Annotated in this window: 73 protein-coding genes and 1 pseudogene; 49 read left to right on the top strand and 25 right to left on the bottom strand. The window is 36.2% G+C overall.

Going from position 1 to position 115,343, the window contains the following annotated elements; all coding sequences use genetic code 11:
• Positions 1–472 precede the first annotated feature (472 nt).
• From GXM16_RS21475 to GXM16_RS21465, 3 genes are all read left to right on the top strand, one after another.
• Complete coding sequence (locus GXM16_RS21475) at positions 473–925, top strand: response regulator (RefSeq protein WP_163396548.1); 453 nt, start codon at positions 473–475, stop codon at positions 923–925.
• A gap of 126 nt (positions 926–1,051) precedes the next feature.
• Positions 1,052–3,319, top strand: coding sequence for an ATP-binding protein (locus GXM16_RS21470; protein ID WP_163396547.1), 2,268 nt, complete (start codon positions 1,052–1,054; stop codon positions 3,317–3,319).
• A 284-nt stretch (positions 3,320–3,603) separates the two neighbouring features.
• Entirely contained in the window at positions 3,604–4,056 is a 453-nt protein-coding gene (locus GXM16_RS21465; RefSeq protein ID WP_163396546.1) for a response regulator, read from the top strand.
• 170 nt (positions 4,057–4,226) lie between these two features.
• Here the strand turns inward: GXM16_RS21465 and GXM16_RS21460 are convergent, their stop codons facing one another.
• The 7 genes from GXM16_RS21460 to GXM16_RS21430 all read right to left on the bottom strand — a co-directional run bounded on the left by GXM16_RS21460 (position 4,227) and on the right by GXM16_RS21430 (position 11,917).
• Positions 4,227–7,055 carry a PAS domain-containing protein gene (locus GXM16_RS21460; RefSeq protein WP_163396545.1) on the bottom strand — a complete coding sequence of 943 codons (2,829 nt, stop codon included), beginning with the start codon at positions 7,053–7,055 and terminating at the stop codon, positions 4,227–4,229.
• Positions 7,052–7,438 (bottom strand): response regulator, encoded by a 387-nt coding sequence (locus GXM16_RS21455; protein ID WP_163396544.1) that lies wholly within the window; start codon positions 7,436–7,438, stop codon positions 7,052–7,054. Before GXM16_RS21455 ends, GXM16_RS21460 begins: the two co-directional genes overlap by 4 nt.
• A gap of 213 nt (positions 7,439–7,651) precedes the next feature.
• Positions 7,652–9,154 carry a PAS domain-containing sensor histidine kinase gene (locus tag GXM16_RS21450; RefSeq protein WP_163396543.1) on the bottom strand — a complete coding sequence of 501 codons (1,503 nt, stop codon included), beginning with the start codon at positions 9,152–9,154 and terminating at the stop codon, positions 7,652–7,654.
• 15 nt (positions 9,155–9,169) lie between these two features.
• Positions 9,170–9,616, bottom strand: a complete 447-nt coding sequence (locus tag GXM16_RS21445) for a response regulator (RefSeq protein WP_163396542.1) — start codon at positions 9,614–9,616, stop codon at positions 9,170–9,172.
• Between the two features lie 171 nt (positions 9,617–9,787).
• The gene (locus GXM16_RS21440) at positions 9,788–9,952 is read right to left on the bottom strand and encodes a hypothetical protein (RefSeq protein WP_163396541.1); all 165 of its coding nucleotides are present in this window, start codon (positions 9,950–9,952) and stop codon (positions 9,788–9,790) included.
• A gap of 413 nt (positions 9,953–10,365) precedes the next feature.
• Positions 10,366–11,007, bottom strand: a complete 642-nt coding sequence (locus tag GXM16_RS21435) for a carbonic anhydrase family protein (protein WP_163396540.1) — start codon at positions 11,005–11,007, stop codon at positions 10,366–10,368.
• Positions 11,008–11,023: 16 nt separating this feature from the next.
• Entirely contained in the window at positions 11,024–11,917 is an 894-nt protein-coding gene (locus GXM16_RS21430) for a bestrophin family protein (protein WP_163396539.1), read from the bottom strand.
• A gap of 148 nt (positions 11,918–12,065) precedes the next feature.
• Between GXM16_RS21430 and GXM16_RS21425 the strand changes: the two genes are divergently transcribed.
• Entirely contained in the window at positions 12,066–12,737 is a 672-nt protein-coding gene (locus GXM16_RS21425; protein ID WP_163396538.1) for a TetR/AcrR family transcriptional regulator, read from the top strand.
• A 353-nt stretch (positions 12,738–13,090) separates the two neighbouring features.
• Here GXM16_RS21425 and GXM16_RS21420 read toward each other — a convergent pair whose 3' ends face one another.
• Together GXM16_RS21420 and GXM16_RS21415 are read right to left on the bottom strand one after the other, a co-directional pair.
• Positions 13,091–15,451 carry a glycoside hydrolase family 31 protein gene (locus GXM16_RS21420; RefSeq protein WP_163396537.1) on the bottom strand — a complete coding sequence of 787 codons (2,361 nt, stop codon included), beginning with the start codon at positions 15,449–15,451 and terminating at the stop codon, positions 13,091–13,093.
• 86 nt (positions 15,452–15,537) lie between these two features.
• Positions 15,538–18,108: a helix-turn-helix domain-containing protein gene (locus GXM16_RS21415; RefSeq protein WP_163396536.1), complete on the bottom strand. Its 2,571-nt coding sequence runs from the start codon at positions 18,106–18,108 to the stop codon at positions 15,538–15,540.
• A gap of 268 nt (positions 18,109–18,376) precedes the next feature.
• Between GXM16_RS21415 and GXM16_RS21410 the strand changes: the two genes are divergently transcribed.
• Positions 18,377–21,370, top strand: coding sequence for a SusC/RagA family TonB-linked outer membrane protein (locus GXM16_RS21410; RefSeq protein ID WP_163396535.1), 2,994 nt, complete (start codon positions 18,377–18,379; stop codon positions 21,368–21,370).
• An 11-nt stretch (positions 21,371–21,381) separates the two neighbouring features.
• Positions 21,382–22,989, top strand: a complete 1,608-nt coding sequence (locus tag GXM16_RS21405) for a RagB/SusD family nutrient uptake outer membrane protein (RefSeq protein WP_163396534.1) — start codon at positions 21,382–21,384, stop codon at positions 22,987–22,989.
• A 438-nt stretch (positions 22,990–23,427) separates the two neighbouring features.
• Here GXM16_RS21405 and GXM16_RS21400 read toward each other — a convergent pair whose 3' ends face one another.
• On the bottom strand, positions 23,428–24,270 hold the full coding sequence (locus GXM16_RS21400) for an AraC family transcriptional regulator (RefSeq protein ID WP_163396533.1): 843 nt from the start codon (positions 24,268–24,270) through the stop codon (positions 23,428–23,430).
• A gap of 138 nt (positions 24,271–24,408) precedes the next feature.
• Between GXM16_RS21400 and GXM16_RS21395 the strand changes: the two genes are divergently transcribed.
• The 14 genes from GXM16_RS21395 to GXM16_RS21330 all read left to right on the top strand — a co-directional run bounded on the left by GXM16_RS21395 (position 24,409) and on the right by GXM16_RS21330 (position 50,990).
• Positions 24,409–25,323 (top strand): dihydrodipicolinate synthase family protein, encoded by a 915-nt coding sequence (locus GXM16_RS21395; protein WP_163396532.1) that lies wholly within the window; start codon positions 24,409–24,411, stop codon positions 25,321–25,323.
• Between the two features lie 21 nt (positions 25,324–25,344).
• Positions 25,345–26,913, top strand: a complete 1,569-nt coding sequence (locus GXM16_RS21390; RefSeq protein ID WP_163396531.1) for an aldehyde dehydrogenase (NADP(+)) — start codon at positions 25,345–25,347, stop codon at positions 26,911–26,913.
• A 3-nt stretch (positions 26,914–26,916) separates the two neighbouring features.
• Positions 26,917–27,927, top strand: a complete 1,011-nt coding sequence (locus GXM16_RS21385; RefSeq protein WP_163396530.1) for a 4-hydroxyproline epimerase — start codon at positions 26,917–26,919, stop codon at positions 27,925–27,927.
• Between the two features lie 63 nt (positions 27,928–27,990).
• Positions 27,991–29,226, top strand: a complete 1,236-nt coding sequence (locus GXM16_RS21380) for an NAD(P)/FAD-dependent oxidoreductase (protein ID WP_163396529.1) — start codon at positions 27,991–27,993, stop codon at positions 29,224–29,226.
• Between the two features lie 164 nt (positions 29,227–29,390).
• A complete protein-coding gene (locus GXM16_RS21375) occupies positions 29,391–30,806 on the top strand; it encodes an APC family permease (protein WP_163396528.1) in 1,416 nt (471 codons plus the stop codon).
• A 156-nt stretch (positions 30,807–30,962) separates the two neighbouring features.
• Positions 30,963–33,212: a S9 family peptidase gene (locus GXM16_RS21370; protein WP_163396527.1), complete on the top strand. Its 2,250-nt coding sequence runs from the start codon at positions 30,963–30,965 to the stop codon at positions 33,210–33,212.
• Between the two features lie 57 nt (positions 33,213–33,269).
• Positions 33,270–36,314, top strand: a complete 3,045-nt coding sequence (locus tag GXM16_RS21365; RefSeq protein ID WP_163396526.1) for a beta-L-arabinofuranosidase domain-containing protein — start codon at positions 33,270–33,272, stop codon at positions 36,312–36,314.
• A gap of 37 nt (positions 36,315–36,351) precedes the next feature.
• Entirely contained in the window at positions 36,352–38,043 is a 1,692-nt protein-coding gene (locus tag GXM16_RS21360) for a DUF885 family protein (RefSeq protein WP_163396525.1), read from the top strand.
• A 60-nt stretch (positions 38,044–38,103) separates the two neighbouring features.
• Positions 38,104–40,794, top strand: a complete 2,691-nt coding sequence (locus tag GXM16_RS21355) for a DUF5695 domain-containing protein (RefSeq protein WP_163396524.1) — start codon at positions 38,104–38,106, stop codon at positions 40,792–40,794.
• A 9-nt stretch (positions 40,795–40,803) separates the two neighbouring features.
• Positions 40,804–42,900 (top strand): beta-galactosidase, encoded by a 2,097-nt coding sequence (locus GXM16_RS21350; protein WP_163396523.1) that lies wholly within the window; start codon positions 40,804–40,806, stop codon positions 42,898–42,900.
• Positions 42,901–42,939: 39 nt separating this feature from the next.
• Entirely contained in the window at positions 42,940–45,084 is a 2,145-nt protein-coding gene (locus tag GXM16_RS21345; protein WP_163396522.1) for a family 43 glycosylhydrolase, read from the top strand.
• 57 nt (positions 45,085–45,141) lie between these two features.
• On the top strand, positions 45,142–46,353 hold the full coding sequence (locus tag GXM16_RS21340) for a M24 family metallopeptidase (RefSeq protein WP_163396521.1): 1,212 nt from the start codon (positions 45,142–45,144) through the stop codon (positions 46,351–46,353).
• Between the two features lie 23 nt (positions 46,354–46,376).
• Positions 46,377–48,587 carry an alpha-galactosidase gene (locus GXM16_RS21335; RefSeq protein ID WP_163396520.1) on the top strand — a complete coding sequence of 737 codons (2,211 nt, stop codon included), beginning with the start codon at positions 46,377–46,379 and terminating at the stop codon, positions 48,585–48,587.
• Between the two features lie 177 nt (positions 48,588–48,764).
• Entirely contained in the window at positions 48,765–50,990 is a 2,226-nt protein-coding gene (locus GXM16_RS21330) for a DUF6055 domain-containing protein (protein WP_163396519.1), read from the top strand.
• A 268-nt stretch (positions 50,991–51,258) separates the two neighbouring features.
• Here GXM16_RS21330 and GXM16_RS21325 read toward each other — a convergent pair.
• Together GXM16_RS21325 and GXM16_RS21320 are read right to left on the bottom strand one after the other, a co-directional pair.
• A pseudogene (locus tag GXM16_RS21325) lies at positions 51,259–51,824 on the bottom strand (DUF417 family protein).
• A 68-nt stretch (positions 51,825–51,892) separates the two neighbouring features.
• Positions 51,893–52,747, bottom strand: a complete 855-nt coding sequence (locus tag GXM16_RS21320; protein ID WP_163396518.1) for a helix-turn-helix domain-containing protein — start codon at positions 52,745–52,747, stop codon at positions 51,893–51,895.
• 207 nt (positions 52,748–52,954) lie between these two features.
• Between GXM16_RS21320 and GXM16_RS21315 the strand changes: the two genes are divergently transcribed.
• Both GXM16_RS21315 and nagB read left to right on the top strand, forming a co-directional pair.
• Complete coding sequence (locus GXM16_RS21315) at positions 52,955–55,051, top strand: alpha-L-fucosidase (protein WP_163396517.1); 2,097 nt, start codon at positions 52,955–52,957, stop codon at positions 55,049–55,051.
• A gap of 145 nt (positions 55,052–55,196) precedes the next feature.
• Positions 55,197–57,110: a glucosamine-6-phosphate deaminase gene (gene nagB / locus GXM16_RS21310; RefSeq protein ID WP_163396516.1), complete on the top strand. Its 1,914-nt coding sequence runs from the start codon at positions 55,197–55,199 to the stop codon at positions 57,108–57,110.
• 279 nt (positions 57,111–57,389) lie between these two features.
• Here nagB and GXM16_RS21305 read toward each other — a convergent pair whose 3' ends face one another.
• Together GXM16_RS21305 and GXM16_RS21300 are read right to left on the bottom strand one after the other, a co-directional pair.
• Positions 57,390–58,103, bottom strand: coding sequence for a LytR/AlgR family response regulator transcription factor (locus tag GXM16_RS21305; protein ID WP_163396515.1), 714 nt, complete (start codon positions 58,101–58,103; stop codon positions 57,390–57,392).
• Positions 58,104–58,168: 65 nt separating this feature from the next.
• Complete coding sequence (locus GXM16_RS21300; protein ID WP_163396514.1) at positions 58,169–59,227, bottom strand: sensor histidine kinase; 1,059 nt, start codon at positions 59,225–59,227, stop codon at positions 58,169–58,171.
• 123 nt (positions 59,228–59,350) lie between these two features.
• Here GXM16_RS21300 and GXM16_RS21295 point away from each other — a divergent pair, with 123 nt between their 5' ends.
• The 18 genes from GXM16_RS21295 to GXM16_RS21210 all read left to right on the top strand — a co-directional run bounded on the left by GXM16_RS21295 (position 59,351) and on the right by GXM16_RS21210 (position 89,512).
• Complete coding sequence (locus GXM16_RS21295) at positions 59,351–61,594, top strand: GH92 family glycosyl hydrolase (RefSeq protein ID WP_163396513.1); 2,244 nt, start codon at positions 59,351–59,353, stop codon at positions 61,592–61,594.
• 30 nt (positions 61,595–61,624) lie between these two features.
• Positions 61,625–63,502, top strand: coding sequence for a sodium:solute symporter family protein (locus tag GXM16_RS21290; RefSeq protein WP_163396512.1), 1,878 nt, complete (start codon positions 61,625–61,627; stop codon positions 63,500–63,502).
• Between the two features lie 228 nt (positions 63,503–63,730).
• Entirely contained in the window at positions 63,731–64,696 is a 966-nt protein-coding gene (locus tag GXM16_RS21285) for a glycoside hydrolase family 130 protein (RefSeq protein ID WP_163396511.1), read from the top strand.
• 7 nt (positions 64,697–64,703) lie between these two features.
• Positions 64,704–65,768: a carbohydrate-binding family 9-like protein gene (locus tag GXM16_RS21280; protein ID WP_163396510.1), complete on the top strand. Its 1,065-nt coding sequence runs from the start codon at positions 64,704–64,706 to the stop codon at positions 65,766–65,768.
• A gap of 50 nt (positions 65,769–65,818) precedes the next feature.
• On the top strand, positions 65,819–66,964 hold the full coding sequence (locus tag GXM16_RS21275) for a glycoside hydrolase family 18 protein (protein ID WP_229684417.1): 1,146 nt from the start codon (positions 65,819–65,821) through the stop codon (positions 66,962–66,964).
• A gap of 2 nt (positions 66,965–66,966) precedes the next feature.
• On the top strand, positions 66,967–68,046 hold the full coding sequence (locus tag GXM16_RS21270; protein ID WP_163396508.1) for a putative glycoside hydrolase: 1,080 nt from the start codon (positions 66,967–66,969) through the stop codon (positions 68,044–68,046).
• Positions 68,047–68,077: 31 nt separating this feature from the next.
• Positions 68,078–69,106, top strand: coding sequence for an isoaspartyl peptidase/L-asparaginase family protein (locus GXM16_RS21265; protein WP_163396507.1), 1,029 nt, complete (start codon positions 68,078–68,080; stop codon positions 69,104–69,106).
• A 329-nt stretch (positions 69,107–69,435) separates the two neighbouring features.
• Positions 69,436–71,748 (top strand): beta-N-acetylhexosaminidase, encoded by a 2,313-nt coding sequence (locus tag GXM16_RS21260; protein WP_163396506.1) that lies wholly within the window; start codon positions 69,436–69,438, stop codon positions 71,746–71,748.
• An 11-nt stretch (positions 71,749–71,759) separates the two neighbouring features.
• The gene (locus tag GXM16_RS21255; protein WP_163396505.1) at positions 71,760–73,610 is read left to right on the top strand and encodes a beta-galactosidase; all 1,851 of its coding nucleotides are present in this window, start codon (positions 71,760–71,762) and stop codon (positions 73,608–73,610) included.
• Between the two features lie 39 nt (positions 73,611–73,649).
• A complete protein-coding gene (locus GXM16_RS21250) occupies positions 73,650–75,134 on the top strand; it encodes an alpha-L-fucosidase (protein WP_163396504.1) in 1,485 nt (494 codons plus the stop codon).
• Between the two features lie 11 nt (positions 75,135–75,145).
• Complete coding sequence (locus GXM16_RS21245) at positions 75,146–77,389, top strand: GH92 family glycosyl hydrolase (RefSeq protein ID WP_163396556.1); 2,244 nt, start codon at positions 75,146–75,148, stop codon at positions 77,387–77,389.
• A gap of 12 nt (positions 77,390–77,401) precedes the next feature.
• The gene (locus tag GXM16_RS21240; protein WP_163396503.1) at positions 77,402–80,059 is read left to right on the top strand and encodes a glycoside hydrolase family 3 N-terminal domain-containing protein; all 2,658 of its coding nucleotides are present in this window, start codon (positions 77,402–77,404) and stop codon (positions 80,057–80,059) included.
• A gap of 260 nt (positions 80,060–80,319) precedes the next feature.
• Complete coding sequence (locus GXM16_RS21235) at positions 80,320–83,649, top strand: SusC/RagA family TonB-linked outer membrane protein (RefSeq protein WP_163396502.1); 3,330 nt, start codon at positions 80,320–80,322, stop codon at positions 83,647–83,649.
• Positions 83,650–83,679: 30 nt separating this feature from the next.
• Positions 83,680–85,269 carry a SusD/RagB family nutrient-binding outer membrane lipoprotein gene (locus GXM16_RS21230; RefSeq protein ID WP_163396501.1) on the top strand — a complete coding sequence of 530 codons (1,590 nt, stop codon included), beginning with the start codon at positions 83,680–83,682 and terminating at the stop codon, positions 85,267–85,269.
• A gap of 151 nt (positions 85,270–85,420) precedes the next feature.
• Positions 85,421–87,106, top strand: coding sequence for a PNGase F N-terminal domain-containing protein (locus GXM16_RS21225; protein WP_163396500.1), 1,686 nt, complete (start codon positions 85,421–85,423; stop codon positions 87,104–87,106).
• A gap of 92 nt (positions 87,107–87,198) precedes the next feature.
• A complete protein-coding gene (locus tag GXM16_RS21220; RefSeq protein WP_229684416.1) occupies positions 87,199–88,167 on the top strand; it encodes a sialidase family protein in 969 nt (322 codons plus the stop codon).
• Between the two features lie 5 nt (positions 88,168–88,172).
• Positions 88,173–88,505, top strand: a complete 333-nt coding sequence (locus GXM16_RS21215; RefSeq protein WP_163396498.1) for an L-rhamnose mutarotase — start codon at positions 88,173–88,175, stop codon at positions 88,503–88,505.
• Positions 88,506–88,531: 26 nt separating this feature from the next.
• Positions 88,532–89,512, top strand: a complete 981-nt coding sequence (locus GXM16_RS21210; protein ID WP_163396497.1) for a M20/M25/M40 family metallo-hydrolase — start codon at positions 88,532–88,534, stop codon at positions 89,510–89,512.
• A 221-nt stretch (positions 89,513–89,733) separates the two neighbouring features.
• Here GXM16_RS21210 and GXM16_RS21205 read toward each other — a convergent pair whose 3' ends face one another.
• The 4 genes from GXM16_RS21205 to GXM16_RS21190 form a co-directional block, all read right to left on the bottom strand.
• Positions 89,734–90,624 (bottom strand): helix-turn-helix domain-containing protein, encoded by an 891-nt coding sequence (locus tag GXM16_RS21205; protein WP_163396496.1) that lies wholly within the window; start codon positions 90,622–90,624, stop codon positions 89,734–89,736.
• 42 nt (positions 90,625–90,666) lie between these two features.
• Positions 90,667–91,515: a type 1 glutamine amidotransferase domain-containing protein gene (locus tag GXM16_RS21200; protein WP_163396495.1), complete on the bottom strand. Its 849-nt coding sequence runs from the start codon at positions 91,513–91,515 to the stop codon at positions 90,667–90,669.
• 152 nt (positions 91,516–91,667) lie between these two features.
• Positions 91,668–91,856 carry a hypothetical protein gene (locus tag GXM16_RS22955; protein WP_229684415.1) on the bottom strand — a complete coding sequence of 63 codons (189 nt, stop codon included), beginning with the start codon at positions 91,854–91,856 and terminating at the stop codon, positions 91,668–91,670.
• Between the two features lie 297 nt (positions 91,857–92,153).
• Entirely contained in the window at positions 92,154–92,582 is a 429-nt protein-coding gene (locus GXM16_RS21190) for a winged helix-turn-helix transcriptional regulator (RefSeq protein ID WP_163396494.1), read from the bottom strand.
• 103 nt (positions 92,583–92,685) lie between these two features.
• Between GXM16_RS21190 and GXM16_RS21185 the strand changes: the two genes are divergently transcribed.
• The 6 genes from GXM16_RS21185 (at position 92,686) to GXM16_RS21160 (ending at position 100,073) form a co-directional block, all read left to right on the top strand.
• Positions 92,686–93,453, top strand: coding sequence for an SDR family oxidoreductase (locus GXM16_RS21185; protein ID WP_163396493.1), 768 nt, complete (start codon positions 92,686–92,688; stop codon positions 93,451–93,453).
• Positions 93,454–93,542: 89 nt separating this feature from the next.
• Positions 93,543–94,160, top strand: coding sequence for a TetR/AcrR family transcriptional regulator (locus tag GXM16_RS21180; protein ID WP_163396492.1), 618 nt, complete (start codon positions 93,543–93,545; stop codon positions 94,158–94,160).
• 56 nt (positions 94,161–94,216) lie between these two features.
• Positions 94,217–95,548, top strand: coding sequence for a TolC family protein (locus GXM16_RS21175; protein WP_163396491.1), 1,332 nt, complete (start codon positions 94,217–94,219; stop codon positions 95,546–95,548).
• A gap of 12 nt (positions 95,549–95,560) precedes the next feature.
• Complete coding sequence (locus GXM16_RS21170; protein ID WP_163396490.1) at positions 95,561–96,604, top strand: efflux RND transporter periplasmic adaptor subunit; 1,044 nt, start codon at positions 95,561–95,563, stop codon at positions 96,602–96,604.
• 8 nt (positions 96,605–96,612) lie between these two features.
• A complete protein-coding gene (locus tag GXM16_RS21165; RefSeq protein WP_163396489.1) occupies positions 96,613–99,666 on the top strand; it encodes an efflux RND transporter permease subunit in 3,054 nt (1,017 codons plus the stop codon).
• 194 nt (positions 99,667–99,860) lie between these two features.
• Complete coding sequence (locus GXM16_RS21160; RefSeq protein ID WP_163396488.1) at positions 99,861–100,073, top strand: hypothetical protein; 213 nt, start codon at positions 99,861–99,863, stop codon at positions 100,071–100,073.
• Positions 100,074–100,218: 145 nt separating this feature from the next.
• Here the strand turns inward: GXM16_RS21160 and cas2 are convergent, their stop codons facing one another.
• The 7 genes from cas2 to GXM16_RS21125 all read right to left on the bottom strand — a co-directional run bounded on the left by cas2 (position 100,219) and on the right by GXM16_RS21125 (position 110,094).
• Positions 100,219–100,533: a CRISPR-associated endonuclease Cas2 gene (cas2, locus tag GXM16_RS21155; protein WP_229684414.1), complete on the bottom strand. Its 315-nt coding sequence runs from the start codon at positions 100,531–100,533 to the stop codon at positions 100,219–100,221.
• The gene (locus tag GXM16_RS21150) at positions 100,530–100,676 is read right to left on the bottom strand and encodes a hypothetical protein (RefSeq protein ID WP_188726566.1); all 147 of its coding nucleotides are present in this window, start codon (positions 100,674–100,676) and stop codon (positions 100,530–100,532) included. Before GXM16_RS21150 ends, cas2 begins: the two co-directional genes overlap by 4 nt.
• Before the next feature lie 160 nt (positions 100,677–100,836).
• Positions 100,837–102,294: an FAD-dependent oxidoreductase gene (locus GXM16_RS21145; RefSeq protein ID WP_163396487.1), complete on the bottom strand. Its 1,458-nt coding sequence runs from the start codon at positions 102,292–102,294 to the stop codon at positions 100,837–100,839.
• A gap of 93 nt (positions 102,295–102,387) precedes the next feature.
• Positions 102,388–104,505, bottom strand: a complete 2,118-nt coding sequence (locus GXM16_RS21140; RefSeq protein ID WP_163396486.1) for a cation:proton antiporter — start codon at positions 104,503–104,505, stop codon at positions 102,388–102,390.
• Between the two features lie 3 nt (positions 104,506–104,508).
• Complete coding sequence (locus GXM16_RS21135; protein ID WP_163396485.1) at positions 104,509–105,084, bottom strand: hypothetical protein; 576 nt, start codon at positions 105,082–105,084, stop codon at positions 104,509–104,511.
• Positions 105,085–105,381: 297 nt separating this feature from the next.
• Positions 105,382–107,427, bottom strand: coding sequence for a transketolase family protein (locus tag GXM16_RS21130; RefSeq protein WP_163396484.1), 2,046 nt, complete (start codon positions 107,425–107,427; stop codon positions 105,382–105,384).
• A 42-nt stretch (positions 107,428–107,469) separates the two neighbouring features.
• Positions 107,470–110,094 (bottom strand): beta-glucosidase, encoded by a 2,625-nt coding sequence (locus GXM16_RS21125; protein ID WP_163396483.1) that lies wholly within the window; start codon positions 110,092–110,094, stop codon positions 107,470–107,472.
• A gap of 244 nt (positions 110,095–110,338) precedes the next feature.
• On the opposite strand from GXM16_RS21125, the gene GXM16_RS21120 reads away from it, so the two are divergent.
• The 3 genes from GXM16_RS21120 (at position 110,339) to GXM16_RS21110 (ending at position 115,048) form a co-directional block, all read left to right on the top strand.
• Positions 110,339–111,370, top strand: a complete 1,032-nt coding sequence (locus tag GXM16_RS21120) for a LacI family DNA-binding transcriptional regulator (protein WP_163396482.1) — start codon at positions 110,339–110,341, stop codon at positions 111,368–111,370.
• 283 nt (positions 111,371–111,653) lie between these two features.
• The gene (locus tag GXM16_RS21115; RefSeq protein WP_163396481.1) at positions 111,654–113,819 is read left to right on the top strand and encodes an alpha-glucuronidase family glycosyl hydrolase; all 2,166 of its coding nucleotides are present in this window, start codon (positions 111,654–111,656) and stop codon (positions 113,817–113,819) included.
• Positions 113,820–113,929: 110 nt separating this feature from the next.
• Positions 113,930–115,048, top strand: a complete 1,119-nt coding sequence (locus GXM16_RS21110) for an endo-1,4-beta-xylanase (RefSeq protein WP_163396480.1) — start codon at positions 113,930–113,932, stop codon at positions 115,046–115,048.
• Positions 115,049–115,343: the final 295 nt, after the last annotated feature.

Here is a 115,343-nt window from a genome sequence, read left to right as displayed (position 1 = left end):
AGCTGGTTAACATCTTGATTTTTTAATATTTTAGTTCGACCTTTATTTATTAACTTTAAAATTTTAGATTATTAAAGTGTTCAGTAATTGCTGTACACTTTAATATAATTAATTGGTAAAAAAGTTTCTTATATAATTACTGATTTTTTCATCTTTAAATTGTATAAAATAAGTGTCTTATGGTATAAATTTATGTTTATTAAATCAGTTTATATTTATAGTTATTAAATTATATGTAAAAATAAGATTTTTTAAATTTAAGGTTTTATTTAATTATAAGAGAATAAGGTTCTTAGAATATTTTTTTTGGAAGACTTTGATCTTTTAAGAGTCCATAACTTTTTTTTAAAATAGTATCCATAATATTTTTTGAATAATACTTTGTGTTTCTTTTGCTTCAGATAGAATGCTTCCTTACTTTTACTAACATCATTACAGCCAATAAATATAGCTGTAATACAATTTAACAGAAATGAAAAAAATAATTTTACTGGTTGATGATGATTGTGATGATGCAGAATTCTTTAAATGGGCATTGGTGGGAACAGAAGACACCTTTACAGTTAAGTTTGTAGATAGCGGGCATGATGCCCTACAGCTACTTTCTAACCTGGATCCGCTTCCTGATTTGATTTTATTGGATGCGGGAATGCCTAAAATGAACGGTTGGGATCTATTGAGACTTATTAAACAAGACCAGAGGTTAGGAAATATTCCAGTTATCATGATTGCAACCTCTTCACGAAAAGAGGGTATTGATGATGCTCATTCTTTAGGTGCTGAAGCCTACATTGTTAAGCCTTCTGACTTTGATGAATTAAAATTAATCATGAACCAGCTCTGTGCAGGGGTTCAGGAAGACTTAAGAAATTCACTTCAAAATATGAGCTCAAATCTGCCCGAAAGAATTTATACATTTAGTTAGATAAGAGGGATTCAATTTTAATTGAAATATTTTGATTTTTCCTTTTTAACACCATAGAAGGTGGTTTATTCTGCGCCAAAGACATAGTTAGAAACCTTCTGAATTTAAAGCATTCAATGTTGATTAATGAGTATTAAAGATATAGTTAACCGTGATTTAGTTACACTGACCAATTGCGATCAGGAACCTATACATATTCCCGGAAAAATTCAGCCGCATGGTTTTTTAATGGGACTTACGAATAATTGGACAATAGACTATTGTACCGATAATATCTCAATTTTCATTGATATCTCTCATGCACAGGCATTGGGAAATAAATTTGAAACTATTTTTGGTACTGCTGCACAAGAACAAATTTTCAATTATATCCATTCCGACACAGCCCAAGATGTATTTCCCCTGGAGATAGTACTGCTGGACAAGCGATTCCAGGTTACAATTCACAAGAGTGATGATATTTATGTTTTAGAGGCTGAAATTCAGTTTGACAAGCAGATTTTGGCGGATGTTTATACGCAGACTATTCAGTTTGTAGCGCAGATGAACAGTACAAAATCACTTAAAGATCTGTGTGCGCTGGTTGCAGCGGGTACAAGAGAAATTACAGGATATGACCGTGTAATGATATATCGTTTTGATGAACAGTACAATGGTGAAGTTTACGCAGAAAGCTGCAGAAAAGATCTTGAACCATTTTTAGGACTCCACTATCCTCATACTGATATTCCAGTTCAGGCCAGGGAACTCTATATCAAGAATGAGCTTCGTTTAATTGTTGATATTAATTATCAGGCTGTTCCAATTTATACTGTAGATGACAAGGCTGATAAAAACCTTGATTTAAGTCTTTCAATTCTAAGAAGCACATCTCCGATACATGTCCAGTATCTTAAAAACATGGGGGTAGGTGCAACGCTGACTATTTCCCTTATTCATCATGGACGTTTGTGGGGACTGATCGCCTGCCACCATTACTCACAGAAGAATATTTCACCCGCGGTAAGGCTGGCAGCTAAACTTCAGGGACAGTTTATTACTTCGCAGATTGACATTCGCGAATCAAATGATGAAAACAGCAATGCCAAAAGTTCAGTAGAAGCATTAGAGAATTTAATGGCTCTTGATCTTCCACTTATTGAAGATTCTTTGAAAACCATCGTAAAAATGCCTGAGTTGCTGAAGCTGTGTAATTCTGTCGGGGTTTCAATAGTATTTAGAAATAAAATTTATAAAAATGGTTTAACCCCTGTAGATGATCAGATAAAAGGCTTTATAGAACAGATTGAAAGTAAAAATTATGGTGAGTTTTTTATTACAAGAAAAATAAAGGATCATTTTCCGGAATTAGAAAACTGTTCCGATTTTGCTGGTGTAATTTATCATTCCCTGGGCAATTCTAATCATATAATATGGTTCCGGGCTGAAACCATCTCGGAAATTAACTGGGCAGGAGATCCTGAAAAAAGTATTGTTAAAGATGAAAAAGGTCTTCATCCGCGAAACTCATTTAATATTTGGAAGCAGATCGTTAAGGGACAGAGTAGCATTTGGAGACAGTATGAAATAAATTCTGCTGCAAAATTTGCGCACGCTCTTCAGAAGAATTTGATGATGATTTTGTTGAGTGAAGAAGAGGAACGATACAGGCTTCAGAGTGAGGTTCTGAGAGAAACCAACTCAGAGCTTGAGAACATCAACTGGATCAGTACTCATGATCTGCAGGAACCATTGAGGAAAATACAAATGATTACCTCCAAGCTTCTTTCAGAAAAAAAGAGCGATCCTCAGCACCCCGACTTAAATCCTCTGGAACGTGTCTCTAATTCTGCATCAAGAATGCGGGAATTGCTGCAGGATATTTTGAAATACACTCGAATTAAGAACACTAGAGAGGCCGCAGAAATCGTTGATCTTAATGAAATTTATGCAGCAGTTGTAGATGAAATAAGTGAATCGATTCTGGAAAAAAATGCTGTTATTGAGTGTGAAAAACTTCCAGAGGTAAATGCTATTGGTTTTTTAATGAGACAGCTGTTTTTAAATATTATTCAGAATTCATTAAAATATGCTGCTGCTGAAAGAACGCCAGTAATTAGAATTACGGCGTCTCAGGAGCCTGTAATTGTAAAGCATTTATCTAATAAATATTGTAATTGGGTCAGATTTTCCGATAACGGGATTGGTTTTGAACAGCAGTACTCGGATTCTATATTTAAAGTTTTTACCAGGCTTCACACACAACAGCATTACAGCGGCTCGGGAATTGGCTTGGCATTATGTAAAAAAATCATGCAGTCCTTAGGTGGGGCTATTTATGCAGAAGGAGTAGAAGGGGAAGGGGCTTGCATTACCATTTATTTTCCATGTGATCCTGCTGATACACTGATTTAGAAATATTTTGAATCAGTTTTGTGCACATCTCAAAGAAATAGGCAGGTAAGCAATATGTATTTTAAGGATAAAATTATAATCGATTTCGATCTTTAGCGTCGCTGTAATTAAAGACTTTTCTTATGTAACTATTGTCAAATGAATAAATTAGACTATCTTTACAATTATTAACCGTTTTCACGGATATAATTCATTTTTTTATTGGTTTACAGATTCTTTGTCTTTGACGATCTGCAGATTTCTAAATTCTTGTATTGTGTTTTTGTCGACAAAAATAGTAATATATGGGTTTGATAAGTAAACATACACTTCGAAGTATTTTTATTGCAGATGATGATTCCGATGACCGCACTTTTTTTGCTGAAGCACTGGCAGAAGTGAACTCAGAGATCCTGCTGACTGAATTTGAGGATGGCCTGCAGCTGATGAACATACTTACACAGCCCGGGTCAATTATTCCTGACATTATTTTTTTAGATATAAATATGCCTAAATATGATGGAATGCAGTGTCTTGAAATCATTAGAAGAAGTAAAAATACCCTTGCAGATACTCCGGTTATAATACTTTCCACATCTAGTAATTCTGAAACTATACAGAAAGCTTATAATTTAGGGGCTAATCATTATGCGGTAAAGCCGGGCTCTTTTAATGAAATTAAGTTTTTTCTTCATTCTGTCCTAAAAATGGACTGGAATTTTAGAACAACTGATCCGGACGCTTTTCGATTAATTTAATCGTTTAGTATACTTTCGAATATTAAATTGTTAATGTACCGTTTATTCCTTTTCTTTAAAATTCATGATTATGGCTTACTTGGTTTATAGAGACTGTTTTAGTATTACACTGGATCTTTTTTTGCTGTCGGAATAAAAGTCAGGAATTCTTTAGACTAATAGTTTCATTGTCATAATTGCTCTGTAGGCAGATAAATGTTAAAAACAGCGCCCGACAGCGTACTTCCTTCCGCATTAATAGCACCAGAATGGTTCTGGGCAATTTTTCTGCATATTGCCAGTCCGACACCTGTCCCTTCGTACTCAGCTCTTCTGTGCAGGCGTTTGAAAATACTGAAAATCTGATCAGTGTACTCAGGTGAAATTCCAATTCCATTATCTGCAAACGTAATTTTAATATAAGAAATGTTTTCATCCAGACCTGCTTTGATTAGTTCTGGCAGTGAAGGATGTGAACACGAAATCTCAATTTTCAGATTTCGCTCCGGTGAGGCATATTTTAAGGCATTGCTTAAAAGATTTGCAAAAAGCTGGTTCATCTGAAGGGGTATAGCATCGATCAAGGGCATATCTGTACAATTTACCTTTGCCTGTTTATTTCCAATCAGCAGCTCATAGTCAAGAAGTATAGAATCTATAATTGCACTAAGGTCAACTTTTTTAGTAGTTTCAGGTTTTGCGCTCAATTCCGAAAATGCCAGAACATCTCTTACCAAAGAGCTCATGCGGTCTGATGAAGCTTTGATTTTGCTCAGGAATTCTGCGGGACGGCCTTCCAGTTTTTCGCCTGCACTTTTTTCCAGCATCTGTGCAAACACGCTTATTTTGCGGAGTGGTTCCTGAAGATCATGCGAGGCAATGTAAGCAAATTGTGAAAGTTCGCTGTTGGAACGTGAGAGATTTTCATTGCTTTCTGCGAGCTCTTTTGTACGTATCGCTACAGTTTCTTCAATTTTTTGATGTGCCAGCACCTGCGCTGTTACATCTACGGCAGCTACAAGGATTCCGGAAATGGAATTATCTGGTTCATAAAACGGCTCGAAAAGAAAATTTACATACACTGTCGTCAGTTTTCCCTCGCGCATTAGAGTCACAGACACTCCTTCAGAAGATACTGACTGTCCTGATTTATAAACAGATTCTAACCGCTCTTCAAAACCTTGGTTTTTTGCTTCTGAGAGCGCCGTAAAAAGAGGTAAGCCAATTACATCCTGTTCTTCTTTTCCCCAGAATTCCAGCATCCTGCTGTTGGCAGTTTCAACTATATAGTCAGGACCTCTGTAGATACACATCGCTACCGGAGCCTGCAGTATTGTATTTTTAAGGTTCTGCTCACTTTTTTCTACCTTTATCTTAGCCAGGTTGAGCTCTGTTACATCAGCAGCAGTATTCATTACACCATACACGTTTCCTGTGTTATCTATTAGCGGTATAAGGCTGTAGTTGAAATATGAAGATTTCTTTTCACAGTCGACAATGACATTTATTAGTTCGTTTTTGGTATGAATAGGTTCTGCATATGCAAATGCTGTATCCAGGTTTTTAAAAACCCCTTGATTTTCCAGTTCAGGCATAAGATTTTTGAATGATTTTCCAATTACATCCGGTCCCTTGCCCCAAGCTTCTATAATGGCTGTATTTGCAAATGCAATTTTCATTTCGGGGCCTTTATATACACCAATAGGAAAGGGTGCACTATCAATAAAAGTGCGTATTTCCCTTTCGCTCTGCTCAATTTGGTTTCTTGCTTTTACCTGTAGCGTGTTTTCTAAAACCCATACCGCAACTTTTATGACATTGCCTTTCATATCTTTCAGCGGCGCATAAACAAAAGTTACAAATACAGACTCAGGTCTTCCATGACGTATGAGCGTCATTTCCACTTCATTGGCATAAAAGCTTTCACCTTTTTCAACTACTCCCTGGAGCGCTTTCTGATAAAGATGTTTAACCTCTGCAAAGGAATCCCAGTAGTACTTTCCTGCAATTTGCTCATAAGGTTTGCCGGCCACCTCCAGAAAACTGCTGTTTACAACTTCACTAACCAGAGAGCGTGCATCAAGGAGGCAGATACCTATGGGGGCGTCATGAATCATAGCGGCAAGATGTGCTTCACTTGTCTGCAGTTTATTTATGGCTTTCTGCTGCTCGGTAATATCTACACTGGAACTGATATAACCGGAAAAATTTTTATGCTGGTCAAATTTTGGTGTGCCAGCTGAAGCAAGTATATGATAGGAACCTGATCTGGATTTGATTCTAAAACTTCCTTTCCATTCGATTCTTGTTTTTACAGCTTCCCAGTAAATGTTTAGGAATGCCTCCTTATCATCGGGATGTATGTAGTCAATCCACCCGTAATCTACTAGAGTGTCCAGATTGCATCCCAGCAGTTCCAGCCAGTTTGAACTGAAATAGTCAGCCCCGCCATCGGGTCTGCAGGTGGCAGTTAATATGGGGGAGGAATCTGAGAGCAAGTTTGTGAAGGGACCATTCTCGTAAAAGTTTTGAGTATTGCAATCAGAATTGATCTCGAAAGCAGTAAACATTACACCATTCACTGCGGATGCTTCAAATAATGGTGAATAGGTGAAATTAGTTAATATTTCGGATTTTTGTAAATTTTCCTTATTACTGATTTTAAAATTTTTAATATTTTGCGAGTATCCATTCATCCCTGATTTCAACAATGAGGTGAGGTCTAGATTTATTTCGCCCACCACATCTTTATATGGTTTTCCGATATGCTTAGTCTGCACTGAAAATCCAGCAGTCTGTAAGAATGCATCGTTAAAGAAAAATCTCTGTCTGTTTCCCCAGATGATGCAGGATGCATTAGGCGTATTAAGCATCATGTTTAAAGCAGCTGTAAATTCCGGGCCCGATTGCCAAGTGTAAGCCTTTTTCAAGTCGGATCTGAATATACTGCGCACAAAATCGCCGCATTGTCCGCCCTTTATTATCGGATTTGGATTAGCTGTATCTGCTGTTTTTTTCATTTTTTCAGATAGGACTTTAAGATGTCTACCAGGATATTAAAATCTGAAGGCTTAGTTATAAACCCTTCAGCTCCCATTTTTTTTGCCTTATCAATTGTTTCACGGCTGGATGATGTAGATAATATTATTACAGGTATGTTTTTGAGATGCGGTTTGGTTTTAATTTCCTTTAAAAATTGAAATCCATCCATAATGGGCATGTTTAGGTCTAGAAATACAACATCAGGCAGCGATGATGGTGATAATTCCATTTTTTGCAGAGCCTGATGGGCATCATTAAAACTTTCAATGGAAGCAGTTTTCGAAACTTCTGATGCTGCTGTTGCAAAAATTTCTGAATCGTCCTCGTCATCATCAATATGGAATAAATACTGGTATTTCATTTCGTAAATATACTAAAAAAATCAAGCAGAAGCAGCTGTAATAGTAATAGGATTATCAAACATTAACTATTAGAAATCCATCTGCTTCCAAAGCAGATCAATTATGGGAGTTGGTTTTTATTGCAAGTCCTAATCATCTTTGAACATTGTTAAAAGTATAGAGAAAATAGGGAAGTTGTCATATTTTTTTATATGGCAATAGGAGGATACATTTTACCGGCATATGATATTTATTGGAAAAATTATTTCAAATACTGCGCCCTGATTTTCTGAGGGAATAAGTTTTATCTCTCCTTTGTGCCGTTCAACTATTTTTCTGCACAAAGACAGTCCCAGCCCTGTTCCTTCGTATTCATCTTTAGAGTGAAGCCTTTCAAATGTGTTGAAGATTCGCTGCGAATTTTCAGCAGCAATCCCAATTCCGTTATCAGTTATAAATATGTGAAGGCTTTCGTGTGTTGTTTGGTACTCTATTTTAATAATAGGGTCAGACCCAGGACGGGAAAATTTAAGAGAATTGCTGATAAGATTTAAAAATAATTGATACAGTAGGGTATTCGACCCGCATAAATGAGGCATGGAGGCATACTCTACGATTGCATTTTTATCTTTTATCTTTAATTCGAGGTCTTCATTTACGGACTGCAGGACTTCATTTAAATCCACTATTTCATTTAAGTCTAAACTTCCTGATGAAGAATAGTTCAAAATTGCATCAATCATTTCTGATACCCTTGCCGAGCTTTTGTTAATCTTTTGGGCATACTGCATTATTTTTGATAAATGGCTGCTGTCTGCAGATTCCAGCAACAAGTTGGAAAACATTGAAATTTTGCGCAGGGGTTCTTTCAGGTCATGGCTGATTACGTGTCCAAATTGTTTCAGATCATCATTCGAACGCTTAAGTTCAGCTGTGCGCTGCTCCACAAGTTTTAGAAGTTCTTCAGAGTGCTGTCTCTCTTCTGAAATATCCTGCGCTATTCCTACAATTATATTTTCTTTATTATCACTTTCAGACAATGTCCCTGACAGGCGTATCCACTGTACTGCATTTTCAATTTTAATTCTTATCTCGCATTGCAGCTGGCCTTTTGAATACATTTTTTCCACAGACTCTTCCCATAGGTTTTTATCGCCGGAATGAATGTATTTTTGAACTGCTGGAAGGGTGAGGCTGTTTTTTATCGGAGTTCCGAAGAACTTTAAGAATCGTTTGGAACCTGTTATAATGCCGTTTTCAAGGTCAATTTCAAAAGTTCCCAGTTGGGATGATTCAACCGCCAGTCTGAGCCTTTTTTCTATTTCAATTGTCTGCTGTCTCGAGACATTCAGAGCGGTTACTTCTGCAGCCGTGTTCATAACGCCGTAGACCTGCTTGTCTTCGCCGAAAATAGGGGTGAAATTATAATTGAAATAGTGTGGTTTAAGTACTCCCTCTACAACAATGTCAACACGTGAATTTTTCGCCTCATACGGGATTCCGGTTTTCAGCACATCCCGAAGCTGTTCAAATATCAGCTGGTTTTCAAGTTCAGGCAGGATTTCTGTGTAGTTCTGTCCTATAACATTAGGACCTTTTCCATAGGTTTCTATCATGCATTGGTTGGCCAGAACAATTTTCATTTTGTGTCCGGTATAAACTCCAATCGGAAATGGTGCAGTATCAATAACTTCCCTCAGGATCTTTTCTCGCAATGCATCGGGTAATTCTATCATATCTTTAAAAACAGATTATAATTTAATATAAAAATTTTCGAAAGCCGGCCGGCTTGTTTCAGTTTCCCCAACAATGGCCAGTGCTTTTGAAATCAAATTTTTCAGGTCATTAAAATCTGCTGGTTTTGTAATAAAGTAGTTGGCGCCCAGACTGTACATTTTTGCAATGTCAGACTGGCTGCTGCTTGTACTGAAAATAATAACTATATTATCTTTCAGGGTGTCTGAATTTCTTATTTTTTCAAGGCATTCAGGTCCGGACATAATCGGCATATTCAGATCCAGAAATATCAGGTCCGCTGTCGGATCGGGAGGACTTCCAAGCAGAGACATTAATTTTCCTCCGTCGCTGGAAATGGAAAGTTTTACTTCAGGAAAATTTCGGGTAAAGACTTCGGCAAAAAACTCGCAGTCGTCCAAATCGTCATCTGCCAGAAGTATATGTTTGTATGATTTTTTCATTTATACTGGAAGCGTTACAGTGTGCTACTTCAAAGATACATTTATAATTTTTTAAATGCACAAGACTTACTTTATAAACTATAATGCAGATTAGGATAGATCCTTATGAAACTTATATTAGTAGTGGGTGGAATATGGTCTGAAATTAATTAAGAAATTTGCAGATTATTTTTAAAGAAATTCACAATCAAAGTCAGGTTCATCATCCTGCACTGATTCATCGGGATAATTTAATTCTAAAGCAAAATCAGTGTCGAAAATTTTCTGATCTGAGTAATTTTGATTAAGTAGGACTTTTTTAAATAACGGATCAGTATTGTAAGGCGAGAGTTTCATAATAGCTGTGAATTTATGGTTCAAAATTAAAGTTATCAATTGATCCTTAAATTATAGAATTTAACATATTTGTTGTATAATTTTACTTTTCGACAATCTGCAAGCTAACTGGAAAAGTAAATCTTAAGCTGGCACCATTGATAAATTGAATAAGGAGTTTAGCTAAACTTAAGTGGTAAAAAATGCTTAATTTATTTACTCTGTGCTTATCTTTGCCGTTGGTCAGGTATAAGATGTCTATATCAACAAGAAACAATGAGGAATCTGAAATAAATTCATTCATTCATTCATACTCAAAAGGGGCTGTCCCGTTTTTTGAAACAGCCCTTTTTTATATTTTAGGTTAAAATTTTTCTTAGCTACATAAAATTTTATGACAAAATTATTTATGTGTATTTTTAGAAAAACAAATACTATTTAAAAATCATTGTGTCAGTTAAAAAAGCGACTTCTCCTGTTGTAATATCATGAGTTCCGCCGACAATTCCTATCTCTCCCTTTTCAATCATTTCTTTCAGGATAGGGCTTCTTTCCATAATGGATTTAACGGTGCGTTTCACATTGATTACCGATACGTTTTCGACAAAATCAGGATTTCCTGAATTGCGATTTTCTTTTGTCTGGGTTTCATCATCAACCGCTGGTCTTATTTTTGTGAGCAGTGCGGTTAAATTTCCCATTTCGACGTGGTCACAGGCACCTTTTACCGCCCCGCATTTTGTGTGCCCCAATACAACAATGATTTTTGACCCAGCAACCCTGCAGCCGAATTCCATGCTGCCTAAAATGTCTTCATTGATGATATTTCCGGCAATACGCACACTGAAAATATCCCCAAGACCCTGGTCAAAAATTAGTTCTGCCGAAGTTCTGCTGTCAATACAGCTCAGGATTACAGCAAAAGGATGCTGGCCGTCTGAAGTCTCATTGGCCTGTTGCAGAAGATTACGGTTTATTTTCAGGTTGCTTACAAATCTTTGGTTTCCTTCTTTTAGTAACTCTAAGGCTTTTGAAGGAGTAATCGCGGCCTGCATTTCTTTAGTTAATGTTTTCATTTTTGGTTGATTTAAGTTATGATAAGTAAAAATTTTCCGGCTGATGCGGCTGAGGAATGACTGTTTCTTTTAACAGATCCTTGATATTTATTTCAATAGTTCTTGCAATAGCAGTTACTGCAGTATCCGTTGGACGGTTTCTAAATGGGTCCTGAAGGTGTGTGGCTGATTTTTCCAAAAGAAAAAATGTAGTGGAGATTACTAAAAGCAGTGGAATCTCAAAATAACTTTCTATATCTCGTAACGCAATTGAAAGTGTCACAATAAAAATATAGATGAAGAAATGAAGAAAGATTCGGTAGGTTATAGGAAAAACAGTGCTCTTGATGCGCTCGGCCATTCCCATGTAATTTGAAAAATTAACCAGAGTGTTATTTAATTGTACATGGGAGAAGATTTCAAGTGATTTTTTCTCTCTCAATGCTGCTATCTGCAGCGTATTAAGCTGCAACAGTGCTAGTGGTTTATTGCTCTGTTTTTTTATTTCGGTTATATCTCCTTTAGTGATATAACCCTCCAGATTTTCTACAGGGTCCAGGCCTCGCAGGTTTTGTCCAAGACTGTAACACCATGCTATATGCCTAAATGCAATTTCTTTGATTTCGTTCTGACTTTCTTTTGAAACAAAAGACTGCAGCTGCAATACCAAACTTCGGCTGTCATTGACTATGCTTCCCCATATTTTTCGGGCTTCCCACCAGCGGTCGTAGGACTGGTTAAGCTTAAATGATAAAAGAACAGAAATAGCTGTCCCTATAAAAGCAGGAATAGTTATAGGCATTACAGGAATGAGGTTTTCGAATTGGGCAGTAAGAAAATGGACCAATACGGCAATAATCATTACAAATAAAATTTCATATTTAACTTTGGAGAAAAGGTAAGAAACCGGTATTTTAGTATTTATAAGCATAAAATGGTTTATAGTGGTTTGGTTTAAAAATAACAAAACTATTTCATATGATAGTAATACTATCTCAAATAATTGTTAAATAATTTGCTGTAATACAGTTCCTATCAAGTAATAAATCTTTATTACATTTGTTAAAACAGTTATTAATATGGAATTTCAGGTAAAATTTGACATAAACGAAAAGATCTTCTTGAGAAATCCCGAAAGCAGTGAGGTAGGGAGGCAAATGGTAAAAAAGGCTATTGATCTTATTTATGAGCTGGGTTTTGAACAGTTTACTTTCAAAAAGCTGGCTTTGGAAATTAGCAGCACTGAAGCTACTATTTACAGGTACTTTGAAAACAAACACAGGCTTCTGCTTTACATCCTTAATTGGTATTGGTCATATATGGAATTTTTAGTTACATTCCAATTAGAAAACGTGAGTGATAAAAAGGAAAGATTAAAAATAATTTTAAATCTGCTGACTCAGGAGCCCACTGAGAGTACCAATCAATTTGACTACAACAAAAAGCTGCTTAATCAAATCGTAATTGCAGAAAGCAGTAAAGTATATTTGGTAAAGGAAGTTACCGAAATTAATAAAAATGAGGTTTTTAAACCTTATAAAGATCTCTGTGGAAAAATAGCGGAGGTAATTTCTGAATATAACCCAAAATATAAATACCCACGCTCTTTAAGTACAACCCTGATTGAAACGTCGCATCATCAGCAGTACTTCAGTATTAATTTACCAAAACTTACCGATGTTTCATCTGAAAATAGTTCAAATTTTACGAGTAAGTTTATTGAAGATTTTTTATTTAAAGTTTTAGATTAGAGAAAAAACTATTTGAGTTCTATTTTTAATGGGCTTTTATTTTGTCAATTGTCGGACCCGGATTAATGTTTGGGCTAAATCATGTTTATCAAACAAACCAAATTCTATGTTCATTTTTTTAATTTTATAAGGCTAAAACGGTTAAAGTATTTTTTGTGTAATCTTTCAAAAATAGATTTAGGCTCAAATTACAGCTGTCAGAGATAGCAAATCAGACAATGAAGTGGGCATATAATCTTGAGCAGAAAACTTCAAAATATGAAGCCCCTGAAAATTCTTTTAAAAAAAAATGAATTTTCAGGGGCTGTATTTTTAGCGGTTATAGGAGTTAGTCTAAGCTTTTGTTTGGTGGTCTATAATTTTACTATTACAAGCCTTCCGGAATAAGAAACTGTCTTAATGATTTCAAAGTGAGTACCATCAAAAATTTGGTTTTTGGAAGCAATGGCAATTCTAAATTTACGGAATTTGATTATGCCAGGAAAACTGCCTTCCCTGTTCTCTATAGTAAGTGTTTTTGATGCATCATTCCATTTGAATCTGATAGTCGAATATAAGTTCTTTTCGTAATTGTAATTGTCATTTTCATCTTCGTATAAGACAAATTCCCCGTTTGCTCCCGGATAAATGCGAATTTCGAGATTGTCCCATTTTTTTTCGGTTGAGTACTGAACTTTCGGGCCAAAAGGCAGAATTGAACCCGATTTAATATACAGGGGAATCTTATCTACTTCTGTTTCGGTTGAAACGGTTTGTCCTCCGGTTAGGTATTCATTGGTCCAGAAGTTGTACCAGTTGCTTCCCTCAGGAAGATATACAGGCCATTTTCTTGTCTTATATTGGGTTACAGGAGCGACAAGAATCGAACTTCCGAAGAGATATTCGTTGCCTATATCGTGTGTTTTTGGATCTGATGCAAAATCCATAATAAGCGGTCGCATAAAAGTGCCGCTATTGTGGCTGACATCCCATGATGTGCTGTAAATATAAGGTAAAAGGCTGTAACGCAGATTAATTGCCTTTTCCTGCGCGTCGAAACACCACGTACCACGATCTCCAAAATTCCATATTTCGCGTGGAAGATCTGTTCCGTGAGAGCGCATCATCGGGCAAAACGTTCCAAACTGCATCCAGCGAACATACAGTTCCTGAAACTCCGGGTTTTTATTTCCTCCGTCTTTTTTCCAGTGACCAGCAAAAAAACCTCCAATATCACTATTCCAGTTTGGAATACCCATTAAAGTATAGTTCAATGCAGCAGGAATCTGTTTCTGCAGCATTTCCCAGGAAGAAACCACATCACCGCTCCAGGTATTGGAACCATAAAGCTGCTGACCGATGAATCCGGAACGGGTAAGGATTACGGCTCTTTTTGCCTCATTTGTTTTCCGCTGATTGACAGCAATTCCTTTATTATGCATAAGGCTGTAAGCATTTTTTACACTGCGGTAAGACCCCAGATGAGTAGGCAGAAGATAATCTGAATCTTTCCTGTCGATGTGGTCCGGTTCTGTTGAATCGAGCCACCAGCCGTCATTTCCAATAAAGCTGAAAATGCCCTTGTTAAGATAACGCCAGTAAATATCCAATGCTTCAGGATTATACACATCATAAGGGCGGGCACCGCTTTTGGGTGGCCACGTATCAAAGTTGATAATCATTTTTTTACTGTCAAATTCTTTACGCTGATCTGTTTTAGGACCAAATCCCGGCCAGGTAACGATCAATAGTTTTGCATTTAGCTTGTGAATTTCATTTGCCCATTGCTTCGGATTAGGAAACCGCTCCTTGTCAAAACTTTGAGAATTCCATAAACTGTCACTTTTGTTATATTCCGGCCAGTAACGCCAGTCCTGAATAACCACATCCAAAGGAATTTTAAGCTCACGATATTTCTTTACTACATTCAGGCTTTCGTCTTGTGTGTGATACCGTTCTTTACTTTGGAAAAAACCAAACGCCCATAATGGAAGCATAGGAGCTTTTCCGGTTAGATCACGAACTTGTGCAATAACACCGTCTGCATTTTTTCCATACATGAAATAATAGTCTGAGCAGTGCCCAAGTCCTTCAAAAGAAAGTTCTTGTGGGTTATCGTTAAACTTTGAAATCGAGTAATTATCCCAAAAAACAGCATATCCTTTCACAGACATAAAATACGGTGAATAGGTAGACATGTTTTCATTTTGCATAGCATGCGAGGAGTTTCGGCGGTTGAATTTATTATCCATGATTTGTCCAACACCGTATATGGCTTCGTTTTTTTCGAGTAGAAATCCTTCTTTAACTGTATAGGATGGTGTTCCTGCATCATCCAGAGGAGTAAATTGTGTACCGTAATCTTTATCTTTAAGAAGCAGTTTTCCCGAAGTATCATAAAAAGTGATTCCTCCGCTTTCAGCATTAACCTGAACCTGAAGCGTATTACTTTCTAATAGGGTAATTTCTCCTTTTGCATCAAACTTTACTTTTACGCTTTTGGGCAGTTTTACAACAGAAAGGCTTTTTTTGTTATAAGGAACACCACTTGGCGTTTTATAAACCCGAACAATATTATTAGTATAGAATTCGATCTGAATGTCCATACCTTGTGAAGTAAAATGTACCCCCTGCGATGTCTTTTCGATAGCTTGGGCACTTGCAGTATTCTTAATTAAAAAGCAGATAGAGAGTGTTGCTATAAAAAAGATAGATTTAAAATTTAAAAATTTCATTGGTTTTTGATATTTTGGTTTTTATAAATCCAAAATTACTTTTACAGCTGTAAAAATGACAACAGCCATGTTGAAATAAACACCAACTATGTTGATTTTCGGCTCTTTTCAGCATATTCTGATGGTTTGCAGCCATACATTTCCTGAAAACATTTGCTCATATAACTCGGACTGCTGAATCCCACTTTTTCTGTAATTTCTGAAATGCTGAGTTCGCCTTCGAGAATTAACCCTGCTGCTCTCTGCAGGCGTACATTCCGAATAAACATTGACGGTGGTTTATCTAAAAGAGCAATTAATTTACGGTAAAGTCCTGTGCGGTCCATACAAAGGTCACGGCTTAAATCTTCTACAGAATAATTAGCTGTTCCCAGATTTTTTTCAACCTGTTCTAAAGCTTTTGCCAAAAAGGCTTCATCAGCTTTGTTTTCATTTTTTTGGATGGAAGACTCAATTACATTTGTCTGTGACAGATAAGAGTCTTTTTCGGCTTCCAGATAATTGCATTGTTCAATAAGATTTTTTATGCGCACCAAAAGTAAATCTTCCCTGTAGCTTTGTTCGAGTTTTTTACGGGTAGCAGAAATATAAAGGTAAATTCCTGTACCGATTAGTCCAATTAAAAATAAGGTAAATAAAATATAGGCTGAGGTAGTTTTCCACCAAGGTGCATGAATGGTAATTTCTAATTCAGAAATACGACTCGATTGGTCACGACTGCCACTGGACATAACTTTAAAAATGTATTTTCCATGTTGAAGATTGGTGTAAGAGGCTTTGAGTTTACTGCCTGTTCCTATATTTTCATTTTGACTTCCCGCCGAACTTTCCCGCCAGCCATTGTCGATACCCACAAGCTGATAACGGTAGCGTGTTTGGGAAGGATTTTTATAATTTAAAGCAGAAAACTCAAAAGTCAGGAAGTTCTGTTCATGAGAAAGTTCCACTTTTTGAGTATTGGATGCAGTCTGTTGCAAAATAATACGTCCATCGTATTTAAATCCTGTTTCGATCTTCTCTCCACGACTAAACAGATTTGTAAAAACGGGACGAAAGGGAAGTTTTTCATTTACTTCATTGTCTGTTTTTAAAGTATTAAAACCATTGATGCCGCCAAAATACAAAGTACCATCGGAAGCTTGAAAAACAGCACCATCTGAGTATTCTCCTTCTAAAGTTCCTTCATGAGAAGTGAATTTTGTAAAACTAATTTTCTGACTTACTGAATCTATCTGCAGTTTTGTTATACCGGAACTCGTAGTTACCCATATATTTTTGTTGCGATCCTCCAAAAGAGCATGTACAAAATTATTTGACAAACCATCCTGGGTATAAAACAGCTTTTCTTTTTTCTTCTTGGGAATAAAAAGTTTTAATCCGTCCTGTGTTCCGGTCCATTTCCAGCCCCGCACGTCAGAAAGCGATGTGTGTATTCTGCCATAAGAGGTTTTATTCTGATTGAATTTTTTCAGTACTTCTTTCGGAACTGCTACCGAAGGCACAAGTATTATCTTATCTTCCGCAGCGTGATGATATTGATAAATCAGATCACTGCATTTTATGAATATAGTTCCTTTGTTGTCCTCAGCAAATGATTCAACGGTAATGTCTTTGGAATCTTTTACATGAAAGTAGGAGTGACCTATTAAATTGAATTTATATCGGGAAGGATGGTAATAAAGAAGTCCCTGATTAAAAGTACCCAGCCACAGACCGCCTTGTTTGTCATAAAACACAGTGCTTATCTCGGTATTGATGGTACCTCCATCTACTTTTTTTAAGGTCGGGATGTATCGTTTTTCTCCGCTAAGACAATCAATAATCCAGATTCCTGTTTTACAGCTGATATAAGCTTTTTGGTCAGCAGTGACAGCCAAGGTGTTAAGTGTATAACTGGTTTCGAGTATTTTTTTCCAGCTGCGTTTTTGGATATCAAAAAAGAAAAAACCACCTTTAGTTCCATTTCGCAATTGATAGAAACCTTTGTTTCCCGCAACCACCATTGAAGTATTTTTAAAATTGGCATATTCTGCTGATGAGTATGCAGAAATACTGTAATGTTTTCTTTTGGTCTTCAGGTCATAACAGACTACTGCTCCAGTGCTGTAAAAGCAATATAAGTTATTTTTTTTAGAAGCTAAATCCTGTAAATTACCATCATTTGCTTTTACATGGATAAACTCAGAAGAATTATTTTTATAGAGTCTGCCCATATTCAGTAACCATAACCTGCTGTTCGAATCGATGAAAAGATCTTCAACAGTTTTTTTAAATCCTTTATTTTTAAAATAAAATTCAGGGGTTGGTATATATTTTTCTGTACGAAGGTCTACACACATCAATTTATGTGTGTCTTTAATCCACAAAAGAGAATCTCCACCTTTGTAAATTCGGTAAAAACCATCGTAACCTTTTAGAGGAAAAACGTGAGCAGCGGTCTGGTGTATGTATTTGAAATTCGCTCCGTCATACAGGTTTAGGTTTCCACTTGTTTTAAACACCATTCTTCCATCAGAAAGCTGCAGGATATAACGAACCTGATTATCACTTAGTCCTTGTAAAACGTTAATAGGGGAGAATACAATATTGCCGGACTGGGCACCGGCAACATGTATGGATAACAGAATGATTATAATTATTCTTGATAACGGATTCATTTTGTAATAATATCAAATAATTTTCATTTTTTCCACTTCAATATCGACTTTGTGTAAATATGTTTAATAAGGGTCTTCCTCAATTTTGTCTTTATTATTTTTTTCCTGCAGCCATTCCCGCTGCTTGTTTAGGATTTCAAATTAAATAGCTTTTATTTGACTTTTTGGATAATATAGTATTATCATGTGGTAATATTAGCGTTTTTGTTAGCTATAGTTTAATATAATTTTACAAGTGTTAAAAATAAACTAACCAAACTGTTAAATTATGAAACTATCCACACATGTATTTAAAAGTGCTGTAACATCATCAAAAAGAGACAAGATGTTCTGTACGTTTTTACTGTTTGTTTTTTTTAGCTCTTTTTCGCAGCATCAGAAAATCAGCGGAAAAATTACAGACGCAAATAATCTTCCTCTGCCCGGGGTATCAGTTTTAGAGAAAAACACTACTAATGCGGTGACTAGTGATTTTGATGGTAATTTTGAAATTACTACTAAAGGAAACAACGTCATATTAGTTTTTTCTTATGTAGGATTAAAAAGTAAAGAAGTAAAACCAGACGGCAAGACCATCAATGTAATTTTAGAATCTGAAACAAACGAATTAACAGAAGTTGTTGTTGTAGGATACGGAACTCAAAAGAAAGAAAGAGTAACTAGTGCTATTGCTACTATAAAAGAAAAAGATTTTACAAGAGGTGCTATTAGAGATGCTTCGGATCTTATTAGAGGTAAAGTAGCAGGTCTGACGATTAGTAATGGTTCCGGTGATCCGGGAGCATCATCTAATATTTCATTGCGTGGAGTTTCTACTTTACAAGGAAACGCTGCTCCTTTGGTCTTAATTAATGGTGTGCCGGGAGGTATGAATACCGTTGCTCCAAATGACATTGCTTCTATCGATATATTAAAAGATGCTTCTGCGGCTGCAATTTATGGAACAAGAGGTGCAAATGGGGTTATTCTTATTACCACAAAAACGGTAAACAAAGACATCGCACCAACTATTACCTATTCAACATTTGCTACAATAAATAATTTTTATAATAAGGCAGATTTTTTAGATGCCACACAACAAAGAAATTTTCGCGCTCAAGGATTAAGAATACCTTATAAAGATGGTGGTGCTGATACCAATTGGCTGGATCAAATTTCAGGAAGTGGATTTGCTCAAAATCATAATTTAGCTTTAAAAGGAGGAAATATTAAAACAAACTATACTGTGAATCTTAATTATATTGATGAAACAGGTGTTTTTAATAATACTTTTAATAAAGAATATCGATTTTCATTTGATGTTAATCATAGCATGTTCAATGATAAGTTAAAGATTAATTTGAATTTACTAAATGGAACCCAAAATATGGGACTTTCAGAAGGAACAGTAGCTTATGCCTACAGACAGGCAATGATTAGAAATCCTACTGCGCCTATATATAATTCAGATGGAACTTATCTTGAAAAAGAAGATGGTCAAACAAAGTTTCAATATTATAATCCTGTAGGTATTATAAATGAAACGATAGAAGATAGAAATAGGACATGGCAAAGATTTTCAGCCAATCTTACACTTGATTTATTATCAGGATGGAATGTAGGGGCGCAACTTTCAAAAAATAAAGACACATTTTTAAACGGATATGCAGAAACCAAAAAACATTATTCAAATACGATAAATTTGCGAAATGGTGTGGCTTCCAGGAATACAGGTACGACGGACAGTGATTTAGTTGAGATAACATCCAAATACCATAAAATTTTAGATAAGCATGAGTTTACAGTATTAGGAGGCTACAGTTATCAATATATCGTAAATGAAGGATTTTCGGCTAATAATTCTGATTTTCCTACCGATGCTTTTTCCTATAATAATTTGGGTTCAGGAAATGCTTTGACGGATGGATTAGCAGGGATGGGAAGTTATAAAGATGATAATACATTAATTGGATTCTTTGGTAGAGTTAATTATAACTTTAATAGTAAATACGATTTATTAGTTAGTATCAGGAGAGAGGGATCTTCTAAATTTGGTGCAAATTACCAATGGGGAAATTTCCCTGCGGTTTCTGCAGGATGGAGTATTAATAATGAGTCTTTCTTAAAAGATGTTGAAACTGTAAATATTTTAAAATTAAGAGCAGGTTATGGAGTAACAGGAGTAATTCCTAATGATCCTTATATGTCGCTGACATTGTACAATTATGAAGGCTATTTTTATAATGATGGAAAATGGGTGAGAGGATTGGAACCGGTAAGTAATCCTAATCCTGATTTGCGTTGGGAGAAAACGACAGAAGTCAATATGGGTCTTGATTTTGGATTTTTCAATAATAGAATTAGCGGAAGTGTTGATGTGTATAGTAAAAAAACAATCGATATGTTATGGAGATACGCTGTGCCAAGTCCTCCTAATATATATGATTCTACTATTGCTAATGTTGGGAAAATGGAAAATAAAGGTATCGAAATTCTTCTTAATACAATTCCTGTCAAAACGGATAATTTTGTTTGGAATTCCTCAATGACTTTTTCACACAATAAAAATAAGTTAACAAGTCTTTCTAATAATTTATATCAAATTGAAGGAGATTATGTAAATAGAGGAAACACTGGAGATCCTATTTCATTCGACACGCATAGATTAGAAGTTGGACAATCATTAGGTAATTTTTGGGGACTAAAATCAGTAGATATTACGAATGATGGACAATGGATTGTTGAATTGCCGGACGGTACAAGGAAAACACTTGATCCTTCTATGTACAATGATACGAATAAGCAATATTTAGGGAATGGTATTCCACAATATTATGCAGGCTGGACCAATACCTTTAGCTACAAAAAATTTGATTTAAGTATGGTGCTCACAGGAGCTTTCGATTTTCAAATACTTAATAGTCAACGTATGTTTTATGGAAATTCTAAAACCGATTATAATATGCTATCTAGTACAGATGACAAAGTGTATGGTAAGGCGGTACTAAATTATAATCCAACTTATGTGAGTTATTATATTGAACAAGGAGATTATATAAAGATTGACAACATAACTTTATCCTATAATTTTGATGTTAAGCCGTTTAAATTCATCAATGCAATGCGATTGTATGTATCGGGGAATAACTTGGCTACGTTTACAAAATACAAAGGTTTAGATCCTGAAATAAAAAGAGAGGATCCTACTTCTCAAGGAATGGATAACAGGGATAAATATCCAAGTACAACCGGTATGACTTTGGGATTAAATGTAACTTTTTAAATTAATTCAAAATGAAAAATAAAAATATAATATACAAAATCCTTGCTTCGGGCTTACTGCTTTTAGGAACAGGATGTACCAATTTAGATGAGAATGTTTATGATAAAGTAATTGGTGAGGAAACTAAATTTAAGGCAGAAGATCTTGCAAGTCTTATGGCGCCGGCTTATACGTCATTTAGAGAGGTTTATTGGGGTTGGGATGCTGCCTTTTGTTTATATGAAGAATCATCAGATTTAATAGTAACGCCATTAAGAAACGGTATTGGCTGGGGAGATTATTACATTACAATGCACCAACACACATATGAGGCTCCGCTACCTCATGCAGAGGGGAATTGGGCATATTTGTTTGGTGGTGTAAATAATGTCAATAAAGCTATTTTTCAGATAGAACAAATACCAGATCTTGAAAATAAAGAAACTGTTTTTCAGGAACTAAGAGCTTTAAGAGCTATTTATTATTATCTATTATTAGATAATTTTAGAAATGTTCCTATTGTAACCAAGTATGATTTACCTAAAGGATTTTTGCCAGAACAAAATACAGGCAAAGAAGTATATGATTTTGTAGAAAGTGAACTAAAAGGAGCTTTACCATATTTAAGTGATAAGAAAGAATCTAAAAATTATGGAAAAGTTACAACATGGGCTGCTAAAATGACTTTGGCAAAACTGTATTTAAATGCTGAAGTTTATATAGGAACGCCAAAATGGAATGAAGCTTTAGCTCAAGTTAATGATGTTATAAATAATGGTGGGTTTGTTTTGACAGCTAATTATTTGGATAATTTTATAATAGAAAATCAATTTTCCACAGAACAGATATTTTCTATTCCTTTTGATCAAAAAAAAGCAGCTGGAAGTTACTGGCCATTTAAAACATTAGCGGCTGCAAGTCAGGCAACTTATGAATTAGCCGGAGGGCCTTGGAATGGTTCTGGTGGAATACCTCAATTTATAGATACGTATGATCCTGATGATCAAAGATTAAAAGATTGCTGGTTAGGAGGCAAACAGTTTGATAGTAAAGGAGAACCAATAATGGAAGGTGGTAAACAATTTGAATATATTAATTATATGACGGATGTTAATGGCTGCGAACCTAACGAAGGGTATAGAATGGTTAAATATGAAATTGGTAAAGGTCAAATTGCACAAACAAGTAATGATGTTCCTTTTTACAGATTAGCAGATGCTATGATGATTAAAGCAGAGTGTTTATTAAGAACAGGAAATGCTGCCGAAGCTGCAGCAATTGTAACAAAAGTAAGAGAAAGAAATTTTAGAAAGACTAATCCGGCCAAAGCAACTGTTACAGGTGCGAAACTGTTGGGAGGAAGTGTTTATAAATACGGTACTTATAAGGCAGGAGTAATTACAAATTACGAAGGAGGAGCGGATATTGCTTACGGAGGTTTCCTTGATGAATTAGCGTGGGAATTTGTTGGAGAGGCACATAGAAAACAAGATTTAATACGATTTGGCGTGTTTTCAAAAAAATCATGGTTTTCAAAGGTTGCTAATCCGGCCGGTGCTTTTAGAGCTATTCTTCCAATACCGAAGGTTCAATTGGAGAGAAACAGCAAATTGAAACAAAATCCGGGATATTTACCATAAATAAAGATTTTACAAGTTGGTTGCTTGTAATTATAAGTGTTTGAAAAGCTATCCCTACTGAGCCTGGGGATGGCTTTTTATTTTAAAGCTATAATTATGAAATATAAAATAGAAGTCTTGAAAATTTGTTTTTGTCTGATAGGTTTTCAAGCACTAATTTTATGTAAAACAGCAAGTAAAAAAAGTTAATACAAAAATAAAACAAAATTATTCAGTTCTCTTTAAAGATCCCGAATCCCACTATGAAATAGTATTAGACTTTGATCAGCTTAAAATTAGAAATCAGAAAATCTATTTTTGAAAAGTAAATAGTAAATAGTAAAGAGTGAAAAGTGAAAAGCAAACACATGGAAAAAAACTTTCACATGGCTATGTTGAGGTTAAGTAAAACGTCTTTTGAGCGGACTATAAAAATCTATGATTCTATGTGTTTAAAACTTAAAACTGAGAACGATAATGCGAAGGAGAAATCCCTTTCAGCTCCTTAAACTTTCTGTTGAAATTGGCAATATCCTGAAATCCGCACTGCTCTGATATAGAGGCTATCGAAAGGTCTTTTTTATGATGCAGCAATTTACAGGCATTTTCAATCCTGATTTCAATCAGAAATTCAAAAAAGGTTTTGTTAGTGCGTTTTTTAAAATAACGGCAAAAAGCATTTTTACTCATATTTGCTTTATCTGCCACTTCTTCCAGTGTAATGTTCTGATGAAAATATTCAATGGCATATTCAAAAACAGCGCTCATTCTTCTACCTTCATCATCAGTATATTTTTTCTTGTAGACAAAAGAGGAAAGAGGCGTTTTTTCAGAAGAAATAATGATGTTTATGATTTTTAAGAATGAAGCAATACGCTGTATTTTATTCTGTTTTTTCAATTTGTCGAAATGATGGATAATTTTCTTTTGGTTCGAAAGGATTTTCATTCCGTATTCAGATTCCTTAAAAAAATCATCAACACTGCTCATGTCGTTAAGAGTAAAAAAATCTTTTCCGAAAGAAGTTTTAGTAAAGAATAAAGTCAGCATTACAGATTCCGGACTTGCCTCAGTATTACTTCTGAAAACATGTGGCAGGTTTTCGCCAAGCACTAAAATATCCCCTTCATTATAATCATTTATAGAATCTCCAACAATTAGGGTTCCGGCACCTTTTAAAATATAACTGATCTGAATTTCTTCATGCTGATGCAGCTGGTCATAAAAAACACGCTCAATATCCTCCTGATAAATCAGGGCTTCTTTCTCTGTTTTTGGTATTTTAAATGGTAAGATTTTCAACGGATTATTTTTTGGTTATGTAAATATTATCAAAAAAATCAGATTATACAATAGATGGGGTAATATAGTCCTGATAACGGCTAATAATAACAAAGACACCTTTTTTTATAAGTTTTATTTTTGATAAAAATTATGAATATGAAAATAAAATGGGAAGGCGTAATGCCGGCTGTAACGACTAAGTTTACAGATAAAGGTCAACTGGACCTCGTAATGTTCGAAAAAAATATTAAAGCACAAATTGATGCCGGAGTTAATGGAATTATCCTTGGCGGAACTCTTGGAGAAGCTAGTACATTGACCAAAGACGAAAAAGAGGTTTTAATTACTGCAACTTTAAAATTAGTCGAAGGAAAAATTCCCGTTATAGTAAATATTGCGGAGCAAAGTACAAGTGAAGCAGTAACTCTGGCGAAACGCGCACAGGAATTAGGCGTAAACGGTTTAATGCTGCTGCCTCCGATGCGTTATAAAGCAACTGATCATGAAACGGTAGTCTATTTTAAGGAAATTGCAGAAAGTGTCTCATTACCAATTATGATTTACAACAATCCTGTAGATTATAAAATTGAAGTAACACTGGATATGTTTGAAGAGCTTTTGAAACTCGATAATATTGAGGCTGTAAAAGAATCTACAAGAGATATCAGCAATGTAATCCGAATCAGAAACCGTTTTGGAAACCGATTAAAAGTGCTTTGCGGAGTTGATACTTTAGCTCTTGAAAGTCTGGTAACAGGAGCTGACGGATGGGTTGCAGGTTTAGTGGCCGCTTACCCGGAAGAAACAGTAGCGATTTATAAACTGGTAAAAGCAGGAAGAGTTGAAGAAGCGGTAGCCATTTACAGATGGTTTATGCCATTGCTTGAACTGGATATTTCACCGCAACTGGTACAAAATATAAAACTGGCAGAAGTAGCAACAGGACTGGGAACAGAAAATGTAAGAGCACCAAGACTTCCTTTGCAGGGAGCAGACAGAAAACGAGTTTTGGCAATTATTGAAGCTGCCATGAAAAACAGACCGGCTTTACCGGATTACAAAAACATTTAATTAAATTTTTAAACGAAAGCGATGATAACAGGTAAAAATTATATTGGAGACTTGCTTTCCGCAAAAGGAAAAACAACCTTTAAAACCATAAATCCGGAACAGAATTCAGAAAATGAAACGTTTTTTTATGAAGCTTCTGAAGATGAAATTTGTCAGGCAGCAGTTTTAGCTGAAGAAGCTTTTAAAACATACAGTACTATTGCAAATGTCAAAAAAGCCGAATTTCTGGAAGTTATTGCTGATGAAATTGAAGCCTTAGGCGAAGAATTATTAACGACTTATATTCAGGAATCAGGGCTTCCTGCCGGAAGGGCAAATGGAGAGCGAGCCAGAACAACCGGGCAGTTAAGGGCTTTTGCCACGATGCTGAAAGAAGGTTCCTGGGTAGAAGCCATCATCAATAAAACAGATGGCAAACCTGATATTAGAAGGATACAGATTCCACTTGGTCCTGTTGTGGTTTTTGGAGCCAGTAATTTTCCGCTTGCTTTTTCTACTGCCGGAGGAGATACAGCTAGTGCTCTGGCAGCCGGCTGTCCTGTAATTGTAAAATCGCATCCGCTTCACGCGGGAACCGGAGAACTGGTTGCTTCAGCTATTATAAAAGCTGCTCAAAAAACCGGAATGCCAAATGGTGTTTTTTCTAATCTCAACAGCAGTGGTATTTTTGTTGGAAAAACGTTGACAGAGCATCCGTCAATTAAAGCAGTTGGTTTTACAGGAAGCATAAAAGGAGGTACGGCTCTTTGCAAAATTGCGGCCAACAGACCTGTTCCGATTCCGGTTTACGCCGAAATGGGAAGTATAAATCCGGTATTGATTCTGCCTTCGGCTTTAAAATCAGATAGTGAAAAATGGGCGGCAAATTATGCTGCATCGATCACAGCAGGTACTGGTCAGTTTTGTACGAATCCTGGACTTATTTTAGGTATAAAAAGTAAGGAATTGGAGGATTTTATTACTATTTTAGCTTTAGAGACCGATAAATTAGACCCGACTTGTATGTTGCATCCGAGTATAAAAAGTCAATACGAAAGTCTAAAATCAGAAGTTCTTGAACAAGAAGGATATACCAAAAAAACTATTGTAGAAAAAGAGACAAAACCCAATTATGCCCTGCAAAGTATCATAACGGTTGATGGTGATATTTTTTTGAAAAACAGAACATTTCATAAAGAAGTTTTTGGCCCTTTTTCTGTTGTAGTCAAATGCGATGATATTCAGCAGTTAAACGAAATTATTCTCGATCTCGAAGGACAGCTTACAGGAACCGTTTTAAATTCGGATTTAAAAGAATACGAAGACTTTAAGGAGGTAATCGAAAATCTTAAAAACAAAGTAGGCCGATTAATTTTTAATAATGTGCCAACAGGAGTTGAGGTTTGTTCCGGAATGACACATGGCGGGCCGTTTCCTGCCAGTTCCGACAGTAAATTTACATCGGTCGGATTAACAGCCGTAAAAAGATGGGTACGCCCTGTAACATATCAGGACTGGCCGGATCAATTACTGCCGGAAGCTTTACAGGATAAAAATCCTTTGAACATTAACAGAACAGTAAATGATATATTAACCAGGAATTCGATTTAGTTTATGCCTAGAAAAACATTTTTTTGCGTTGATGCACATACCTGCGGAAATCCCGTAAGAGTGGTAGCCGGCGGAGGCCCCAATCTGATAGGGAATAACATGAGCGAAAAGCGTCAGCATTTTTTAAAAGACTATGACTGGATTCGCAAAGGGCTTATGTTCGAACCACGGGGCCACGATATGATGAGCGGCAGTATTTTGTATCCGCCAAGTAATCCGGAGCATGATTTTGGAATTTTATTTATAGAAACTTCCGGCTGTCTGCCTATGTGCGGGCACGGGACTATCGGAACTATAACCATCGCCATCGAAGAAGGATTGGTTGTGCCTAAAATTCCGGGCAAAATAAAAATGGAAGCGCCTGCCGGTTTGGTTCAGATTGAATACCAGCAAACGGGGAAAAAAGTAGACTGGGTTCGTTTAACGAATGTAAAATCATATTTAGCTGCCGAAGGGCTTACCGTTGATTGCCCTGAATTAGGCGAAATTGTTTTTGATGTGGCGTACGGAGGCAATTATTATGCTATTGTCGATCCGCAAAAGCATTTTTCAGGAGTTCAGGATTTTACAGCAGGGAAAATTGTGCAGTACAGTCAGGAAGTCCGTAAACGCATCAACGAAAAATATCCAAATCTTTTCATTCATCCTGAAAACGACACCATCCGTGATGTAAGCCATATGTTATGGACCGGAGAGCCGATTGACCCAACTTCGTCAGGAAGAAATGCTGTTTTTTATGGGGATAAAGCAATTGACCGCTCTCCTTGTGGTACCGGAACTTCAGCCAGAATCGCACAGCTTCACGCCAAAGGAAAACTCAAAAAAGGAGAAGATTATATTCACGAAAGTTTTATAGGAAGCAAATTTATTGGAAGAGTCGAAGAAGAAACATCCATAGGCGATATAAAAGCTATTGTTCCAAGCATTCAGGGCTGGGCAAAAGTATACGGCTACAATAATATAATCATTGACGAAGATGATGATCCTTATGCCTTTGGATTTCAGGTAATTTAAAAAGAAACTATAAGTCAGCGGTTAACAAAAATCTTGTCGCCAAATTTTAAATTTAGAACCATAATGAAAAAAGTAAGTATAATTGGCGGGGGAATAATAGGCTTATGTTCAGCTTATTATTTAGCTAAAGAAGGTTATGAAGTAGTTGTTTTTGATAAATCTGATATGAATGACGGCTGCTCATACGGAAATGCCGGAATGATTGTGCCTTCGCATATAATTCCGCTGGCCCAGCCCGGAATGATTGCTCAGGGAATAAAATGGATGTTTGATAGCCACAGTCCGTTCTATGTAAAGCCTCGGCTGAATGCAGATTTAATGAAATGGGGACTACTGTTTTATAAGCATGCCAATTTAAAACATGTTGAAAAAGCAATGCCCGCACTTTGTGATTTATCGCTTTTGAGTAAAGAATTGTATCAGGATTTTGCGAAAGAAAGTAATTCTTTTTTTTATGAAGAAAAAGGTCTTCTGATGCTTTATAAAACAGATAAAACTGCCGAAGAAATTCATCACGAAGGAAAACTGGCTGAAGCATTAGGTTTAGAAGTTGATTTTCTTTCCAAAGAAGAAGTTTCAAAACTGGAAAAAGGCACAGCAACAAATGTAATTGGCGGTGTTCATTATAAAAGCGATGCCCATATTTATCCGCAAAAATTCATGCAGTTTATCAAAGATGAACTGAACAGACTGAACGTGAAAATTCATTCGCAGACCACTGTAAATAATTTTGTTATAAAGAATAATACTGTTGCAGAAATTGTAACCGATAAAGGCACTTTTGCAACAGATGAAATAGTTTTGGCAACCGGTTCATGGAGCCCTGAAATTGCTAAAAAACTGAATATAAATATTTCAATCCTGCCGGGAAAAGGATACAGTTTTACATTAAAAGGCCAAAATCATAAACCTTCTATTCCGTCTATTTTATGTGAGGGAAAAGTGGCTGTAACGCCAATGAATACTGATATTCGTTTTGGAGGGACAATGGAGATCACGCATACAAAAGATACAAAAATTAATCAGAACCGGTTACAGGGAATCGTAAATTCAATCAACGATTTCTACCCGGATTTGAAAATCGAAATGCCAAAAGAAGAAGATACCTGGTTCGGATTCAGGCCTTGTACGCCTTCGGGGATGCCTATAATTGCCAGAGACAAAAAGCTTAAAAATCTAACTGTGGTTACAGGTCATGCCATGATGGGACTAAGTCTGGCACCGGCAAGCGGAAAAATAGTATCGGAGATTATTTCTGAAAAACCAACTTCTGTCGATACACAAATGTTTCAACTTTAAAAAATCAGCTTCATCTTATCTTAAAATGGAGCTGATTTTTTTTATAATGCTATTTTGATTTTAAATTATGGATCGAAAGAAATTCTGAACCATAACCAGGTTTAGAATTTGTAATATTTTTTAAAATCACCAAACAAACAAAAAACAAAAAAACAAACCAAAAAATGAAAGACAATAACCAGGAAGAATTTAAAAAAGAACTCGGGCTTCTCGACGGAACCATGCTCGTGGTAGGTTCGATGATAGGCTCCGGAATATTTATCGTTAGTGCTGATATTGCCAGACAGGTAGGCTCAACAGGATGGCTGATTCTGATATGGCTGATTTCGGGATTAATTACGATGATTGCAGCTATTAGTTACGGCGAATTAAGTGCTATGTTTCCTAATGCCGGCGGTCAGTATGTTTATTTAAAGGAAGCTTATAATAAACTAACGGCCTTTCTGTATGGCTGGAGTTTTTTTGCAGTGATTCAAACCGGAACTATTGCCGCGGTTGGAGTAGCATTTTCAAAATTTACAGCTTATTTAATTCCGGTAGTAAGTGATGAAAATATCTTGTACGAAATTGGGAGTTTTAAACTTAATACAGCACAAATTGTTTCGATAGTAATTGTTATTGTGCTGACGTATCTGAATACCCGGGGTGTCAAAAACAGTAAAATTCTGCAGACCATTTTAACCATTATAAAAATTTTGTCTATTTCAGGACTAATTATCTTCGGATTTACATTAGCAGCAAAATCTTCCGTTTGGAATGCCAACTGGACAGATGCCTGGACGCCACGATCTTTTAATACTGAAAACGGTTCGTGGTTTCCCATTGGAACAACAGCCTTGATTTCCGGAATTTCGGCAGCTATGGTCGGAACCTTATTTTCAAGTGATTCCTGGACAGGCGTAACTTTTATTGCAGGTGAAATTAAAAATCCGAAGCGAAATGTTGGACTGAGTATGTTTTTAGGAACATTGATTGTAACCATCATTTATGTATTGACAAACGTGATGTATGTAGCCGTGATTCCGCTTAACGAAATTGCCGGTGCAAAATCCGATAGGGTAGCCGTAGTCGCATCACAGTATATTTTCGGAGACATCGGAACTTTCATCATAGCGCTGATGATTATGATTTCCACATTTGCCTGCAACAACGGATTAATCATGGCCGGAGCCAGAGTTTATTATACAATGGCAAACGACGGCTTGTTTTTCAAAAAAGCAGCTAAACTTAACAATGCCAGCGTTCCCGAATGGGCACTTTGGGCACAATGTATCTGGGCTTGCGTATTATGCCTTACGGGAAAATACGGTGATTTATTAGATTTTGTCATTATCATCGTACTCATTTTTTATATCCTGACGATTTACGGAATCATTATTCTTCGCAGAAAAAAACCGGATGCAGTCCGTCCATATAAAGCTATTGGATACCCTTATTTGCCATGGCTGTATATCATAATCGCTTCTGCGGTTGCTGTTTCACTATTATTTACTAAAGTTTCAACCTGTGGCTGGGGCGTTTTAATTATGCTGATCGGTATTCCGGTTTATTATTTAATTAAAGAAAAGGAAATTATTTAAGTCTCTTTTCTGTATTCTCAATGCATTTTAGTTATTAGTGTTTAATAACTGCTTTTTCTCAAATCTTTACTTTGGTGGGTAATATTGTATTACTATGTGTTAATATTAACCCATTCACCTCAATAATTATTATTTATTTTTATTGATATGAAAATTATGAAGACAACGAATAAAAAAATAAGTGTGCTTTTAACACTTTCATGGTGTCTGATCAGCCATGCCCAGGGTACACTGAAAGAGTATAAGAAAGCCATTGCTGTAGATTCTTTATTTAAAAATAAGGTAATCAACAGTCCAAAAGAGTTTCACTGGGTTGGGAACGATTACGTATGGTACAGCAACAATATTCAAAAAGGCAAAGAATTTCTTTTGGCCGATACCAAACAGCAGAAACAGTCAGCAGCTTTTGATCATACTCTTTTTGCGGAGTCTTTATCAAAATTTTTAAAGAAAGAAGTAAAAGGCCAAGACCTGCCAATTGAGAATCTGGAGTTTGATAAAACCTTGTCAACGCTTGTTTTTACAACAGATACGGTAAAAATTTCCTGTAATTTAAAAACGTACGAACTCACTAAAATAGGCAGATATAAAAATCCTTTAAGAAATAATGAATACTGGGGCGGAACTTTTGACGAACTGGGCAATAAACCCGTTGGTTCTCCTGATTCTTTGTATGTCGCTTTTATCAAAAATTACAATTTGTATATAAAAAATAAAAAGACAAAAACAGAAACCCAGCTGAGTTACGACGGTTCAAAGGGATTTTATTATTCATCTTATTTGCAGTGGTCGCCTGACAACAAAAAAATTATGGCGTATAAAATCAGACCGGGCGAGGAGCATAAAATCTATTTTGTGGAATCAAGTCCGGCAGATCAGTTTCAGCCAAAATTACAAACAAGGGAATATTTAAAACCAGGAGATCAGCTGCCATTCAAAAGTCTGCAGTTGTTTGATGTGGCTTCAAAAAAGCAAATTGCGGTTCCAACAGATTTATTTCAGCAACAATACGATCTTTCAGAAATAGAATGGAAAGACGACAGCAGTGTTTTTACTTTTGAATACAATCAGCGTGGACATCAGGTGTATCGTGTTCTGGAAGTCAATGCCACAACCGGAAAAGTAAGGGCAGTTATCGAAGAAACCAGTCCAACTTTTGTAGAATACAGCGGAAAAAGATTTCGTCATAACATAAAAAAGAACAATGAAATCATCTGGGCTTCTGAGCGTGACGGCTGGAATCATTTGTATTTGTATGATGCAGGAACAGGAAAAGTAAAAAATCAGATTACAAAAGGAGATTGGCCGGTTCGTGAAGTGATAAAAGTAGATGAAGAAAACAAACAGATCTATTTTACAGCAAGTGGTTTAGATAACGATCAGGATCCGTATCTGCTTCATTTCTGCCGAATTGATTTTAACGGAAAAAACTTTAAACGATTAACCACAGAAAACGGAAACCATAAAGTAACCTTTTCTCCGGATTATAAACATTATGTCGATCAGTATTCAAGAGTAGATTTACCCCCTGTTACGGTTTTAAAAAGTACCGATACTCAAAAAGCAGTCGTAGCAATGCAGCAGGCAGATATTTCGGAACTGAATAAAACAGGCTGGACAGCACCGGAAGTTTTTTCAGCTAAAGGAAGGGACGGTAAAACCGATATTTGGGGCGTTATCGTGCGTCCGACCACTTTTGATCCGAATCGTAGATATCCAATCATAGAATACATTTACGCCGGTCCCCAGGATTCTTTTGTGCCGAAGAATTTCCAGCCGTATTATTGGGCGATGTCATCTCTGGCAGAATTAGGTTTTATTGTCGTTCAGATTGACGGAATGGGAACTTCAAACCGTTCGAAGGCTTTTCATGATGTGTGCTGGAAAAATTTAAAAGATGGCGGATTTCCCGACAGAAAACTTTGGATGAAAGCAGCGGCCGCGAAATATCCTTATATGAATATTGATAAAGTAGGCATTCACGGAACATCTGCCGGAGGGCAAAATGCAGGAGCTGCACTGGTTTTTAATTCTGATTTTTACGACGTTGCCGTTTCATCATGCGGATGCCACGATAACCGCATGGATAAAATGTGGTGGAATGAACAATGGATGGGATATCCAATAGGTCCTGAATATGAAGCCTGTTCTAATACAGCAAATGCCGCACAACTGAACGGAAACCTAATGTTGATTTTAGGAGAACTCGATGATAATGTCGATCCGGCATCGACAATGCAGTTTGCTAATGCTTTAATCAAAGCCAATAAAAACTTTGAACTGGTAATTGTTCCCGGAATGGGACATTCTGCCGGAGGCGATTACGGAGAACGAAAAAGAAGGGATTATTTTGTTCAGCATTTATTAGGCGTAACGCCTCCTGCATGGAGCGAAGTTTACAAATAAGACGCTTAGAAAAATAGAAATAAAGATTTTGTAAATCTTAAAGAAATTAAGTTAACTATGAAAAGAGGGACGTTATTTATTTGTGCAGTAATCAGTTTTTGGGCAATCGGCACGACTGCTTTACAGGCACAAAATGGTGATCAGATTTTAGACGGAATTGGCGAAACAGGATTAATTGCCCGCTATGTTTTTGACGGCGATGCAAAAGACTGGTCCCGAAACAATCTGCACGGTAAAATCGAGGATGTAAAAGTAAAGTTTGTAAACGATGACCTGTTTGGTAAAGTACTTTCGTTACCGGCAGACAGTAAAGCTTTTGTCTCTGTTCCGGGTGAAGGAATCATAGGTGAAGAATCGTTAAGTATCACCGGCTGGATTTATCTGCGTTCTGCGCAAAAAGGGCAGCGTTTTTTTGATTTCGGAAAAAGTATCAGTTCACATTTTTATGCCGCACCGGCCGGAACTCAGGCCAAAGAAGGACTTCAGACAGAAATTACAACAGGAAAAGGAGTTCAATACAATACGTCTTCACCTGCCATAGCCATAAATAAATGGAATCATATCGCAGTCGTACTTAATATTCCGTCAAAAACAGTTAGCACTTACGTGAATGGCGTATTGACTGGCGAAACAAAGAATGCTGAATTAAATTTGAATCAGTTATTTGACAGTAAATCTAAACTTTTCATAGGGAAATCATTATCAGAAGACGATCCTTATTTGAACGCTAAACTGCACGATTTCAGGATTTACAGAGTTTCTTTAAATGAAAAGCAAATCAACAGAATTTATAAAAATGCATTAAAAGAAGGTCAGGAGGAAGAAGCGCCGGAAGAACAGGCTGCAGATCTGCCTGCCTTTTCAAAAACAGCTCCACAGCTGTACAATCAATATCTGATCAGTGTTCCGGATATTCAGGTAGAAACTACAACAGGATATCTGCCAAGAATACCATCTTATTTAAAAGGAGTTTACCGTGATGGCGTTCAGGGACCCGAAGTGCGTGTGATCTGGCCTTCGCCAAAAGACAATAGCGAAGTGCTTAAAGCAGGGCAATATACCGTAACAGGAATTGTTTCCGGAACCGATTTAAAGCCAAAAGCAGTTATCACCGTAAAAGAAGCAAAAATAGCAGCTGCACCAAAGCGTAAACTGGAAGTTTTTAGTCTTGATGAGGTTACCTTAAATGATGATATTGGCGGTCAGGAAACCAAATTTATTGAGAACCGCAATAAGTTCATTTCAACACTTGCTACCACAGATCCGGATTCTTTTCTTTATATGTTTCGTAATGCTTTTGGGCAGGAACAGCCAAAAGAAGCAGAACCGCTTGGCGTTTGGGATACGCAGGAAACAAAATTACGCGGACACGCAACGGGACATTACCTGACTGCCATTGCTCAGGCTTATGCAAGCACAGGTTACGACAAAGCATTACAGGCCAATTTTGCAGACAAGATGCAGTATATGGTCAATACTTTGTATCAGTTGGCTCAGCTTTCGGGACAGCCAAAAGAGGCAGGACATAAGTTTGTGTCAGATCCTACAGCAGTGCCTCCGGGACCGGGAAAAACAGACTATGATTCAGACTTAAGTCCGGAAGGAATTCGTACTGATTACTGGAACTGGGGAAAAGGATTTATCAGCGCATATCCACCGGATCAGTTTATTATGCTGGAAAAAGGAGCCACTTACGGAGGTCAAAAAACGCAGATTTGGGCGCCTTATTACACTTTACATAAAATTATGGCGGGTTTAATGGATGTTTACGAAGTAAGCGGTAACGAAAAAGCACTTGAAACTGCCAAAGGAATGGGAGACTGGGTGTATGCCCGAATGAAAAAACTGCCTACAGAAACACTGATCAGTATGTGGAACAGATACATTGCCGGAGAATTTGGCGGAATGAATGAAGCGATGGCACGTTTATACCGAATCACAAAAGACCCTCATTATTTAGAAGTTGCAAAACTATTTGACAACATCAAAGTGTTTTACGGTGATGCAAATCATTCTCACGGACTGGCAAAAAATGTGGATACTTTCCGCGGACTGCATGCCAATCAGCATATTCCGCAGATTATGGGAGCACTTGAAATGTACCGTGATTCTAATACTTCGGATTATTATCATATAGCCGAAAACTTTTGGTACAAAACGGTAAACGATTATATGTACAGTATCGGAGGGGTTGCAGGAGCCAGAAACCCTGCCAATGCAGAATGTTTTATCAGTCAGCCGGCCACGATTTACGAAAATGGTTTTTCTTCAGGCGGTCAAAACGAAACTTGTGCAACTTATAACATGCTGAAACTAACCGGAGATTTGTTTTTATACGAACAGCGAGGTGAATTGATGGATTACTATGAACGCGGACTTTACAATCACATACTATCTTCTGTAGCACAGGACAGTCCGGCGAATACGTATCACGTTCCGTTAAGACCCGGGTCTGTAAAACAGTTTGGAAATCCGCATATGACAGGATTTACCTGCTGTAACGGAACTGCGATAGAAAGCAATACGAAATTTCAAAATTCGGTTTATTTTAAAAGTGCAGACAACAAAGTACTTTATGTCAATCTGTATGTGCCGTCAACTTTAAACTGGACAGAGAAAAAGGTAACCATCACGCAGACCACAGATTTTCCTAAAGAAGATTTTACTAAGTTAACGATTAAAGGAAGCGGTAATTTTGATATCAATGTTCGTGTACCGCATTGGGCAACAAAAGGATTTTTTGTAAAAATAAATGGCAAAGAAGAAAAGGTTAAGGCACAGCCGGGAAGCTATCTGACGTTAAAACGCAAATGGAAAGATGCGGATACAATCGAACTGCACATGCCGTTTGAATTCCATTTGGAACCTGTAATGGATCAGCAGAATGTTGCGAGTTTATTTTACGGTCCGGTGTTATTAGCAGCACAGGAAACGGAACCGAGAAAAGACTGGAGAAAAGTGACTTTTGATGTAAAAGATATCAGCAAATCGATTCAGGGAGATCCTAAAAAACTGGAATTTACGATCGATGGTGTTCTTTACAAACCTTTTTATGAAACCTACGGACGTCATTCGGTTTATCTTGATGTTACATTGAAATAACAGTTCGAAAAGCATTAAAAATCATCAAATCAAAAGCATGAAAAAATCAATTTTAAGCCTTATTTTATTTTTATTTATGATGACACCCTCGTTTTCCAGCGAACTTATAGATGTGGTCAACGCATTTCAGGCAGATAAAACCGCCCTGCAAAATTTTTATTCCAATAATGAATCGGAGGAATACTATGTGCGGTTTTCTAAATTTTATGCAGACTGGTCTAAAACAGTAAAAAATATTGATTTTAAAAATCTGTCTAAAGACGGAAAAGTAGATTATTTGTTATTGCAAAATTTGATTAATAAAGGAGACTATTTTTTACAAATCGAATACAAGGCATACAAAGAAGTAGCTTCAGTACTTGATTTTACAGGTGAGATTAATCTTTTTATAACGGAAAGACGAAGAGGAAAACGACCGGTTGCCAGTCAGCTTGCAAAAGCGTTTGATGTTGCGGGAGTTGTTATTGATAAAAAAACAGAACAGCTGAAAAGTAAACCTTTCAAAGACTGGTTTGCTGCCGATAAAGCTTCAAAAATAGTTTTGTCTTTTGAAAAATCATTAAAAGAGGCTTATGAATTCTATTACAGCTACGATCCTGATTTTACCTGGTGGATGGAAAAACCGTATAAACAGCTGTCGGAGAAACTTAAAACCTACGAAGAATTTTTAAAAACCAATTATGCCAAAACCAGTGTAAAAGATGACGGAAGCGGCATTATAGGAAAACCGATCGGAAGAGATGCCATAATCAAAAGTTTGTCTTATGAATATATTCCGTATTCTCCTGAAGAATTAATTACAGCTGCTCAGAAACAATTTGAGTGGTGTAAAAATGAAATGATCAAAGCTTCAACCGAATTGGGTTATGGAAAAGACTGGAAAAAAGCATTAGAACATGTAAAAGATACTTATGTTCCAGCCGGAGAACAGCCTCAGGCGATAACAGATTTATACAATAAGTCCGTAAAATTTATTGAAGACCGGGATTTGATAACTTTTCCGGAACTGACGAAAGAAACCTGGCAGATGATTATGATGACGCCGGAACGTCAAAAAATAAATCCGTTTTTTACCGGGGGCTGGGAAATCAGTATTTCGTATCCAACTGAAGACATGGATCAGAAAGATAAACTGATGAGCATGCGCGGGAACAATCCTAATTTTTCTTTTGCAACCGTTCAGCACGAATTATTGCCGGGACATAACCTGCAGTTTTTTATGAACAGCCGTTACAAATCGTATCGTCAGCCTTTTGATACTCCTTTCTGGATGGAAGGCTGGGCTTTGTACTGGGAAATTATTCTTTGGAACAAACAATTCCCGCAGACACCGGAACAAAAATTAGGAATGTTATTCTGGAGAATTCACCGCTGTGCGAGAATCATTTTTTCGTTAAAATATCATTTAGGAGAAATGACACCCCAGCAATGTATTGATTTATTAGTGAATGAAGTAGGGCACGAAAGAGCAAATGCACAAGCAGAAGTCAGACGTTCGTTTGCCAGCGGAGACGCACCATTATATCAGGTAGCTTATATGACAGGAGGATTGCAGTTTTTTGCGCTAAGAAATGAATTATTAGCAAAAGGATGGACAGAAAAACAATTTCATGACCGTGTTTTAAAAGAAAATATAATGCCGGTTGAAATGCTCAGGATTTTGTTAGAAGATTTACCCGTTTCTGAAGATTATAAAACGAACTGGAAGTTTTCGACCGATTTTAAATAATTGAAAAAGTAAAATATAGATCTTGAATAACCTTTTATTCGGTCTTAAAAATAACAAGTTATGAAAAAAATAAAAGTATTGGCTCTGATGGTTTGCTGCTTAATTGTTTCAAATAATCTAAAGGCGCAGGAATATTGGGATAAAATCAAAGCGAAAAAATCGACCTTAGAAATCGACAAAGGATTTATCAGCCTGACTACAAAATCGTTTGAATTAAAATTGGTAAAAGCATCACAAACTGTTGCGGCTTTGTCTCCAATTGCAGAGAAAACCTTCGACTTTACACCAGGTGACCGTTTGGCGATTCGTGATAAAGACGGATTATATCAATTAGGAGATATCAATCTTCGTATCAAAGCAGCAGACGGAACATGGAAAAGCTATTCGACGGCCGCTAAGCGAGCTGCGGTTACTGCTTTGAATGCTTCAGGAACCGTTTTGGCAGCTGCCGATCTTTCTAATACACTGCCACAGGATATTCCGGTAAGCATACAGCGTTTTTACGAAGAAAAGAACGGAAACCTGATTCTGCGTTTCGAAATAAAAAACAAATCTAATACCGCTGTAGAAATAGGAGCTTTGGGAATTCCGATGATTTTCAATAATATTCTGGAAGGAAAAACATTAGATGAAACGCATGTTCAAAATGTGTTTTTTGATCCCTATATAGGCAATGATGCCGGTTATCTGGAAGTAAAAAGATTAAGCGGCCACGGACCTGCATTATTATTGCTTCCGGAAGAAAATATGCCATTTGAAGCCTATCGTCCTTTATTGGATGATGAAACACCAAGAAGCATTGTTTTTGAAGGTTTCCACGAATGGATGCCGCTAAGTAAAGCGTATGCAGAGCAGGAATGGAAAACGGCAGAACAATGGAATACGCCAACATCTCTGACGCTTCAGGAGGGCGAATCGAAAAGTTTTGCTTTGAAATTTGTACTCGTAGATCAGATCAATAATATTCAGTCTGCTTTAATTCAAAATGAACATCCTTTAGCAGTTGGAGTTCCAGGATATGTATTGCCGCTGGATGTAAACGGACAGCTTTTTCTGAAATATAAAAAAGCAGTTAAATCTTTTATAATTGAGCCCGAAGGTGCTTTGACCGTAACCGAAAAATCAAAAAACAAGAACGGATATTTTCAATATGCAGTTCAGGGGAAAAAATGGGGGAGAGCCCGATTAACCGTAACCTACGAAGATGGATTAGTACAGACCATCAATTATAAAGTCATCAAATCAGAAGCCAATACAGTGGCTGATTTTGGTCATTTTTCTACAACAGCACAATGGTTTGATGAGAAAAATGATCCGTTTCACCGAAACCCTTCTGTAATCTCATACGATTATGAAACCAAAAAACAGGTACGTCAGGACAGCCGTGTCTGGATAGCAGGGCTTAGTGATGAAGGTGGTGCAGGAGGATGGCTTGGTGCGATTATGAAACAATTAATCGAGCCTAAAAAAGAGGAAATAGAAAAACTGGAGCAGTTTGTAGACAAAACACTTTGGGGCGGTATTCAGTACAACTCAGCAGATACATTAAAATACGGTGTTAAAAAAAGTGTTTTTTATTACGAGCCAAAATTAATGCCGGAAGGAACATACAGTAAAGATGTAAATTATAAAACCTGGGCTGCATGGGACAAAAAAGGTTCTGATGATCCCGGAAGATCGTATAATTATCCACATGTAGCAGCTGCGCACTGGACAATGTACCGCCTTGCACGATATCACGAAGGTTTGGTTACCAATCACAGCTGGGACTGGTACTTAAAAAATGCCTATGAAACCAGTATCGCCATGACCAGACTGGCACCGTATTATGCGCAGTTTGGACAAATGGAAGGAACCGTTTTTTTATTGATTTTAAAAGATTTAAAAACTGAAGGCTATACCGAAATGGCAAATAATCTGGAAACAAAAATGAAGGTAAGAGCCGATCACTGGAGAAGCTTAAATTATCCTTTTGGAAGTGAAATGCCTTGGGATTCAACAGGGCAGGAAGAAGTGTATATGTGGTCGGATTATTTTGGGTATAATGATAAAGCCAAAGTTACCCTTGATGCTATTTTAGCCTATATGCCTTCGATGCCACACTGGGCGTATAATGGGAATGCCCGCAGATACTGGGATTTCTTATACGGAGGGAAATTATCAAGAGTAGAACGCCAGATTCATCATTATGGTTCGGCTCTGAATGCGATTCCGGTACTTGAAGAATACAAAAAGACTCCGGATAATTTTCATCTGCTAAAAGTAGGATACGGCGGATTATTGGGTGGTATTTCAAATATTACCGAAGATGGTTTTGGGCCGGCTGCTTTTCATTCGTATCCTGAAACGCTTAAAATTGATTATTTATCAGGTGATTACGGTTCCGGTTTCTTTGGTTATGCGGTCAATACGGCAACATTTATTACCAATGAAAAAGATTTTGGCTGGCTGGCTTTTGGAGGTAATGTAACAGAAAAAGGAGATGAAGTTGAGGTAGAAATTACTACAGCGGCTAAATCGAAAGTATTTATTGCACCAAAAAAAATAGGATTGACTCTGGATGCGGGAACATTTAAAAAAGTAAGTTATAATACCAAAACCGGTGCTGTAACAATTACTTTAGATCCTAAAACAACTTACACGCCAAATGCTTATTTAAGAGTAGATCAGGATGTGAAATTGTCTTATAAAAAAGAAAGAGGTGCGTATAAAATTGCTTTAAAAAACAAACCGGTTCAAATTATTTTTTAAAATATAAGAATGAAATTCAGATCAAGCTTTTCAAAGAAACTACTGCTTACCCTGTTTGGAATAGTAACAGGTTTAAATGCTATTGCCCAAAATTTCGAAAAATATTTTCCCAAGAAAGACCTGACTACAGTGGGTGTGTATTATTATCCTGAACACTGGGATGAGAGTCAATGGGACCGAGACCTTAAAAACATTGCCGAAATGGGTTTTGAATTTACTCACTTTGGAGAATTTGCCTGGGCACAGCTCGAACCTCAGGAAGGTGTTTACGATTTTAAATGGCTTGATAAAGCAGTGGGAATTGCTGCAAAATACAAACTGAAAATTGTGATGTGTACTTCGACGGCAACACCTCCTGTGTGGCTGGTGCGCAAACATCCGGATGTGCTTGCTACGTATGAGGACGGAACCAAAACTGATCACGGTTCCAGACAGCATGCAACATTTTCAAGTAATTATTACCGAAGCTATTCCTTAAAGATGATTGAACAGCTGGCAAAAAGATACGGTAATAATAAAAACATTATAGGCTGGCAGGTAGACAATGAACCGGCACGTTTTCTGGATTATGGAGCAGATGCACAACAGCGCTACCGCAACTGGCTAAAGGAAAAATATAAAAACATTAATGCCCTGAATGATGCCTGGGGAAATAAATTCTGGAGCGGTATTTACAGCAGTTTCGATGAGATAAATATTCCGCTGCACAAGGAGTGGGGTATGAACCTGCATTCACAACTGGATCATTACCGATTTGCGGATGAAGAAACCGCAACTTTTTTAGACTCACAGGCAGTGACCATTCGAAAATATGTTAGCAAAGACCAATGGATCACTTCAAATTACAGGTCCAATTATAATGAAGGTTTTGTTGGAATGAGCAAGGAACTCGATTTTGACTGTTACACTCGTTATCTGGTTTACGGTTCAAGTCTGGGAGTCGGGAAAAATGGGTATCGCTTAGGAGACTACACGGCTATCGGAATGTCCAATGATTTTTTTCGCCCCTTGAAGGGTATGTATGGTTGTATGGAACTCCAGCCGGGACAAGTAAACTGGGGAAGCATCAATCCGCAGCCTTTGCCGGGCAGTGTGCGAATGTGGCTGTGGCATGTTTTTGCAGGAGGAAGTAAGTTTGCCTGTACCTATCGTTATCGTGCACCTTTGTATGGTTATGAGCAGTTTCATTACGGAATTGTTGGTACAGATGGAGTAACGCCAACACCAGGAGGACAGGAATTTAAACAGTTTATAAAGGAAATAGATACGCTTCGCAAAAAGTACGATGCCAAAACAAAATTACCGGATGATTACTTAAAGCGCAAAACCGGAATTCTATTCAATGCCGATAATGTGATGGGAATTGAACTGAATAAACAGACCAAAGAATGGAATACAATAGGGCACTTTTTAAAATATTACAAAGCCGCAAAATCTATTGGAGCGCCTGTTGATTTTGTGAGGGACACCACTAACTTTTCAAAATACCCATTTTTAATAGTGCCGGCGTATCAGATGATTGATCAGAAAATGATTGACAAACTGACTTTGTACGCAAAGAACGGAGGAAATTTAATCATGAGCTGCCGATCCGGAATTCAAAATCGTCTGGGACATCTTTGGGAATCTAAATTTTATGAGCCAATGTGGAGTCTGATAGGTTCCCAAATAGAATCATATGATTTGCCGATGCCTCAGTCACCCGGCACCATAAAATTTGAAAATAAGGAATTTAGCTGGACAAGCTGGGGAGATTTAATAAAACCTAACACCGGCACAGAAACGTGGGGAACCTACGAAGGTGATTTTTATGCAGGAACAGCAGCGATTATTTCGCATAAATCAGGAAAAGGAACTGTGACGTATGTTGGTGTAGATTCGAAAAATGGTGAACTTGAAAAACAGGTAATCCGAAAATTATATCAGAAACAAAATCTATCAATCGAAGATTATCCTGAAGGAATTATGGTCGATTATCGTGATGGGTTCGGGATAGCGGTTAATTATTCTGATAAGGCCTATGACCTTAATTTATCAAAAAACGCAAAAATTATCTTTGGAACAAAATCAATAAAAACGGCTGATGTCCTTGTCTGGAAATATTAATTTATAAAAGGCAATCACCTGATTAATTTATACAATCTCATGTTGAAAAAGAAACTTTTTTATGGTCTGATCCTTTTGGCTTTTTATGGAAAAATACCAGGCCAGAAAATGATGGATATAAATGCTCCCGGAGCAGGAAATCCGATTTTACCAGGCTGGTTTGCCGATCCGACAATTAAAAAGTTTGGCGACATTTATTACATCTATGCCACAACGGATAATGAAATGCTGGCATCTGGTGTACCTACGGTTTGGTACAGCAAAGACTTTAAAAACTGGTACAATTATGTTATGGAAATCCCTTCTTTTTCAGCAAAATCCATTACCAATTTTTGGGCTCCTGATATTCTTCAGGGAAAAGACGGAAAATATTATCTGTATTTTGGAAACTGCGAAATAGGCTGTAACATTTATGGTTATGTTTCAAATTCTCCCGTTGGGCCCTGGGAAAAATTAAGTCAGGATGATGTACCTGTTATTTCAAATGGATATCCTCGTGAAGGTTTTCCGTCGCTTGATGCGCAGTTTTTTCAGGATTCAGATGGCAAGATTTATGGATATTGGGGAACCTGGGTGCATTATAACGGAGGGTATGCTGTTGGTGAATTAGATAAAAGCACCATGAGTAGTATGGTTAATTCTGTAAACATACCCTTAGCGCAGACACCGGCTCCTTTTGAAGCGGCTTATATGATGAAAAAAGGCACTAAATATGTCCTGATGTATTCCGGAGCTTCCTGTCATGATGAAACCTATAATGTTCGTTATTCATATTCAGATTCTCCATACGGACCTTTCACTCCGGGAAAAAACAATCCGATTCTGAGCACCAATGAAGACAAGACTGTACATGGTCCGGGGCATCATTCGGTTTTAGAAGAAAATGGCGAGTATTGCATTGTATACCATAAACACGATTATCCAATGACACGCGGCGGACTAGCCAGACAGATTTGTGTGGACCGAATGGTTTTTGAAAATGATTCCACCATCAAAAAAGTAGTACCGTCAAACAAAGAAATAAAAGAATTGATAAAGTCAGAAGTTCCGGAAAATATTGCGCTTGGAGCAAAAACTACAGCATCGTCTTATTATCATTTAAAATCAACTGAAGACGACTATAAATACAAACCTTCATTTGCCACAGATGATAATAATGCCACTATGTGGAAAGCTGCCGATAATATAACTCCTCAGCATCTTATTGTTGATTTTGGAGCTGAAAAAAAGATAAAAAGGGTAATGACCCAATTTGAATTTGCCAGTTATTATTACCAATACAAACTTGAATATTCTCTGAACGGAAAAAATTGGTTTATGTATGCTGATAAATCGAACAATCGTGTCGCAGGAAGCCCAATGATTGACGATTATGATGTAACGGCAAGATATATAAAGCTAACTATTTCGGGCACAGAAAAAACGGGACTTTACCCTGCAGTCTGGAATATAAAAGTATATGATTCCCTGTTTGATATTCCATTGCCTTTACATAATAAAAAATCGGCTAAAGATCCGGCTGTTAAAAGTACTAAGAAACTGCTGGTTGAACTCGATGCTTCTAAAATACCAGAGAATAAAGCATTAAATACAATTGCAAATAAAGGATATATTGGAGGGAATTTCACAAAAAATGGTGAAGTCAGCCTGACAAAACAGGACGGAATAAAAGCATTCAATTTTATAAACGGATCATTAATTCTGGATAAACCCGTACCGAAAAGTTTAGCATGGAATGGTTCTTACACAGTGGCAGTCTGGGTTAAAAATCCGCAGATCGCAAACGAAAAAGAAATTATGGTTTCCTGGTGTGACAGGAGCAAATTTGGTCTGGCAAATTCATACAATGCGCTGGCGTACAATAGTGGAAATTATGGAGCAGGAGTTCATTTAGACGGTCATTTTGATATGAAGTATACCAAAGTTCCCGAAGCCGATAAATGGCATCATATCGTTTTGACTTTTGACGGAGTGGTCGAAAAAATATATGTAGACGGCATTTTGGATAATTCGCAAAGCATGCTGTTATCATCGGCTGTTGATAAGGCAAAAATCATAATAGGAGCTTCAGATATTGGTGAGAATTTCTCAGGTTTTATTGCTTCTGCCCGTTTGTACGATTATGCGCTTACGCAGGAAGACTTACTCAAAGTGATGGAAAAGACACGACCTGTAAAAGATTAATAAGTGAGAGAAATCATAATGCTTAAATTAGCACTTACAACTTTAACACACTAAAAAATGACAATAGGAATTAGCGGTTCAACTGCAGCCATTGAATTAGAAAAAATAGAAAACAGAACTCAAAATGTACAGCCTATTCAGCTAAATGAATATCAGGAGCGCATGCAAAAGGCAGTACGTTTGATGAAAGAACATTCGGTAAAAGTTCTGTATCTAAATGCCGGAACTAATTTGTATTATTTTACGGGAACACGCTGGAATCCATCAGAAAGAATGGTGGGTGCATTATTGTTTGAAGATGGTACGCTGGAATATATCGTTCCGAAATTTGAAGAAGGAACTTTTAAAAAATACATGAAAGTAGAGTCGCCTATAAACTGCTGGGAAGAGCATGAATCGCCGTATGTTTTGGTCGGAAAATTATTGAAAGCAAAAAATGCCAATGAAGGTTTTGTAGCGATTGATGAATCTTCGCCTTATTTTTTGGTTGATGGAATTTCGAAAGCGAATTCTTCATTTGGTTTTGTAACCTCACAAAACATTACTTCGGCTTGCAGAATGCAAAAGTCTAAAAATGAAATTGCCATTATTCAGCAGGCAAAAGACATTACGATGGAGGTTCAAAGAGCCGCTGCCCGAATACTCAGACCAGGAATTACAGTCAGTGAAGTGACAGATTTTATCAATAAAGCACATATAAAAGCGGGAATAGCGTCGGGTTCTTATTTCTGTATTGTCTTGTTTGCCGATGATACGCAATATCCACACGGCGTTTCAGTTCCGCAGACTTTAAAAGAAAATGAAGCTGTAATTATTGATACAGGCTGCAGATTAGAAGAATATCTTTCTGATATTACAAGATCGTATGTTTACGGAACGCCTTCCGATGAATACAAAACGATTTGGAATCTGGAAAAAAAGGCACAGCAAACTGCTTTTGAAGCGGCACAAATTGGCGCAACCTGCGGATCAGTCGATGATGCTGCCCGTAAAACTTTAGCGGAAGCGGGATTAAGTGCAGACTATAATTTACCGGGATTGCCACACCGAGTTGGGCATGGCACAGGATTAGACATTCATGAATACCCGTATTTAGTCCGCGGAAGCGAAATAAAATTACAGCAAGGAATGGTTGTCAGTAACGAACCGATGATTTGTGTCCCGGGAAAATTCGGAATTAGACATGAAGACCATTTTTATATGACGGAAGACGGACCGAAATGGTTTACAACTCCGATGGAAAGTGTTGAAAATCCGTTTGGATATTAATTGTTAGTATTAAAAAAATAAAAATGAATCGATTATTTCTACTTCTTTTATTGTTAGTTTCTTCTTTTTCTCAGGCACAGGATAATGCTTTGATTTGTATGGAAACTAAAAATTCGGCTTTGGTTTTGAAGGTTGGAAAAAACAAAAAATTGTATCAAACCTATTTTGGTACAAAGCTGAATAATAATTCGGAGTATGAATTCATTTCGAAAGAAAACACAAAAAAGTTTGTTATAAATGATGGAAATCCTTTAATCGATTTGCGGCATTCAGTATATCCGACTTTTGGAACCGATAATTTATTTGAACCTGCAATTCGGATGACGCATAATGACGGAAATCCTTCTTTAGAATTAGAATATCAAAGTCATACGATTCAAAAAGTAGATGGAAATACTTCAGAAATGACCATTAAATTAAAAGATCCAAAGTATCCGGTTTTTGTGAATCTTCATTATAAAATATTTTTCAATGAAAATGTAATCGAATCGTGGACGGAAATTCAACATCAGGAAAAAAAATCGGTTACATTGTATAATTATGCTTCGTCAGCTTTGCATTTAGATGCCGAAAAATATTGGCTGACCCAGTTTTACAGCGATGTGGTTGAAGAGATGCGAATGGAAGAAAGCCAGCTTACGAGAGGCGGTAAAGTAATCGATTCAAAATTAAGTGTCAGGACTAATATGTTTGCTGCACCCAATTTTTTTCTTTCTTTAAACTCAAAATCAGAAGAAAATATAGGAGAAGTTATTGCCGGTTCCATTGTCTGGTCGGGAAATTTTAAATTCACATTTGATATTGACAACAATAACGAATTGAGAATTATTTCAGGAATCAATGAGTTTGCTTCGGAATACAATTTAGAACCCGGAACTGTGTTTAAGACGCCTTCTTTTATTTATACTTTTTCAAATCAGGGAAAAGGACAAGCGAGCAGAAACCTGCATAACTGGGCCAGAAAGTATGGACTTAAAGATGGAGAAAAATCCCGTTTGACTTTACTGAACAATTGGGAAACTACTTTTTTTGATTTCGATCAGGCAAAACTGAGCAATATGTTTGAAGACGCCAAAACGTTGGGCGTCGATATGTTTTTGCTTGATGACGGCTGGTTTGGCAATAAATATCCAAGAAGTGGTTCTGCTTCGGGCTTGGGAGACTGGCAGGCAACCAAAACAAAACTTCCTGACGGTATTGGTTTTTTAATGCAGAAAGCCAAAGAAACCAATGTGAAATTCGGTATCTGGATTGAACCGGAAATGGTCAACGAAAAAAGTGAGCTTTACGAAAAACATCCGGACTGGGTATTAACACTGCCTAACAGAGAAAAAAGCCTTTACAGAACACAGCTGGTTCTGGATTTGTGTAATCCAAAAGTACAGGATTTTGTATTTAAGGTTGTTGATGATATCATGCAGACCGAATCTGGGGTGGCATTCTTCAAATGGGATTGTAACCGAATGATGACCAGTGCTTATTCTAATTTTTTGAAGAATCAGCAATCGCATTTGTTTGTTGAATACACAAAAGGGCTATATAAAGTTTTAGACCGTATAAAAAGCAAATACCCAAATCTACCGATGATGCTTTGTGCAGGCGGTGGCGGGAGGACTGATTACGGCATGTTGAATTATTTTACAGAATTTTGGGCCAGCGACAATACAGATCCTTTTGATCGTATTTTTATTCAATGGGGATATTCTAATTTTTATCCTGCGCTCGCAGTTTGTAATCATGTAACTTCGATGGGAAATCAATCTATAAAATTCAGGACCGATGTGGCGATGATGGGCAAATTGGGTTTTGATATTCAAGTAGGAGGTTTAAAGGAAGATGAGTTGAAATATGCTCAGGAAGCAGTAGCTAATTACAAAAGACTGAGTCCCGTAATCTGGAATGGCGATTTGTATCGTCTGGTTTCGCCTTATGAAGACAGCAGGGCTGTATTGATGTACATTAATCAGGATAAAACCAAGTCGGTTGTTTTCTGTTATACACTGCATCCTTTAACAGATCCTAATTACAGTCTTGTCAGATTAGAAGGACTTGATCCTTTAAAAAAATATAAAGTCAATGAAATTAATCTTATGCCTGAAGCTAAAAATACTTTTGAAGCATCAGGGAATATTTTTTCAGGTGATTTTCTAATGAAAGTTGGGTTGAAAGTTTCTTCTTTTAAGCAAGAAAGCAGTGTTGTATTAGAAATTACAGCTGTTGATATGAAGGGTTGAATTTTAGTATAACATTGAAATTTTAGTTTGACTAATCTTAATGAATTGTTACATATTTTTTTGTGTTTATTTTTTTTAGGTAAAATAGTATTAATATTTGATAATATTGTCTTATAAAGACTATGTTTTTGTAGCTATTTTTATGAAATAATACTTAACCTAATAATTAAATGCCCTATGAAAAAACTTTTATTCGTGATTGCTTTTCTATCCAGTTATTTTGCAATTGCACAGAAAACACTTTTTACTCCTGCAGAATGGAGTGATCCCAACAATGAATTTTACAATAAAGTATCCAGTAGCAGGAAATACGAGTCGACAAACTTTGTAGTGTACTGGGGAGACAAGGTTGGGACTAATCCATCAACTTATTCAGATCCGTCGCTTAGATTTACCCCAAAATCAGTTGCAGATACGCTTGAGACTAGTTTTAAACGCTATATAACCGATTTACATTTTGTAAATAATGCTCCAACAACAAATTTTGGAAAGTACAAAATCATTATCATGATGATGAACACATGGAATTCTACAGATCCACGTTTACAGGCTTTTGCACAAGCCAGTTCATTTAGCAATACGATTGGGGCGATGTTTGTACATCCCGAGGCGACAAGAGATGGAGGAGCATTATCTCACGAGTTTGCGCATACCCTGCAAATGATGATGCGTATTCAGGAAAATCCGGGAAATGGAACTGCATTTGCAGGATATGACTGGGGCGGCCCTTTCTTTGAAGGCCATGCTAATTTCATGCGTGCCCAGGCCTATCCTCAATGGGCTGAAATTGACGGTACCTTGACCCGCTGGATACAAACCAAGCACTTTATGTGGTCTTCTAACAGGCATCATTACACTAATTTTCATTTAATGTATTATGTTCAGGAAAAAGAAGGATTTGATTTTACCAGGAGAATGTGGGCAGAATCAATTAATCAGGAACATCCGCTTGAGACCATTAAGAGGTTAAAAGGATTTACACAAGACCAGCTCGATGATTATCTGTGGGGATATGCCCAAAGGCAGCCGGCTTTTGATTATCCAATTCAATGGAATTCCCAAATTAATACAACGAGTAATTTTGGAAAAACAATCAGAAACGTTTATAATAGTATAAAAACATATATGCCGCGCTACACAAGCAGGCAATATACATTGCTTACAAAAGTGACAGGGACAACTGATCAATATTATACTAACAATGACTGGGCTCCACAGGATTACGGGATGAACGTAATTCCACTATATCCAACTTGCACAGGCACTCAAAAAAAAGTTACTATTAAATTTAAAGGGCATACAGAAGTAAATCCAACTCAGGCTGGATGGAGATATGGATTTGTCACTACAAAAACAGATGGCACAGTTTCCAGATACAGTCCTATGTATAAAACTGATGGTGAAGCATCTTTTACTCTTAATACAGCTACGGAAGCAAATATTTTCCTTGTAGTATTTTCGGCACCAAAAGTTCACGTTAATTATAATATGGATGTAGGTTATCCAAAACAAAGAAGATATCCTTACGAACTAAAAATTGCAAATGCAACTCCTGAAGGATTTCAGCCTGCAGCTAATTTTAGAAATTTTATTAAGACAAACGGGCATTTACATACTAACGGTGGTGGCTGGGTATCAAATAATGCAAATGTTGCCTCAACAGTATATGTTGGTCCTTATGCAATTGTCAGAGCCGGCACTATTTCAGGAAATGCACGTATAGAGGATTTCGCAATGGTAGATGGAGGTACTATAAACGGGAATGCCATTGTAAGAGGTAATGCATGTATTTATAATGCAAATTTATCCAATAGTGCCATTGTTGAGGGGAATGCCTGGATGGAAGGAGGTTCTGTTTCAAATACTGCCAATATCAAAGGAAATGCCATGCTCTTTGCTGGAAATTTTGGAGGTTCAGTTGTTGTTGGAGGTGACGCAGAAATAGGAAGCTGCTCTACTGCCGGTGTCTATCTTCAATTTCCGTATTGGAGAAACGGCAGAACTGAATGCGATGGTAAAGGAGCAACTGATACGTCTAATATTGACATTAATAGTAATTTTACAAACTTTTCAGCTTCGCAAATGGCTTTTAGCACAACTCCTAACTGCAGCACTTCACTAACGGCTAAACAGGCAATAACAGAGACTGAGGTAAGCCTGAGTATATATCCAAATCCGGCTCATGAAAAGCTAACGGTTTCATTTATACAAACTGAAAAACAAAAAGTAGCTATTTTATTATTCGATATAAATGGTCGCAAGATAGATGTTATAACAGACAAATATTATGAAGCTGGTCAGATTAACATCACATACAATTGTAGTCATTTGACTCAGGGTGTTTATCTGATTCGCATTCAGAATGGAGATACTCTTGAAAGTAAAACATTTATTAAGGAATAAATCTAAAGATTTAAGATTTTCGAGTATCATCAAAATTAAAGGAACATCTGTTTTTTACTTTTTTACTATTAAACAAAATACAATATTCAAAATGAGTCGGCTAATATTTTTAAATCTTCCAATAAAAGGTTTGAATTTTGTCTTTCGACGTTAACATCAAAAGCCACTCACAGGAGTGGCTTTTTTTTTGTTTTTATCTATTTGATTCCCCTCACACTATTGTTTTTTTCTGAAATTCTTAAAGCATTAGTAAAAAAGGTTAAGTTGATTACTGACCGTTTCTTTTTAGATAAAGTGCTGCAGATTCGCTCATCGTTATTAACGATGCTCCAAGAATGACAATATCCTTAAGAACAAGTCTTCCTCTTCCCGATAAGAAGGGAAACCAAATTGATGATCTGTCAGATGAGGAACCCAGCTTTCGGGCGTGGTAATTAAAAATGAAAGAGTTCCTATGGTGAGTATGAAAACTAATATACTGCCAACCATACTTGCCAGTGGTGACAGATTATGAATTCCAACCAGAAATGCAATGCCTATCAATAAAATACCCAGGCCATTTGAAAAACTATAGGTGTTGTTGTTTACATGCCACTGGTGGTTTTCAGCAATTAGTTCACCTTCTTTATTTGTATAATTTTTATAGTCAGAAGGGTTTTCGTAGAAAAAAGACATAAAAGGACTGTTTGCCACAAAGGGTACAATGCCATCCGCTTCATATTTGAAAAATTTGAGTCCTCCAATCCATAGAAAAACAATCACGATACCTGCGCGGACCACCTTTTTACCTACTTTGTCCAGATTTGCTATTATGCTTAGAATACTACTTTTCATTGTTTGTTTTTTATAGTTACAATGCAAAGCTAGTTCAGCAAATTGAGGTAAAGGATGGACAAAAAATGTTATTCCTTAGACAAATCTGCTACGATAGATATGCCGGTGGTTTTTCGAAACATCTGGGGCGACATTTTTGTCATTTTTTTAAATACACGGCTGAAGTAATATTCGTCCTGGAATTTTAAAGCAAATGCAATTTCTTTAATGCTGAGTCTCGTAAGGTGAAGATGTTTTTTTGCTTCAAGAATTAAACGTTCCTGAATCAGCTGTGTTGGTGTTTTGCCAAAGCGATTATTACACTGTTTGGTCAGACTGTTAGGGGTAATGGATAACAGCGATGCATAATCACCGGGTTTATGCAGGGTCAGGAAATTTTCTTCCAGTAATATTCTAAAATGATCCATTTTTTCGTCCTTTTTCAATTGCAGTCTTTCTGAACTGTTCAATTTGATACTGCTTGACTTGGCGAGAAAAAGCTGTAAAAGCGCCCGAAGTACAATTTCTGAAGGCTCTTTCTGCAGTAATTCTTCAGCAATATTGGCTGTAACCTGTGTATAAAAAGAATGCTGGTCATCCGTTAGTTTTACAGAAGGTTCCAGATAAATATTATTAAACAACAATCCGTTGCAGGCTACCTCATTTCTGTGAAATTCAATACAGTAAAAGTCTCCGTGGAATTGTAAAGTTGCTGAGCTTATTTTTTTAGTTTCTCTGATATAAATGCACTGCTGAGGTGTAGAGAAAAGTACCACAGGAGCTTTAAATGCAAAAGAAGCAAAGTCTGCATGATAAATTCCTTCACCTTCACTAATGAATATAACAGTATATACACTGAATTGAACAGGACTGTCCAGTAACTGATTTTTTTCAGATTCCAGGCCAAGTAAAAGTGTTCCGTTATCAGAATATATCCTGTTCATTTTTTCTAATTGTGAAATGCTGACAAATATAATTATATAATGATGAAACTCAATCTAAAATAAAAATATGGAGGTATCATGTGTAAAAAATGATTCCAATGCTCCTTTAAAAATGTTGTTGGTCGAAATAGTATAAGCCGGAATATTAATTTATCTTAAATTTAAATTTTTAATAGTCTTACTGATAAAATATTAATTCGAGGTCTAATGAAAAATATTTTTTTATTACTGAGTTATTTTCTAATAACAATACCAATTTGTTCTCAGGAATTAGTGAAATCTCCTCAGCCATTTGGCCCATTGCCAACACAAAAACAAATGGATTGGCATGAAATGGAATTTTATGCTTTTGTGCACTTTTCATTAAATACATTTACAAATAAGGAGTGGGGTTACGGAGATGAGTCTCCTCAACTCTTTAATCCGACTAATCTTGATGCTCGTCAATGGGCCCGAATTGCTAAGGAAGCCGGTATGAAAGGTATTATATTAGTAGCTAAACATCATGACGGTTTTTGCTTATGGCCATCAGCTTATACAGAACGTTCTGTAAAAAATTCTCCTTGGAAAAATGGCAAAGGTGACGTAGTAAAAGAATTGGCCACAGCCTGTAAAGACTACGGTTTAAAATTAGGGCTATATCTTTCCCCATGGGATAGAAATCATGCTCAATACGGAAAATCGGAATACATCACCTATTTCAGAAATCAGCTGAAAGAGTTGCTTACGAATTATGGAGATGTTTTCGAAATGTGGTTTGATGGTGCCAATGGTGGTGATGGCTATTACGGCGGAGCCAATGAAACAAGAAAAATCAATACGCTGGAATACTACAATTGGGATGAAACCTATAAATTAATCTACAAAACTGCACCTAAAACTTTGGTTTGGGGAGTCGGTCCTTCTGAAGCGAGATGGATTGGAAACGAAGAAGGACGTGCCGGAAAAACCAATTGGTCACTTTTACGTCAGAAAGATGAATTAGCAGGCAAAGTTCATTACACCGAATTTATGTCGGGGCATGAAGACGGTGAAAAATGGGTTCCGGGCGAAGCCGATGTTTCTATAAGACCAGGTTGGTTTTATCATAAAGTTGAAGATGATAAAGTACGCCCACTCGATGAAATGGTGGATATTTATTATGAATCAATTGGGCGTAATGCGAATTTATTGTTGAATCTTCCGGTTGACAGAAGAGGTTTGGTGCATGAAAATGATGAAGCACGATTGAAAGAATTGGTTGCAACCATAAAAACCGATTTTAAAACCGAATTATTAGCCGGGACAAAAGTTTCTGCTAATAATGTAAGAGGAAAGAGCGCTTTATTTACAGCAAAAAATGTAACAGACGGAGATAAAAATACCTACTGGGCAACAGACGATAATGTAAAAACAGCTTCAATTGTATTTGATTTTGTAAAGCCTGTAGCAATTAATCGGATTCTGCTTCAGGAATATATAAAATTAGGGCAGCGTATTAAGGCTTTTACTGTTGAAGCTAAGATTGACGGACAATGGAAAACTATTGCCAATGAAACCACTATCGGCTATAAAAGAATTTTAAGGATTGACAGAATTACAGCTTCGGCAATTAAAATAAATATTACCGACTCAAAAGCAGGTATTGTAATTTCGAATATTGAGGCTTACAATGCACCAACTTTTGTGAGGGCTCCGGAAATTCAGCGTGATAAAACCGGAAATGTTACTATGAAATCTGAAGAAGGAAACAGCATTTATTATACTATTGATGGTTCTAAGCCGTCTCTCAAAAGCACATTATACAAAGGTGTTTTTAAATATAATAAGGCCGTTCAGATAAAAGCAATCGCGATCAGTAAAAATGAAAATATCAGCAGCGGTGTCACAACAGTAAAATATGGAATATCTAAAGAAAAATGGAAAGTTGTTACCGCTTCCAGTGGTGATATGAATTTGGTAAATAAAATTATAGACGGAAATCAGGATACAGACTGGAATTTTAGAAGCGACATCAATAACCTCACACAAGAAGTAGTAATTGATATGGGAGCTATTCTGAAAATTAATGGTTTTACTTATGTTCCACAACAAGTGGGTAACAATCTTAATTTAATATCCAAATATGAATTTTACACAAGTTTAGATAATATAAAATGGACCATACAATCTCAGGGAGAATTTTCAAACATTAAAAACAATCCTGTAGAACAGGTAAAAACATTTCCTGAAACTAAAGCAAGATACCTGCGTTTTGTTGCTAAATCCACGGAAGAAAATGGTCAGACATTTTCTATCGGTGAAATCAATGTAATCGAAAAGTAAATATATAAGGGACTTAAGTTGTGCTGTGTTTTTTAAAGTTTAAGATTATGTCTTTTGCCGAAGTTCAGAGGTTATTAGTCGAATTTTTAATTTTACAGCTATACTAATCCTTAATTTTATACTATATAATTAAAGGAACAGGTAAATGATTAAAGAAGATATAAATTTTAAAGAAGCCGGAAAATTTGAAGAAACACGTTTTGAGAAGATTCATAACGTAATTTTTGAATCATCTCAGGAAGCTTCTGTATTAGTTGCACAGGAAATCGCAAACATAATTCAGAGGAAAGAAGAATTAAATGAACCTTGCGTTTTAGGATTGGCAACAGGATCTTCACCTGTAAAAGTTTATGAAGAACTTGTAAGACTGCATAAAGAAGAGGGGTTAAGTTTTGCCAATGTGGTAACTTTCAATCTGGATGAATATTATCCAATGGATAAAGATAATATTCAGAGTTACTGGTATTTTATGCATGAGCATCTTTTTGATCATGTTGATATTCAGCCGGAAAATATTAATATTCCCGACGGAAATATCAGTAATGAAGATTTACATCAATATTGTATTGATTATGAAATGAAAATTAAATCATACGGTGGTTTGGATTTTCAGCTTTTAGGAATTGGAAGAACAGGTCATATCGGGTTTAATGAGCCGGGATCTCACGTTAATTCCGGAACAAGAAGCATTACACTGGATCATTTAACACGCATTGATGCAGCATCTTCATTTTTAGGAATTGATAATGTACCCCGTAAAGCCATTACAATGGGAATTGGGACTGTAAAAACTGCTAAAAGAATTGTACTTCTCGGATGGGGAATCAGTAAGGCGGAAATCATCAAAAAAACGATAGAAGGTGAAATTTCCCCAAGAGTACCAGCAACCTATTTACAACAGCACAGTAACACAACATTTGTTTTAGATACCGAGGCTTCATCAGAGTTGACCAGGGTAAAAACACCGTGGCTGGTAAAATCTGTGGTTTGGGACGAAGAGTTAAAACTGAAAGCTGTAGCCTGGTTAAGTGAATTGACTAAAAAGCCTTTCCTTAAACTGACCGATAAGGATTATAATGATAACGGAATGTCAAGCGTGCTGAGCGAGGAAGGAACTGCTTATAATTTAAACATTAAGATGTTTAATAAAATGCAGCAGACTATTACGGGCTGGCCCGGAGGAAAACCCAATGCAGATGATACATACAGACCGGAACGGGCAACTCCGGAAAGAAAAAGAATTATCATTTTTAGCCCACATCCTGATGATGACGTTATTTCAATGGGAGGAACTTTCGACAGATTGGTTGAGCAGGGACATGATGTTCATATTGCCTACCAGACATCCGGAAATATTGCTGTTTCAAATGAAGAAGCTTTAAAATTTGCCGAAATCTCGATGGCATTGAATAAAAACTCTACGGAATCTGAAAACATAATCAACTTTTTAAAGAATAAAAAAGCGAATGATATTGATTCATTAGAAGTTAGAAAATTAAAAGGTCTAATTAGAAGAAGTGAGTCTCTGGCAGCTACCAGATATCTGGGTTTGCAGGATTCAAATGTAAACTTCCTGGATTTGCCTTTTTATGAAACAGGTACAGTGAAGAAAAATAACCTCGGTGAAGCCGATATACAAATTATGTGCGACATTATCGAAAGAATAAAACCACATCAGATTTATGCTGCAGGAGATTTAGCAGACCCGCATGGTACCCATAAAGTTTGTTTAGACAGTTTGTTTGAGGCTTTAAAAAGATTAAAACATAAAAGTTTTATGGATGATTGCTGGGTTTGGCTCTACAGAGGAGCCTGGCATGAATGGGAGTCGTACCAAATTGAAATGGCGGTTCCAATGAGCCCTGATCAGGTACTGAAAAAACGTCATGCTATCTTCTATCACCAGTCTCAAAAAGACGGAGTGATGTTTCAGGGAGATGACAGCAGGGAATTCTGGGTGAGAGTTGAAGACAGAAACAGAATGACAGCAGAAAAATATCATGCTCTGGGACTTGCAGATTATTCAGCAATCGAAGCTTTTAAGCGATATCATTTCTAGATTGTAAAATCTTTTTAAAATATAATAAACTATTTCATTGTGGTTTATTTTGGTTAGTTACCAATGTGAAAATGCAGCTCCGGTTAAAGCTGCATTTTTTTTGTTTTTTCATTTCGAAGAGTTAGAAATCAGACAAGAAACAACCGATTAAAATCCTTAATTTTTGTCTAACTGTTTTCTAATAACTCTTGCCTCAGGGGTAACCTTACATTAAAAAGAAACCTTTTTCAAAGTTAAGAACCTGAAAAAGGTTTGATATAATAAATTTTAAAACAAACTTTAAATAGAAGAATTCAATATTCTTTGTTTTACATGATCAATATAAGATCTTCCAATTACGTATCTAAGACCTTCAATTTCAATACTGTTTCCTTCAACAGCATCGATCTTATCAATAGCGATAGTGTATGATCTGTGTATTCTTAAAAAATTCCTTTCGGGTAATAAATCAGTGAAATCGGATAATGTACTGTGAATTATGTATTTACCAGTTAGAGTGTTTATTTTTAGATAATCTTTCAGACTTTCAATCACTAAAATTTCATTAAAAAATATTTTCTTCATTCTCTTCTTGTCGATCTTGACAAAAATAAAAGGGCTTTCAGGATTGTTTTCCTGCTGAACATTGCTGCTGGTGTTAAGTCTTTTGCTAATCTTGTTTAAGGTTTTCATTAACCTCGGAAATTCAATTGGTTTTACCAAATAGTCTAAAACGTCTAATTCGTAAGTTTCAATAGCAAACTGACTGTATGCGCTTGTAATGATAAGTATTGGAGGGTTTTCCAGACTTTTTATAAAATTAATACCATCAAGGACAGGCATATTGATATCAAGAAAAATTACATCAACTTTATTGTTTTTTAAAAAATTTAAACCTTCAATAGGATTGCTAAACGTGTTTATTATCTCAAAATTTTCAACAGGTTCCAGGTAATTTTTAATAACATTAATCGCTAATGGCTCATCATCTATGATCAAACAATTTATTTTCATTTACTATATGTTTTTGAGAGGAATAAACTTAATAGTCGTAGTGGTAAAAAAAGAAGGAGTTTCTTCTAAGACACTTTAATTACAAGCTTTACGACAAAAATATTCTTTTTATTTTTAAATGAAAGTTTATAATCATTTTTATTATAACCTAATTCAAGTCTTTTTTTTACATTTTCCAAACCTATGCCACTGGACTGGTTAAAATTGTCCTTATGCTTTGTGATTTCCGGAGTTGGGTTCGAAATAGTGAAATGCAGGTAGTCTTCTTTTATCTTAAAACTAATATCAATTTTTACTTTTCCGGTGTTTTTATTGACACCATGCTTAAATGCATTTTCAATAAAAGTCAGTAAAATCACAGGAGAAATTTCTTTATCATGAATATCTCCAGAAATAGACATATTGACTTCTAAGCGGTCATCATTTCTAATTCTTTCTAGATCCAGATAATTTTGAATACAAAGTATCTCGTTCTCTAAAGACTGTTTTTTACTTTTTGTATCGTACAGCATGTAGCGCATTAATTCAGAAAGTTTCAGAACAATTTTTGGGGTTTTATTTGATTTTTCTACCGATAAAGAATAAATATTGTTAAGTGTATTGAAAAAAAAGTGTGGTGAAATTTGAGACTTCAGGAACAGTAATTCTGTTTCCAATTGTGATTTTTCGAGATCAGTTACTCTTTTTTGTTCATTCAGAAAATCAAATGTAATCTTGATTGCTGTCACAAAAGTGATTACATAGAGTTCACCCATCATCATGTCAATAGTATAATTTAGGGTTAGCTTATCGATGGTTTCTGGTCCTTCAGGCCAGACGTTATGTGTTATTAATAGGTATGTGAGATTAAATTTTATGAATACCATTATAAATATGGATGAAAAAATGGAAAGCACATACAGAAGATATTTTTTTCGATACACCAAATAGGGCATAAATACTAAAATATTCAGATAACATAATGTCATATGAATAGGAAAGCCTAACAAGTTTGTTTTTAAGGAATACAGATAATCATTAAAATAGCTTCCCCAGCGAAATGTATTAAACAAAAAATAAGTAAGCCAGAAAAAAAAGTGATAGTGCAGGGGTAATCGATAAAATTTGCCGGAATTTAAATTCATACTATGAATATGTTTTATGATTTTTTTTGATGTTTATCTTAGTTTACACGTCGTCCGTCTAAATTACTTTTAATTGAAAGTTGAATTTGTTTAAATTTAAAATTAAATTAAGATTGTTTTTATATGAAGAATTCTACGGTGCTGCTTTTGCTTTTTATTTTAGTTGCAAGTTGCAAAATAAATGTAAACAAAAATCATAATCATAAGACACTTTTTACGGACTACGTAAATCCTTTTATAGGTACCGGTGGGCATGGGCATACTTATCCGGGAGCAACAGTTCCATTTGGAATGCTTCAGGTAAGTCCGGACAACGGTATTTCAGGCTGGGATTGGTGTTCAGGGTATCATCATTCAGATTCTATAGTTGCCGGTTTCAGTCATTTACATTTAAGCGGAACCGGTATTGGAGATTTGGCAGACATCTTATTTATGCCAACGAATAGAAAGCTTGATTTAACTACAAAAACAACTTCACGGGATCAATTACCCTACAAATCTAAATACAGTCATGTTAACGAAAAAGCAGCACCGGGCTCTTACCAGGTTTTTCTTGAAGATCCTAAAATCAATGTAGGATTAACTTTCACAAAAAGAACAGCTTATCATAAGTACACTTTTGCAAAAAACGACAAACAATCTGTAGTAATTGATTTGGGATTTGCTATTAACTGGGATAAAACGCTGAAAACCGGATTAACAATTGAAGACGAATATACTATTAGTGGTTACCGTTACAGTACAGGCTGGGCAAAAAATCAGAAAGTATTTTTTGTAGCAAAATTTTCAAAGCCAATTTCGGAATCAGTTTTGTTAGCTGATAAACAAATTGTTAGTGATAAAACAGCGGAAGCAGCAAATACAGCAGTACAATTATTTTTTGATCCGAAAAACTCAGAGGAATTATTTATAAAAGTTGCGTTATCATCAGTAAGTGTTGCCAATGCCAAAGATAATTTAGACGGAGAAAAAGCAAGTTTTGAAAATATAAAATCTAAAGCTTCTTCAATTTGGAATAACACATTAAACAAGATTGAAGTTGAAACACCTGTAGATTCATTAAAAACCATATTTTATACAGCATTGTATCACACACAAGTTGCCCCTGTAACCTATAGTGATAAAAACGGTCAGTTTAGAAAAGAGGATGATCAGATTGTTACAGCAAAAGATTATACCGCCTATTCTACCTTATCGCTATGGGATACTTTTAGAGCCGAAAATCCTTTATTGACTTTATTGGCTCCAAAACAAACATCAGATATAGTGAACTCCATGTTAGCGTATTATGAGACTAGAAAAATATTACCGGTTTGGACTTTATACGCAAACGAAACTAACACAATGACAGGATATCACTCCATTCCTGTAATTGTAGATGCTTATTTAAAAGGTATAAAAGGCTTTGACGCCGAAAAAGCATTCGAAGCCATGAAAGCTACCATGATGCAGGATGAACGCGGATTGAATTTCTATAAAAAATACGGTTATATTCCGTACAACTTATTAGACGAATCGGTTACCATTACTTTAGAATATGCCTATGACGATTGGTGCGTGGCACAGATGGCCAAAGCTTTAGGAAAAACTGAAGATTACCAGTTTTTCTTAAAACGTTCTCAGGCATACCAGCATTTATTCGATCCAAAGACTGGGTTTATGAGAGGCAAATCTGAAGACGGGAAATCATGGAATGAGCCTTTTGATCCGAAACATTCCAATCACAGAGAACATACTGATTATACCGAAGGAAATGCATGGCAGCACAGTTGGTTTGTACCTCAGGATGTAGATCATTTAATTTCGCTTCATGGAAGTAACGAAGTGTTTACAAAACGTCTGGAGCAGTTATTTACAGAGAGTTCAGAAATCACGGGAAGCAATGTTTCTGCCGATATTTCAGGGTTAATTGGTCAATATGCACACGGAAACGAACCAAGCCACCATATCGCCTATATGTTTAACCATGCCAGTCAGCCGTGGAGAACACAATATTGGGTACGCCATATTTTAGACACACAATATAATACAACTCCAAACGGATTGAGCGGAAACGAAGACTGCGGACAAATGTCGGCCTGGTATGTTTTCAGTTCCATGGGATTATATCCAATGAATCCGGCTTCTGGAGAATATGAAATTGGAACCCCGATTTTCGAAAAAGCCACCATCAATCTTGAAGGCGGAAAAACGTTTGTAATTGAAGCAGAAAATGTTTCAGAGAAAAATTTCTATATCCAATCAGCAACACTTAATGGTGTTCCATTCAATACAACAGTAATATCGCATAAAGAAATATTGCAAGGCGGAATTTTACATTTTGTCATGGGAGCACAGCCCAATAAAAACTGGGGAATAAAAAACTAAACCACATAAACTAACTAATAATAAAAATTAATGGATATCATTGACGTATCAATTATCGTAGCTTATATTCTCCTCTCTGTCGGAATAGGAATCTGGATTTCAAGAAAAGCATCAAAAGGACTCGATGATTATTTCCTTGGCGGAAAAACAATCAAATGGTATTTTTTAGGTCTTAGCAACGGATCAGGAATGTTTGATGTTTCAGGAACTTCCTGGATGATTGGGGTTCTTTTTTTATACGGAGTAAAAAGTTTTATGTTTATGTGGCTTTGGCCGATTTGGAACCAGATTTTCGTGATGATGTTCCTTGCGGTCTGGATCAGAAGATCAAAAGTAATGACGGGATCTGAATGGATTTTAACCCGTTTTGGGAGTGACAGAGCCGGAAAAGCATCACACATTATTGTGGCCATTTTTGCAATCATTTCGACCATTGGTTTTATAGCTTACTTTTTTGAAGGTATCGGAAAATTTGTAACTATCATCCTTCCGTGGGATTTAACGCTCCATTACGGCGATATGATTTTATTGACATCTGAACGTTCTTATGCCTTATTAATTATTTTTCTAACAACCATTTACACCGTAAAAGGCGGAATGTTCTCTGTAGTTGCCACAGAAGTTGTACAGTATTTAATCATGATTATTGCCGGTGTTTTGATTGCAGGTTATGCTTTTATCAATTACACTGATATACAGATTAATGAGGTTATTACCGAAGAGTGGAAAAATGTCTTTTTCGGATGGCAGTTTGAAACCCAATGGAGTGATAAATTTCAGCACTTCAATAATTTAATTGATTCTGAAGGTTACAAAATGTTTGGCGCTTTTATCGGAATGACCTTATTTAAAGGATTCTTTGCAAGTGTGGCTGGTCCAACGCCAAGTTACGATTTACAAAGAGTACTTTCTACCAAATCTGTAAAAGAAGCCGCTTATATGAGTGGTTTTACCAACCTGATTTTATTCATTCCGAGATATTTATTAATTACCGGAATCGTGGTAATTGCGTTAGTAAACTTAGCGCCTGAATTAAACGCAAACACAGGATTAACAGGAGCTGACCTGGAATTATTAATGCCAAAAGTGGTGAATTTATACATTCCGGTTGGAGTTAAAGGAATTCTTTTAGCCGGTTTATTAGCCGCTTTTATGTCGGGATTCTCAGCATTCGTAAACGCTGGACCGGCATATATTGTAAATGATATTTATAAAAAATATTTCAAACCAGTAGCTTCAAATGCACATTATATTAAAGTAAGCCAGATTTCGTCTTTCCTTGTAGTGGGTTTAGGCGTTTTCATGGGATTCTTTGCAGATTCTATCAACTCTTTAACGCTGTGGATTACAAGTGCATTGTATGGAGGTTACGTAGCAGCCAATTTCCTAAAATGGATTTGGTGGCGTTTTAACGGCTGGGGGTATTTCTGGGGAATGTTCGCCGGATTAATCATTGCTTCGCTGCAGTTTATTTTAGGGATGAATAAAGCAAATTTAACCGAAGGTTCTCTTTTATATGATTTAGCTCAGGTACAGGCCATTTACCTGTTCCCATTAATATTCGGATTCTCAATTTTAGGTTGCCTTTTAGGAACGTACTTGAGCCAGCCGACAGAAATGGAAGTTTTAAAATCGTTCTATTCCAACGTAAGACCTTGGGGATTCTGGAGCCCGGTTTATAAACAATTAAAAACAGAAGATCAGGCTTTCAAAAAAAATAATGATTTCTACAGAGATATGATGAATTGTGTGATCGGAATTGTATGGCAGTCGAGTATGATTCTGCTTCCGATATTTTTCATCATCAAAGATTATCCAAAAGCCATTACAGCATTAGTTGTGTTTTTAATGACAACAACGATTTTAAAATTTACATGGCTGGATAAAGTTAGAAAAATAGAAGATTAGATAATTCGGTAATTAGAAAATTAAACATAAAAGCTCGTCAAAGTTCAACCACAGTTTGTGATCCTGACGAAGGAAGGATTTCCGCAAGAAGCTCCTCACGGGAATTTGTCAATATTTGTAGATTTCTCGCAGAGATTCCTCGTTCCTCGGAATGACAAAGATTGCGTGGAGTTTGCTTCAGAACAATAAAACAGCAATCAAACAACTATAATAATAAAGAAAGAGAGCATGAGCACAATTCCCTGGCAAGACAAACCCGAAAACAGTAAAGATGTAATGTGGAGATATTCTGAAAATCCAATTATTGACAGATACGCTATACCATCATCAAATAGTATTTTTAACAGTGCAGTAGTTCCTTTTGGAGATGGTTATGCTGGTGTTTTCAGATGTGACAATAAAGCGGTTCAAATGAATATTTTTGCCGGTTTCAGTAAGAACGGTATCGATTGGGATATTAATCACGAACCAATCGTAATGCAGTCCGGAAATACCGAAATGATAGAATCGGCTTATAAATACGATCCCCGTGTTGTTTTTATCGAAGATCGTTATTGGATTACCTGGTGTAATGGATATAACGGGCCAACAATTGGTATCGGATATACGTTTGATTTTAAAGAATTTTTTCAATGCGAAAATGCTTTTTTGCCATTCAACAGAAACGGTGTTTTATTTCCACAGAAAATAAACGGAAAATACGCCATGTTAAGCCGTCCGAGTGATAACGGACATACGCCTTTTGGAGACATATGGATCAGTTACAGCCCGGATATGAAATATTGGGGAGAACACCGTCTGGTCATGAAACCATCTCCTTTTGAAGACAGCGCATGGCAATGTACTAAAGTAGGAGCAGGGCCAATACCGATTCTTACTGACGAAGGCTGGTTAATGATTTACCACGGCGTTATCAATACCTGCAACGGTTTTCGTTATGCCATGGGATCAGCACTTTTAGATATGGACTCTCCGGATAAGGTAAAATACAGGACACAGCCTTACTTATTAGGACCTGCAGAAACTTATGAAATGGTGGGTGATGTGCCAAACGTTGTTTTCCCGTGTGCCGCTTTACACGATACAGAACAGGATAAACTAGTAGTGTATTATGGTGCTGCAGATACCGCTGTAGCAATAGCATTTGGTAAATTAAGTGAGGTAATTCAGTTTACAAAAGATAATAGTTTATAGAAAAAACATGTATTTAAAATTTAAATGTTTAACACTTGTTTTAGTATTTTTTTCGATTGCGGGTTTTTCTCAATCAAAAAAACACACGATTGTACCTGAAACTTATGTGGCAGCCAAAACTTCAGAAACAATTGTAATTGATGGCCAGGAAGTTGATGCCTCATGGAATAAAGTACAGTGGACAGCTCTTTTTGAAGATATTGAAAATAACGTAAAACCCAAATATGCAACAAAAGTTAAAATGCTCTGGGATGAAACCAATTTTTATATTTTAGCAAAAATTGAGGAGCCGCATGTCTGGGCAAATTTAAAACAACGTGATACCATTATTTTTTACAACAACGATTTTGAAGTTTTCATTGATCCTGATGGCGACACGTTTAATTATTATGAATTAGAAATTAATGCTTTAAATACAGCCTGGGATCTGTTTTTGTCAAAACCATACAGAGAAAATGATAATGTTGTTTTAAACGACTGGAATATTCCAGGGCTTAAATCGGCAGTAAAAATAAACGGAACGCTTAATGATCCTAACGATCTTGACGAAGGCTGGGTTTTAGAAATGGCAATTCCCTGGGCATCTTATAAAAAATCTTACAACGAAAATAATGTGCCGGCAGATAAATTCTGGAGAGTTAATTTCTCAAGAGTAAACTGGCAGCATTCTCTTGTTGGCGGTAAATATGAGCGTAAAAAAGGTGCCGACGGAAAATTTCTGCCTGAGTACAATTGGGTCTGGTCGCCAATGGGAGTGATAAACATGCATGAACCCGAAAAATGGGGATATGTTTATTTTTCTACTAAAGAAAATGACAGTTTTATAATTCCCCAGGACGAAAAAGTAAAATGGGAACTATACAATTTATATCGTGTTCAAAAAGAATATTATCAAAAAAATAAAGTCTGGGCAAAGGCATTAACGGATTTAACGAAAGAAACCATCAAAGTCGATGGTAAGGTTTTAAAACCTATCTTAGAAAATCATTCTTCGGGATATAATATTTTGGTAAAAAGCCCTTTTTCAGATCAAACTTTTACCATAAAAGAAGATGGTCAGTTTTTAAAGTAAAAAATAATTTAGACAATTTATCAGTAATGATTCATTTTAAACAACATAATATGGTAATTAAATCAGTTTTTTTAGTCCTGATTATCAGTGTGTTTTTTGCTTGTTCTTCATTAGAAAGAAAACAAAATCAACCCGAAGAGGATTTTAAAATAATTGGATACGTTGCCGGCTATGAGAATTTTGATCCGGCAAAAATTGATGCGGGCAAGCTGACTCATCTTAATTATGCCTTTGCTAATATTGTTGATGGTAATGTTCAGTTTGAACTGGCTACAGATAAAGCGAAAATAGAAAGCGTAATGGCGCTTAAAAAGCAAAATCCGGATTTAAAAATATTGTATTCTATTGGTGGCTGGGTCTGGTCAGATCAGTTTTCAAATATAGCTGCTTATGCCCAATCAAGAGAAAAATTTGCTAAAAGTGCTGTCAAACTAATGAAAACTCATGGTTTTGACGGAATTGATATCGATTGGGAATTTCCCGGGCAGCGCGCAGAGGATAATATCTTCAGACCTTCAGATAAAGAAAATTTTACTTTACTATTAGGCGAATTGCGGAAACAATTAGAAATTGAAACTAAGGTAGATAATAAGCATTATTTACTCTCTATTGCAGCAGCAACAGATCAGGAATATATTAATCATACTGATTTAAAAAAAGCACATCAATATCTTGATTTTGTAAATCTGATGTGCTACGATTTTTATAACGGTTGGTTTTATCAAACAGGACATCACGCTAATTTATATCCATCAAAAGAAGAAAAATTTGGAGGAAACAGTATTAGTGAGTCAGTAGATAAATTTTTAAAAACAGGTGTGCCTGCCAAAAAGCTTATTTTAGGAGTTCCTTTTTATGGAAGAAAGTGGGAAAAAGTAACACCGGTAAATAATGGTTTATACCAGTCAGCCTTAACAGGAAGTGCTATTGTGTCATCCTGGGAAATTGCTGCGGAATTAAAATCAGGAAAATTTCAGGAATTATATGATGATGCTGCAAAAGCATCTTATTTATGGAATGCTCAGGACAATATTTTTATTTCCTATGAAACTCCAAAAGAAATTGCTTTAAAGACAGCATTTATTAAACAGAAAAAATTAGGCGGCGCTATGTTTTGGGAATATAGCTTAGACAATAAACAGGAGTTATTAAACAAATTGTACCAAAGTGCAGGTCAAACAAGACAAAGAAATTAAGTATGAAACTAACAAAACTATTATTTTTTTTACTGTCACTTAGTGTTCTTTCATGTGGCAAAAAAGAATCCCAAACTACTTTTAAATTCGGGGTCTGGACAACGGCAGATGCTAAAAAATCTGATGCGGACTATACAAAAGAATTTAAAAAATACAAAAACGCCGGAATCGATGAAGTGTTAATCAATACAGGAGCAGATCCAAAACTTTTAAAAAAAGTAGTGCCTCTGGCAACAAAAGAAGGTTTAAAAGTGCACGCCTGGATTATGGCGATGAACAGACCCGGAGATTCAGTTGCTTTACAGCATCCGGAATGGTATCAGGTTAGTAAAGAAGGAAAATCCTGTTTTGATAATCGCCCTTATGTCGATTATTACCAATGGCTTTGTCCAACCAGAAAAGAATCAAGAAATCACGTTTTACATTTAGTGGAAGAATTAGCAAAAGTTGAAGGAATCAAAAGTGTACATTTGGATTATATTCGTTTCCCGGACATCTTTTTGCCAATCAGCTTATTGCCAAAATATAATTTGGTTCAGGATGTAGAATTACCGCAATTCGACTTTTGCTATTGTGATGAATGTGTAAAAGCATTCGGGAAAATCCATCATAAAAATCCAAAAGAAAGCCATAACACTTCTATCGATATGGAGTGGAAAAATTTCAGATTAAATGCCATTAGAGCTGTTGTTGATGATGCATATGAAATTGCACACAAACACAACAAACAATTAACTGCGGCTGTTTTTCCTTATCCTGAAATGGCAGATCACATGGTACGCCAGCGCTGGGACAAGTGGAATATTGACGAAGTATATCCAATGATTTACCACAGTTTTTATGATGAAGAAATTGACTGGGTAGGGTATGCTACAAAACAGGGAGTTACTGATTTACAAGATAAGAAAACCAAAATCAATACAGGAATTTATATTCCGGGATTGAAAAATGATAAGGAATTGAAAGAAGCTATTTTACTTGCAAAAGAAAACGGAGCGATAGGAGTTACTTTCTTTGACGGAAATGCTTTATCTGAAAGTAATTTAAAAACCATTAAAGAAACAAAAGCAGGTTTAAAATAATTCTGAAGATTTCATTTAAAAGTAAAATACCATGTCAAACAGAAGAAATTTTATAAAAAAAACAACCTTAGGCACATTAGCTATAAGTTCTGTTTTAGGATTTAGAGGATTTGCAAAAAATCAAGAAGAGGAGACAGAAGAAACACTGGAATTTCCTTCAAAAAGGGTAAAAAAGCCAGTTGTGATTTCGACATGGAATCACGGTTTACCGGCCAATCAGGAAACCTGGAAACAAATGAAAGCAGGAAAATCAGCCTTAGACGCACTTGAAGCAGGTCTTAAAATTCCTGAAGCAGATCCTACAGTTCGCAGCGTTGGTTACGGAGGATATCCGGACCGCGAAGGAAAAGTAACTTTAGATGCCTGTATAATGGACCACAACAGTAACTGCGGTTCGGTTTGCTTTTTGCAAGGAATTAAACACCCAATTTCTGTTGCCAAAAGAGTGTTACAAAATACACCTCACGTAATGCTAGCGGGACAAGGCGCGTTACAATTTGCTTTATCTGAAGGATTTAAAGAAGAAAACTTACTAACTCCGGAATCTGAAAAAGACTGGAAAAAATGGCTGGAAGATTCTAAATACAAACCCGTTATCAATATAGAAAACCACGATACCATAAGCATGCTAATGTTAGACCAGGAAGGTAATCTTTCTGGTGGTTGTACCACGAGTGGTGCTGCCTGGAAAATGCACGGACGCGTAGGTGATTCCCCAATAATCGGCGCGGGTCTTTTCCTGGACAACGAAGTAGGAGCGGCTGCAGCAACAGGTTTAGGAGAAGCCGTTATCAGAACTGCAGGAAGCGCAATGGTGGTCGAATTAATGCGTCAGGGAAAATCACCTTACGATGCCTGTAAAGAAATCACAGAACGTATTTACAACAAACATAAAAACCACAAAGACATGGAATACCTGCAGGTTGGTTTTATCGCTTTGAATAAAAACGGGGAACATGCGGGTTACAGTTTGCGATCTGGATTTAATTATGCTATTTCTGATGATGAAAAAGGACACAGAATGGAAGATGCGAAATTTAAAATGTCTTGGGATAAATAAGATTGAAATAAAAATTTTAAACACATAGAAACATAGATTTTTTATGTCTTTAAATAAGAGAATAAAAAGGAACCTCGTTTCCTAACACATAGCTAAGTTATACGCAAAGTATTGTCATTTCGACTGAAAGGAGAAATCACACTCGTAACCACAAAGATTGTAGATCATTGTTGCGGAATTTCTAGTGCGATTTCTCCTTCGTCGAAATGACAAACAAAACGTTTACTATGTGAATTAATGCAAAGTGAAACGCCTTTTCAACACAACAAAAAAACTATGTTTCTATGTGTTTAAAAACTAACCACAAAGTGACAACCAAAAAACAAAGAATGAAAAAATTACTATTCCTACTAACCCTAATCACTTCAGTTTTCTCGACAAATGCGCAGAAAATTTACACAGAAAATGATATTCATATCATTCCGAAACCGAGTCAGACTTTTATTAAAACGGGTGTTTTTGAATTTACAAAAGATACAAAGTTTGTCGTAAACGGAGATTTTCAAAAAGATGCTGCAAACGCTTTGGCTTCTAAATTTGAAATTGCTGCAGGATGGAAACCAGAAACGACAACTAAAGCTCCGGCAAGTAATTTTGTTCAGTTTAAACTAGATCCGAATTTAAAAAACGAAGCTTATATTTTAGATGTAAATCCGACAAGCATTGTGATTTCTGCAAAAGGAAATGTTGGTTTTCTTTACGGATTAGAAAGTGTTAGACAATTACTTCCGGAAGCGATTGAAAGCAAATATGTCATTACTTCTGCAAAATGGGAAATTCAAAGTTTGACGATTAACGACGAACCTCGTTTTAAATGGAGAGGTTTAATGTTGGATTTATCGCGTCATTTCTTTGATAAAAATTACGTTCTGGCTACAATCGATCGTTTGGCAATGCACAAAATGAATGTTTTGCACATGCACTTAGTTGACGATCAGGGCTGGAGAATCGAAATAAAAAAATATCCAAAACTAACTGAAGTTGGAGCGTGGAGAGTAGATCAGGAAAGCTTATCTTGGAATGCAAGGCTTCCGGTTACAGCAGATCAAAAAGGAACTTACGGCGGGTTCTTTACACAAGAAGAATTAAAAGAAATCGTAAAATACGCAGCAACAAAAGGAATTGAAGTAATTCCAGAAATCGAAATGCCGGCGCACGTAAGCAGTGCGATCGCAGCATATCCTGAATTGGCTTGTTTCAATCAGCGAATTGGTGTTCCGTCAGGCGGAGTTTGGCCGATAACGGATATTTATTGTGCAGGAAAGGAATCAACTTTTGAATTTTTGCAAAATGTAATTGATGAAGTAATCACGATTTTCCCTTCAAAATATATTCATATTGGCGGTGATGAAGCGACTAAAACCAATTGGGCAAAATGTCCGCATTGTCAAAAGAGAATCAAAGACGAGAAATTAAAAGATGTCAACGAATTACAAAGCTATTTTGTAAAGCGTATGGAAAAATACATCAACTCAAAAGGAAAAAGAGTTATTGGCTGGGATGAGATTTTAGAAGGCGGTTTGGCTCCGGATGCAACAGTTATGAGCTGGAGAGGAATGAAAGGCGGAATAGAAGCGGCAGATCAGGGTCACGACGTCATTATGACTCCGGAATCTCCTTGTTATTTCAACTTTTATCAAGGTCCGCAAAACGAAGAACCTTTAGCTTTTGATGCATATAATCCGTTAAATGAAGTGTACAAATTTGATCCTGTAGTTTCAACTATGACGCCACAAGAAGCTGCGCATGTTTTAGGCGGACAGGCAAATTTATGGGCAGAACATATTGCAGGACCAAAAGATTCTGAATACATGATTTTCCCAAGATTGGCTGCTTTATCAGAAACATTATGGAGTCCGAAAGAGAAACGCAATTGGAATGATTTCACAACTAGATTATTCACTATGATGAAACGTTACGATTATCAGGGAATCAATTATGCGAAAAGTGCTTATTTGGTAACGGCTTCTTCTACAGCTGATTTAGGGAATAAACAAATCAAAGTCGAATTGAAAAATGAGTTTCCTAATCCAGACATTCGTTATGTTTTAGGAGATAAAAATATCGATCATCATGCGATAAAATATACCAGTCCAATTGAAATCAAAGAAACCACAGTTTTAAAAGCTTCTTTATTTCAAGATGACAAACCAGTCGGAAAAACATATACGGATACGATTGTTTTCCACAAAGGATTTGCTAAAAAAGTAAAATACTTAACCCCTTACAATTCGAATTATAAAGGAGATGCAAATACAATGGTAAACACCATTCGCGGAAGCAAAAATTTCCATGACGGACAATGGCAGGCTTGGCTGGTAAACGATATGGAATTGGTTATCGACTTAGAAAAAGTAGAAAGCATCGAGCAGGTAAAAGTTGGAGCTTTAGAAAGTCAGGGTGCAGGAGTTAATTTTCCAATTCAAATTAAAGTCTTGATTTCTACAGATGGCGTTAAATATACTCAGGTAGGGAAAATTATGCGTCCTTATGCCGTGAATGCAGTTCCGGAACTGAAAGATTTCAAAATCAATTTCCAAAAACAAAATGCACGTTTTGTAAAAGTAATCGGAGGCAATTTAAAGAAAAGTCCAAAAGGAGAAAGCTCTTGGTTGTTTGTCGATGAAATTTTAATTGATTAATTAATAAAAAAATGAATAAGATACTATTTAAGCTCGGGATATTATTGATTGGATTGATGCCAGTTTTTGGGATTGCACAAAGCAAAGGATTTTCTATATCTAAAGGAGAATTTCAGCAAGACGGAAAAGTTGTTAAAATACATTCAGGCGAAATGCACTATTCACGTATTCCTAAAGAATATTGGAGACATAGATTGCAAATGCTTAAAGCTTTGGGTATGAATACCGTAGCAACTTATGTATTTTGGAATTATCATGAAACAGCACCTGGTGTATGGGATTTTAAAACAGAAAATAGAGATTTAGCTGAGTTTTTACGTATCGCTAAAAGTGAAGGATTGTATGTGATTCTTAGACCAGGACCGTATGCATGTGGTGAATGGGAATTTGGAGGATATCCTTGGTGGCTTCAAAATAATCCAGATTTAGTAATTCGTACCAATAACAAGGCATTTTTAGAAGCTTGCAAAACTTATTTGGAGCAATTGTCTGCAGTGGTAAAAGGATATTTTTCTAATCAGGGAGGGCCTATTATTATGGTTCAGGTTGAAAATGAATTTGGTTCATACGTTTCTCAAAGAACAGATATTGCTGCAGCTGATCATACAGCGTACAAAACAGCAATTTACAATACGCTTAAACAAACTGGTTTTCAAGGACCGTTCTTTACTTCAGATGGTACCTGGCTGTTTGAAGGCGGTTTGGTTGATGGCGTGTTGCCAACTGCAAATGGGGAATCCAATATTGATAATTTAAAGAAGCAGGTTGATAAATTCCATAAAGGACAGGGGCCTTATATGGTAGCAGAGTTTTATTCTGGCTGGCTGGATCATTGGGCAGAACCATTTATTAAAATTGGATCTGACGAGATTGCAAACCAAACTAAAAAGTATCTTGACGCAGGGGTTTCTTTTAATTATTATATGGTACATGGCGGTACTAACTTCGGATTTACTTCTGGAGCAAATTATAATGAAGAAAAGGATATTCAGCCTGATATTACAAGTTATGATTATGACGCTCCAATCAGCGAAGCGGGCTGGACAACGCCAAAATATATGGCTATACGTGATGTAATGCAAAAGTATTCTAAAACGAAATTAACACCAATTCCAGAGAAAATAGCCGTTACAAAATATCCTAATCAGCCTATCAAATCGAGTATGGATGTTTTGAGTTGGATCAAAAAAGAAAAAGCTGTTATAAACGATCAGCCATTAACATTTGAAAAATTAGGGCAGGGAAATGGATATGTTTTGTATCGAAAAAGATTTACGCAGCCCATTTCTGGAAAATTAAAAATTCAGGGATTGAGAGATTTTGCTGCAGTTTATGTAAACGGAGTTAACGTGGGCGAATTGAATAGAGTTTTCAATAACTACGAAATGACCGTTACGATTCCTTTTAACGGTATTTTAGAAATTCTGGTTGAAAATATGGGACGTATTAATTACGGTGCCGAAATAGTTCATAATACTAAGGGAATCATTAGTTCGGTATTTATAAATGAATATGAAATTAGTGGCGGATGGGAAATGTATAAAATGCCGATGAATGATGTTCCAGCCATTAAAAATGAAACGATAAAACCGAAACGACCAGTTTTATATGAATCTACTGTAAACATAGATAAACCTGCTGATACTTTTCTTGACATGACAAATTGGGGAAAAGGAATTGTATTTGTGAACGGACATAATCTTGGACGTTACTGGAAAGTAGGCCCGCAACAAACACTTTATGTACCAGGTTGCTGGTTGAAAAAAGGTGAAAATAAGTTTGTTGTATTGGAACAGCTTAACGAAAACAACAAAACAGAATTAATTTTTACAGACCAGCCGATACTTGATAAATTAAACTAAAAACAAAAGAATAAACAAAACCCAATAAACAGATTAAAGATGAAAAAAGCAACATTCATAATCGCTCTTTTATTCTCAGTTCAAATGTTTTCGCAGGCCATTTATGAAGATGAGCGATATGTGCCGGAAACAGATCCATTGGTATTGAAAAACTTAGACAAATGGCAGGGTAAAAAATTTGGTCTGCTAATGCACTGGGGAACTTACAGCCAGTGGGGAATCGTAGAATCCTGGTCTATCTGCCCGGAAGATTACGGATGGTGTGAACGTAAAAAAGGAAGCAATCCTGCTAATTACAATCAGTACATTGCAGATTATGAAGGTTTAAGAAAGACTTTTAATCCGGTAAAATTTGATCCTGCAAAATGGGCAAAAGCGGCTAAATATGCAGGAATGAAATACATGGTTTTCACTACAAAACACCATGACGGATTCAATATGTACGATACTAAATATTCTGATTATAAGATTACTAGTAACGACGTTCCTTTTCATACAAATCCAAAAGCAGATGTTTTAAAAGAGATTTTCAACTCTTTTAGAGGTGAAGGAATTTCAACTGGAGCTTATTTCTCTAAACCAGACTGGCATAACGAAAACTACTGGGATCCCTATTTTCCGCCATTCGACAGAAACGTAAACTACGATCCGTCATTATACCCGGAAAAATGGCAGAAATACGTTGATTTCACTCATAATCAAATTATGGAAATCCTGACTAACTACGGAAAAGTAGATATCCTTTGGCTAGATGGAGGATGGGTTCGTAAAAGAGACCAGGTTAACATCAAAGAAAACTATGCTGAAAAGTTTACAGAAAACGAATCTAAAAACGGTTTCATCAAACACAGAGTAGTAAATCAGGATCCGAAAATGGATGAATTGGTGGTTAAAGCGCGTGCAAAACAACCAGGTTTGATCGTTGTAGATAGAGCCGTTCACGGTAAAAATCAAAACTACTTAACTCCGGAAGGACGTGTTCCTGCGAAAACATTGCCTTATCCTTGGGAATCCTGTATTCCAGCAGGCGGTGGATGGTCATATTCTCCAGGTGCAGAATATATGACTGGAAGACAAGGTATTCATATGTTAATTGATATCGTGGCTAAAGGTGGAAACTTATTGTTAAACGTTGCGCCAAGTCCCGAAGGGGAATGGGATAAAGGTGCTTACGATTTGTTACAAGCTTACGGAGACTGGATGAAAGTAAACAGCACAGCGATTTACAACACTAAACCAATTGAGCCTTACAAAGAAGAAAACATTTGTTTTACTCAAAACAAAGCAGGAAATGTATTCGCATTTTATTTAGCTAAACAAGGAGAAGATAAAATTCCGGCAGAAATTATTGTGAAATCAATCAGCCCTAAAAAAGGAACGAAAATTACAATGTTAGGATCTAAAACTTCATTGAAATGGATAAAAGCAGATAACGGATTTACAGTTACAATTCCGGAAAGTTTAAGAAATAATCTTCCTGCAAAAGAAGCCTGGACTTTAAAAATCGAAGCGATTAACAGATAAGAATGAAACCTATGGTTTTAAATATTAAAAATAAAATTGAAACAGTATGCATTTTGTACATGCTGTTTTTTAGCATCACTATTTTGGCACAGGAGCCTGCCGATTTTGTGAATCCGTTCATTGGAACTTCCAACTACGGAGCCACTTTTCCAGGACCAATTGCACCAAGAGGAATGGCGAGTATTAGTCCGTTTAATGTGGCTGGAATAAAAGGTACACCGATGGAAAAAGACAGTCAGTGGCTTTCGAATCCGTATGTAAACGAAAATACTTTTTTAACCGGATTCAGTCAGGTTAATATCAGCGGTGTTGGCTGTCCTGAATTAGGCGTTTTAATATTGATGCCAACAATGGGAGCAGTAGAAACTAATCATTTAAAATACGGTTCAACTTATAAAAATGAAGTGGCAAAAGCAGCGTATTACAGCGTAGATATTGACAAATACAATGTAAAAGCAGAATTTACGGCATCAAAAAGAGTTGGTGTGAGCAAATTCACTTTTCCGAAAGGGCAATCAAACATTTTACTGAATCTTGGTTTAGGTTTAACAAATGAAGAAGGTGCGATGGTAAAAGTAGTGTCGCCGACAGAAATTGAAGGAATGCGTTCGGTTGGTTCGTTTTGTTACAACAGTCCGGAAGATGCTTATCCGGTTTATTTTGTGGCAAAATTTTCCAAACCAGCACACAAATTCGGAGTTTGGAAAAAGCCTTCAAAATATGAAGGCACAGAAGCACAATGGATGACGTACAACGGCAAAACCAGAATGATGGATAACAGCATCAAAACGGTTGTTGGGGATAGTATTGGAACTTATTTTACGTATAAATTTGATAAGCAGGAAACCGTTGAGGTTAAAATTGGAATTTCGTATGTAAGTATTGAAAATGCAAGAGAAAATTTAGAAAAAGAAACTGGAAACAAATCGTTTGAAGCGGTTTATAAAGATACTTACAACGAATGGAATGAAGAACTTTCAAAAATTTTAGTTGAAGGAGGAACAAATGACGATAATACGATTTTTTACACGGCATTGTACCACACTTTAATTCACCCAAATACTTTAAACGATGTCAACGGCGAATATCCTGTAATAAAAAGAACTAAGATTGCAAAAACCGAAGGCACTCGTTATACCACATTTTCTTTATGGGATACCTATCGCAACATGCATCCGTTGACATCTTTGGTTTATCCTAAGCAACAATCGGATATGATAAAAAGTATGCTGGAAATGTATGATGAAAACGGCTGGCTGCCAAAATGGGAATTAAATTCAACTGAAACTTTTACCATGGTAGGAGATCCCGCAAGTATCGTGATAGTTGATGCCAGCTTAAAAGGAATTCAGGATTTTGATTTTCACAAAGCCTACTATGCCATGTTAAAAGGTGCTGATCAAATGGAAAATAATCCGCTGCGTCCAGGACTTAAAGAATATGTCGAAAAAGGATATGTATCAACAAATTATCGCGGTCCCGTTTCTACAACACTGGAATACAATACTTCAGATTATGCGATTTCACTTTTAGCGAAAGCTTTAGGCGAAAAAGAAGATTATAAGCGTTTTACAAAACGTTCATTATCTTACCGAAAATTATATGACAAGGATTTAAAATTACTTCGGCCAAGAACAGCTAACGGAAAATGGTATGAACCTTTTGATCCTGAATCAGGAGCTAATTTTCAGGAAAATGTTGGTTTCATTGAAGGAAATGCATGGCAATACGCTTTTATGGTACCGCACGATATTAAAGGATTAATCAAACTTATGGGCGGTGATAAGCTTTTTTCAGATCAGCTGCAAAAGGTTTTTGACAGCAAACAATTTGATATGGCAAACGAGCCGGATATTGCGTATCCGTATTTATTCAATTATATAAAAGGAGAAGAATGGAAAAGTCAGGAAATGGTAAAAAAACTTGTTGCAGAATATTTCCAAAACAAACCAAAAGGGTTACCCGGAAATGATGATACAGGAACAATGTCAGCCTGGCTGGTATATTCGATGATGGGAATTTACCCAATATCGCCGGGTGATCCAATTTACACTATCACAGCACCATTGTTTCATAGAATAACGATCAAATTAGATCCAAGATATTATAAAAAAGAAAGCATTGTAATTGAAAGACAACTTAATAATGGTGGAAAAATCAATTCGATTGAGCTAAACGGAAAAACACTGAACAGCTTTTTTATTTCACATGATGATTTTGTGAATGGAACAAAGCTTAAAGTGATTCAAAACTAAACACACACAACTATGTTACAATTAAGAATGAAGAAAACGGCCATTATTTTTGTAATGGCTGTTGGTTTTTTTAACCAGAGCCATGCGCAGAAAAAGTATCCGTATCAGGATGCCAAACTGCCGGTAGAAGAGCGGGTACAAGATTTATTAAGCCGTATGACACTTGAAGAAAAAGTGCGTCAGATGGATATGTACCGAGGAGATTTTTTTAAAGAAAAAGAAGATTTTGCGAAATCTAAATCGGCCGAAAAAATCGGGAAATTAGGAATTGGAGCAATTCATGATTTGTATCCGCGTTCAGCGAAAATGATCAACGATCTGCAGACTAATGTAATCAAAGGCAATCGCTGGGGAATTCCTGCTTTGATTATGTGCGAAATGCTTCATGGATATTTAGACGAAGGAAGTACCGCTTTTCCAATGAATATAGGGCTTGGAGCAACCTGGGACACAGCTGTTATTGACAAAGTTGGAAAAGTTATTGGCATGGAAGCCAGAGCACACGGAGTTCATTTTGGATTTGGACCCAACTTAGATTTAGGACGTGAGCCAAGATGGGGAAGAGTGGCTGAAACTTTTGGAGAAGATGCTTTCCTGAACAGCGAAATTGGTTTGGCATTCATCAAAGGATTACAAGGAGACAATTTAAAATCGGATCGTTCTATTATTGCTGAGCCTAAACACTTTGCGGTTCACGGTATTCCACAGGCGGGAGGAAATTCTTCGCCCATTTTAGTTGGAGAACGTTCAGCCCGTGAAGATCATTTGCCTTCATTCGAAAAAGCATTTAGAAAAGGCGGTGCTTTAGGAACCATGTGTGCCTATTCTGAGTTAGACGGAATTCCTTGTGCAGCTAATCATTGGTTATTGACAGATGTTCTAAGAAAAGAATGGGGATTTAAAGGGCTTGTAGTTTCTGATTTAGGAGCTATTAAATACATTCAGACAACGCATAAAGTTGCTGATTCTCCAAAAGAAAGTATTAGAGAAGCTGTTTCTGCAGGAGTTGATATGCAGTTTTACGATTTTAGTAATGAATTCTGGCAAAACACTATTATTGAATTAGTTAATGAGAAAAAATTAACTCAGGAAAATATTGATCGTGCTGCGGGAGCAGTTTTACGTTTGAAATTCTTATTAGGATTATTTGAAAATCCGTTTACCGATAAAAACCTGATCAAAGAGCGTTTTCATACCAAAGAAAATCAGGCTGTTGCTTTAGAAGCGGCTCAAAAATCAATGATTTTATTGAAGAACGAGAACAATCTTCTTCCATTAAAAAAAGACCTTAAAAATATTGCGGTTATCGGACCTAACGCAAATGCTTCTAGAATGGGTGGTTATGCTCCAAAAAATAGTGTTGGAACAACGGTTTTTGAAGGTATTCAGCAAGTGGTTGGCAAAACGGCAAATGTTGTTTATGAAGAAGGTGTACCGCTGATTGTAAAAGGACAAGCAATTCCATCAAAATATTTATTTACTTCAGATGGATCTCAAAACGGATTAAAAGGTGAATATTTTAACAACAGAAATTTAGAGGGAACTCCAGTTTTAACGCGTATCGACAGCCAATTGGAATTTGACTGGCCTTGGGCTCCTGGTGATGGTGTAAATGTGGATGATTTCTCTATTCGTTGGACAGGATATATTCAATCAGATAAATCTTTTGACGGCTGGTTAGGTTTAAGTTCAGATGATGGAATCAGAATGTGGGTTGACGATGAGTTGGTAATTGACAACTGGTCAAAAGGAGCTACAAGTATCGTAACTACTCCAAAAAATATCGAAGCAGGTAAAAAATACAAAGTCCGCATTGAGATGTGGGAAGGAGGCTGGGGAGCCAGAGCGCACTTGCGTTGGAATTTAGAAAAAGTAAATATGCAGCCAGCAATCGATGCCGCTAAAAAAGCAGATGTTGCAATTGTAGTTTTAGGAGAGTCCAACGAATTAGTAGAAGAAAACAGAGATGTTGCCGATTTGAATTTACACGGAATGCAGCAGGAATTGATCGAAGCCATTCAGAAAACAGGAACTCCGGTAGTTTGTGTGTTACTAAATGGACGTCCGCTGTCTACAAACTGGATTGCAGATAATATTCCTGCCATTGTTGAAGGATGGTTTCCGGGTGAACTTGGAGGAAGAGCTGTCGCTGATGTTTTATTTGGAGACTACAATCCAGCCGGAAGATTGCCAATTACAGTTCCAAAATCAGTGGGGCAGTTACCTATATACTATAACCAAAAACCATCAGCGATTCACAGATATGTTAGCGAAAGCGAAAATCCGTTGTATAATTTCGGTTACGGATTAAGTTATACCAAGTTTGAATATTCAGATTTCACCATCAATACGAATGAAATTAAAGCAGATGGAGAATTAAAAATTAGTGTAAATGTTAAAAATATTGGGAATTATGATGGAGATGAAGTGGTGCAATTATACATTAATGATGTTTACAGCAGCGTAACAACTCCAAGAAAAACATTAAAAGGTTTTAAAAGGTTGTTCATCGAAAAAGGTGAAACAAAAAAGGTTGAATTTACACTGACACCTGATGAGTTATCTGTCTGGAACAGAGAAATGAAGAGAGTAGTAGAACCAGGTGATTTTGAAGTTATGATTGGAGGCAACTCAGTAGATTTACAAAAGTTACACTTTAAAGTTCTGTAGCAACACATTTCTTAGTAAAAAATAGAAAATATTTAGTGTTCAGTAGGTTTTGGTTAGAATTCTTTTATCAATTTAACAAATAGCCAGTTTTAACAATGCTGAATGCTGGAAAAAGTAAAGATTTTGAAAGGAATTACGTTGTTTTAACTCAAATTTTAACCAACGCCTTTTCAAAGCTGTCATTTGTCGAAATAATGATTTACTTAACAAAACCGATCCGTAAATTTAACATGTTATTAACTCAAAAAACAATTAAACTTATGAATCAAAAAGTATTAAAATTACTGTTTTTGTTTTTCCTGTTCGGGTTTCAGAATCTTCAGGCTCAGACAGCGACAGTAAAAGGAACAATCACAGATGCTGATGGAATGCCAATTCCGGGAGTTAATGTGAATGTTAAAGGAACTAAAACCAATACATCATCTGATTTTGATGGAAAATACAGCATTGATGTTCCAAATCAATCAGCAATTTTGATATTTTCTTATGTAGGTTCTGCTACAAAAGAAGTTCCTGTTTCAGGACAGACAACTGTTAATGTAGCTTTAAGTGCAGGCAGCGAGCAATTAGGAGAAGTTGTAGTAACTGCACTTGGTCAGTCTAAGGAGAAAAAGGCTTTAGGATATGCTACCAGCGTAATTAAGTCTGAAGCACTCGTTAAGACAGGCTCGCCTACTGTAGCTAATGCTTTGTATGGTAAAGCGCCAGGTGTGCGTATCACTTCCACTCCGGGTGGAGCCGGAAATATCAATATCCAGATACGTGGTATTAACTCTATCACGGGTAAAAACCAACCGCTTATTGTTTTAGATGGTGTTCCAATTCGCGATGGAGAGGCTAAAAATAATGATTATTGGGCTGATCAGCGTCTTAGAAGCAATGGTCTGGCTGATATCAATCCTGAGGATATTGAGAGCATATCTATTCTTAAAGGAGCTTCGGCAGCTGCATTGTATGGTTCTGAAGCTGTAAATGGAGTTGTATTGATTACATCGAAATCAGGTAAAGGAAAAAAAGGACTTGGCGTAGATTTTAGTACCAGTTATGCGCAAAACCAAATTGCATACTTGCCAAGATTTCAATATGAAAGAGGTCCGGGCTGGACAAATGCCAATTATTCTACTGGATACTTAGCACCTGACGGTTTTGCCTATTATGATACAAATAATGATGGAATTAACGATACCAGAGGTGTTTCAGCCAGTACGAATAACTTTGGACCGTGGTTCGATGGTCAGCCAATTATGTCATGGGATGGAGTTGTTCGTCCTTATTCAGCTCAAAAAGACGGATACAAAAACATGTTCCAAAATTCATGGGATGGAGTAACGAACATTGCACTTTCCAATAATACGGATAACAGCAGTATTCGTTTTTCTTACACGCACAATGAATCAAAAGGTCTGAGTATGGAGAACATGAATAAAAAGAATACGCTAAACCTGAATGCATCATTCAAAACTGGTGAAAATCTGAAAACTGATGTAATCGTTAGCTATATGAATCAAAATATTCATAACCGTGCTATTGGTATGGACCGACTGATCAATAACTTTACAGGTATGATAAGTCCGTTTGATAATGGTGATTGGTATAAAGCTAAATACAGAACCAGTTTAGGATACAAATATGTTACAGGTTCCAATCAAAGTTTGACTCCGGATGAAAATATTATTCGTAATGGTTTCAAGGCAGATGTTGCCGATTATTTTTGGAATACAGATGCAAATCAACAAGACGAAATTACAAATCGTTTGATTGCCAGTGTTACTGAAACCTATACGATTAATCAGGATTTGAAGTTACGTGGTCGTGTTTCGACAGATTTAACTTCAGTAAATGTAGAAACTAAAAACCCAATTGAAAAGCCTTTGGTTTATGGATTTGGTACTGGTTCTTATCAAATGGATGCTAAAGACTATAATATTCTTTATGGAGATGTGATGTTAACATATAACAAAAAAATTAATGAAACTTTTGAAATTGGTGCTTCAGCCGGCTATACTGCAACAAGAGAAACCGGATCAACTGTAGCAAGATTTACAGATGGAGGTTTGAGTGTTGAAGGCTGGTATGATATGAATGCCTCAGTGAACATGCCAAAGAGTACTGATACAAAATATAAAGTTGTAAAAGACGCTGTATTTGGAACTATAAACGGTAGCTACAAAAACTACCTGTTCCTTGAAGGAACATTAAGAAGAGACCGTACTTCTACTATGAATCCTAATAATAATGCATTTACATATCCTTCTGTAAATTCATCTTTTGTATTGTCTGAAGCGGTTAAATTACCAGAAGTAATCAGTTATGCAAAGCTACGCGCTTCATGGGGTATTGTTGGGAACTATCCGGAGTTGTATAAGGCAAATGTAGCTTACAATCAGACTACATTAGGTAACCAGGGAACACAGATCCCGGTATTAATTACTAATTCTATGGATAAATACGGTAACGAACTAATAAAACCTGAAATGAAAAACGAATATGAGTTTGGTTTTGAAACCAAATTCTTCGACAGAAGATTGGGACTGGATATTTCGTACTATAATGCAAAAGTTTATGATCAAATTCTAGATTTGACACTGGCACAGACAACAGGCGCATCGTCAATTTTAGCGAATGTTGGGGAATTGAGTAATCAGGGAGTTGAAATTTCTTTGACCGGTACTCCAGTAAAAACGGCATCTTTTTCCTGGGATGTTACTTTAAACTGGGCCAAAAATGTAAACAAAGTTGTGAAACTGGCTAACGGTGCATCTGAATTATTGCATGCGGACTATGATGGATCAGCAGCTCAATTAAAATCAGTAGTAGGTGATCCAATGGGAGGTATTTATGCGCATCCTGTAAAGACGGATGAAAATGGTAATAAAATGGTTGACTCTGATGGGTTTTATATGATTGATGGAGATAAATGGCAAAAATATGGTAGTGCAATGCCTCAGGGAGTTGGAGGTCTTCTGAACTCATTCACTTATAAAAATTTCACTTTAGATGTTAATATTGATTATTCTTATGGAGGGTATTTGATGCCAACAGGAGTTAATTGGATGACTTCAAGAGGATTGACAGAAGAAAGTTTAAACTATAGTACTAATGAGCGTGGTGGTCTTACTTATTATGTAGATGCTAATGGTAAAGGGGTTCAGGTTCCTAATAGTGCTACAAGCGGACCGGGTGGTCAAACATTATATCGTGACGGAATGTTGATGACTGGTGTAACAGCAGATGGAGCACCAAATACTAATGTAATCTCTCAGGCTGGTTACTATAATATGACTTATAACTGGGGAGGGCCTCAATACAGCAGCTCTCGTTATGAATTGTATATTCAGGAAAACAACTATATAAAAATGAGAGAGATATCCTTATCATATAGCCTGCCAAGTGCATGGGCCAGTAAAATTGGTGCTTCTAAAGTTAATTTTTCAGCTTACGGACGTAACTTATTCTTCATCTACAGATCGATTAAGGATATGGATCCTGAAGCAACTACTGCAGGCTCTAAATGGTCTCAAAATATAAACAACGCAGGAACAAATCCGGCTACGAGAAGTATTGGAGTGATGTTGAGAGCCTCTTTTTAATTTGATATTTCATAATTTAAAAAATATAACATGAAAAAATTATTATATATATCGCTAACAACTGCAGCAGTTTTTTTGAGCTCTTGCTCAAAAGACGATTTTGCAGACGCGTATCCAAATCCGTCTACGGTTGAAACAACTACTGTATCTAAACAGTTTGCCGGATTCATGAAAATTAATTACGAGGATGTAATTCCTTCTTATTGGAATTACTATACAGTTCTAAAATCTACTTCTCTTAGCTACACACAGGGGCATGGGTTTGTAAACTCGTCAGGACGGTATGTTTCAGGAGCTGCAACAACTAATAGATGGGATCGATTTTATAAATTTATTGTACAATATAGAGAACTGGAAAAAGTAATGGCTGCTTTGCCAGCTGCTAAACAGGCTGAAAACAGAATCTATACCGTTACTTCAACGATTTATTTATACGATCATACTCAAAAAATGATTGATAACTTTGGAGATATTCCTTTCTCTAAATCCGGTTTTATTAGTGTTGTGGGAACTAATTATGCAGCTGCATTGGCTAAGTATGATAATCAAACGGAACTATATACCATGATGTTGGATCAATTGAAAGCCTTTTCTGCTGAATTGAATTCTATTACTTTGTCTTCTGATGTGGAACTAGATTTCAAAAATCAGGATCTGATCAATAAAGGAAACCTGATAAGCTGGAAAAACTATTGTAATTCTTTACGTTTAAGAATGTTGAACAGAGTTTCGGCAGTTCCTGCTTTTGCAACACGAGCAAATACTGAAATGGCTGAAATTATTGCAAGTGGACAAATTGTAGATGAAAATATTGAAAATATTGCTTTCAGGGTTTATACTCAGGATAGTGATTTAGATACTTCAGGTTTTATTAATGCTTTAGAAGATGATTTAAACAATCTTGCTCCAAAACCAATGATTGACCATATGAATGCAAATAATGATCCTCGTAAACCCTGGTTGTTTGAAAAAGGATCACGTGTAGTAAACAATGTGACGATAGTTGCTCCAACTTATGAAGGACTGGATCCTACATTGGCATCCGGCGCTCAGACACAATTAATAACTGATGGTAAAATTGCAGTTTATAATCGTTCGGTTCTCAGTAGAAATAAATGGTTACCTGGAACTTTAATAAATGCTCCTGAAGTAAACCTGATTCTTGCAGAGTACTATTCAAGAAATGGAAATGCGGCAACAGCTAAAACACATTTCGAAAAAGCCATCAGACAATCTGTAGAGTATTATGTAAGATTAGGTGATAAAGCTGATGTTTTAAATTGGAAACCAGCTACAGAACCAACAACAGCTGAAATTGATGCTTATATTACTGCTATTAACTTTGGCGGAGCAACAACACCGGCAGCTCAATTGGAATTAATTGCTTTTCAAAAGTACATTCATTACAATATCATGCAGGCTGATGAATCCTGGGCTGAACAAAGAAGATTGAAACTTCCCGCTCTGCCATTCCGTGAAGATGAAACAAGCAGTATCAGAAAAACACCGCCAACACGCTGGACATATCCAACTTCAGAGAGTGTTTATAATCCGGATAATTATAATGCTGTTAAAGCAAATGATAATTTAAGTACTAAAATATTCTGGGATGTAAAGTAATTTTAGCTACAATAAATTTAACTAATTAATAAGCGCGATTTAAATCGCCTACAGTTATCAGTTTTAACAGAGGTAAGATGAAATTCTTACCTCTGTTTTTTAAAGTTTTTTTTACTTAAATTTTTATCAATAATTAAAAAATAGTAAATACATGGTAAAATTTTTTAGTGCTATATGGTTGTTGTTTTCTTCAGTACTTGTTGCTCAGAACAAATCAGAGGTATATAAAATTACGTATGATAGATTTCAAAACGGGAAAAAAACTAGCGGGAATACCGAAATCTATGTGCACAATCAAATGGTTTTTTTATCAAAACCAAATGATAAAATACAGCAATACATTGATTTAAAAAACGAGTATAACGTTAGCACCATCAAGAACGGAAATACAGTTTTCAAAAAAATAATTCCATTTGACAGCCTGCCTGCTCCTAAAAAAGAAAATGATACCCGTGTAATATTAGGATACGAATGTAAGCATGTTTCTTTTTCTTATTTTTCAAACAGAATTGATGTCTGGTACACTGAAAAGACTAAGGTAAAAGGAACTCCCAATAATAATTATTTGCCAAATAAAAATGCTCTTGTTTTACAATTGGCTGTTAATGGAAATTATACTCTTATTGCGAGTGCTGTCAGTAAAGAAAAAAAATATATCCCTCAACTTAATTATGATGATAAAACCCAAGCGGTTAATGCATCGGAATTCGAAGAAATTGCCATAAATTCAAGGTATAAAGTCTTAAAGATTTTTGATAACGAAATTTTAAATTTTGATCCCAATAGTATTATTCCAAAAGAGACAGAGCTTGAAAAAGATAAGGTTTATCATTTTTCTAAAGGAAGCGTAGTCCTAAAAAAAATAAAAATTACTCCGGAGTTAAAAAACAGCAATGCCATTTTTGCCAAACTAACCTGTAAATCTAATGGCGATGCATATGACAGGACCGGTTCGATATTTATTATTCCTGCAAAAAAAGAGAGAAATACCACTACATTATTAGATGCTTATTTACATGGACTGGATCGATTACCAGTTTATACCGATAATAAAAAAAATAAATATCAGGGAATAAAAAAGGAAACAGGCTATCTGCCGGCAATTGAAATAATGAGGTTTTTTACGCCATTTGGGGTTAATTATTTTAATGAGAAACGAAAAATAAACAATTATAACTGGGCAGGAGAAGTAGTTTGCAAAGAAGATGTCAGTTCTCTTATTCCAACAGACGAAGATGAAATCTGGATTGGGGTTTTTATTGGTAATTATGATGCTGGCGGACACATAGTAAGTCTTGAACTGGATGCTTACCCATCAGTAAATAACGAAGGCAAACCAAATAAACAAAAATACATAACACCTTTATTTTCGACAGTTAATACTATGGAAATGGAAGGCCAAAATTATGGTGGCCTTTTTATTAACGATACTTTGAAGGTAAATTTTGAAATTAAGGACGAAGTAGAAAATTTACAGCTCCTGTATACTACAACAGGTCATGGCGGATGGGGAAATGGAGATGAGTTTGTACCAAGAATGAATAAAATATTTGTAGACGGTACAGAAGTTTTTAAAATTATTCCCTGGCGAACTGATTGTGCCACATATCGATTATCTAATCCTGCTTCAGGTAATTTTGCTGATGGTTTATCTTCAAGTGATTTAAGCCGCTCAAATTGGTGTCCGGGAACATTAACACCTCCTTATATTATTCCGCTGAAATTACCAAAAGGGAATCATGTGATAGAGGTAATTATAGAACAAGGACCAAATGAAGGTCTCAGTACAAACCACTGGAATATTTCCGGAACTTTGGTTGGTCGATTGAATAATTAATTTTTAAATAAGCAATGATTTTAAAGTTTAATTTTTTTCCGATATTATTAGTTTTGGTGAGTCTTTCCTGCACTTCAGTAAGGAAATTAAAAGTGAACAATATAACTGAAACCTTCATAACAAGTCAGCCAATAACAAAAAACAGCCATGCTGCAACATTAGTTGAACTTGAGCCAAATAAATTGATGGCTGCGTGGTTTGGAGGAAAATATGAAGGTGCCAAAGATGTAGGCATATATTTTTCTGTTTATAAAGATAAAAAGTGGTCAGCACCTTTAAATCTTGTCACTCCTTTAATAACACAAAAAGATACTTTACCTTGCTGGAATCCGGTACTTTTTAAGAGCAAAAGTGAAAAATTATATTTGTTTTATAAAGTCGGGAAAAATCCAAGGGAATGGTTTGGCGCTATGATTGTTTCAGATAATAACGGAAACACCTGGAGCGGTCCCAAATATCTTCCCGATGGAATTCTCGGCCCTGTCAAAAACAAACCAATAGAAACTACACCAGGCATTATTCTATGCGGAAGCAGTACAGAAAGTATTGGAGACAATAAATGGAGAGTTCACGTAGAAAAGTATACTGAAGCAACTGAGTCCTGGCAGAAAATAGCCGTTGAAAACAATAAAGAATTTGAAATTATTCAGCCAACGTTTCTTGTGCATTCCCCGAATAAGATTCAGATGCTTTCCAGAAGCAAACACAATAAATTAATTTCAAGCTGGTCAGAGGATAATGGTAAGACCTGGCAGGAAACAGACAGTATAAACGTTGTAAATTCGAATTCGGGAGTAGATGCACTGACTTTGTCAGATAAGTCATTTTTATTGGTTAATAATCCTTTAAGGATGGGTAATGACTGGTTTAATGGAAGAAATGTCCTGGATGTAGAATATTCTAAAGATGGTCTGTACTGGAGCAAATTATTTGATTTGGAAAATCAAAAAGAAGGCGAATTCAGTTACCCGGCCATTATCCAGACCTCAGATAAAAAAGTACACATTTTATATACTTATAATCGTGAATTTATTAAACACACTACTTTTAATTTAAAATAAAGAAGATGCAAAAAATTTGCCTTGCCCTGGACTTAAAAAATGACCCGGATTTAATTACCGAATATATCGAATTTCATAAAAACGTCTGGCCAGAAGTACAGAAGAGCATTTTAGATTCCGGAATTATCAATCTTGAAATTTATAATGTTGCCGACCGTTTGTTTATGATTATTGAGGCCAATTCTGATTTTTCATTCGAAGAAAAAGCAGAAAAGGATGCATCAAATTCAAAAGTTCAGGAATGGGAAACTTTGATGTGGAAATTTCAAAAAGCACTGCCGGATTCAAAACCGGGAGAGAAGTGGGTGTTAATGGATAAAATTTTCCAACTTAAATAATTTTGAAATTTACAAAAAGAAATACAATGCTATTTTTTAAAAACTTAAAATATCAGGTCTTTATCATTAGTGTATTATTTTTTAATACCACTATAAATGGTCAGAATGGGATTAACGCCAAAACATTTTATAAACATGATAAATACCTGTCTTCTGATAAAATGGAGGGACGTTTTCCTGGTACAAAAGGCAATAATGAAGCGGCATCTTACATTAAAAGATATTTCAAAAAATATGGTCTTAAGGAATTCAACAGAAATTACTATCAAACTTTTAAACTATTTGTAAAAGAAGGAATCAATAAAGTGAAATCGGATAGTGTCAATACTCAAAATGTTGTAGGGTATCTCGAAGGTTCTGATGAAAAGCTAAAAAATGAATATATAGTAATAGGGGCTCATTATGATCACTGGGGCTGGGGAGGACAAAATTCGGGAAGTAAAAAGAAAGAAGCTTTCGCCATTCATAACGGAGCAGATGACAATGCATCCGGGGTTTCGGCTTTGTTGTGTATACTTCAGGAATTATCAAATGCTAAAGTCAAACCTAAAAGGAGTATTATTTTTATATCTTTTAGTGGGGAAGAAGAAGGCTTATTGGGTTCTAAATATTTTGTGTCTCATTTGCCGGTAGAAAAAAATGCCGTGAAAGTAATGCTGAATATGGATATGGTTGGAAGGCTTAATGAGGAGAAGCAAATTTACATGGGCGGTGCAGGAACATTTCCGAATGGAGTAGAATTGATGAAGAAATTGGGTGAAAACAGTACCCTGAATCCGGTCATACATGCTGGTGAAGTTGGAGGCTCAGATCATGTATCATTTTATAAAGCTGCTATTTCTGCTATAGGATTTCATACAGGAGGCCACCCGCAATATCATACACCCGAAGACGATATAGATTTAATAAATATTCAGGGCGGTGCTTTGGTATCTCAATATATTTACAATGCTTTAGTAGCAATTGCAAATGACCCGCAACAACTGTATTTTATTAAACAGAATTAACTTATAATGCTGCTGTTGGTTTTTAATTAACTTTCCGTGCTATATAAACTTTTGTGTTTCAGTATTATGGGATACTTTTCTGTTTTCAATTATATTATTTTCTCAAAAGAGCTGGCTAAAAGTTTCAAATCTTCCAATAAAAGGTTCGAATTTTGTTTAGTTAGGATCACATCAAAAGCCACTCAAATCGAGTGGCTTTTTTGTTTTTAGTAATACCTTTTTTAGTTTATTGATTTTCTGTAATTAAAAGGAGTCTGATCCGTTTGTTTTTTGAAAAGTCTTGAAAAGTACGGCAAGTTTTCAAATCCAAGCTGATAAGCAATTTCAGAGATACTCTTCTCATCTCCTTTGAGAAGGTTCTTGGCTTCTCTTATTAGATGTATGTGAATGAGTTCAATCGCTGTTTTCCCCGTTTCTGCTTTTAGTAAATCGCTTAAGTATTTTGGCGAAACATGAAGTATAGAAGCCATTTGCTGCACATTTGGAAGACCATCTTTTTGGGCTTTTCCAGTGTTAAAGTATTCTTTGAGGCAATTGTGAAAAGCGGTAACAATACTTCCTGATATGGTTTTTCGGTTAATAAACTGGCGGTTGTAAAAACGCTGTGCATAATTCAGCATAGAATCAATATGGGATAATATAATCGAAAGAGTATATTCGTCAGGATTGTTATGGTATTCCGTTTCGAGTTTTTTGTATAGTTCCCACATGATTTCTTCTTCACGTGGAGAAAGATGCAGTGCTTCGTTGGCCTCGTAATCAAAGTAGCCGTATTCCTGTATGTTTTTATGCAGGGGATGCCCTAATAAGAGATCTTCATGTATATGAAGCACAAAACCTTTTGCTTCTAGTTTCACATCACGAATAGAAATAACCTGTCCGGGCTTAAAAAAGAACATGCTGCCACTGTCATAATCGTATGTGGTTTTACCGTAATGCATATGTCCTGACTGCACACGTTTTAAGCCAATTAAGTAAAAATTACTGGTATAATCAATATTCTTACCTGAAGGGCTTCCTGAGTTTTCAAGCACTGCCATTCCGAAAAGCGGATGCTGTGGCGGCGGGTATCCGTTGGATTTATACAGATCACTTATTTTTTTATAATGCATTTTAATAATTTTTAATCTGATTTTTAGATTAGAATCGCTAAATTAATTTTGTTGCAGACTTTTTATTGCTGCAACTACAGCTTCCCCGAACTCGTGGGCAGAAGCAGGATTCTGGCCTGTTACAATTCGGCTGTCGGTACAGACTTTTACACCGAATATTTCGGCCGCTTTCTCAAAAACAGCACCATTTTCTTTTAGTTTTTTTTCCAGTTCAAAAGGTACAAATCTAGTAAAATCCCTGTTTTGTTCCTCTGCTGCGGAAAAGGCAGTGATTCTTTTTCCATCAATCAGAAGTTTGCCGTTGCTCAGTTTCAGATTGATTAATCCGGCCGGACCATGGCAAACTGCACTGACAATTCCATTATTTTCATATATTTTTCTGGTTATGTAATGCAGTTCCTTATTGTCTGTAAAATCAAACATCGGACCATGTCCTCCAACCATTTGTATGGCAATGTAATTTGATGGATTTACATCTGAAAATTTTATGGTAGTGCCAAGTTTATTGCGGTATTTAGGATTGGTCCAAAACCAGCTGTTAACAGGATCTGTCAAATTAAAACCGTCAAATGGAGGAAGTCCTCCCTTAGGACTTGCAATATCAATATCGTAGCCTTCTTTGTCATAGACTTCCAGTGGATGTGTAAGTTCAGGAAACCAAAAACCTGCTGTAATATTAGGCTCACCCTTTTTGTCCTGACTTGAAACGACTATTAATATTTTTTTTCTTTTATTAACAGGAATTTGGGTCTGGGCTGAAATCTCAGTTTGACTACAGCACAAAAAGGCTGTAAGAAGTGTTAGAAGTTTTAAGAGAGGTGTGCCGGGTTTTATCAGTTTTGACTTTTTGGATATTTTACTGCCGTTTAAAAAAATAGAAGAAACTGTCATAATATGTAAATTAAATTATTCACCTCAAATGTACTATTGGGGCCGATTAATAAATTATACAGAATACGGAATTTTTGATACAAAATACTACTCAATTTGTTTATTGTACAAAGTGATCATCAGGCAGAGCTGGTTAAAAAAATGCTATATGTTTAAATTATTCTTCTTCTCTTTTTATTTTGGCTTAATTTCTTATCAAACGACCATTTACCGGCTCCTTCAATTAAAAGAAAGATTCCTCCAAGTAACATTGCCCAGTCAGTCCTGCTTTCATGAAGCATTTTCCAGAAGCCATCGTTTTTTAGAATTTCTCCTTTTGTCGTTGCGATTGCTACAAGCATGATGATGATAATTGGAATACTTGCTAAACGTATAAAAAGTCCGATTAGGATTAAGGTGCCACAAAGAATTTCAAAAAAGCCAACAAAAATTGCCTAAATATTCTGGTGCTGGCAAACCAGCTACCCTTGAGTTTAGATAAGAATTGGAGCATTACTGCTAATGTAAATTATACTTCTGAAAAACCTACAGCCCAAGGAGAGGACTCACGTTTTTCGTCTATGCCTATGTTTTAACCTCTCTCAAAAAATTGTCAAAAACCCTGTCACATTAATTTTACGGACAATGGAATAGTTTTATCATTTCGTTTTTTCAATATGGGCTGCCTTAAGCTCATTAATACTGTTTCTAATAAATCCCTCTTTGTCAGCATTCATTTGAGATACTAATTCTTTTCTTTTTTCAGGAATTTCCATATACTTTTCCGCCCATAAATTGATCTCAACAATTATCGGAATTAAATCTATTCCTTTCTGTGTCAATTGATACAATACTTTGGCTTTGCTGTCCGGATGTTCCAGTTTCTGAATAATTCCGTTTTCTTCTAAAGATAGCAGTCTTGCCGCCAGAATATTGGTTGCTATCTTCTCATCAGACTTTGCAAGTTCGCCATAAGTACATTTTTTATGCAGCATTAAATCTCTCACAATCAGCAGTGACCACTTATCACCAAAGGCTTCAAGGGAAAAGCTTACCGGGCAGTCTGATCTCTTTTTTTGAGTTTTCATAAAAATAATTTTATAATTACTTGCATTTTACAAGTAAATGTGTTTATATTTGTACTTGCATTTTGAAAGCAAATATACAGATAATAAATTAAACTAAAAAATTATGGAACTAAAAGGAAAAACAATTTTGATCACCGGTGGTTCTGCAGGAATCGGATTAGAAGCTGCAAAACAATTTGTTGAAGAAGGAGCAAAAGTGATCATCACAGGAAGGGATCAGAAGAAATTAGATCTGGCCAAAAAAATGTATCCATCGATTACAACTATCAAAAGTGATGCATCAAGCAGGGAAGCAGCAGTTGCCTTATACAATCAAATCAATGAAATGGGCGGGATTGATATACTGTACAATAACGCTGGAATAATGTATGGCCAGAATAACTTAGGTTTTAGCAATTCGAAACATTTTGAAAAAGCAGCTATAGAAATTAATACCAATTACCTTGGTGTTATTCTTTTAAACGATCTTTTCTTAGATATGCTTAAAAGCAGAAAAGAATCGGCCATAATTAATACATCATCTATATTAAGTTATACCCCGTCGAATCTTGTACCAACTTATTCTGCATCAAAAGCTGCCGTACGTTTTTATACAGAATCGTTACGTGATCATTTACAGATAATAGGAAGCAGCCTTAAAGTTTTTGAGTTATTACCGCCACTGGTAAAAACAAATATGTCTGTTGGAATGGAAGGTAAATCGATAACACCTCATGTGCTGATTGATGCTCTGATAAAAGGACTAAAAAATAATACTTACACTATTCGTGTTGGCGATACAAAAGCAATTTATTTTTTGAATAGATTTTTGCCAAAAGTGGCTTACAAGTTATTGAACAATAAAGGTATTAGTGCGAGATTACAAGCCTAACTGGCATAAAATATTTAACTAAATAAAAAATGAACGACGTTCATTTTATTTTATATCTTTGACAGAAGTAATGCTGGAAAGAAATAATTATGAGTATAGTTGATAGAAAAGCAAGAGAAAAAGAAGCTCTAAAAGCCCTGATATTAAAAGGTGCTAAAAAGCTTTTTGTAGAAAAAGGAATTGAACAGACTACCATAAGAAATATTGCTGAAGAAATTAACTACAGTGTAGGTACTGTTTATGTTTATTTTAAAGATAAAAATGATATTTTACATGATCTTCATACAATAGGTTTTCAGGAATTAGATAGTTATTTTATGGATTTATATACTATAGAAGATCCGAAAGAAAGGCTAAAAAAAATGGGTTTTACGTATATCAAATTTGCCCTTGAAAATTCTGAAATGTACGATTTAATGTTTAATCTAAAAGCTCCAATAGAATTCCTGAAAGAATCTGAAAATGAAGATTGGGAGGAAGGATGTTCAGCATTTGAATTAGTTAAAAAAACTATTGAAGAATGTATAAATAAAGGACATTTTAAAGGTCACAGTGTAGAACCTCTGTCGTTTATGGTTTGGAGTCTGGTACACGGTATGTGCTGTCTTGAAATTCATCAGAGGATTAAAAACGTAAATCTTACAAATCCGGATACCATTTTGTATGACGGATACAATGAGTATTTAAAAATGATAGAAAAACTTTAAAAAAAATTTTAACCAAAAAAATGAACGTCGTTCAAATTATAAACAATGTACAATAAATGAAAATTAAACTAATTTTTGCAATACTCTGTCTAGGATATTTAGGGTATGCACAGAATAAGCTGGACAGTTATATACAGACTGGCTTAAAAAATAACGAAGTAATCAGGCAGCATAATTTTGACATCAGCAAAAGTATGTATGCCTTAAAAGAAGCTCGGGCTTTGTTTTATCCGACTGTTTCCTTAAACGGAAGTTACACTAAAGCAGATGGGGGAAGAACTATTGATATTCCCATTGGTGATATGCTGAATCCGGTTTACAGTACTTTAAATCAGATCACCAATTCGAACACTTTCCCGATGTTAGAAAACCAGTCGGTTTTGATAAATCCGGATAATTTTTATGATGCTAAAATTCATACCACAATGCCATTGCTGAATTTTGAAATCATTTATAATAAAAGAATCAAAACCCAGCAGACTACACTTCAAAAAATAGAATTAGAAATCTACCAGAGAGAGTTAGTGAAGGAAATCAAAATTGCCTATTACAAATACCTGCAGTCGGTTGAGGGAGTTAAGATTTACGAAGACGCTCTGGCTTTGGTCAAAGAAAACCAAAGGGTAAATCAGGCTTTATTCAGAAATGAAAAAATAAACCGAACAGCCGTTTTACGAAGCGATAATGAGGTAATCCGCATTCAGGCTAATTTAGAAACCGCCAGACAAACCAGTAATAATGCCAGATCGTATTTTAATTTTTTATTGAATCAAAAACTGGATACAACAATAGAAACTGATGAGGGTGAATCACCGCCAATAGATGCTATTACAGAAAATACCCAAAATAGGGAGGAGCTGCAAAAGCTGACTCAGGCAAAAGAAATCAATGAAAATGTAAGCAAACTGACTAATTCGTACTGGCTGCCAAAAGTAAATGGTTTTGCCGATTTCGGAATTCAGGATTTTGATTTTGAAGTGGATAAAAACTCACGCTATTATTTTGCCGGAGTGGGCCTGGAATGGAACATTTTTTCAGGAAATAAAAACAAATATAAACTCAAGCAAGTCGAAGAGGATCAGAAAAAAATAAGTTCCCACACTGATAATGTCAAACAGCAGTTACTGCTGCAGTTTCAGGTTTCGCAGAACAATCTAAAGTCGGCTTTGGAGCAATTCTATGCAGATAAAAACCAGAAAGTTGCATCCAAAAAGTACAACGACGATATTACTAAGCTCTATAAAGAGGGACAGGCGATTTATATCGAACTGCTGGATGCGCAGAACCAGTGGGTAAATGCACAGCTCAACACCAATATTTCGCTTTATAATTCCTGGATTGCTTTTGCAGAATTAGAAAGAGCCAACGCCACTTTTACTTTTAACTAAAAACAAATGATCATGAGAAAGATAACAATAATAATACTTCTTGCCCTTCCGCTTTTTTACGCTTGTAAAGAAGAAAAAAAAGAAAATTCACCGTTTGAAAACGCAGATATTATTGCGGTAAAAACAGCATCAGTCCAATCTTTGGCACTCAGCAATACGATAAGTGCATCGGGTTTAGTGACGACAGAAAACCAGGCCAGTTACGGCTTTAAAATAGGAGGGATCATCAATCGTATTTATGTAGAAGAGGGTCAGTTTTTTAAGAAAGGACAGCTTCTGGCATCATTAGATGAAACAGAGATTAATGCAGGTTTAAACCAAACTGATCTGAATCTTAAAAAATACGAACGTGATTATAAACGTGCAAGCAATTTGTACAAAGACAGTGTGTATACATTAGAACAGCTTCAGAATACAAAAACAGGACTCGATATTGCGAGGAAACAGAAAGATGCTGTTGCTTTTAATGCCCGTTATTCCAAAATATACGCTGCTGCGGATGGTTTTGTTTCCAAAAAAATAGCAAATGAAGGTGAAGTAGTCGGTGCAGGAGCTCCAATTCTGGCTATAAACGAAACCAGTCAGAACAATAATTATCTGTTGAAAGTAGGATTAACAGACAAAGAATGGGCAGCAGTAAAAACAGGACAGAAAGCAATTGTAACTCTTGACGGATATCCTGACGAAAAATTTGATGCCTTTATTTTTAGAAAATCGCAGGCGGCAGATGCTGCATTAGGTTCTTTTCAGGTCGAATTAAAACTGAACCTTAAAAAAAGCAGACCAGCAGTCGGAATGTTTGGAAAAGCTGAAATAAATGCAGAACACTCCGAAGATTTTGTCATCATTCCGTATAATTCGCTTATTGAGGCTGACGGAAACAAAGCATTTGTTTTTATTGTTGAAAATAACAAAGTAAAACGCCAGCCGGTAACAATCAATAAATTTGAGAACAATAAAGTATTCATCAAAGATGGTCTGCAGAAGACAGATCAGATCGTGATTTCCAATAGTGCCTATCTCAACGAACAATCAGCTATCAAGATCATTAAATAATCAGTATCATGAAAATAACAAACTTTGCTGTTAAGAATTATCAGTTTACGCTGATTATATTTTTGCTGGTCGCTGTGGTAGGTTATCTTACCCTTTTTACTATGCCAAGGGCTGAAGATCCTGCAACGCATCCACCACAATATTTAATTACAGTAATTTATCCCGGCACAAGCCCGAAGGATATGGAAGAACAGGTGGTAAAACCGATCGAAAACAAAATTTACGGACTCGAAAACATCGAAAAAATATTAACGACGGTGGAAGACGGCGTTGCTGCTTTTCAGGTAAAATTTAAATACGGCGTTAATGTTGACAATAAATACCAGGAGATTTCTACCGAAATGAACGCGCTAAAAAACAGCGAACTTCCTAAAGATATTTATCAGATCAAAACCGAAAAGATAGCATCATCAGATGTAAAAATTCTTCAGGTGGCTTTGGTTTCTGAAAATGCGTCGGACAAAAAACTGCGTGATGAAGCCGATAAGCTTAAATCTAAAATTGAGAAAATAACCAATCTGAAAGATGTAAAATACGCCGGCATTCCTGAGCAGGAAATTCGTATTGACTTACAACTGGAAAAATTGGCGCAGTTAAAAATTCCGTTAAACGTGGTCATGGGAAGTCTTCAAAGCGAAGCTGCCGATATTCCGGGAGGAAGCATTGACTTAGGCAGTAAAGTATTCAATGTAAAAACAAGCGGTAAATTCAAAAATGCCAACGACGTTGCCAATACGGTAATTTACAACGCCAACGGAAAAATAATCTACATGAAAGATGTAGCTGAAGTGGACTACAAATCGCAGGTTGTCGATCACATAACCCGCATCAACGGGCACCGATGTGTACTCGTGACAGCCGGTATGAAAGACAATGTCAATATTACCGATGTACAGAAAGAATTCCTTCCCATTATAGACGAATTTTCTAAAGAACTACCGTCAAACATTAAGTTGGTAAAAAACTTCGATCAGGCTAATATGGTATCGCAGCGCCTGGGACATTTAGGATTTGATTTTACGCTGGCGATTGTTTTGGTAATTGTTACGCTGCTTCCATTAGGTTTAAGAGCTTCGGGAATTGTGATGATCTCGATACCATTGTCTCTTGCATTAGGGTTAATAGCGATGAATGCTTTTGGTTTTTCTTTAAATCAGTTAAGTATTGTTGGTCTGGTAGTAGCTTTAGGATTGCTGGTAGATGACAGTATTGTGGTTGTTGAAAATATAGAACGCTGGTTACGGGAAGGACATTCAAAAATGGATGCAGTGCTTAAAGGAACTAAACAAATCGGAATTGCAGTAGTTGGTTGTACAGCAACACTCATTATCGCATTTTTACCGCTGGCTTTTCTGCCGGATGTTTCGGGAGAATTTATCAGAAGTTTACCAATGGCGGTTATTACCAGTGTATTGGCATCGATGATCGTAGCTTTGACATTGGTACCGTTTTTAGGAAGCCGGTTTTTAAAAACACACGATCATGCAGGGGGAAATGTTTTTCTTCAATATCTGCAAAAATTCCTGACCAGAGCGTATCGTGATATTATGCCGAAAGCACTAAAATATCCGAGAACAACTATTGCGATTTCTATCTTTTTAAGCATCACTGCATTTGGCTTGTTTAAAGTGACGGGTTTTAAGTTATTCCCAACTTCAGAAAAACCTATGTTTCTTATCAATATAAAAATGCCGCTTCAGGCCAATATTTTAGAAAGCGACCGTGTGACCAAAATTGTAGAAGCTGAGCTGAAACACCATAAAGAAATCGTGTATTACACTTCGAATGTCGGAAAAGGAAATCCCCAGATTTATTACAATGTGCATCCACAGGACAGAAAACCCGATTTTGCACAGATTTTTGTCCAGCTCGAAGACGAAGCAAAGCCAGCTGAAAAAACAGCTCTTATTGAAGAACTGCGAACTAAATTTAAAACGATGCCTTATGCAAAAGTAGAAGTAAAAGATTTTGAGCAGGGAACGCCATTAGAAGCCAATATTGTTGTGCGGTTATTTGGTGAAGATCAGGAAGTACTTCGTAAGCTTTCATCTCAGGTAGAAACTATTCTGAGAAATCAGGAAGGAACGGTTTATATCAACAACGAACTCAATACTTATAAAACAGACGTTAAAGTAAAAATCAATAAGGAAAAAGCCAGAACATTAGGCGTACTAACAAGCGAAGTAGATAAGGTAATCCGTCTTTCGGTAGCTGGATTAACGGTTGGCGATTATATTGATGACAGGGGAGATGCCAGAAATGTAACACTGACACTGCCAAGAGATAAATTTTCGAATCTTGACGCCTTGAAGAATTTATATGTAAATAATCTTCAGGGAACGCCGATAGCGCTCAACCAGATTGCTGAAATTTCGTTTGAAACTTCTCCAACGGCAATTAATCATTTTAATAAATCACGTTTTTCAAAAGTAACGGCTTTATCCGCAAAAGGATATTACGCCAATGATTTACTGACGCATATTGTTCCAAAACTGGATCAACTGAAAATGCCAAAAGGGTATTATTATAAATTATCCGGTGAAAAAGAATCAGAAGGCGATGCTTTGGGAGGTAACTTTTTGGCGGTAATTATTTTGAGCACCTTTTTGTTTGTTGCGGTGCTGCTGCTTCAGTTCAAAACATTTAAAGGGATAATTATTGTGCTTTCGATTATACCACTGGGAATTTTAGGAGGCGTACTATTACTGATTATGAACGGAAGTCCGATGTCGTTGGTTGCTATAATCGGTTTTATTGGTCTTTCAGGGATACAAGTCAAAAACTCGCTGCTGCTGGTCGATTTTACCAATCAGTTAAGACAGGAAGGACATTCAATTGACGAAGCGATTGCCATTGCAGGAGAAACGCGTTTTTTGCCGGTCGTATTGACTTCGATTACAGCTATCTGTGGTTTGATTCCGATTGCTTTAAACTCAAATCCTTTGATTGCACCATTGGCAATTGTTTTAATAGGAGGATTGATCAGTTCCACAATATTATCCAGAATTGTTACGCCGGTAATGTATAAGCTGATTCCGCCTAGTATTGAGAAGGAAAGTTAATTGTTAAAATTGAAATAGCCAGTATTTATAGAATTCAATAGAATTGAATGCATGATGCTTTAATATTGAAAGGATAGTTTTTTTAGCTATCCTTTTTTGTTGTCTTCAATTCGCATCTTAGTTTCTCCATTCAGGGAATACGCGATAACTGGAAAAAAAAAGTCCCACCGAAGGAGGACTAAACCACAAGAAAATTGATTTTAAAGAGAGTAAACGAATTAGGTGGTTTTGTAAAAGATAAAGTACCAGCGAATACTTTTTTTATTGTTGATGGAAACGGAATCAAACAGCCACAAATTTTCCTGCCAAAAAAATGGGTACCTGTACCAATTTTAAAAGTGAGGATGAAAGAGAATATTGGGGGCAGAAAAACTAAAAGAAAATATAAATCAATGGGTGAATCTTAGAAACAATCATCACGTATTAATTTATAAAGATGAAAAAGGAGACTTTAAAGAAGATGTAGTTATGTTTTGGACGGTTGTAGAACGGAAAAGAAAAGGTTTCCCGATTTATCAGTTACCATTAGGAAGAAAGGAAATAGTAACCTCCTTACATATTAACGATATGTTTTTTTAGGCTAACACGAAGATGAAGTAAATTGGGACAATCCAGATTATGAAGTTTTGAAGGAGCATTTGTATAGAGTACAAAAGTTATCTTAAAAATTCTACCTGAGGCTACAGCTGCTTTTCCCAAAAAATTCAAAATATTACCAAATTGTTTATCGGTTATTCGAAGTATGCTTACTTTTTCTAAAGGGGGCAGTAACTTGTGGATTCTCTTTTCATGAACATCGACACTTTCACCGCTGGCGCAATGGCGCACATAAACAGAATATTGCATCATCGAAAATCCGTCCTTCAATAGATTTCATTATGATCCAAAACAAGAAAGCCAATATCCTCAATTGGGATTGTACTCTCTTTCATTTCTGATTTTAGTACCAGCTGATTGTTTTTTGCCGTTATAGAAAATTTGTTTTCTATTAAAATAGTCCTTTTTAGCATAAATTTAATTTCAAGAATATACATGCTGGTAGTATATTAAACAGGTATATTTATATGTTATTTTAAATTTAGGCTTTAAGGAGATGCTCTTTTTACGGTTTTCCTTACTTACGGATTTTAGTTTAAGTGAATAGTCACGCTAATTCATCAATAATTTTGTTTAATGCTCTTTTCCTCCAAACCATCTTCTCGGTGCATCACTTTCATGAAGTACAATTTCCGTATGTAGGAACTGAGCGGCTTCAGCTGAATCTCTTACTTTAACAGCGCTGCGTTCTAACATTTCTGATTCAAATTCCACAAGTGCACTTTTTCGGATTCCGGTTTTCCTCCAGTCAGATAAAGGCCTGCAACCTTTAAAAATGCTTCGTGCCAGTGAAAGGGCATCGAGCAGTGCCTGATTAGCACCTTGCCCCTTAAACGGACTCATTGGGTGTGCTGCGTCTCCGATCAGAGTGACTGGTCCTGATTTCTCCAGCAATTTGGGCTGGAGTAATTCACGGTCATAAACAGGATAGCCGGAAATATAAATTTCTTCTGTTGACGATAAGATTTGGGGAATGGGATCATGCCACTCGATTCTTCGGCATGCTTCTTCTTTTAGTGCTTGAGGTCCTTTTGCACTTAATGTCTTAGCCTCTTTTTCTGACATTGGAAAGCTAAGCTGCCACATTACCGAATCTGATGCATAGGGCATAATATAAATTCGCTCGTTGCCGTTGGCGGTTTGAAATACCGTAGCCGAATCTAATAAAGGACTATTAAGATCCTGAAGAACACTCAGTGGACAAATACCCAAAATCACAATACAGCCCAGATAACGTAAAGGAGCGGTATCTTCTCCAATTAACAGTCTTCGCACAGAGCTGCGAATACCATCAGCTCCAACAACTAGATCAGCTTTAGCCTTTTTTATTTTTCCATTGACGTGAAAGTTAAGCTCAACACCTTCAGTTTCACCTTCCTTAAAATCTACTAACTGGTGTCCCCACTTTATCTGATGATTTCCTCCGAGCTCCTCTAGTAAAGCTAAGCGTAAAGATTGTCGGGCAATATGCACATTTGTACGTTTCGAAGACGTTTTTATATCTGACTGAAGCCATTTTCTGGTTCCCCATTCTGCAATTACTTTTCCTTCGGGAGTATGAACCAGATGTCTTGTTGAAATCACACCTTCTTTTAAAGAGAAAATGCCTAATCCCTGGACTGCTTTACTGGCTTGCTGTAAAGTGAGTCCATAGCCCTGTGATCGGGAATTGAAGTCTTTGTCACGTTCATAAAGTGTGAAAGGGATCCCACGGTGCAGACAGGCAATAGCAAGGGCTATTCCGCCGATACCGCCGCCAATAATAGCAATGTGTGGAAATTCTTTATTTGCAGCAGGAGGACTAACAGCAGCCAATAATCCGGATCCGGAACAGTCAGGACATGAGTATGGATTTCCTTTAGGAGGAATAGGAGCTGTACCCTGATTTTTCGACTTTTCAAATTCATCCAATGCAATCTGATAAAGATGCCGGTTTTTTTTGCTTATCCGTCGGTTTTTTTTACCTCGTCCCTGGCATTCCTGACAGATAGTCCAGCTTGCTCGTTCATTTTCTGTTTTTTTTACGTCCACTTTGTACTAGATGATTATTGCGGTATTTCAACAGTGCAAAGTTAAGGTAAAAGACAGGGTAATTATAAGTGAAAATGAGTTATAAAATATTCTTTATTTGAAAATTCTTCCAATAATTTTTCCAATATCGGCAAAATCATCCAGATTGCTTACTGCTCTTTTTTCGGTAACCGTACTGTCAATTTTTGAAAAAGGGTAAATCAGAATATAATTATTGTTGCTGAGATTTTTGTTCAGGATTTCAGGTACGTTTTGCATTTGCGGAAAGTAAGAATCCATGCCTCTGTCTGCCATTAGCATTATTAAACCTTCGTCCTGTTGTAAATTGAAAGCGGCTTCCTGTCCTTCCTGCCATGTCGTTATGGTATTAAAAGTGGCTTCAATATTGGCTTTTTTAATAATGCTTTCTAAAATTTGGTTTGTTTTTTCATTGGCATAAAAACTCATTTTCGCGCCTGAATTTTTGCCTATATTCCATACTCTTAAAAGTGAAAGAAAAAATCCCGGCTCACGTTCCGAATTTGCCGGAATGAGGACCACATATTTTTTTATGGTTGCTACAGGCTGTATAGCATGATATAGGATGACATTACTTTGTTTATTGCGCAAATAGCCATTGTACAGGTTGTAAAGAAAGGAAGACGCAAAGCCTTTTTCATCTAACCCAATGATTAAATCAGTAATGTTTTGTTCTTTGACGACATTATTTATACCCGATACAACATCATTATCATGCCGTGTAATCGGATTTAGTTTCACATCTGCTCCTGAAGCCATATGTACTGCTGCACCCAATAATTTTTCTGCATTTTTCGAGGAAGACTCACTTTTTTCTTCATTGATGATGTTGAGTGCAAAAAGTCCGTCTTTGTTGTTTTGTGTTTTGATGAGAAGGCCAAGATTGACTAATTTCTCTACAGTATTTTCATGATTTAGAGCTATCAGAATATTTTCTTTTTCATGACTTTCACCTGCTACAGTTTCTTCTTTATCTGAATCCGCAATCCTTTGTGCACTTGCCATCGAAACAAATGATGAAACCGTACACGAAACCAGGATCAGTAAAATACTTCCGTTAAGGACATGCTCATTCAGCAGACGAATAGGTTCTCCTGCTTCATTCTCAGATAAAATGATGTTGTAACCCACCATTACAGCCGCCAGTGTAGCAGCGGCAGAAGCAGAGCTCATTCCAAAAATAAGCGTGCCCTCATCATTGGTAAGACGGAATGTTTTTTTTGTAAATAAAGCGGCCACATATTTTCCGCCAATAGAAGCTACCAGCATAATAGAAGCCACGCCCAGCGTTTCCCAACTCTGAATAAAAGCATTAAAATCAATCAGCATTCCTACACTGATCAGGAAAAAAGGAATAAAAATAGCATTTCCCACAAATTCTACCCGATTCATGAGTGATGAAGTATGCGGTATAAGCCGGTTTAGTGCAAGACCGGCAAAAAAGGCTCCGATAATTGCTTCGATTCCTGCTAATTCTGCCAATAATGAAGCCAGATAGATCATTACAATAACAAAGATATACTGCGAGATTTTATCTTCTACATTTTTGAAAAACCATCGCGCAATGATTGGAAATACAAGTAAAACTATCAGAGCAAAGACTAACATGGAAACGGATAATTTAACCCAGAACGAAGTCCCGACTTCTCCTTGTGACATACCTACGACCACAGCCAATACGACTAGTGAAAGCACATCTGTAATCATTGTTCCGCCAACCGTAATATTAACGGCCAGTTTCTTTGCAATTCCTAGTTTACTCACCATTGGATATACGATAAGGGTATGAGATGAAAAAAGGCTGGCAAAGAGGACAGATGTTAAAAGGGAAAAATGCAATACATAATAACCGCCAATGAGTCCAAGAATGAACGGAAATGCAAAAGTGTACAATGAAAAAGTAATGCTCTTCCATTTATTCTTTTTAAAATCGCCCATATCGATCTCAAGTCCTGCTAAAAACATAATGTAAAGAAGTCCTGTTGTTCCGGTTACTACAATACTGCTGTCACGGGCAAGAACATTAAATCCGTTTGGACCTATTACGGCACCGGCTATGATAAGACCTAACAGATGAGGTACTTTTATTTTATTCAATAAAAGCGGAATACACAAAATTATGATAAGTTCTATCAGGAATTTCAGTAACGGATCTTCTACAGGAAGACTGAGGTGCTGTATACTTAATAACATAAATTATTTCTTTTGAGGGAGAGTAAGTTCTACTGAGAATCTTGCAGCGCAATTATCTTGTCCCGTTATTGTCTGAGTGCCTTTGATAACATTTTCCTGTATGTCATCAAGGGTTACATTTATTTTTGTTCTATTTTTTGAAATACTGTCGCTGTTGAATTCCAGTTGTATTTTATCTTCAATATACTTTGCTTTAAATACACGGACAAGTTTCTTGTTGTTTAAGACATTAGTGTAAATTCCCGTTGAATCAGATAAAAACTGCCAGGTTTCATTTCGTTGATCACCAATAACATATTGATTGCAATTGGACTCCCTGCAAAGCATTTTACTGTTCCATATACCCTGAATGTTTTTTGGCCATTCTTTTAATGATTCAGCAGGATGATCTGCACTATCCTTTAAAGCTATAACGCTGTCACGGAATAAAAGTAATGACTTATATTCTGCTTCCTTGTCAGCTATTTGTTCTTCTCTTAAGATTAAAGCCTTTTCTCTGTTTTGAAGTTCGAGTTCCTTTTTGTTTTCACATGAAATAAACAGGCATGTAAAAAATAATAGCAGAAGATTTTTTTTCATGAAAAAGGTTTTGTGATTTATATTTATTCGAATAAAGAATTACACAGCAACAGTGTAAATAAACTTAGGTACTACAAGTTACTAAATTAATTGCGAAAGTGCCAGTTTTTGGCTCATAAACATTTATTTCTCCTTTAATTTTGGATAAGTGAAACATTAATTTTAGTCAGTAGAGATTCTGAAAAGAACAGAAACAGTTTAATAAAAAAAGCCCCCAAATCGATAAAATTTGGAGGCCATACATTCAGTTTAATAAAAACAGAATATTTTCTATTAGAATAATTTTTGATTTTTAATTCAGTTGGATTTATTTGTTTCTAAATATTTAATGATTTCTGTGCAGGCATTTTTGCTGGTAAAACCAAATTTTTCATCCAGTACCGGGGCAGGAGCCGAATAACCAAAATGATCCAGTCCGAAAACTTTTCCACGGCTTCCCGCAAGATTTTCCAGATTAACCGGAAGACCGGCTGTCAAACCGAAAACCATTCCGTTTGTTGGAATAACACTTTCCTGATATTCTTTTGGCTGTGACCTGAAAAGTCCTTCAGAAATTACAGAGGCCACGTTTATTTTTATTTTAATGCTGCTTTCTAATTCAGCTGCTGCTTCAATAAGAGTCGCTACTTCAGATCCGTTGGCGATTAAGGTTATATCTGGGTTTTCAACAGCTTTTACAAGATAACCGCCTCTTTTCGCATTAGAAGCATCTTCAAATCTTGAATTTCCTGAAGTTGGAATGTCGGTAATGTTTTGTCTGGAAAGAATTAATCCGGTTGGTGTTTTTTTGTTTTCCAATGCCATCTGCCAGGCTACAGAAGTTTCAACAGCATCTGCAGGGCGCAGGGCTAATAAACTTTGATCTCCGGAGTGATTTTTGATTTTTTCTAATAATCGAATCTGGGCTTCCTGTTCAATTGGCTGATGCGTTGGTCCGTCTTCGCCTACGCGAAAGGAATCGTGTGTCCAGACATATTTAACCGGCAGTTCCTGAATAGCTGCCAGACGAATGGCAGGTTTCATATAATCAGAAAACACAAAAAAGGTCGCTACAACCGGAATAACTCCACCATGAAGGGCTATTCCGTTAGCGATTGCAGCCATAGTAAGTTCTGCAACTCCAGCCTGAAGGAATCCACCCCTAAAATCATCTTTTTTCAGAACCGAAGATTTTTTTAAGAAGCCATCTGTTTTGTCACTATTGGATAAATTGGCAGAAGAAACAATCATATTTTCTACATTTTCAGCCAGATACCCTAAAACTGCTGCCGAAGCATCGCGTGTAGCCGAATTGGCTTTTTGCGATATTGAACTGAAATCTAGTTCCGGCAGATCTCCATTAAAAAACTGCTGGATTTTTTTTGCCAGTTCAGGATTTTGCTTTTCCCAGGCAGCAATTTTTGTTTTTCTCTCTGCTGCTTCTGCTGTTTTTCTTGATAAGACATTTTTGTAATGCGAAGCAACTTCTTCGTAAACAGCAAATGAATCTTCCGGATTTGCTCCTAAATTGAGTAATGTTGATTTAAAACATGCTTTTGTCCCTCCAATCGGTTTTCCGTGCAGTTCGCATTGTCCTTCATACATCGCCCCATCAGCGGTTACACATCCTTTACCCATAATGGTTCTTCCGATAATAAGTGTCGGTCTTTCCAATTCTGCATGAGCAGCGTTCAGGGCAGAACGTATATGAGTATGGCTATGTCCATCAATAGTAATGACTTTCCATCCCCAGGCTTCGTATTTCATAGCAGTATCTTCGGTCGTAACTTCATCGGTCATTGATGATAGCTGTACATCATTTGAATCATAAAACATGATAAAATTATTCAGTCCCAAATGTCCGGCAATACGGCCTGCACCCTGAGAAATCTCTTCCTGAATACCTCCGTCAGTTATGAATCCGTAGATTTTATAATCGAATAAATTATCAAATCTGGCAGATAAAAACTTTGCTGCAATAGCGGCACCTACACCCATAACGTGTCCCTGACCCAAAGGGCCTGATGTATTTTCGATACCTCTTTTTACATCAATTTCAGGATGTCCTGGCGTAACAGAACCCCATTGTCTAAAATTTTCCAGATCTGTTTTTTCATAATTGCCTAACAAATGATATTGGGCATACATTAAAGCCGAAAGATGCCCGGCATCCATAAAAAAGCGGTCCCTGAAAATCCACTGCATGTCCGATGGGTCGTATTTTAGATATTCGGTATAAAGGATATGCATAAAATCGGCTCCGCCCATAGATCCTCCGGGATGGCCTGAATTTGCTTTTTCTACCATTGAAATGGCTAATGCTCTAATATTATCCGCAGATAAGTGGTCTATTGTCTTATTCATTTTTTGTTTGTTAATGTAATCGTGATTTTATTGATAAAGCTATTAGTCTATTTGAATGAGTTGAGTAAGTACATTGCTTTTGATTTCCTTTTTTTCGTCAGGCTGACTGCCTCCAATGGCAAGTTTGATTTTGCCGGAAAACTGTTTTAGGTCACCTTCTGTGGTAATTGACGATAAGTCCTCAGGGGATAGTGTAAAGATGATTGTTTTGCTTTCTCCAGATTTTAAATTGAGTCTTTCAAATCCTTTTAGACTCTTTAGCGGCGCTTTTGTGGATGGATTTTGATTGATAACATACAATTGAGCCACTTCTTCCCCTTCAGTTTTTCCGGTATTGGTTATTCTGACAGAAACTGAAACAGGTTGTCCTTTTTTTATTTTTGAAGGAACTTTCAATTTATCGTATTTAAATGAAGTATAGCTAAGTCCATAGCCGAAACCATAAAGCGGTTCGCCTTTAAAATAGCGGTAGGTTTTATTTTCCATGCTGTAATCTGCAAAAGCAGGCAGGTCTGAATCGTTTTTATAAAAAGTAACAGGCAGTCTTCCTGCAGGATTATAATCGCCAAAAAGGATATCTCCAACTGCAGTTCCGGAAGCCTGGCCACCATACCAGGCGTTAAGTATTGCAGGAATATTTTCAGCTTCCCAAGGAGTAGCTATTGCACTGCCGGTCATCATGACAAAAACCACTGGTTTTCCGGAAGTTTTAAGCGCTTTCATTAGTTCGGTCTGGATTTGAGGCAGAAGGATAGAAGTACGGTCGCCACCTGAGAATCCCGGAAAGTTAACCGGCATTTCTTCGCCTTCCAGTTGTGGGGATATTCCGCCAACATAAATAAAGGCATCCGCATCTTGATGGGTTTCGACTATTTTTTTTAAATCAGTTTTTTCAAAATTACCTGTATTTAAGGTTACATTGGCTTTTCCTTCACCTTGCCAGTACTCTAAAACTAATTTATAAACGGTATTCTTTTTAGTAATCAGTTTAAAAGTTTTTTCTCCCCATCTGTTCTTTTCCCAGGCATTTATAACTTCTTTTCCGTCTATTAAAAAGCGATATCCATCATCTGCACTGATTTCAAAGGTAATCGATCCATCCTCCTGTGCGGTAAAATTTGTAGTGTAACGCGCAGAAAAGTTGTTTGCTTTAATATTTTCTACAACAACTTCGCCTTCCTGCCACAAGTTATTGATTTCTGATTCTGTTCTTATTACTCCAGGTTCTCCGGAAAGGTTTTTATTGTTGTAATATTCGGCTTTAAAACCCTGATTTCCTTCGTAAGTATATTGATTTTTAAGGTTTTGATATACCAACAAAGTATCGTTGGTAAAGTTTACTGCTTTTTCATAAACAATTTCCGTATTGGCACCTACTTTTTCTCTGATTCCTTGCAAAACTGTTGTTAGCTTGCTTGGAGTTCCGTTGTAATTTCCTAAAATAGATATAGAGTTATCTGCATTAGGCCCCAGGACTACAATTTTTTTCAGTTTTTTGTTTAGAGGTAATACGTTTTTCTCATTTCGAAGCAAAACCATAGATTGTCTTGCCATTTTTAAGGCATGTTGCTGATGCGCTGTACTTTCTAAAACTGATGCGGGAGTCTGTGCGTATTTTACCATTTCAACAGGATCAAACATACCAAGTCTGAAACGGATCATAAAAAGACGTTTAACAGAAATGTCAATTTGCGTCTCACTTATTTTTCCGTTTTTCACAGCCTGTACCAAAGCTTTGTAAGCATCAGTACCACAGTCAATATCCGTTCCGTGAAAAACTGCATCAGCCGAAGCGGATTCTGCATCAGGATGTGTTTTGTGGTTTTTGAAAAAATCATCGATTGCCCAGCAGTCAGAGGTCACATAGCCATCAAATTTCCATTGATTTCTTAAAATATCCGTCATCAAAATATCGCTGGCACAACACGGCTGTGTTCTAAAAGCATTATAAGCGCACATAACACCGGCTACTTTAGATTCGGTCACTAATTTTTTAAATGCAGGCAGATAGGTATCCCAAAGTTCATAAGGGGTAACATCAACATCGAAAGTATGACGCAAAGATTCAGGTCCGCTGTGTACTGCATAATGTTTGGCACACGCAGCAGCTTTTAAATATTTAGGATCATCTCCCTGAAGACCTTTTACAAATGAATCGCCCAGAACGCTTGTTAGATATGGGTCTTCGCCATACGTTTCCTGTCCGCGTCCCCAGCGAGGATCACGAAAGATATTGATGTTGGGTGTCCAGTAGGTAAGTCCCAGATAACGTTCATTTGTTCGGCCAGTTTCTACAGCTTTATTATAAATGGCTCTTCCTTCAAGTGCTGAATAATCAGCCATTTTAAAAAGCGAATTTTTATCAAATGTTGCTGCCATAGCTATTGCCTGTGGGTAAACTGTGGTTTTGAAAGGAGTTCTGGCAACACCGTGTAGCGTTTCGTTCCACCAGTCATATGCTGGTATTCCAAGTCTTGGAATTGCCGGTGAGGAATTAAGCATCTGCGATACTTTTTCTTCTAATGTCAATTGGCTTACCAGATTATCTACACGTTCCTCAAAATTTAATTTAGTATTTTGAAAAAGAAATTTATCTGATTTTAGTTGTGCTGAGCAATAGCATGAAATCATTAGTACAATTAGGAATTTGATCTTTTTAGTTTTCATAAGCTTTATTTTTTGGATTAAATAGCTGAGACAGTTCTCCGAATATTTAAGCAACCGATTGTGTAAAGAAATGACTTTTTTTTAGAATAAAAAAATTTTATGTTCACTGAGATCCGTCAAAAACCATTGAATTAGTATGAAAAGCTATTGTGTTTTTGGAATAATTCTTATATTCTCTTAAATACATACGACATCTATTATTATATTATTAAAATAAGTACATTTACAGATTAGTACTTAATTCATGGAAGAACACAGACATGTAACAATTTATGATATTGCGGAAAAACTGAATCTTGCAGCGTCAACAATTTCACGAGCTCTAAAAGATCACCATAGTATCAGTGATAAAACAATTAAAAAAGTAAAGCAGACTGCTAAAGAAATGGGTTTTGTCCCTAATACACTGGCAGCTGGTCTGAGAGGTAATGTTACAAAAACAATAGGGATTTTAATTCCCACAGTTACACAGCCTTTTTTATCGTCTTTAATAAGTGGTATTGAGATTGCAGCTCAAAAATCAGATTATTCCGTTATTATAATGCAGTCTCATGATTCTTACCAGATGGAAGTGGACATGGCCAAATCGTTATATAGCAACCGGGTTAGCGGAGTTATATGTTCACTGGCAATGGAAACTAAAGATACTTCACATTTCAAACAGTTTTCAAATAACAACATTCCTTTGGTATTTGTTGACCGTGTACCTAAAGACTATGATACTTTTCGGGTCGTAATCAATAATTATTTAGCAGGTTATAAAGCTACAAAACACCTCATAGAACAAGGGTGTAAAAGAATTGCGCATTTAACTGCCGAATCGGAATTCGGTACTCTTTACAATGAGCGTAAAAGAGGTTATATTGATGCTTTGTTAGAGCATGATATTCCACTTCAGGATAATCTAATTATAAGTTTAAAAGAAATGACTTATGATGCCGGAGTAAAAGCCTGTAATCTGTTGTTTGATTTGAAAACCCCGCCTGACGGACTTTTCGCTCCGGGAGATATTCTTGCAGTAAGTGCTGTGCAGACCGCAAAAAAAAGAGGAATTAAAGTTCCGGATCAGTTTGCGGTAATAGGTTTTAACAATGATCCTATTTCAGAAATAATTGAACCTAATATTTCCACCATAACCCATCCTGCGGAGAAAATGGGTAAGGCTGCTGCTGAATTAATCATTAAAAATTTAAAATCCGTTAAAGAGGAAGATGCTAAAGAAATTACATTTTTGAATACTCAGGTACTAATACGGGAGTCTTCCAGAAAAATATAGTTCACTTAAATTTTAAACTCACCTGTTAATGCTCAATTAGCAGGTTTTTTGTTTTAATAGGTCTTCTTGTTTACGTTTATAGGATTTATGTTGTTAATGTTTTAAATTCATCTATAAAATGGCTTTTTTATTTTTTTATTACTTTATTTTTGTATTTTAGCACAACCGATTGCGAAATATAAAATATTTTTAATGCTATTTTTTTTAATATAAAATATTGCTAAATAATCAATTTTAAATAGAAATTATTGCTGGTAAAGAATTAAAATAAAACAAAGAAATAATGAAGTATATAATAAAGGCTTTTTTTAAATTGAGTATATTACTTTTTCTGGTTAGCTGGCCGGCATCTGCACAGAAAGATTACAAATTATGGTTGCAATATGAAAAGAAAACCAGTTCACAAATAATTTCGGGATATATATCAAATATTAAAGGAATAGTTGTATTAGAAAATACTGAAACTTCAAAAATTGCCACGAATGAATTACAGACAGCTTTGAGCGATATGTTGGGAAGTAAGATTCAGGTTACAGTAAAAACAGAAGAAAATAATACTATAATTTTAGGCTCAAAATCAGTATTAAGTCCTGAAATTGAAAAAGTAATTGGTTCTGATTTTGATCTCATTAATGATGAAGGTTTTATTATCAAAACTGTTTCAGTAAAAAATAAAAACCATATTATTATTACCGGCAAAAAAGATATTGGCGTTTTATACGGAGTTTACAGTTTTTTGAGATTGATTCAAATGAACAAACCGGTTAAAAATCTTCGTATAGTTGACGCTCCGAAAACGAATATCAGGATTTTAAATCACTGGGATAATTTAGACCGAACCGTAGAACGCGGTTATGCCGGATTTTCACTCTGGAACTGGCAAAAGCTCCCTGGTTTCATTGATCAGCGCTATATTGATTATGCCAGGGCAAATGCATCAATTGGGATCAATGGAACAGTTTTGACGAATGTAAATGCAAACGCATTGATCTTAACACCTCAGTATTTAGAGAAGGTTGAGGCTTTAGCCAGTGTATTCAGGCCATACGGAATAAAAGTGTATTTAACTGCCCGTTTTTCGGCACCAATTGAAATAGGGGGATTAAAAACAGCAGATCCAAAAGAGGCTGATGTAGCTAATTGGTGGAAAAATAAAGCCAAAGAAATTTATAACAGAATTCCGGATTTTGGGGGATTTCTGGTCAAAGCAAATTCGGAAGGGCAGCCCGGGCCTCAGAATTACGGCAGAGATCATGTTGACGGGGCAAATATGCTGGCAGATGCTGTTGCACCATTTGGCGGGGTAATTATGTGGAGAGCCTTTGTTTATTCTGAACATGATGCAAATGACAGGGCAAAACAAGCTTACGCTGAATTTGTACCCTACGACGGAAAATTCAAAGACAATGTAATCGTTCAGGTAAAAAACGGAGCAATTGATTTTCAGCCGAGAGAACCGTTTCATCCTATGTTTGGCGCTATGCCGAAAACGCCTTTGATGATGGAGTTTCAAATAACGCAGGAATATTTAGGTTTTAGCACACATTTGGTTTTTCTGCCTAAGCTATTTCAGGAAGTTTTAGAAGCTGACACTTATCAAAAGGGAAAAGGAACAACAGTTTCTAAAGTGATTGACGGTTCTTTCACAAAAACGAAGTTGACCGGAATTGCCGGAGTTTCCAATGTTGGAAATGATTTAAACTGGACCGGACACCCTTTTGCACAGGTTAACTGGTATGGCTTTGGAAGACTCGCATGGAATCCGAATTTGGATTCTGAAGTTATTGCTGATGAATGGCTGAGATGTACATTTTCAAACGATGAAAATTTCATTAATCCAATTAAAAAAATGATGATTGAATCGCGTGAAGCAGCTGTTAATTATATGACACCTCTTGGCTTGCATCATATTATGGATACTGGGCATCATTACGGTCCGGGTCCATGGGTTTCTAATTTGTCAAGGCCGGAGTGGAATCCGGTGTATTATCATAAAGCAGATAAAAACGGAATTGGTTTTGACCGTTCTAAAACCGGAACAAATGCCACAGCACAATATGCTCCTGAAGTAGAAAAATTATTTGATAATGTGGAAACCTGTCCAGAAAAAGATTTATTGTGGTTTCATCATCTTTCCTGGGACTATAAATTGAAAAACGGACAAACGCTTTGGAATGGAATGGCTTTAAAGTATCAGGAAGGTGTAAATCAGGTAAAAAACATGCAAAATATTTGGAATAAAACTGAAAAATATGTTGATGAGGAACGCTTCAAAGAAGTTCAGATGTTATTAGAAATTCAATATAAAGAAGCAAAATGGTGGCGGGATGCGTGTCTGCTTTATTTTCAACAATATTCGGGAAAAGAATTGCCGGCTGGAGTCGAGAAACCAAGCCAGTCTTTAGATTATTTTAAGTCATTAAAATTTCCTTTTGCACCGGGAAATTAAAAGATATTTAGCTAAAATCATAATGATTATTACTTACAAATTATTAGTGATAAAAATTGAAACTGTACAGGAATTCAAAATAAAAAACTATCAACCTTAAAGATCATAAAATGAAATTAATTAACCATTATTTACTGCTTTTACCTTTAATTATCTTCAACAGCTGTAATGCACAAAAAAAGGAAAAAAATGTTGTTTCATTGAAAGACAGTTATAAAAAAGAATTTTATATCGGAACTGCTTTGGATGTAAATCAGATTGAAGAAAAAAACGCGAAAGAAGATTCTTTAATCAAAAAACAATTTAATGCTATAACGGCAGAAAATATAATGAAATCGATGTTTGTACATCCTTCTAAAGATAAATATGATTTTGCAATGTCTGATAAGTTTATTGCTTATGGAGAGAAGAATAATATGTTTATTCATGGCCATACTTTAATCTGGCACAGTCAATTGGCACCATGGATGGCGGAAATTAAAGATGTTGCAGAAATGAAAGCTTTTATGAAAAATCATATCACGACAATTGTTTCTAAATATAAGGGAAAGATTGATTCGTGGGATGTTGTCAACGAGGCCTTGAACGAAGACGGGACTTTAAGAAAATCAGTTTTTCTGAATACGCTGGGAGAGCAATATCTGGTTGATGCTTTTAAATTAGCTGCTGCTGCTGATCCAAAAGCAGATTTGTATTATAATGACTATAATAATGAAGAACCTGCCAAAAGAAAAGGAAATATTGATTTAATCAAAAAAATTAAAGAGGGAGGAGGGAAGATTGACGGAGTTGGAATTCAGGCGCACTGGCGATTAGAAAGTCCTTCTATTGAAACGATTGAGGAAAGTATTCTGGCGTATTCAGCTTTGGGTTTAAAAGTTGCTTTTACTGAATTGGATATTACAGTTTTACCAAATCCATGGGATTTAAAAGGTGCTGATGTTAATCAGAATTTTGAAGGAAGTGCCAAAATGAATCCATATCCGGATAAACTTCCGGATTCTGTTCAGGTAAAACTTGCTGAACGTTATGCTTCGATCTTTAAATTGTTTCTAAAGCATCAGGATAAAATCAGCCGTGTCACATTCTGGGGAGTTCATGACGGTCAGTCGTGGTTAAATGACTGGCCAATAAAGGGCAGAACAAATTATCCTTTATTATTTGATAAAAACTTAAAGCCTAAAAAAGCGTATCAAAATGTAATGAAGTTAAAAGACACAAAAGAATGATTTTTATTACCTTGTTAATATTATAAAAAACATTATATTTTAGGTGATACAGCTTTTGAAAAAATTAAATTTTATCTCAATAATAAGATAGTAGTGAATGTGATAGCTGTAGAAAGTTAGTTTGGTAAAATAATTATTTTTAACTCAATTTAGAGAAAGGTATGATATCAACAATAATTATCGGTTATCTATATTATATAGCCTAAACACTTAATAAGTGACTAGTCCTGAATAATTGATACAGATTATTAGACAAATATATTTAATTAAACACCTGTAAGAACTTTTTTTGCAG

The organism is Flavobacterium limi (genome assembly GCF_010645075.1).
Taxonomy (GTDB): Bacteria; Bacteroidota; Bacteroidia; order Flavobacteriales; family Flavobacteriaceae; genus Flavobacterium; species Flavobacterium limi.
This window is presented reverse-complemented; position numbering and strand designations above follow the sequence as displayed.

Excerpts from the sequence above, each read along its gene's own strand:
- GXM16_RS21475 (WP_163396548.1), top strand. The coding sequence starts at position 473 with ATGAAAAAAATAATTTTACTGGTTGATGATGATTGTGATGATGCAGAA.
- GXM16_RS21470 (WP_163396547.1), top strand. The coding sequence starts at position 1,052 with ATGAGTATTAAAGATATAGTTAACCGTGATTTAGTTACACTGACCAAT.
- GXM16_RS21465 (WP_163396546.1), top strand. The coding sequence starts at position 3,604 with ATGGGTTTGATAAGTAAACATACACTTCGAAGTATTTTTATTGCAGAT.
- GXM16_RS21460 (WP_163396545.1), bottom strand. The coding sequence starts at position 7,055 with ATGAAAAAAACAGCAGATACAGCTAATCCAAATCCGATAATAAAGGGC.
- GXM16_RS21455 (WP_163396544.1), bottom strand. The coding sequence starts at position 7,438 with ATGAAATACCAGTATTTATTCCATATTGATGATGACGAGGACGATTCA.
- GXM16_RS21450 (WP_163396543.1), bottom strand. The coding sequence starts at position 9,154 with ATGATAGAATTACCCGATGCATTGCGAGAAAAGATCCTGAGGGAAGTT.
- GXM16_RS21445 (WP_163396542.1), bottom strand. The coding sequence starts at position 9,616 with ATGAAAAAATCATACAAACATATACTTCTGGCAGATGACGATTTGGAC.
- GXM16_RS21440 (WP_163396541.1), bottom strand. The coding sequence starts at position 9,952 with ATGAAACTCTCGCCTTACAATACTGATCCGTTATTTAAAAAAGTCCTA.
- GXM16_RS21435 (WP_163396540.1), bottom strand. The coding sequence starts at position 11,007 with ATGAAAACATTAACTAAAGAAATGCAGGCCGCGATTACTCCTTCAAAA.
- GXM16_RS21430 (WP_163396539.1), bottom strand. The coding sequence starts at position 11,917 with ATGCTTATAAATACTAAAATACCGGTTTCTTACCTTTTCTCCAAAGTT.
- GXM16_RS21425 (WP_163396538.1), top strand. The coding sequence starts at position 12,066 with ATGGAATTTCAGGTAAAATTTGACATAAACGAAAAGATCTTCTTGAGA.
- GXM16_RS21420 (WP_163396537.1), bottom strand. The coding sequence starts at position 15,451 with ATGAAATTTTTAAATTTTAAATCTATCTTTTTTATAGCAACACTCTCT.
- GXM16_RS21415 (WP_163396536.1), bottom strand. The coding sequence starts at position 18,108 with ATGAATCCGTTATCAAGAATAATTATAATCATTCTGTTATCCATACAT.
- GXM16_RS21410 (WP_163396535.1), top strand. The coding sequence starts at position 18,377 with ATGAAACTATCCACACATGTATTTAAAAGTGCTGTAACATCATCAAAA.
- GXM16_RS21405 (WP_163396534.1), top strand. The coding sequence starts at position 21,382 with ATGAAAAATAAAAATATAATATACAAAATCCTTGCTTCGGGCTTACTG.
- GXM16_RS21395 (WP_163396532.1), top strand. The coding sequence starts at position 24,409 with ATGAAAATAAAATGGGAAGGCGTAATGCCGGCTGTAACGACTAAGTTT.
- GXM16_RS21390 (WP_163396531.1), top strand. The coding sequence starts at position 25,345 with ATGATAACAGGTAAAAATTATATTGGAGACTTGCTTTCCGCAAAAGGA.
- GXM16_RS21385 (WP_163396530.1), top strand. The coding sequence starts at position 26,917 with ATGCCTAGAAAAACATTTTTTTGCGTTGATGCACATACCTGCGGAAAT.
- GXM16_RS21380 (WP_163396529.1), top strand. The coding sequence starts at position 27,991 with ATGAAAAAAGTAAGTATAATTGGCGGGGGAATAATAGGCTTATGTTCA.
- GXM16_RS21375 (WP_163396528.1), top strand. The coding sequence starts at position 29,391 with ATGAAAGACAATAACCAGGAAGAATTTAAAAAAGAACTCGGGCTTCTC.
- GXM16_RS21370 (WP_163396527.1), top strand. The coding sequence starts at position 30,963 with ATGAAGACAACGAATAAAAAAATAAGTGTGCTTTTAACACTTTCATGG.
- GXM16_RS21365 (WP_163396526.1), top strand. The coding sequence starts at position 33,270 with ATGAAAAGAGGGACGTTATTTATTTGTGCAGTAATCAGTTTTTGGGCA.
- GXM16_RS21360 (WP_163396525.1), top strand. The coding sequence starts at position 36,352 with ATGAAAAAATCAATTTTAAGCCTTATTTTATTTTTATTTATGATGACA.
- GXM16_RS21355 (WP_163396524.1), top strand. The coding sequence starts at position 38,104 with ATGAAAAAAATAAAAGTATTGGCTCTGATGGTTTGCTGCTTAATTGTT.
- GXM16_RS21350 (WP_163396523.1), top strand. The coding sequence starts at position 40,804 with ATGAAATTCAGATCAAGCTTTTCAAAGAAACTACTGCTTACCCTGTTT.
- GXM16_RS21345 (WP_163396522.1), top strand. The coding sequence starts at position 42,940 with ATGTTGAAAAAGAAACTTTTTTATGGTCTGATCCTTTTGGCTTTTTAT.
- GXM16_RS21340 (WP_163396521.1), top strand. The coding sequence starts at position 45,142 with ATGACAATAGGAATTAGCGGTTCAACTGCAGCCATTGAATTAGAAAAA.
- GXM16_RS21335 (WP_163396520.1), top strand. The coding sequence starts at position 46,377 with ATGAATCGATTATTTCTACTTCTTTTATTGTTAGTTTCTTCTTTTTCT.
- GXM16_RS21330 (WP_163396519.1), top strand. The coding sequence starts at position 48,765 with ATGAAAAAACTTTTATTCGTGATTGCTTTTCTATCCAGTTATTTTGCA.
- GXM16_RS21320 (WP_163396518.1), bottom strand. The coding sequence starts at position 52,747 with ATGAACAGGATATATTCTGATAACGGAACACTTTTACTTGGCCTGGAA.
- GXM16_RS21315 (WP_163396517.1), top strand. The coding sequence starts at position 52,955 with ATGAAAAATATTTTTTTATTACTGAGTTATTTTCTAATAACAATACCA.
- nagB (WP_163396516.1), top strand. The coding sequence starts at position 55,197 with ATGATTAAAGAAGATATAAATTTTAAAGAAGCCGGAAAATTTGAAGAA.
- GXM16_RS21305 (WP_163396515.1), bottom strand. The coding sequence starts at position 58,103 with ATGAAAATAAATTGTTTGATCATAGATGATGAGCCATTAGCGATTAAT.
- GXM16_RS21300 (WP_163396514.1), bottom strand. The coding sequence starts at position 59,227 with ATGAATTTAAATTCCGGCAAATTTTATCGATTACCCCTGCACTATCAC.
- GXM16_RS21295 (WP_163396513.1), top strand. The coding sequence starts at position 59,351 with ATGAAGAATTCTACGGTGCTGCTTTTGCTTTTTATTTTAGTTGCAAGT.
- GXM16_RS21290 (WP_163396512.1), top strand. The coding sequence starts at position 61,625 with ATGGATATCATTGACGTATCAATTATCGTAGCTTATATTCTCCTCTCT.
- GXM16_RS21285 (WP_163396511.1), top strand. The coding sequence starts at position 63,731 with ATGAGCACAATTCCCTGGCAAGACAAACCCGAAAACAGTAAAGATGTA.
- GXM16_RS21280 (WP_163396510.1), top strand. The coding sequence starts at position 64,704 with ATGTATTTAAAATTTAAATGTTTAACACTTGTTTTAGTATTTTTTTCG.
- GXM16_RS21275 (WP_229684417.1), top strand. The coding sequence starts at position 65,819 with ATGGTAATTAAATCAGTTTTTTTAGTCCTGATTATCAGTGTGTTTTTT.
- GXM16_RS21270 (WP_163396508.1), top strand. The coding sequence starts at position 66,967 with ATGAAACTAACAAAACTATTATTTTTTTTACTGTCACTTAGTGTTCTT.
- GXM16_RS21265 (WP_163396507.1), top strand. The coding sequence starts at position 68,078 with ATGTCAAACAGAAGAAATTTTATAAAAAAAACAACCTTAGGCACATTA.
- GXM16_RS21260 (WP_163396506.1), top strand. The coding sequence starts at position 69,436 with ATGAAAAAATTACTATTCCTACTAACCCTAATCACTTCAGTTTTCTCG.
- GXM16_RS21255 (WP_163396505.1), top strand. The coding sequence starts at position 71,760 with ATGAATAAGATACTATTTAAGCTCGGGATATTATTGATTGGATTGATG.
- GXM16_RS21250 (WP_163396504.1), top strand. The coding sequence starts at position 73,650 with ATGAAAAAAGCAACATTCATAATCGCTCTTTTATTCTCAGTTCAAATG.
- GXM16_RS21245 (WP_163396556.1), top strand. The coding sequence starts at position 75,146 with ATGGTTTTAAATATTAAAAATAAAATTGAAACAGTATGCATTTTGTAC.
- GXM16_RS21240 (WP_163396503.1), top strand. The coding sequence starts at position 77,402 with ATGTTACAATTAAGAATGAAGAAAACGGCCATTATTTTTGTAATGGCT.
- GXM16_RS21235 (WP_163396502.1), top strand. The coding sequence starts at position 80,320 with ATGAATCAAAAAGTATTAAAATTACTGTTTTTGTTTTTCCTGTTCGGG.
- GXM16_RS21230 (WP_163396501.1), top strand. The coding sequence starts at position 83,680 with ATGAAAAAATTATTATATATATCGCTAACAACTGCAGCAGTTTTTTTG.
- GXM16_RS21225 (WP_163396500.1), top strand. The coding sequence starts at position 85,421 with ATGGTAAAATTTTTTAGTGCTATATGGTTGTTGTTTTCTTCAGTACTT.
- GXM16_RS21215 (WP_163396498.1), top strand. The coding sequence starts at position 88,173 with ATGCAAAAAATTTGCCTTGCCCTGGACTTAAAAAATGACCCGGATTTA.
- GXM16_RS21210 (WP_163396497.1), top strand. The coding sequence starts at position 88,532 with ATGCTATTTTTTAAAAACTTAAAATATCAGGTCTTTATCATTAGTGTA.
- GXM16_RS21205 (WP_163396496.1), bottom strand. The coding sequence starts at position 90,624 with ATGCATTATAAAAAAATAAGTGATCTGTATAAATCCAACGGATACCCG.
- GXM16_RS21200 (WP_163396495.1), bottom strand. The coding sequence starts at position 91,515 with ATGACAGTTTCTTCTATTTTTTTAAACGGCAGTAAAATATCCAAAAAG.
- GXM16_RS22955 (WP_229684415.1), bottom strand. The coding sequence starts at position 91,856 with ATGCTTGTAGCAATCGCAACGACAAAAGGAGAAATTCTAAAAAACGAT.
- GXM16_RS21190 (WP_163396494.1), bottom strand. The coding sequence starts at position 92,582 with ATGAAAACTCAAAAAAAGAGATCAGACTGCCCGGTAAGCTTTTCCCTT.
- GXM16_RS21185 (WP_163396493.1), top strand. The coding sequence starts at position 92,686 with ATGGAACTAAAAGGAAAAACAATTTTGATCACCGGTGGTTCTGCAGGA.
- GXM16_RS21180 (WP_163396492.1), top strand. The coding sequence starts at position 93,543 with ATGAGTATAGTTGATAGAAAAGCAAGAGAAAAAGAAGCTCTAAAAGCC.
- GXM16_RS21175 (WP_163396491.1), top strand. The coding sequence starts at position 94,217 with ATGAAAATTAAACTAATTTTTGCAATACTCTGTCTAGGATATTTAGGG.
- GXM16_RS21170 (WP_163396490.1), top strand. The coding sequence starts at position 95,561 with ATGAGAAAGATAACAATAATAATACTTCTTGCCCTTCCGCTTTTTTAC.
- GXM16_RS21165 (WP_163396489.1), top strand. The coding sequence starts at position 96,613 with ATGAAAATAACAAACTTTGCTGTTAAGAATTATCAGTTTACGCTGATT.
- GXM16_RS21150 (WP_188726566.1), bottom strand. The coding sequence starts at position 100,676 with ATGCTAAAAAGGACTATTTTAATAGAAAACAAATTTTCTATAACGGCA.
- GXM16_RS21140 (WP_163396486.1), bottom strand. The coding sequence starts at position 104,505 with ATGTTATTAAGTATACAGCACCTCAGTCTTCCTGTAGAAGATCCGTTA.
- GXM16_RS21135 (WP_163396485.1), bottom strand. The coding sequence starts at position 105,084 with ATGAAAAAAAATCTTCTGCTATTATTTTTTACATGCCTGTTTATTTCA.
- GXM16_RS21130 (WP_163396484.1), bottom strand. The coding sequence starts at position 107,427 with ATGAATAAGACAATAGACCACTTATCTGCGGATAATATTAGAGCATTA.
- GXM16_RS21125 (WP_163396483.1), bottom strand. The coding sequence starts at position 110,094 with ATGAAAACTAAAAAGATCAAATTCCTAATTGTACTAATGATTTCATGC.
- GXM16_RS21120 (WP_163396482.1), top strand. The coding sequence starts at position 110,339 with ATGGAAGAACACAGACATGTAACAATTTATGATATTGCGGAAAAACTG.
- GXM16_RS21115 (WP_163396481.1), top strand. The coding sequence starts at position 111,654 with ATGAAGTATATAATAAAGGCTTTTTTTAAATTGAGTATATTACTTTTT.
- GXM16_RS21110 (WP_163396480.1), top strand. The coding sequence starts at position 113,930 with ATGAAATTAATTAACCATTATTTACTGCTTTTACCTTTAATTATCTTC.